This is a genomic window from Marinomonas polaris DSM 16579 (assembly GCF_900129155.1).
Classification (GTDB): domain Bacteria; phylum Pseudomonadota; class Gammaproteobacteria; order Pseudomonadales; family Marinomonadaceae; genus Marinomonas; species Marinomonas polaris.
The window spans coordinates 1-109,810 of sequence record NZ_FQVF01000020.1 but is presented as its reverse complement, the minus strand read 5'-3'; the positions used below and the strand labels follow the sequence as shown (position 1 = coordinate 109,810).

The following is a 109,810-nucleotide window of genomic DNA, read 5'->3' as shown; positions in this document are numbered from 1 at the left end:
AACGCAAAAGGGAAAACAATGGTTCTTTGGCATGAAAGCTCACATCGGTGTTGATGCAAAGCGTGGGTTAGTTCACAGCTTCACCACGACGCCTGCCAATGATCACGATTTAAACCAGTTGACGGAACTTCTTCATGGCAATGAGTCATTTGTATCGGCGGACTCTGGCTACCGTGGCGTAGAAAAGCGCACAGAAACAAAAGATAAGAATGTCGATTGGTTAGTAGCTGAGATGCCCAGCAAGATACGTGCTTGGAAAAAGCACCCCCGCCTCAACAAGCAGCTGATCCGAACGGAATACTTAAAGGCGAGTATCCGAGCGAAAGTCGAGCACCCGTTTAGAATACTGAAATGCCAGTTTGGGTTCCGCAAAGTCGTCTACAAAGGCCTGTCTAAAAATGACAACAAACTCGCCGTGCTGTTTGCACTTGGAAATTTGTTACGAGTAGATCAGATGATACGTTCTGCACGGGGTTAATCCGTCCAAATAACGGTTGTAAGGTGCTTGAAGTACCTTACAAGTGGGTTAAGTGGTGATTAAATGTCGCTTCTGAGGAAATACTGTCACAAGCTGAAAGTCAGCTAAAAATTGTCTTACTTGTTCGTATGTTCCTAAAGCGAAAAGCGCTCTATCAAAATTATTTTGGAGAGTTCATTTATACAGGAAGAATGAATGATTAATCTAGGACAAAAATTTTTAAGTAACCATTTAGAAACAGCGCTTTGGAGAGTAGCCAGCTCGACAAAAGAGGTTGAAATTGAAGCTGATAATTCGTTTGCCGTTTATCGTAATACCTTTGATCAAACGGAAAAACAGGCACTTTAACTAGAGCAACGCGCATAGGCTATGAACGAAATGGTTGCGCAAGGTAATGAATAAGTGGGTAGCACAAATAGAATATCGAACTTCTGGTTGAGGAGCTCATGTCAACATCTGATAAGGTGAAAAATATTAGTAAGAGTAGTCACTCAATATCAACTCTGGTTGGAGCCATCTACTGCTGTGTTTTCTCTTAACTCTAAATCATCAGTTTTAATTAAAATGGGTGGTTAATGTTCATAATCATTGGTCTTTAGCGTCCCCGAATTGGTCTCTTTCGACCATAAGCCACTATTGACCCAACCTTCAAACTGGCTGTTTTGTCCTTATCTAAACAATGTATCTGAACGGCAACTTTGCGGACTTCACAGGCACAAGAGCAAAAAAGTCTGATCAGATTTCTTTCGAAGGTCGACTTCTGGGCATCCTAGTGCCATGAACTGCCGTTGAAGGTTAAATAGAGCGTGGCCTAATCGTCATGAATTAGGGTGCTGGAAAATTAAGGCTTTGCTTCAAAAGCGTTCATGTTTGACTGACCCAAAAACAGCTTACTTCAAGAGCAAAGCGATCATTATGAACCGAAAAAAAACTAGCTAACTTCCAACCTTCTTGCTCGCTGTTTTCTGAGGATTTAATAGGTAGCGCTTTGTGCTCGATGCCAGTGGTATTTAGTGCAACCAAAAATGATCGATTTCAACAAAGAGTCATTAATATTCCTGCATTCTTAAAATGTTAGTTTTGTGCTCAACCCCCCATATAGAGTACTGTCCCCGTGAGTTCTTTTTCACTCCAGTCAGTCAAGCTATGAAATAAAATAGTCATCTAAGCTTCATTTCTCTGTCATATTCAAACCTTAGTATTCGATTGTGAACCGCAATACAGCGGTGACAATTATTGCGAAAGGTAATGATATGACGTTAAGCCACTCACCTCAGCCAATTCTGTCCACAGACGATCTTGGCATAATCTATCCCGGCGGAATTGAAGCATTACGTGCAACCTCAATCAACTTTCAACGTGGTGAATTCACAGTGCTGCTAGGTTTATCAGGTGCGGGAAAATCATCCTTATTGAGGTCACTGAATCATTTGGTGAAACCTACCTCGGGTAAAGTGATTTCTGCTGAATTCGGAATACTGGATAATCAAGGCATACTGCGCCGGCATCGACGCAAAACCGCGATGGTGTTTCAGCACCATCAACTGATTCTGCGTCACACAGCCCTGCAGAATGTACTCATGGGGCGACTGGGATATCATTCATTCTGGCGTAGTTTATTGCCGCCACCCAAAACCGATCTTGAATTGGCATTGCATTGTCTGGATCGCGTTGGCCTTGCTGACAAAGCCCTGGTGCGGGTCGATCAATTATCAGGTGGCCAGCAACAACGAGTAGGTATTGCCCGAGCTTTGGCTCAGCAGCCGAGTATTATTCTGGCGGATGAACCTGTCGCCAGCCTGGATCCATCCACATCCGAAAAAATTTTGTCTCAATTGAAACAAATCTGTGCCGAAGACGGCATTACCTCTATCGTCTCATTGCATCAGCTTGAATATGCCAAACGTTTTGCCGATCGCATCATTGGTTTAGCTCAAGCCCAAGTGGTGTTTGATGCCGCTCCGCAAGAGCTCGATGACAAACAGCTCAAGTTGATTTATCAACAATCGGCCAACCCCAAAAGAAAAGATAAACAAACCGCCGATACGCAATCCAATTCTTCTTATCAACATTTACCCACTAAAACGGCAACACAACTGGAGATAGCAAAATGAAACTGTTTAAACAAATACTCTTAGCCACCACCTTGCTGGTGACAGCCATAAGCCCCTGTATGGCAGCAGATGCCGATCCGGATATGCTCAAAGTCGCCTTGCTGCCGGATGAAAACACTTCCGAACTAATCAAGCGCAATGAACCCTTAAAAAATTATCTGGAAGCCAAGTTAAACAAAAAGGTGGAATTAATAGTCACAACCGATTATTCATCCATGATTGAAGCGATGCGCTTTGGCCGTATTGATCTGGCCTATTTCGGCCCGCTGTCTTATGTGATGGCCAAATCAAAAAGCGATATTGAACCGTTTGCGGCAATGATAATCGACGGTGTACCGACATACCGTTCCATTTTGATCGCCAATACAGAGTCAGGCATTGATTCCTATGCCGACATTAAAGGTAAAAAAATGGCCTATGGCGATCGCGCCTCAACGTCCAGTCATCTCATCCCGAAAACGGTTCTTTTAGAGGAAGGCGGCATCGAAGCGAAAACCGATTACGAACAACACTTCGTCGGCTCGCATGATGCTGTGGCTGTCAATGTGGCCAATGGTAATGCAGATGCAGGCGGGCTCTCTGAGGTGATTTTTAAGTATGTGGTGGAACGTAAACTCATTGACCCGGCAAAAGTTAAAGTTTTGGGCTATAGCAAACCTTATCCACAATATCCCTGGGCAATGCGCTCCAACCTTAATAAGGATCTCAAAGTGAAAATTAAAGATGCGTTTGTCAGCCTGGATGACAAAGAGATATTGAAGAATTTCAAAGCAGAGGGATTTGCACCGATTACCGATGCTGATTATGACGTGATACGTGTTATGGGTAAATTACTGAATCTTGATTTTTCCAAGATGTAAGGATGATTTATGAATACCTACCTGATTACACAAACAGATGTGCTGCAAAGTTACAGCAAGAACTGGAAACGTAAAACCCTGCAGGTGGTGACCTTATTGGTCATCGTTCTGCTGGCAGCCTGGTATGTGAATGTACTGAACTTCGAAATTTTGGCAAATGGCTTGCCTGCAATAGGAACGTTGGCTGGCGAGTCTTTCCCACCGGACTTTACCAACCTTCAAAACTGGTTTTCACCCTTGCTGGATACGCTAGCAATGAGTATTGCCGGTACCGCAATTGCAGTTATATTTTCTGTGCCTATGGCATTTCTGGCAGCGCGTAATACCTCACCTCATGGTGTGATCTTTCAGCTGGCGCGCATCGTTCTAAATGCCCTTCGATCCGTTCCGGAACTGATTATGGGGATTATTTTTGTGGCTGCCGTCGGCTTCGGTGCCTTACCCGGTGTGCTGGCTTTAGCGCTGCATTCCATCGGCATGGTAGGTAAATTCTTTGCCGAAGCGATTGAGCACGTGGATGACGCTCCGGTGGAAGCCGCCCGTGCCGCTGGTGCCTCACCGATGCAGGTGCTCTATCACGCAATTCTTCCCCAAGTGATGCCGCAGTTTGCCGATGTCGCAATTTATCGCTGGGAATATAACTTCAGAGCTTCGACAATCATGGGCATGGTAGGCGCTGGCGGTATCGGTTTTGAACTTATGGGTTCACTACGCATTATGCAATATCAGGAAGTATTGGCTATCCTGCTAGTGATTCTGCTGATGGTCACATTGGTCGATGCCTTGAGCGGCCTGTTACGCAAAAAATTCAAGTAGGAGATAACGATGAAACCAAAATTGGTAATTACGCATAAAGTACATGAAGAGGTGTTGGCCATATTAGCACCGCATTGTGAGTTGATCACGAATCAGACCCCGTTCAGCTTATCACGCAACGATACAATGAAACGGGCGAAGGATGCAGAAGCCTTGATGGTATTCATGCCGGATCGGGTAGATACCATTTTTTTAGAGTCTTGCCCGCAACTGAAGGTCATTGGTGCGGCATTAAAGGGCTATGATAATTTTGATGTCGATGCCTGCACTGAACACAATGTCTGGCTGACCTTTGTACCAGACCTATTAACAGTACCCACAGCTGAATTAACCATCGGCCTAATGGTCGGATTAATTCGGCATATACGGGCGGCGGATCAACATGTACGTATTGGAAACTTTAAGGGCTGGCTTCCACAGTTTTACGGAATGGGAATTGAAGGATCCACTATTGCGATTATCGGCATGGGTGCAATTGGTCAGGCCATTGCACAAAGGCTGAGCGGTTGGGGTGCAACCTTAGTCTATACCGACACTCAGCCTCTGGATGCAGAACAACAAGCAGCATTAAAACTTGAATTTTTGTCTTTGGACGACGCCCTTGCTCAGGCCGATATCGTGATTATGGCACTGCCATTAAACTCGCAAACGCAACATCTTTTAAATACACAACGTTTACAGCAGATGCGGCCCGGTTCATTTTTGGTGAATCCCTGCCGTGGGTCTATTGTTGATGAAAGTGCCATTTTAGATAAGCTTAATAGCGGCCATTTAGCCGGATATGCCAGTGATGTTTTTGAAATGGAAGACTGGGCACGTCTCGACAGGCCAAAGGAAATCAATCCCAATTTATTAACACATCCCAACACCTTGTTCACGGCACATATCGGTTCAGCGGTGAGCAAGGTCAGGTTAGCCATTGAAACACGTGCGGCTGAAAATATTCTCAGGGTTTTGAACGGCGAGCCTCCATTGGATCCGGCCAACCAATTACCCGCACAAAAGGAAATAGCATGCTCAATCTGATCTGGCTGAAAAGTTTGATCATGGTGATTGAGCAGCGCAGTTTTCAGGCAGCTGCCGAGCAGCTGGGATTAGCCCAACCAACTATCTCGCAGCATATTCAGAAGCTGGAAGAAACGCTCTGCGTATCCTTGATTCATCGTGTGCGTAGCGGTTGCCAGCCGACTGAATATGCCCTTCGTCTTTTGCCGTATGCGCAGAGCATGTTGCGACTACAAGACAGAGCCTTGCTGGCTGTGAATCAACCCTCCATGAGAATTGGAGCCAGTTCAAATATCGGCATTTATCTGTTGCAGCCTTACCTGCAGAATTACCGGCATAAACAAGCGTTTATAAATGACAAACTGGATATCGTAATAGACAGCAACCCAGTCGTTGCCGAAAAACTGGAAAATGCTGAAATCGATATCGCCTTGATGGAATGGTGGCCAGGTAAAGCTGGTTTTGAATCTCAAATCTGGAAAACTGAAGCATTAGTCTTGATTACGCCTCCAGATCATCCACTTGCAAAACTGTCATCGATCAGTAAATCAATATTGTCCGGGCTGAATTTGTTAGGCGGAGAATCTGGCAGCGGAACAGGAAGGATACTCAAAAACTACTTGCAGGAATGCCAGCATTTTCCCACTGTATCAATGCAACTGGGCAGCACAGAGGCCGTTAAGCAGGCGGTTCGGGCAGGCATAGGAATATCGCTGGTATTTGCATCGTCTGTTGTTGATGAGGTGCAACATGGAAGTTTATGTGCAATCCCTTTAGAGGATCATGCGCTAACAAAAGACATCCAGCTGGTCTGGCGGCAGCAATCGACCATTCAGCAAAAACAGCCGCAATTTGTTGAATATTTACTCAGTTCATAGGTCAATCTTTAACAAAAAATATGATACTGCTCCCACGCAAATATAGATTCACCCAACGTATGACTAGGCAAGCACTTTAAAAACACAAATGATTCTTAGGATCATTGGGTCAGAATAGTTTATTTTCGAGCAAATATTGGGAGATTTGGTCACTACGACATTTAAAGATAGCCGTTTAAGTTAATACTGAAACAGGCAAGAGAGAAGAGATTGTTTTAGGTGGCGGGTTCAAGATTCAAACTGGCTGTTTTATCTCTATCTAAAATAAGGCTACCGAGCGGCAGCTTTGCGGACCAATAAGCCATAGTGGGGTTGTCAGCTTTAGTCACGACACATATTAAAATTGTAAGGCCGATACACTTTATTGCATACTAGATTTCTTTAATTCTTGTAATTCTCTACGTAGCTCGAAATTCTCTCTAAGAAGATTCATCATCTTCTCCAAACAGAGGTCATGTTCGGCCTTAAGTTTTGAATATCGAGCATTTGCCTTCTTCTTTTGAGATGTAATAAGCTTTATCGAATCGGAATTTTCTGGATCTCTACTAGCGGCAGAACATCTCGTGTTTTCAGTATTTTCAATTGAATCACACAAATCAGGGTATCTTTCCTGTTTTACAAACCCTTTCTTCTTACCCGCCTCAATCGCTACATTATCTTTAGTGAATTTAAAGGAAGGAGAATTAGTATCAATGATCTGAGCTTTCCCAGACTTCAGTCGTTCAAAAGCTTCCCAGTATAAAGCTTCGCCTCTTAATTCAGTCACTCGATGATCTCCTTAACAGGAATTAAATTGTTTCGTGCTGCAAGGTGTTGCTCTACAACAGATATTTCTTTTTCTCGCTGAAGTGAAAAGGGACTTTTTTCACCGTATATGGAGATTTCTTCTTTCCATACTTCGATTTGATCAGCCATGATTTCGGCAGTGTCATCGTTGAAAATAGCATCACTACAATCGATACATGGAAGAATCGAGGTAAATGCGACTCTATCGCAAGGCTCTATGGAAGAGCACCCTCCTACTACAGTTCTCCGATATGATAGTCTGCCTGATCTTACTTCTTTCTCAGTTAGAGCGCGGTCTTCGTAGATTGAAGGGAGTATACCTTTATTTTTTTGCCTCTGAAGAGTTGCACCTGCGCCACCAAATAGGATTCCTTCATAATCAGAAATGTCATTACAAATAGCATCAACCTTCATGGTTAAAACTTCTTCTTGAAGTTCATTTATAAAATCGAATAATCCTTCATTCTGATTGGTACCTCTCTCTACAAAATTATTCGCATAGGCACTTCCATCAGTATAATAAACCGTCATTTTTTCTATTGGATGTTTGAGTTGATTGGCAATTACTGGAATTGATACTCCTCCACGAGCAGCATATACAACTAATGAACGGCGATACATGTGCCATGCAAAAGGGAATTCCTTGCCGACATCTATACCTTTTTTAGAAAAGTCGACCCATGGGTTGAAACTCTGCATCTCTTCTAGGTCTTCATTTGTAATGACAAAGGCCTCTCGACGCAGTGTATTGTTAGTACTGGCTCTCCATCCCTCTTTGAATGGCCGAGGGTTCACAACAAATATAGGCGTCTCGCTGTCAACCCTCGAACTATGGTTAGGAAAAAGAGGGTACTTATCTTGATTCACAGAATCCATATTCAGCGAATAATAGAACCTGTAGATTAACCTTGCACTGGCAAGAGCGCACTGATAGTAAAGTTCTGCTTGATCTGCCGTAACCCAGAACTGTTTCTTTGGAGAATTACCAGCAAACTTGAATGTATAGCTATCAAACCCGCAAATTACTTCTTCCCCATAAGTAACCCTTCGATAGCTATTTAAAGGGATTGCTCGTACTTCAGAGACCCTCATGCCAGTAAATTGAGAAATCATAGCTGCTGAAGTTTTTTGAATATAGCTAATATAGTTTGTTAATTCCTGAATGCTATCAACTTGTAACTCTTCTAATAGGTTAGCGATATCTGGATATGTTTCTTTAATATATTTCCATACCTGTCGAGCGATAGTAGCGTTACTCTTACGCCATTTCCCGAATTTGATTTCCCCTTTTTCTGCTCTCTCCTTAGTCACTTCGTAATGTTCCCAGGCTTTCTCTACTTCCGTTACGACCTCCATAAACTTAAAACAGGTCTCGGTACTTTGTTCGATAAGCTCGCTGAGCAACCTTATTGGAATGACAGGTGTTTGGATTTTTTCTCTAATTGCTTCATCCACGCGCTCCTGAGCTTGTTCAGCTACCAGTTTAGTTAAATCCACAGAGGGTATAAGGTTGAAATCGTTTACCTGATGCGATAGTTGCGAGAGGTGTTTAATCAGATTGTATAGACTTGCAAGCCTAACCCACTCTTGGTACCGACTTTCCGCCCCTTCCAATCTACATTCGATAAATTCGGTTTTACCTAAAACATCTGCGAACTTAATTCCAGAAGATAGAGCATATCTTGCTAAGTATTTTATTTGTATCCATAGCGCCATTACGCTGTTTACTGATAGCTGTCTTCGATACCATAAATTTAGAATGATTAATTTAGAATCTTGAATGATAGAATTGGCGAGCGGACTCTGTCTTTCAAAGACTCCATGATCTTCGGAAAATATACTTTCGAAATATATACGAGCATTTGGTCTTGACGTGTATAGAGAAAAATCCCAAACATTATCAGCAAAAACAGACAGAATGTCTCCGTTTCTTCGCCGACTTATAACATGGTTAGAATCAGGGGTAGAAACATCAGTAGATAGTGAATCAGGCGAAGTATGCTGAGCAATCCCTATAGTGTCATAGGGTACTAGTTGAACATTCACGAGTATGCCTCCAAATCAGCTAGTAGATCAAAATGACTCTGCCAATGCTTTGACAAATCTCCTTGCTTTACTTTATTCATAGCATCATCAACTAAAGATTTTTTAGCTGGAAATTGCTTTATTAGCTCTTCAAGTATTTCATCAATTCTATAGAGTATTGGTGCAAACTTAATGGCGTAGGAAGCTTCGTTTGCTGCGCGTTTCTGCGCGTATGGAAGCAATACCTTTAAACTAGTTATAAGGTGAATATCCTCTTCGTCAGCATGTAAAACATAATGCCTACAGAAAAAGCATGTTTCGCTTCTACTGCAGTTTGGCTCGGGTGCTGAGTCGGTAAAACCTTCGCTACGCTTAGCTTGAGATAAATCGTTAGCATTACAGTGGCCAGCAGGCGTTTTATGTAGACCGTTATTTATCTGTACAGGAATGTATTTGGCGCTTCTCGATGAATCTATTGCTTCATTCCACATTTCGTTCATGAATGTAGAAAGTTCTTTTAATCCAGCTATCTTCGGTGGATTGGAATAGCTCTTGAGGGTAGTTTTCACGTCATTCTGTAGTTTCCAAGCAACGGTATTGATGTCACCATTACTTAGATTCCAAAAAGACCATGAAACACCTTTTCTTAGCTCTCTAGGGGTATGCCACTTAACATTAGGTAAATGTCCTATTAGCCATTCTTTAAGAGTATCAATGGAGACTTTATTCAAAGGGGCGCATTTACCGATTCCAGAGATTCTAAAAAATCCTACTCTTTGAACATCTAAATCGAATTCAATTTCTCCCCACTGACGAAGCTTTTCATATTTCTTGTGGAATTGGTAAAACTCTTTCCCCATTGTTGGGTAAACTGTCTTATTACCCGCTCTAACCTTTAGCCCAGTGAAACTGTAGCCTCTAGGCGCTTTACAATTGATCGGCTCAGATTTCTCACAAGAGCTTAATCTTAATGCAGAGGTGACACCATTATTGGTACCTACAATCCCAATAAATGCAAGATAGTAGCAATACGTTGCAGAGTTATAGAGCGACTTTCGCTGTAAGTCTGTATTTAGGCTATTGGTCTTGTCTAGGCGTTTGATCCAGTTATCGTAAACAGACATTACACCAACGCATTCTCGCCAATCTGTATATCGACCACGCACTTCTTCTCTAGATACAATGCCAGCATCATCATTCACAAAAGATTTTGTATATGAAGCTTTGCTCAGGTGACTAGATCTTGAGAAAACATGTTTACCAAAGCCCCAATGACTTAAGTCTAATACAAAAGGAAACGGTTTTTCATTGATTAGTATGTCTGTGAAGCGCTCAAAAATAGCAAGCAATACTTGCACAAATTGGTTGCGTTCTAAGTCGTCTCCTGGAAGAGATTCTGACTTACCTTCTTTAATATGAGGTATCTTTAAGCTGACCTCGTTATCTGTTAACTCCAAGGCCCATGCCAATGCTTTTTTGGTAGATGATAGTTCAGCTGAAGCAGAGCGCTCTTTCAAACTACCTTCCGTACCGTCAGCTAAACGCGTGCTCAATACTAGATGTTCATAATAGCTATATACCGACTCAATCCAATCCTTATCATTAGATAACGACATCCCTTTACTATCAGCGAAATCAATAAACCTGGCTATCTTGCCTGCATGGCTATAAACAGTAGCTTGATTGTATGTGCTAGCTCGTAGTCCTTCGATTATTCGTTCGACATACTTTAGCCTGTCTTTAACGATAGATTCCTTAGCGACAGAACGGCTCTTATGGTTAGGGTTTCTTGCATTACTCCTTACTGAGTAACACCAACTTCCTACATCACAAGTTCTGCATGAGTTGTCGATATCGAATTCAAGCACTGTCATTTCGGGTTTCAGAACTTCTGTTATCTTGTCTGTAATGTGGATGATTATTTCTGGACGATACTCCATCAAACTCGATTCTCCCCGTAGATAGCTTCGAGAACTTTGTATCCGTCAAGAATAATAGCTTCATGCATTTCATTAATCGAATTAACGTTAAGCAGCGTTTCGTCAAAATTGACATATAGTCTAGAAGTAGCAATATCGTTATGGTTAAGAGCGGTTTTGACAGCTAGTTCCATATGAGTTGTTGTGAATCTTTTTTCAGGATCGTTGGCAAGCTTTCTAACAATGTTCATACCAAAGGTAGCTCTAAGGTCGTGCGGCGCAAACTCATCAAGTTCAGGCCGATCTTGTCTTACACGAGCAATGAAATTGCGAATATTTGCCCGAAAAGTGCTTCCGTTTTGAGGACTGAATGCAGGAGCATTGACAACCCAATGAGCAGCTTCATCTTGCCTCTTCCTGATCTCACTTCGCGAGGAATAGAATGGATTAGATTGCTCTGTTAAGAATACATAATTTTCATCGCTCAAACCGAAGAAGCTGCTTTTCATTCTTTTAGCGTTTAGTTCGCTATTTATATAGACGAACAATTTCTCAATAAGGGTCTTGGGGAACCTAAAGTTATTAGGCTTTCCAAACTTAGTATCGATTGGGAATCTACTTCTGTGAGAATGAATAAAAACCCAACTTTTACCAGTACGTTTAAGTTCGTCATATGCCTCTTTAATGTGGCCTACACGAAGGGTACATGCTGATTGAATCCGCGCTCCCGTATTGAGCATAGTCAGCATAATTAATTCGGTTGCTACTGAGCAATACTTTCGCTCCAAGCCCCACATTATTGCCTGTTGCTCGGCTATGGATAGAGGGCGCAATTCTCCACCATCCATTATTCTGTCTGGCCGAGTTTCTGCTTTTGTAACCTTGATAGAAATATCGGTTGTTTGGACCTCTTTAAATCGAGATAAACCCTCATTATTCAAAGTCTGAACATACCTCTTAAAGCTTCTAAATGGTCTAGATCCAATACGAGACTCATCTACAAGATTGTGGTTGAGTATACCTCTATAAAAAGCAATGACATGGCCGACATGTTTACTTGCGGTACTTGGAGCCATTCCTAGATCAATAAGTTCTTGTAGTTTATATCTGAAAAGATAGGTTGGTCGTCTTCTCGTTTGCGCTGGGAATTCAAGTAAATCTAGATCTTCGTCTTCAATGAACTTTAGATAAAAACACAAGCTTTTTGCTCGATCCTTGATTGATTCCATTTTTGATCTAAGAGCAGTGTTTAGGTGGCAAAGAAGGTAAGCATTGCCCAGATCCCATGGAACTCCGTTCCCATTCAAAATTACTGGCATCTCTGGCCAAAACCCAGGCTTTCTTTCCCATTGCCAACCATCTTCAAGACAACCTGCTGGATTTGTATAAATTGCTTTTCCTTCTTGAAATTTCTTTATATACACAACTCTTGCTTGTGAACGAAAGTGTTTGGAGGAATTAAATCTTCGTCTAGCCACTAAATTGCCTCTTAATAAATCATATGTTCATTTGTATATTTTTATAGGTAGATGTCAACTATGATTTTACTAGGTAGGTCTTTAAATGCCGTTCGTAGCAATTACAAATGGGGATTGATACCGGGTGAGGCACGGGAGTTTGGACGTTGTGATTTTGAGGTTGATAGAGCTCAACGAGTGGCTGAACCGCCCGAATCCGCACGAGGAATGATTGCCAGAATTAAGCTGTACTTTGCAGATAGATACAACATTAGATTGTCTTCACAGCAGCGCCAGTTATTCCAGTCATGGAATGCAATACACCCTGTTACTGATTGGGAACTTGAACGCGATCGTCGAATCGCTAAATACCAGGGTTGGCACAATCCATACGTCCTAGAAAGAGCAAGGCTTGGCACCGTATCACCTTCTAATAACGTGCCTCAGTCAACGGACGTGCAAGCGCACCAGACCGCTCCACCCACTGATACTGAAGTAGTAAGAGGAAACCGTCGTAGTGGCGTCTACCATCTCGCTAGCGGGTGCCCTAGCTACCACTCAATAAGCAATGCCAATATTGTGGAGTTTGACAATGAGAGCAACGCAATAGAAGCAGGGTTTCGTAAAGCTGGCAATTGCCGATAGGTGCATTGAAAGTAAGCGTTCATTCTAGGGATTCATTGACTTTCAGAGCAATGGCGATTTAACGGATTATCTGCAAACAGGTATTTCCTTCGCCTTGGTGTTAAGTCGGCGACCTCTTTGGCTGGATTGCTGGCTAACGCGTTGCAGGACATCCGTCAGGTAGACGTTGGGGTCGAAGTCATGCAGCTTACATGTGCAGATTAGGCTTTGGATGAGGCAAATGTGTTCGGCACCCAGTTCTGTCCAAAAGAAGAGCCCGTTTTTGAACTGACCCCATAAAGTTGGACTCTATTCTAAGCGGCTTTCAAGGCCTGATTTCGATACGCTATCGGACTCAGGCCTTTTAGTTTCTGCTTAATTCGATCGTTGTTGTAATACTCGATGTATTCTTTGATTGCTTCAATCAGTTTATCTGCATTTCTAAACTTTTCATTGTGGTACATCTCTGTCTTTAAAATACCGAAGAAGTTCTCAGCGACAGCATTGTCTAAGCAGTTTCCTTTTCTAGACATACTTTGGGATAGCCCTTGAGCCCTAATCTGTGCCTGATACGCTTGGTTCTGATATTGCCAACCTTGATCTGAGTGGATAATCGGCCTCTCGTTCTTACTTAGCTTGCTAATCGCGCTCTTCAACATGTCTGTGACCAATGGTAACGCGACTGACTTCCTCACTTCATAACTCACTACTTCCTGATTGAATAAGTCGATCACTGGCGAGAGATAAACTTTCTGGTTGTCGACTTTAAACTCGGTCACGTCTGTCACCCACTTTTGGTTGGGCTTCTCTGCATGGAACTTTCTTTCAAGTAGGTCTGGAGCCACTTTCCCAACACGGCCACGATAGGATTTATAGCGCTTAGGTCGCACCTTAGATTTCAGCCCTTGCTCAATCATCAGTCGTTGAACACGCTTGTGGTTCACTTGGATTCCATCATTTCTTAGAGCATAGGTAATCCTACGATATCCATATCGCCCCTTATGAGCATGGAATATATCGTAAATCTTTTGTTTCAGGTCCTGGTCCGGATCCAGTAGCGTCACAGAAGCTCGATGATAATAATAGACACTTCGAGCCAGCCCAGTCGCTTTCAGGAGCCATTGTAACGGGTGCTTTGCCTTGAGCTCAGTAACGATTAACGCTTTTTCTTTATTTGTTCCTGTTTGGCCTGAGCCAAGGCTTTCAACTTTTTTAGTACAGCATTCTCAGCACGAAGATATTCAAGCTCTTCTCTTAGCTCTTTTTCTGTCATCTGTTCAGCAGGCTTAGTTTTAGAAGAGTGAGTGGCCATACGAGGTCTACCTTTTTTCTGTGGTTTGAGTCGAGATATACCTTCGCAAGCATAGAGTTTTTGCCATTGAAATAATATGCCTGAAGATGATAAATCGAAGTAGGCACTTGTATAGGTTAAAGACCACTCATTCATATGCATCGTTTTAAGTGCTTTAAGCTTAAAGGATTGGGTATATGGCATTTGTTTGTGTAAAAAACTGCTTTCACCATGAATACGATACACTTGAGACCAGTAACGAACTTGTCTCGAGTCAACACCGAATTGACGCGCAATCATTCTTGAGCTTTGGTGCTGAGATAACTTTGCTAAATAGAGTTTGAATGCTCTGTGATATTTGGACATAAAAAGACCCCCAGTAATTGGAATGTCCAACTATTGGGGGTCAGTTCATTTTCTTACCCATAGGGATGGGTCTTATCTCTCGCTCTAGGTGGTTGGTGTCCATGGCGACATCGGGTTTTTCTAAGAAGACCATCAGTTGACGTTTGCGCTTTAAGGTGTAGTTCAGCGCTTTCATCCAGCTATCGTCTGGTAATAGGTCTGCCCGTTGTCTTTGCTCTTTGCAAAAGGCAAAAGGCAAAAGGCAAAAAACTGTTCCGAAAAGGGCTTGCTATGTTGTGCTCGATAATCTTTTTTTTCTCATCTGACCAACCTTTCTGCTTGATATGGCTTTCGTGTTGTTACAAAACGGCAATCAGGATAAAAGCGTGTGTCACGACCTCGATTTCTTCCTCTTCGACTTTGAGTAAATGACGGCGCATTTGCACCCAGCACGCCAGACAGTTCTCAGCTATAATATATACCAACAATCGATGGTATTTTAGAGTGGCAGACAATGGCCTCAATTAAGTTTTCAAACATTTTTGAAGTAGTTACGGCAAACGAAGATGAAGCTTTGGGTCTAAAGACTCAAGCAGACATAATTACTACGATTCGTGATATGGCTACTCAACATGGTTGGTCGCATGTCGAAGTCTGTGCTGAAGGAAACCATATTGTGATTAAACAGGCAAACAGTCGAATAAATCAAAATCGACTAAGTGAAGCAGAGCTAATTGAAGGGCTAGATTCCCATACAGCTCACGCAGATGAGCTGTTTCTTAATGTGGATCACGAACTCGCTGAAGCTCTAATAGATCAACTCAATGAGTTAGAGCTGCCTTTTATTGTTCGATCTCATAAAATCTCATAGGAAGCGAACAGAAATTGAAGTCAACCGTTCCAGGCAAAAGCTGACCCCGATTTTATGACAGACCGAAGAGATATCGTTGAAAACGTTGGGGGGGGGGTGATCCAGATTGATTGAGCGGTTGTCTAGTCAATATCTAAGAACTAAATATCAACCCAGCCCCAATTAATCCTAGTAACCATAGGTAAATGAAATGTTAGTGACAAATGAAATAACACAAATGGCCAAAGCCATAGTAACCCAGTTGCCTATTCTGAATGGTATATCGAACTCTGATGAGCACCAACAAGCCCTCATACTTTTAGAAGACTTGATAGAACACTATGATGACAACCTGATCATCATTGAAGCCTTGAGCAATGTTATTGCTCGATATGAAGATGAGTCAGCCGAGTTTGATGCTTTCAATAAACGACAAATAGCTCTTAACTCAGCAGCTGAAAACTAAAATCATCTTAACCTTTGATATCAAATAGCTACACTGTTTATTTAAACTATAACCCCGTGGACGATTTTTCCCAAAAGGTCACTTACCCGCTGCATTCCTTCTTTAGTCCCCATCACTGATTCAGGCGATTGACCATTTAAGGCTAAGGCATTTTTTTTCATCCATGACGTCCAACTGTCTTCGTCACCAAACAGCTTTAGACCCAATTGATGAACCCTTTCATTCAGCGCTCTCATTTCTGACGCTTCAACTGCCTCTAAAATAGCGGCATAAGTGTCAGCAGGAACACAGTAAAATACGGGGTTACCATCCTGCATTACAGCAACTGGGCTGCCTTTTGAATCATTCATAACAAGATCAAGACTGCTCTCAATATCATGAATATCAATGCATTTTTCGGCATAATTTTTTCGTTTATTGCTCATACATATCCCCTAACATGACTGATAAGTACAATGATGATCAACTGTCTAGGAAACTAGGTCCATACCAGCTATCAGGATAAATGAACCTATAGTTCTTCACTTATCTGCTGCATATGGTCATTCACAGAGCTATCAAAATAGCGTCCAGCCTCAATATCAGCCCTAGCTTCTAGCAAGGCAATCTCAAGCTCATACTCTCTGAACTTAGTGTATTTATGCAAATCCATCACTACATATGTATTTCTACCTCGGACAGATATAATCACTTCTTCATCTTCTAACAAACCGGCCTCAACAGCAGCCACACCCTTGGCTTATAAGTCAGTAGCAGTAACAACCCTCATAAGCTCACCTCTTTTTTCTTACGAATAGTGCTATTAAAAGTACAGTCTGAACTTCCCAGACTTTACTAGACCACCAAAGTATGAACACCTAAAAAAACCACAAAAAAATGACTCATCATTGTTCTAGTACACCAATTATATGCAATTATATTTTTTCTTATAATTGGGCACTTTTCACTAGAAGTATGACGACACTTCAGCAACAGGCGCATCTTTAGACTCACTCGACTCGATCAAGTTTTTTATAACATCACTCTGCTTTGAAAATAATTTCTTACCTTGAGAAAATCGTCAAGTGAAGGGTTCTCTAGCATAAACTCCCTGGCTGATTTGCCATTAAATGTCGGATGATGTATTGGCCTTTTGAAAAAATCATACTTAAAGCCAGGTGGTGAACTTAGGTGAATCATCTTGTATATACTTACCAGCATCGCCAGTATATCAATAGTGTCTTGGTCTACTTGAAGGCTGTCATTAATCTGTGCGGTCTCTTTCCATTGATTCCAAGTTGAAACCGTAATACCGCCTAGAAGAACACACATCTGTTCATCTGATAAGTCCCAACGATCTTGTGGACATTGTTCCTCTAGCCATAATACAACCGTTGCTATTATCTTGCCTGCTGACTCTTTACTGGTATTTTTATTGGTACCTTCATCGTTCATGGAACACCCCTCCATCGCTATCGTTTGCATTTTTATTCATTACTGATTTCTATTTTTACATTTCGAGTCAATACACTTTCGGTAACTCATCCCACCTGGTCGTATACGCTGGAGATAAATGTTCTCTTTTCATTGACCATTGTGGTGACACGCCTTGAGAGGCAAAAAAAACCTTGCCGAGGCCGCTGTGGTTGATTTTGTCCACGACACTCATTAATGCTTTTGAGTTGATTTTTGTATTATCTGCTTGGAATAAATCTTGCTGAAAAGCGCCATGTTCATAAAAATCCGCCAACATTACACCGCCTTTGGCGTAGCGATAACCTGAACGATAGATGCGACGAAACAGCACGTCGGCCACTTCTAATAAGTCTCGCGTGTCGTCGGTTGGGTTAGGAAGTTCTGCAGACAAGGTTTTCGAATACTGCGGTTCGTTTGGAATGAATGGACTGGTACGAACGAACACACTCACCATGCGACAAAAGCGTTTTTCACCGCGTAATTTCTCGGCGGCTCTGGTTGTGTACTTGGCAATTGCTTCCCGTAGTTCGCGCTTGTCTGTCACTTTATGGCCAAATGAGCGACTGCAAATGATTTGCTGCTTTGTTGGCCTGACCAATTCCAGATCCAAACAGGACACTCCATTTAATTCTCGAATGGTTCGCTCCAACACCACTGAGAACTCACTTCGAATCGATTTAGGGTCTGCATTCGCGAGATCCAAGGCGGTATGAATTCCCCTCGTCTTTAGCTTTGCCGTGGTGCGACGACCAACACCCCACACGTCACTCACATCAACCAACGCTAATAAACGCTTTTGCCTGTCTGGGTCCATCAAATCCACCACGGATCCCGTGGCTGGATATTTCTTAGCCGCATGGTTAGCCAACTTCGCCAACGTTTTGGTTGGCGCGATGCCCACGCCTACCGTAATGCCCGTCCATTTATCGACCTTGGCTTTTACCCGTTTGCCAAATACCAGTAAATCCGTCACATGATCAACACCGGTTAAATCCATAAACGCCTCATCGATGGAATACACTTCCAGACGTGGCGCTTCCTCTTCCAAAATGGTCATCACCCGATTCGACAAATCCGCGTACAAAGCATAATTCGAGGAAAAGCACACAATACCGTGCTTTCTTATCTCGTCCTGAACTTGAAACATAGGCACGCCCATTTTAATGCCCAGCGCCTTTACCTCTTTGGAACGCGCGACAATACAACCATCGTTATTCGACAACACCACAACAGGCGTGTGTTTTAAATCTGGCCGGAACAACTTCTCGCAACTGGCGTAAAAGTTATTGCAATCGACTAAGGCAAAAACCGTCTTCATCAACCGCGCTCGTACTTCCGAACCACACCCGTCACTACGCCGAAGATTTCTAGCTCAGACTCTTCGGTAATATGAATCGCTTTGTAGGCTTTGTTCTTCGGACGTAGTAACACATTGGGCTTCAGCTCCAACGTCTTCACGGTCATTTCCCCATGAATGCAGGCGATCACAATATCCCCATGACGCGCAGTTAACGAACGATCCACCACTAATACATCACCCGAATAAATGCCCACATCGATCATCGAATCCCCCTGCGCACGCACGTAAAACGTCGCATTAGGATGAGCGACACAGAACTCATTTAAGTCTAACGATTTTTCAACAAAGTCCTGAGCTGGCGAAGGAAACCCCGCCGATACCGAATCCACATACAAAGGGATTCGCACACTATTGGCCGCGATAAACGCCGCCGACTCAGACACACCAAGATAAGTCACACGCATGATCAACACCAAAATACTGTATGGATATACAGTTTAGTTTTAAGCAGCATCAAAAACAAAGTTAATTTTTGTAAGTGTGATTTTTTTAATTTGATTATGAGCAGACGAGGAAATATTTAATTTAAATATAAACTATTATATACAACTTATACTTTTTAAAAAATTATAAGTTAGTTTACATATAAATTAACTACTAAAATAATCCAAACCATCTTTTTAGTTTATATATAAATTAACTACTTAAATAAACTAAATTATCTTTTTAGTTTATTTATAAATTAACAACAATATAGCGAGGTCAACTCTTAAATTAGTTTTAAAAAAAGACTAGACATTCAATTTTTTATGGTATATGTTTTTAAATATCATTCTTATAAAGACATAATAAAAGTAGAGTTATTAATGAATTATAGTGACGAAACATTGTTCTTATCAGAGACATTTTTTGTAATTGAGATGATGAATATTGGTATTTTCTATAATCGACTATCAAAAAACAAAGCAGAAAATTCAGATTTTTTCCTGGAACACTACCCAATAATTTTCAAAAAAGAACATGAGTTTTTATTAGTTAATGATTGCGACTATGAACTAAAGAAAGCACTTAAAAAAACTAATAAAAACTATAGAACACTCGCTTTAGTAATCAATCAAACGAACCGATCAATTCAAGAAATACAAGATTTTTATAAATTGAAAACACTGAAATATCTACCGAGAAAAAATAAATTCAAATCTATTATTGAAGAAATCACATCAGAAAACACCGCATTAAAAATACTATGTCCAAAAAAAATGCGACAACTTGGATTCATTAACAAAATATTTTGCGATAATGAGATAGCATCACAAAAACTTTCTCAAATGAATAAAGAAATTCATTTTAATCTCTGCTTAAAATTTTTTTACGTTAATGGAATAGTAAATTTCGATGATCTTTCTTTTCAATTTTTAACGTCGGAGCTAGATGGTTTTCTAAACAAAAAACACACAAACAAGCTAGAAATTAATTTATTATCAATCATTCATTCAATCTACGAGTCAAGAATAACGGGATTGAATGATATATTTTTAACTATAGATTATCTAAAAAAGAACAATAATCTAAACACTCAGACATTAGAAGAGCTTAGAGAACTAATTTCTATGATAAATAAAAAAATTAATTCGAACTTAAGTTTAGTTGAACTAATATTTGAGATAAAAAAGATTGAATCGGTGAGAAATAGACATCAAGAAGACAATTCAGAAAATTATGATTTTATAAAAAATTCATTATCAGACAAAAAAATAACTAAAAAAATTGTTGACTTCTTATCTGAGAAAATTTTAAAAAATAAAGAAATCATATGAGCGAAAGTAATTTCACAAAGTCACTAGGATGGACAATAAATTTCTGGGATGAGTTGGGGATTTGGAAAGACAACGAAGCATTACTTAAAAAGTTTTTAACACTGTTAACAGTCCCGCCATCAATACAACGTCAAAGATCCATTTTACATATCATTAAGCTAAATTATCATTCGGATTTTTTATTAGAAATGGATGAAATAGAAGCTATTCTATTTATTTTTAAAAACATAAAGTATAAAAAGACAACTGAAGTGTCATTCAACATAGGTGTCGACTATCCAGTATATTTTGGTGTTTATGATGTTTACAGAAGAGATAAAAAAGCCGGATCTGAGTATTTATCAGAACTAATATCTACTTTTGTTTCTGACTGCTACACTCAACTTAAAACAGTTGACTATTATGAAAATGACACAAAGATATATAAACTTATTTTGGCTGTTCGCGAGATTAGCAGATTAAAGACAATAAAAAAAATGAGTAACATTGAAAAAGTCTCATTTTTAAAAAAACCAAGTGACTTCGAAATATCTAGATATCATAGTTATATTAATAACACAGAATATTTTCGAGAATTTTCATTTTGGGGAGGGTTTAACTATCTTCCCGAATCAAAAAAAGACGAACCTAACAAACCTATAGAACTAAAAATTAAGAAGAAATCTAGCAAAAAAAAAGATCAAGATCAAGATATAAAATCACAAGATTCTGATAATTATATACCGAAAATATTTCTCGTAAAGAAGAAATCTTGGACCACTGCAAATAAAGAAATTGAGTCCGTATTTGATTATTCATCATTATCACTACAATCTGTTGTGGGATTTATTGCATTCGTCGATGAAAAAAAATCTGAATTAAATAGTCTTTTAATACTTTGCTTTTTGACGGGCATGACACTAAAAAAAGCACTTTCTGCAATACGTTTTAGTACTAACAAGAAATCACTAACTGTTTCTATCTCAAATACACCAACAGATTCGGACCTATGTTCAGAAATCGAATTGAAAATATCGCCAGCGAGTCTTCTGCATTTAGATGAACCGACATTATCGATAAAAAAGCTAGTCGATAAAATTGCTAACAAATTTTCTTATTTAACTAGGCAATTTTCGGAGTTTAATGGCGGTAACTCTCTGCATTTTGACCGTATCGCATCAAATTCTAATCGACTATTAACACCTCATGTCGATGACATGAGGGTTCATTACCTCAGAGCCAAAATCGGTTTCTCCATGAGCGCGCCGTTCTCGTACGTTGCACTGACCAATGAGAACATTGGAGACTTATATCAAAAGCGATTTGATGTTTTATCCAATCATTTGGAAGTACCAGGGCTACTCTCAAAGCTGCAGTGGGATTCTACATTGGCAAATCAATCTCTTGGATCTAATCGTTTACCACAGAGCTCAATAGCCGATTTCTTCAGAGATATAAGCGTCATTTTTGAAAGTAAAAAGGCATTATTTTCACTTTCTAGGTCGAATCAACTAAGAGTTGATCTAGTCAATTTAATTGAAATACATACATATTTTTTAGAGTTATTATTTTTCTCCAATCGCCCTAATGGCGAAAAATCCATTTCTACATTTTCTGATTTTTTCATTAGAAAAGATAAAAACTCTGTCAACTATGAAGAATATAAAGCGCTGCCCATACCTGATTTATATTTAAAACAAAAAGATATACTTTCTAATGTAAGATTTTCATTGTATAAACACTTAAATTTTACGGATGAAGATATTTCAAAAAATGACTTAATCATAATTCATATTCTTAATGACGAAGTATATGATCAAATCAAATCAGCACCTCACAGACAGATATTAGAGATTCTGAAAACATTTAATCTTGAAGAAATACGTCCATCAAACAATACATTAAGACATTTTTCAGGCAATGCACTGAAATTCAAGGCTATTACATCTCGAGCACTACTTGGTCACAATGAGGATGGATTTTACTATTCTTCTCCTGCGTCTTCATCAAACATCGTTTCGATTCACACTGACATATCTGAATACTACAACACTCTAATTCAAGAATTTTCGTTGCAGGAGCTGACCTATGATTTCGATTGATTTCCTGAATAAATGGCCAGACCTAGAGAAAATAAAATTTAAAGATATTGAAAGTGCAAGAGTTGCTGAAATCATTCTCGATTCTGCGAATGATGAAATGAACATTGATAATGATTCATTATCAGAAATTATTTCAAAATTTTCGGAGTATTACGAAATATCTAGCGAATCTAAAATTACTAGAAAACAGCTCAAGTTTATTAATGATGTCATTGCAAAATTAGAGGGAATTATCACATCAACTATATCTTATGATCGCTCCCCAAAAACCATTCGACCGACCGTTATATCGCCCAACTCTGACGAGGCACAACTTAGAGCAGCTATTAAAACAATCACTAATCAGACGCCTAAAATTCTGAAATCAAAAGTGCTTATTGATAGTGATGAGCTATATGTTCGTTTACTCATTGAAGTTGGTGTAACGACAGGACTACCACTGAACAGAGCTGAATCATTCATACAGGAGCTCCTAAAAAGTCCATTTGAGTGCTCAATACTGGTTCCGTCAGGAGAGTCAACTAGAGCAGATAAATGTTTACCGATTACCGCATCAAATACAGCACGTTTTATCTGTGTGTGTCTCCATGCTCGTAATTACGTGCCACCTAAACATCACAAACTAGCTAAGCATACAATTCCAAGATTATTAACAGCACCTACTAAGGTGAAAATAACTCAAAAAATCAAACTGAAAACTTTTTATCAAGCTACAGCGAGTCTGTTTTGTATTTTTGGTACAGAACCCATTATCTATAGCCGTTTATCCGGAATAAGCTTACCAATAGCACCAACATGGGCCGATATGGATGGTTCAATAATAGGACTACCATCTAACAAAATATACAATAGAAAACGCAACAAACGTACTTTGGGACCAAGTGAAAAAACGTCTTATCAACGAGAAAATGACAAAAATGTAGCAAGCTTGTCCGCAGAAGATTTAGATGATGACGAGAAACAAAGACGTTTCCTCGCTTGGCAAGAATTGGCTTACTATTTATTTGGCTATGTTAAGTATTGGATTAAAATACAAATTCAAAATAAGAAAAAAAGTAGTGAAATAGAATTTGCTAAACCGTTGTACAATTTATCTACCTCTAAAATGGACGGCTTAATCGAGAGAATATTTAATAGAACAAAATGCAATAAACGCTACGTTAGTGATTTGGTTTACTCAACTCTTGATAGAATACAAGTGGCTCTTAGTGAAACACGCCCAAAGACACTTCCTGCCGTTGCTGAAATCTTACTCATCTCTGGTGATGGCCCTAGAAATTATTGCGCGATTTCATTGATGTTTGCATTTGCTTATAACGAGTTAGTTGTTAGAAAGAACAAGGTAAATACAGCTTTATCAAAAATCATCAGTCTCTTTTCAAAAAGCCTATTTGACTATGAGCCAGCTTACAATATCGAAGACTGGGATGAAGAAGATGCAAGCTTATTTATACATGAGGTTTTATTAAACCCAGATTTAGCTTCAGCAACTAACAAAAATCGACTATCTCAATTTTCAACGTTATTAGGTTTTAGTAGAAGAAATCTGGATATCTGGAACGATGTTCATTTCCCAGTCTCAAGAAGCGGACAAATAACTACCACTAACCGCAATCAAGTCCTCGGACAGCAAGAATTCAATCTTTTTATAGACGCATTTAAACGTCATCACAGTGTTCAGTCTGATGTCACTGTGTCGACTATAATTTTTAAAATCCTCTTTTATGCGGGTCTTCGCCCTGGGGAGTTAGCGCGGCTAACGCTGGGCGACATCTCAGCACACAGCGAGGAAGAAATACTAATCAGAGTACGACGGTTTAAAACACCGGCATCAAGACGTACCATTCCATTGCATCTATTAGCGCCACCAGAGGTTTGTTTAGAGATCTTCGAATATATTTCTCAGCGCTTAACTCTATTCAGCAAACTAAAGATGACCAGAGCATTTGGCAAAGACAGGAAACCAAGTGAAGCAAGGAAAAGACTATTGGCAATTGCTGAAGTTAACGATGAGCAGGCACAGTTTTTAAGGACATTCCCACTTTTTAGCAATGCTGAAAAGGTCACAAGAATTGCTCGCGAAGAGATGAAGCTAATCTTGGGAGAAGGAGCGGACTTGTACCTACTTAGGCACAGCTATGCCACACATATGTTCTTACGTTGGTATGCTATGCGCTACCCTGATGTCATTAATGAGTTAAGAGATCGAAATGAATGGTTCTACTCAAATGAAGCCATGGCGTTGCAGCGTCATATTTATCGTCATGGAAGCTTGGTCAACCATTCAAAAGAGACGGACATGGTCCACCTTATGAAATCGATGGGGCATCGATTTGTCGACACTTTTTTTGCTGTCTATTGCCATTCTTATTTTGTTGTCTATAACCATGCCCAGAAGAAATATATGGCACAACGTGGATGGGAAAATTTGCCGGTGAGCACTGGTTTCATTCAGGCCAATATTCCTAAAATGAAGTCCAGAACAACGATCTCTCAAATAAAAGAAAAAAGTTTAGTTGGGGTACTGGAGTTCTTTCAATCTAAAGAAATCTGATGGTATTTAGGTGGTCAAACTACCCAGATTTGGCTTTACAACGCTTTCATGAGCCTCGAAGATTCATGCAAAAGGGCTTGTTTGAAAATCAAACAAGCCCTTTATAGGATTAAAAGATTCTACTTCTAAAAAAGAGCATAATTTTATTCAAATTATCCATGGAGTTGTCTAATAATAAGCTTTCCTTAGCCGATTTCCCTTCAAACGTTGGATAACTGATTGGTCTTTTAAAAAAATCATAAATTGCACCAGAAGGCGCACTCATAGCAATGCTCTCATGGATCTTCAACAGCAGAACCAACCTATCGATCACATCTTGATTTAGTTCAAACTGCTGTTTTCCCTTTGCCACTTCCTTCCACTCATGCCATGAAGATAAAGGAATGCCACCCAAAAATTGACACACTTCTTCATCAGATAATGCCCATTTTTCATCTGATGCTTGATCAGCCAACCAGCTAATGCAAAACGTGATCGCTTTTAAATACTGTGCGGTTTCATTAGTCATATTTTCAACCTCATTACACATTCATTTTTAATAAATAGTCCTGTTTAAATTATCTCAATAAGATAATGCGCCCCATTTTTAATGCCTTTTACGCATTGTATTGAGCCGCTTTTGACCTTCAAATGGCCTGAACTTAATAAAACAGACAGCTCACCGCTCGCATCACAAATTTTAATGGGAGCTGTTTCACCATGATTATCATTAGTTAACCCCTCAAGGCGGTAGCTTCCAATAAAAGCATTGTAAGACGGGATACTTTTCACGGATGGGTATAAACCAATTACATTATTAAGTTGTGGTGGTTTGAAAAAGGCCTTATTACCGTGTATCTCTAAATTCAGCCTCCCGAGAAGAAAGCTGAGCCCTACCATCTCCTCATGTTCATTTAAGCTGTTTATTTGCGTAGAGACCCAAGAGCTAAAAGCCAATTCATCAACAACGCCCAAACCTGTACCAAACTTTTCAACAACCTTTTTTAGTTCGTCGTCATTCAATGAGTGCAACAGGTCGAACATAACATCCTGGACTGAACGGTGGATCAGAGATAATTCACTAACAATGCTGCTCATAGTGCATCTCCACTCACTTCAAAACCACTGGACATCAAAAGTGTTTCAAACGCAGAACCATCTCGACGAGTCAGGTTGGGGACATAGCGCGAATACACGGTAAATAACATTTGAGTAGTTGTATGACCCATTTGTCTAGCGATCCACTCTGGGTTCTCCCCTGCTGCTAACCATAATGTGGCGGCTGTGTGTCTTGTCTGATAGGGCTTTCTACTTTTGATGCCAATTTTTTCAAGTGTTGGGTACCAAATGCGCTGAGTAACATTTCGGTGTTCATAACTACCACCTGCACGATTACAAAACACAAACTTAGAATGCCCAAACGAAACTTTCTTTTGTTCTAATAATGCTTCATACACAGGTGGAGACATTTCAACTTCACGACGTGATTCAAGTGTCTTAGTCGTATCAATACGTCCCTGAACGACGGTTTCTCTCACCAAAATTTGTCGGTTTTCAAAATCAACGTACTGCCATTGCAGCCCATCTATTTCCCCAGTACGTAAACCAGTAAAAAAGCGCACAATGTAGTAATTACGAAAATCTGGACGTACATAGTGAATAATCTTCTTCACTTCATCCAGCGTAAAAGGCTCAATATCCACTCTAGGCACTTTTAGGGGTTTTAATCCAATAGCAGGCGACGTAAACTCATATCGGTCGGCGGCATCATCTAAAATCATTCTTAGTGGCGTCATAATGTGGTTAATCCTATCGTTTGAAAGCTCACTGTCCCCTGTTTCGTGGTTCACTTTGGCGAGAGATGCACGAAATTTCAGGATCATGGCTTTGGTTATGTTGCCGACTCTTTCTTCCCCAAAATATGGGATGAGACGGGTATCTAAAGTTCCTTTTATAGAAGTCCGGTAAGACCGTTTCCATCGTAAAATATTCTCTTCAAGCCACTCTTGTGAGAACTCAGAAAACAACGGCGTATCCGGTCGTTTTTGAACCTCAGTGACAATGTGCTGAACCACCTCCTTTTTCACTTTCGGTACTTTTTTACTGCCCGGAAAGAACTTCTCATAATCGAACTCTCCGGTTTTGAGCGCTAATTCAATCTTCTTAACCGCTGCTTCCATACGCTTCATATTGGCAGGCGTATTTTCTAACTTGGTGTATTCCTTACAACGCTTACCTTGATACCGAAAATCAAAATAGAGCTTATCGTTTCTTGTTCCAACGCTAGCCACGGTAAACACCTCCTGAGGCCATTGGGATCAAATCATCCACTTCATTACTTTTAGCCGTTGTAAACATCTCAGCTTCAATCGGCTCCCAAACGTAAAGCACTTTGCGACCATTAAAAGGTCGGATGTAGTGCGTTCCCTCAATAAAGCTATTGTCTCTAAGAACGTCATTGATATATTTAGGGTGATACTTGATACGAACAGATAACTCTTTAGCCGTTAAATAAGTACTCATAAAAGTGACCTCCACTCACATTTGAAGAACATAAATGACACTATACATCATCTTTTGTGACTGGCAAGCACATTTATAGATTTTTTTCACTTTTCTGAATAACTCGGGCATAATCCATATATCTGAAAAGCGAGATGGAAATGATTAGATTCAAACTAAAAGAGCTCATAGCTCTAAAAGAGAGAGAAGAAGGGAGACGCATCGGTTTGCAAGAAATTGCAGATGCGACAGACATACACAGAACAACCCTTTCAAAGCTTCAAAACCCTAATGGTTATAAAACCAATACTGATAACCTTGATAAGTTATGTCGTTATTTTGAGTGCGAGTTAAGTGATTTAGCTGAGTACGAACAGGGCTGATCTTGATTGCTACTCATTCTACTGCATAAAGCTAATTAGCTCGTCTTGTGTGGACTGCAAATCCTCGGGGGACGCAGCTGGCAACCCTTTCAGGAATGGCGGGTAGCGTGGGATTTCTGATTCAGTTGACTCAGTTTGGCGCTGCGACTTTAAAAATCTACTAAGCATAAATACCCCTGCAAAAGTGGTATCATCCTTAGTAAATGGCAATATCTGTCATCAGATAAATAATTGAATCTTTAAGCTATTTAAGTGGCAAAACTATGAAACAATTGAATACATACGATACAAAAGAAGAAGGTGAGGCGGCTCTTGCTAAAATCGATGAACCCAAGCGTCTTGCTAGCGAGCGCGATGCCACTGAAACGATTTATAATTTATTCGGGCAACCCACTTGGGGTAATTTTTATAAGCTTGGTATGTTCAATCTTCATCAACTGAAAGAGATTGTTGATAAAAAACAAGCTGGCCAGCCTTATGATGATGCGAAGCATAAAGAATTACTAAATATGCTTCGCTATGCTGCTAACTCTTTTGAAATCGAAATACCGAGTCATTGGCTCTGAACTAGAGCTTCATCCACAAGAGCATTGGCATCGATTATCATGTCTTCGTTCATGACTTTTTGAGTAGTCCAATATAACCAGTCGAAAATAGGGTTTGCATTAGCCCTATAGCCGCTCCACGAGTAACTAAGCTGGTTTAATTCATTACTAATTTCAACGTTACTACTCTGCCATAGCTGAAAGCACTGGTCAGAACACTTTGAAGCAGTATCTATGCTGGTTCGGTTGCTCAACCATTCATCGAGCAATAAACCTAGGAAAGGTGAAATCGGTACGAGTATTCGAACAATGTAATCTTCAATTCTGTAATTTAATGAGTTCATCAGAAATAAACTCAGAGCTGTAGCAACAATAAATATCATTGCTAAAACAACGCCATATTTCTTCCTTAGCTCTGTTTCCCAGCGAAATGTCGAAAGTAGGCAGAGTGCTATGCCTTTTTCCTTTCCTAATTCTGAAACTCTAGCTGGCCACCATTCTGATAGGTTAGGTCTGTCCTGACTATTTTTGTCGAGCCACTTTTTGGACAGTCTATTTATTTGAGATTGCGGCGTTTCAATTGGGCTTGGCTTAATTCCTATGCCTAAAATATTGAAATCGTGAAGACGTTGTAGATTGCTACCTAAACCGACGTATTTATTGATTTTTGTGTGTTTGCCAATCGTGCTGGCCATTATCATCAAAAGAGTGGTGGCGGTAACGTAAGCTGCGAGATTTACAGTTGGAAAAGAAATGATTTTTTGAATATTGATAGCGACGATTAGCTGGAGTACAGAGAGTAGTATGGCTGGGAGCCATATCCATGTCTTCCAATTCTTAGCCATTTTGTAGGCGCGCCTGAACGCTGCTGCGATCTTCACATTCGAGTCTTGTGACTGAAATTCATTAATCCTATTCATCTTTGGTTATCCATAATCCGGGAAGTTGCTGCCAAAGATTTCACCCCATTTTTTAATAGAGCTGCGGTGATCCTTATCGGACTCAAATTGTCGCGCTTCGATAGCTTTGTTTTTATCAACCCATGCTCGTGTCGATATCTTGTCTCGCTCGACTTGCGTTAGGTGATTGATATTGCCTTGCATACCTTTCGGGTCTGTTACATCGTTAGTCACATTCAGCCAAATATATTCGAATATCTTAGGAAGTTCCAAGTCTACAAATTCACTTGCCGCATCAGATCGCGTCGAATAATAATTTAAGATCATTACCTCAAGAAGATAGGAGCTCATTGATGGCATCGTTGGCCGTTTGTTCCAGTATTTCATACTCCGGATCACGTTAAGCACATTGCCATTATGATTTGTATTTATTGCTTGCGTTCGATTTTGATCGAGTATCGGGTTGGTCTTTTTCCAGGACCCGCTTCCGTCAGGAATTAAATAGAATGAATTTCCATATGTGTCTGGCGAAGTGAAAAAACAGGGAACTATGTCATAGCTCCAGTCATAACTTGTCAGAGACAATACAGCGGCCTCTTGATTTCGTTTAGTGTCTGCACCTGCATATTGAGGAACATTATTCAGGGCCGAGACGATTTTATTTACAACCTTGATTGAGTTGAGAGTATCTGTTCCATCGTTACATAGACGCCTGAGCTGCGTTGATTGCTCTGGAACAGATATTGAAATGCCACTTAATAGTCCTTCGAAATAAGTTGATCCTTGAGCGTTTAGACAAATCATAATGTCAATGTCATCAAGGGGTCTCTTTTTTGTATTTCGAGCAAATGAACCAAAGAAAATATTTTTCTCCGTATACACTTGGGGGAAGTGATCGACCTTTGATGGAAAATTACAGATTTGCCCAACCAGCCAATCACGGCTAGCTCTGGCTATCTTGGTTTCGTCATCACGCAAATTCACATGATCGGCCAGAAATTTGTTAAAAGCTTCTATTACCGTTGTAGCCATGTTTGCATCCTTGCGCGGTATATTTTAATCAGCCAATTTGCGTGATGACAAAGGATCAATTCCTATTCCTCTTCAAATTCAGAACTACTAAACCGCAGCACATTGCAATTTTCTTTGATCGTCCGTTGCAGCGCTTCATCAAAGCCATTCTTAGATTTCGCTTGAATCTCGACAGAGATAGAAACCTCAACCCCCAGTTTTGCTGTGAACTGTTGTACCACTTCATCAACAATGGTAGCGAAGTCCATTTTGGCTTTCACAGGGTCTAGATCAATGTTGCCGTAAAACTGTTTTTTAATGGCAGTTTGGATTGCTGGTGCAGGTGCTACTCCCGGTATGGGCTGCGGTGGGGTTGCTGGTGAGCCGCCAGGTACAGAAGGAGGTACCGGATTAACCCCGGTTGGTTCTGCAGCAGTGGTCGGTTGCGGAACGGGGTTGGTTTTTTCCCGATACTCTGCCGCCGCATCTTTATCAATTAACACGCAGGCATCATCAAGTGTTGGTATGCCACCATTGCCAAAACGAAACCCTAAATAAGCATCGCCATCTTTACCTGAGGCAAAGCCAAAAAAGTCTTCGCTATCCAAGCCTTGACCAATGGCATTCCGATACACTTGGTCGTTAATCAATCGCGGTAAATACAAATAGTGGCAGGTATCTTGATACACTTTTAAGCTATTAACATCAGTTACACCCTCTTTAAAATACCACTGAGCCAGTAAGTTTTTTAAATGAATGGGGGACCATTCAGATGTGATCCATTCTTCTTCACGCAATCTATTTTCGATTTCTTGGATTAAATTCGTAGCATTAGTTGAAACCGAAACAATTTCCCAGTCGACGGTTTTATCTGTCGCTTTTAACTGCAGAGGGCAAACAATCCACTTATAGGCCTCACGAACCAATTGTTGAAGGTTACTCTCAGCCACTTTAGTGCTTTTTTTCGCAAGGTTTGCCTGAAACAGATCGAGGTTTAACTTGCCTTCATCAATGTCGCTAACAATTTCACGCCAGGCTAAATAAGTACGCCCGGCATCGTTTAAACGACCCACAACATCGCTATCGGCAGCGAAGAATATTAAACGGTTACGCTTTTGCCTTGGTTGGTCACCACGAAAACTCAATATTTTTTCAGCCGCAGAGATTGCGCTATTGCCATCGGCTTTGGTATAGCCTTCGTTGGGTGCTAATACGACTAATCTTGGGCCAGAACCATAGTCATCTGGTACATCGACAGAATTGGTAAACACATGAACGCCCGCGAATATAGAGTTGCGACCGAACACACTGTTCACTCGGCGCTTTAGCTCATCATTGAGTGCTAACTTATCAATATTTTGTTTCCTGCTTTCCATTTCACGGCGCAGGTTAGGCTTGGTATCTAACCAAAAACGATCTTGATCCGAATACAAATAATGCAATCGGTCACGTAGACGCTTTAACACATCTTCAAACACACCAACGGTTTGTCCAGGCTGAACAGTTCCAAGCAATATTCTTTCTACCTGAATGCCTTTAACCACTTGGTCGCGCGCGCTGGGGGCACTCCCCAAGAAAACCGTACGCATGGCTCGATGTGCCGCTTGCACACTACCAAAACGGGTGTCGTCACCATCAATGCGATGGGGTTCCGAGCGATCACCATCCACCTCGCGTTCTAGCACAGGCTCCCAACCTTGGGGTAAGTAATGAATACTTTTGTTACGCACTAGACTGTCATCCAGCGGGATGGATCCTGGCATAATCAACGCATCTTGATTGTTGTCATTCCATAAGCGATGAATAATCACCGCCATATATTGGAGCACACCACGCGTACGTTGAAACTTATCCAACGTTGACCAATCTTCATAAAGTCGATCAAATATTTCGGGGTGAATGGGGTATGAGGTACACATGCGCTCGAAATACTGATTCGATTGCGTTTCCAGTGGAAAGTATTGCGCGTTCTGACGATAGTAATCGCAAAACTGGCGGCTGATGCCTTCAATCTGAGCGCGGTCACCGGCCGATTCAAATAAGCGTCTACGCACAATTTCAAAGGCTTCTTCAGTGGCAACAGGCTTCCAAACAGATTCCACACGGCCAAAGTGTTTTTCTAACGCGACTAAGGTTTTCTGACCAAATGAATCACCCACTTCAGTTTCAGATTCCGGTAGCGATGCCAGCAAGATAGCATTTGGAACGGTTTTAAACGCTTCGGTGAGTGCTTGTACAAATTTAAGGTTGGCTTCATAAGTACCCGCATTCAGTTGCTTGCCCGGTTTTAAATCGCTGAAGAACTTTTGCAGCTCATCAATCAGCACCACGCAAGGCGCTGATTTTGTGAGCAGCTCAGCCAGTACATCTTTACCCGGTGCGGTTCCATCACGGTCGCTGGCGGCAACCAAGTTATAACCTTCATCACCTAGCAGTTGCCAAGCCATTTCGCCCCAAAGTGTGTTGGCGCAAATGCTGCCATGCTGTTTACCTTGGCTAACGGATAAAGCAATGCCATCCAATACCGCAATATTGGCATGGGGTAATTCGGTAATGCCTGCTTGGTCTAGCAGTGGCGGTATACCTTCGAGTTTATCGGTACTTACTTTACGCGTCGCCAAGTGCAATACCGTTAACATGGTGTGGGTTTTACCACCACCAAAGGCTGTTTGTAACTGAATGACTGGGTCACCGCCTAAGCCTGCTAATCGTTGAGCAACAGACATCAGCAATAAACGCATGCCTTCGGTAATAAAAGTACGAGAGAAGAATTTCTCAGCATCCTGATATTCTGGCGTAGCCGTACCGTTGGCAACCTGGGTAATGTCGGCAGCAAACTCAGATTGTTTGAAGGTTCCTTCAAGTACATCTTTGTGAGGGCGGGCAATTTCGCGCCATGCTTTTAAACTCATACTATTATCCTTGCACTGTCCAATTCATTTGGGGAGTAAGTTTGTCTTGATCGACCACCAGCGGATGAGCATCGACCGCTTTCACTTTCTGTTTTAATTTCTGTAGAACCGCAACAGGATCGATGGCGTGAGGAAAAAGCTTACTACGCTTTTGTGGCTGTTCCAGATATAGAACTACACGAATCTGCTTTGCCTTTAGGGCGTTTCGAGCAAACTTTTTTTCTTCGGCGTCGTTGGCATTGACTTGTGCAGCACACAATCCAGCCAATGTGTCCCGTATTTTAATAGCTATCTCATCACCCAAATCGATCGGCTTGGTACGTCGATGTAAACGATAGTCTTTGATCTCGATAAACCAAGTCGTGGAGCCGTCAACAACTAAGAGATCTGTTGCCTTGCTACCGCCGAATGCATTGTTGAACTGATTTCGATAAAACGACCAGTCGTCATACTTAGTGGCGAGGACACCAGCACCAAAAGCAAACGTCAACCTGTCTTCTGTGATTGAATTTTCCATGGCTGTCACCTTATACGCCTGATTGCATATAGCGTTCAGATTGATTCAGCTCTTCGTCCAAGAGGACCAATGTCTGGATGTCTTCTAGGCTATCGCCCTGCTCGACAATAGCGCCATTTTCACCAGCGATTAGCGAGAAGAATCGTTGAGGAATCGCTTTAAACGCTTTCTGCTCAGACAACACTTCCAATTCCCGCAAAAGGAATAATGAATGAGTCGCGATAAACACTTGAATTCCGTTTGCACAAAGATGCAGGATCATTTGCGCGACTAGCTTCGTTAATCGAGGATTCAAATTGCTCTCCGGTTCATCCCAAAATAGGTAGCCTTTGTCTAACAAGGAGCCGGTGCCGATCAGTCGAGCAAGCATGGCGAGTTTGCGTAGACCTTCCGCTACCAGAGGCATCTCCACTTTTCCTTGGCCTGGCATTTGCAGGTAGAAACGGCCATTGGTATCCAATACGACTTTCCCGCCCATCGCGTCTTCTAATGGCTTAAGCAATGAAGCCGCTTTTTTCTCACGAGGGCCTTTCAACGCTGGGGCACCGAGTAATAAACATGCGTCTCGATAAGTTTCATCAAACTCAAGGTAGTGATTATCATAAATAGACACAAAGCCCGGATATAGCGTTAGAAGCTCCCGAGTAGGAAGGAATACTGGTGCTTTGGGCTGCCAGTCCTTGTTCAAGTCGCCAATGACCACTTCCGATTTACTAGTGGTGGCAAAGTTCAAGGCTAGATCTAAATCCTGGTTATCAAATGATAGAGCTAGTTCACATCGCTCACGACCTGGCTTGCGGCGAGCTAATCGCCCCAGAGTTTCGGGACGTAACACATTGATCAGTTTGTCCGCATAGACCTTTTGCAATGCCGTTTTAGTCGGTGCAGTGGCATTGGGTTTACGCCCCTCCTCAGCACTGGCCGAAATCAAAGCATATGCTGATTTAAGCAGATGAGATTTACCACTGCCATTCTCACCGATGATCACGTTTAAGCCGGGAGAGAAGCTTAGCTCAACTTCAGCAAACGTTGTCAGGTTTTTGATGTTCATTTTATTCAGCATAGTAACCCCTTAAAACTCCATACCTATCTGCTCATCACGGTGGCCAACCTCAAGCGATGCGGTAACAATAGCATGCCATGAACCAATTAATTCGTTATAGGCTCGAGCTTCTTCCGCCCATTTTTTGCGTTCGCATAATGTGTATAGGTGATAAGCCAATTGGCGGATAGGTTCACCACGTTCGGGCATTTGTGCAAGTAAGTTACCAGCTGCGCTTTCACCTTGTTGGTTGAGCACACGAATCATTTGGTGACAGGCTTCCCATATCGGTGTGCGCGTGTCTGATTTTGGATCCCAGTCTTGCGGATATTCACCCCACTTAAGCAAACGCACCTTACCGCCCCCGGCTTCAATGACACCAGCATCGCGCACTCCTTCTACTGAGGTACCCTTGGCTCGTGCCAGAGTATCGGCGACACCAAATTGGCCTTCGCCCCAACCATATTGGCTAAACCAGTCGTCACAAAACAGCGTATCGGCATCAAAGTTGCCGCTGTCGGGGTTAAGGTAATCGGTAATGGCGCGGTTAATTAAAATCAGCGCATCGTGCACGCTCATCTTGCTACCATCTTGATTGAGCACTGCTGCGTATTTGGAATAAATGGCCATGCCAGGGCCAATAGCGGCTTGGGCTAAATCCACCGGGGCGATGGGTGTAACACCCGTTTCGCCACCGATCATGGCTTCTAAAGCGTCGGGCATTTGGTCGCGTAGTTCACGTTGGAATTCACGGCGGGAGATTGATTCTGCTTCGATTTCGCGTTTGCGACAAACTAAAACTACTGAGGAAGCTAGGGCGTTTGTACCAGAGCCAATCATTCTATTTGCCATTTCAGTTCGCATCGGCCATGTGCCATCAATGGAAAATCCCGCTCGGATCACGGCTTCTAAAAATGTTTCCCAGCCTGTGCTAGATGTGCTTCCTTCCTTGGTTTCAGATTGCTTAAAGGCATAATAGATAGATACAGGAAATGCCGGATGACCTTTCTCGGACATGTTGTGAACAGCCTGAGTCATACCATCTAAGAAAAATGATTCTGCTTTTTCCTTGTTTTCATGTCGATAGGGAATAGCTACCAATTCTTCGGCCTTGGGGACGGCTAAGGTCGAGAATAACCTCGGGTATATTGGTTTCAACGATTTTCTGAGCCAAACATAAAAAAAGTCTGCTAGATCAGCGTATCCAATATTATCGTAGTAAGGAGGATCGGTAGAAATAACCTTATTGCTGCTGATAACTTGTGTTGCAGCGTCAGCTTGGTTCACTACTCCTGGAATTTCTCCAATTCCAGGAATACCTTTTATAACACCAGCAATAGATACGGTGTATGCTCCAGCAGCATTGGAAAAAGGATTAACTTCAGGATAATCCCAAGACATAGGTATTGCCTGTCGAGAAAAAACAGTGACGGTTTGCTCTCTGTCTGCAGTCCAGCGTGCAATTGTACATAGAGTATTAGCAGATCGGTCGAGTGCAAATGCTAAGTAGACAGCGATTGCATCGCCATATGCAGTAGCGCCTATCCCTCCATCGTCAATGCCTAAGGTATCATTACCCATGCCTGAAGCATGCATGTCCCTAATAACCTTGAGCCTTGCTTCATTTACAAGATCGGCAAACGTCGTAAGAGTCACTAATTGGCGAGACGTAAATAGGTCACCAAAAGTTTCCAACCCATAAGGTGGAGTCCATAAGGCTCTCTTATCAGGAGCCAACTTGGTCTCAGGCTTCCAATCAGGTACTGTTTTTAACGCTAAATCTTCCATTTCCTGTACCGGAGGTAAATATACTCGACCATTTTTACCTTCCGCTACAACAGCCATAAGCTTGGCACTCATACGTCCAGATTTACCTTCACTCTTAATATATTTTCCTTCAATTGGCGTGCCGGAGAGAATACAAGTAAAGTTAGCTCCTCTAGCAGCCTTAGTTCCTTTCTTTAGATGTTCGGGTGGGGTTCCAATTCTTACTGTAAAGTTTAAGTGATCCTCTTTAACTTCAGGCAGTATGTATGCTTCTTTACTTTTTTTCCTGGAAAGTACAAAACTAGAGGCCAATGGCACATCTACATGACTAAACGCAGGATTCGGACTTTTCACTGTTCGCGCCCACAACCAAGCGATTACCGTTAATTCTTCGCCCGCATAAGGTTTTAAATCCGGCCGTTCGGCAATCATTTCATCAGTGATTTTCACTTTCGGGTATAAATGCCCAATGCGCTTAAAGGCTTCCTCACGCATCCAATGCCCATAGCGGCGTACGTCTTCTGCTAATCCTTGGGCACCACTCCAATCTTCCAGCATATCTTTGGTGGCTTTCTTATTACTTGTTTTATCTGATTCTGGTATTGGTCCCACAGGGGCTTGGCCAGCAAACTTGGGTGGTATCTCAATCATGGCTTTATTGATCATGACTGCCACAGGGTTTAAATCGCTGGCGTAACTTTCTAACCCCAAACGCTGTGCTTCCAGAGGAATAGCTCCACCACCGGCAAATGGGTCATGAAAGGCAGGCAGTTTTTCAGGATTAAACAATTCAGCGGCTTGTGGGTGTTTACGGTTTAGGTAACAGGTTTCTTGCCAGCTTTCTTTAATGGCTGCGCGAGCGCGGTTTAGCACTTCTTCGTTATTAGTGTTCTCCCACTTCACTAAATCACGAATAATTTGAAATAGTTTTTCGCGCTTTATTTCCGCTTCTTTTTTATTGACGCCGTATTTAAAGCCACCGTCTTGTTGGTAACCTGGATCATTCACCATTTGAGCAAAAATAACAGCACGCGCTGCTGCCAAAGGCCGACGCGCCCACCATAAATGTAGAGTGCTAGGATGGCCGTGGCGAATGGATTTTTCACGCGCGGCAGCGGCGTTAATGTCATCTAGTGGAAGCGCCACTTCGATGAGTTTTTTGGGGCTATAAATTTTATGTTCTTTTGTGTTCGTCATTGAATACTCTTTGTTGCCTGTAGGCCTAATTATGCTGGTAACAACGTATGCTTTATGGCCGTAGTGAACGGCAAGTCTTTTATTTGGTTTAACTCATCTTGTAGCAGTGGCAACCAATCTACTTCTTCAAATTCTTCTACGTAAGTTACAAGCTCTTCTGCTGTTTGCAGATAGCCTTTAATCGCTGTTTCACGAATTTGGCGCAAGGCCCCATTTAAATTAAATATACGAATGGTTTCTTCGGCACGATGTTTATCTTCTGGTCTTAAACCTTTTACTGGAACAACGTTTCCATCTGGTAAAAATTCAAAAAAATGTTCTGGGTCTTCCTCGTCCATCTTGATCAGATCTTGGTGACTGTATGGCGGCAAGTTATCTTTATGCTTACCACAACTGTCTTCGCGATTGCAGGAACCAAATAGGTTACTCCACAGGAATGTACCTTGAGAGAAGCTCCGCCTCTGCCTTAAATGCTCAATATGCGAGTTACTTGTATTTCTATCCGTTTTAATTGCTGCCTCACAATAGGCGCAGCGATGCTGTTGCATTTCATCCAGCTTTAACCAAATTTCACTTTTATGATCTGGCGTGACATTGCTCCAATTATCCCTGCCGTGTTGATACTGGCTCAAACATAATGGCGGTATAGGGCGAACTAATTTATGCATAGTTATCCCTTATTGATTACGCTTTGGTAGTTTGTCTTTCATGGCTTGTAAGCGAATTAAGCGTTCGCATTCGAGCCACTCTTGATGGGTTTCGCCAAAGTGTTGAATGATTTTTCCTTTCAGTGCCGCCCCATCATCATTCTCATGCTCACTTTGGCTGATGAGTTGTTTGTATTGGGTGAGCCAGTGTGACTCTTCTACATCGGGTACTGGGTCTACCAGTTGCAAATCCGCCATTACGTCGGCGCTGGCTACGCCTTTACTTTGTTTTAAAGGCGGATTAGCTGTTGATATAATTTGGCCTGTATCACTGTCTGTTTCATGTTTGATAACACGTATGCTTTCTGCTGGAACAGTTGAAAGCACCTGTGGGCTATGTGTAGTTACAATAAATTGAATATTCGGAAATGCGTTACGTAAAGACGCTATCACTGTTTGCTGCCACTGTGGGTGCAAGTGCATATCCACTTCGTCGATCATTACAACCCCTGGAGATTGCTTGGCGGCTTGATCTTGTAAATGTCCATTTAACAGCACGCAGCGATAGGCAATATCGGCAACCATCGCCAGCATATTTTTTATACCGTCACTTAATTGGGATATTTTCATTACACCATGTGCAGGATGCTTTAATACTAGCGATTTATCGTATCTCTCGCTGTACTGTAAGTGCTGCCACCCCACAGGTTTAAGCACTTCGTTTACGGCATCTTGCACCACTTTTACTGGGCGGCGCAGTTCATTGGGTACTTCGATAAACGTTGCGCCATCTTCTAGCTGTTTAATCTGATATTCCATGACTTTTAAATAAGCCGATGTAAACCAATCTTGAAACTGCTTAAAGCTAGATGCTGGATCTAAACAATCACGATAAGCGAAGGTTCTGATTTGCTCGTTATTTTTTTCAGTTGCGCCTTTTTTACCATCGGTAAGGCGTTTTTCTCGCCATAGACGACCTGTGCCGTAATAACCAAACACAGGTAAGATTTTAGGAGAAACACTTAGATCTCTTATCGCATTTTGAAGCGCCTTAGCTGAATCTTTTAAAGCTTTTGTACCTGCATCATCTTTTGTTTGTGATTTTTTAGCTTCACTGTCGCGATAACGTTGCCAAACACTCATATTGGCTTGGTATTTACCTACTGCTGTAATAGATGAAGGAAACTGTCTTGCCATTTCATCTAATGCGCCAAATATAGGTGATTTCTGATCAACAGATTTTAAAATTCGAACATCATCAATGGTTATCGTATTTGCTGGATCAACATAAGGCGTCTTTGCTAAATCGAATTGGCTGACATAGGGCCAAAGAGCAATGCGAACTGCATCTAAAATAGTGGTCTTACCTTGCCCATTATTTGCGGCCAATACCGTAATGTTGGAGTGAAGGCCAATCTCCAAACGCTGATAACAGCGAAAGTTTTCAAGAGTAATTTTTTCTAGTTTCATAAACTTTGCTCCGGCGGTACTGCTTTTGATAGCAGCTCATTGAGGTCGTAATTAATACTTGCAACGCCAAAATCGGGCTCGACACTAAACGGATTCCTAATGTAATAAGGCCCTTCGTGAGCATCTTCACTCACAATCACAATGGCGAGAATAAATTTTTCCGATTGGTTTAAACCGTAAATAATTTCGTTACGACTCACGGTAATGGTGCTTTGGCCTTTGGCGCGACCTTTTACTTCGATATGGCGGTCGGGTTTGATGGAACCATCGGCATTTACTGGCGGACGAGAAGTAACATCCCAACCGCATTTTTCTGCACCTACATCAGTGACTGTATGACCGAAAGCACGTTCGGCTTCCATGACTGCATTCATAGCGACTCGCTCTACGCGGGCACGTGCAACGGCATCCACCGAAAACTGGGTTTCACCTTTACGCATGGACAATAAGCCTTGAGGGATAACCAGAGCGCCACCAATTACCACTGGGGTGCTGGATACCACATTTTTAAGCGCAATCAATTCGGTTTTACGTTGTTCTAAACGCGCGGTAAGTTCATCCACGCGGCGACGAGCCATTTCAGGTTGCATACGAGGTTGTTTACCTGCGCTTACGTCGTCTTGCAATTTGATGTAACGGTCAGACCAATAGTTAATTTCTTTTACTAAGCGCTCATTCACTGCTGCCATAGTTTTATCGGCCTGGCGTTCACGACGACCTTTTACCTCGGCATAGTGCTCAGGCACCAGTTGCTGTGAGGCATGGTTTAGCGCTAGTGCTTCTAGGTTATGGTTGAGCCAACCCGCTTGCAGAATATCGCTTATTAACTTGTGATCGTAATCATCAATAGGTTGTAAATCTAAGTGCGGTGCCCAACCCGCATTAATGGCTTTGCCTTGTTCGTTGATTTCAACAAACTGTAATCGGCGCGATGCCACGTCACCGCTTTGGCTCGACTCGCGTACGGTATGATCAACCATGAACAGGACTTTGGGATCGGTACCGTCATCATTTGGATCAACTAATACAGCACCTTGTTTGAGCTTTGGTCGGTGGGCTTGTAACACTAGATCGGTTGCGGCATGCATAAGCGGGTGCATGGGGTGGATCATGTCCGCCATAGGTTTGCCGGTTTGGCGTACGTGCTGCTTTTCAAAACAAATGCGTTCGTACTTTTTCAGTACTGGTGTTCTGCTTTCGCCGATGATACGGTCGCGCTCACGAATGGCTGCGGGCACATGACGCACTTCATAACGGCCAGATTCACGCGCACGAAATTCACCACCTAGTGTTTGAAAGGCTTCGGTGAAAAAGGCTCTAATAAAGTAGGGTTGTAGTTTTCGCGCTTCGGCTTTTTCCATCTCTTCTTTTACTGCATAAAGCTCTTCAAGCCCCATGTGTTGATCAACCAATGCGTTCCGCTTGATAATTTCTTTTAGGTGATCGGCATCCAATGCGCCTTCGATGACCTCATTCATTTTGGCTTTAGTTTTAGGATCTTCGCCGTAGCGAATGGCTTGAACTAATAAATCTCTAAGTGAGACGTTGTCGAAGGCCTCGCCCAATACATCAAATACTTTACCGCCAAGTGCTTCTTTTTCTACTTCGATTTTATCGAACAGTTTTTGGAATACTTCACCTTCGCGTGTTTCGTTCGCAACAATATTCCATAAATGACACACTTCTGTTTGACCAATACGGTGAATACGACCAAAACGCTGCTCTAAGCGATTTGGGTTCCAGGGTAAGTCATAGTTCACCATTAAGTTGGCGTTTTGTAGGTTGACACCTTCGCCTGCTGCATCAGTGGCAATTAACACAACCACTTCAGGATCATTGCGAAATTCTTCTTGGATTTTACGGCGCTCATCGCGATTCGTACCGCCAAAAATCGTACGTACTGCATTGGTATTGCCAAGCATGTCGCCAATGCGGGCGACCAGGTAGTTGAGTGTGTCTTTGTGCTCGGTAAAAATAATGAGCTTTCGGCGACTACCGCTTGCGGTGAACATTTCGGGTTTGTCTTGCAACAAACAAGAGAGCTCTTCCCATTTTTTATCATTACCTGACTGCACAACACTCAACGCTTGGTATTCTAAGTCTTTAAGGCTAAGGATTTCGGCCTCAAGTTCGGGAATGGTCTCGGCAGCGGATGCTTGATCGACCACCTGTTCGGCGTAGATCTCAAACTCTTCAGCACTGAGATCTTCATCGAGTTCATCTAAGTTATCAGGTAAGTCGATTTTTTTCTTAACGCTGTATTCACCAACTGTTTCGGCTAAGGCTTTGTTGACGGATTGACCGCGCGCCATAAGTTTGGTTTCGGCTAAACGATCTTCTAAACGTTTGCGTCGACGTTTCAGTGATTGATAGATTGCCTCGGGGCTGGATGCCAAACGACGTTGCAGCATGGTTAATGCGAAGCCAACGTTGTTCTTCTTTTGGCCATCTAGATTATCGGCGCGGTTCATTTCTTCACGTACGTAGGTAGTTACCTGTTCGTAAAGTGATGCCTCCATCGGTGAAAGCTCGTAATTGGCTGTGTAAGCGCGACGCTCTGGGAACAACGGCGTGCCATCAAACTTAAGTAGCTCCTCTTTTACCATACGTCGCATCATGTCTGACACATCGACCTTATGGGCACCTTCGCGGAATTTTCCATAGAAGCGATCACCATCGAGCAGTGACAACCAAATTTGAAAGTCTTCTTCTTTACCGTTGTGCGGCGTTGCTGTCATCAGTAGGTAGTGGCGTGTGATAGAACCTAGTAATTCACCTAACTGAAATCGCTTAGTTTTATTAACCTTGTTGCCGAAATAATTAGCCGATAACTTATGGGCTTCATCAACAATGATTAAATCCCACTCGGTATTTTTGAGCTTATCTTGGAAGTCTTCATTGCGAGACAGCTGGTCTAATCTGCAAATAAGCTGGTCGGATTCATCAAAGTAATTACCCGAAGCGCATTGCTCTTGTTTTTCACGGCTGAAAATATCGAAGGTAACACCAAACTTTTCAAGCAATTCGTCCTGCCATTGCTCAGTAAGCGAGCCTGGCGACACAATGAGAATGCGCTTGGCATCAGCACGCATTAATAATTCACGTATTAACAGGCCTGCCATGATCGTTTTACCAGCACCAGGGTCGTCGGCCAGCACAAAACGTAACGGCTGCTTTGGTAGCATGTGTTCGTAAACGGCGGATATTTGGTGCGGTAACGGCTCTACATTGGAAGTGTGCACCGCCATCATTGGGTCAAACAAAGCAGCTTGAGTAATACGGTGTGCCTCTAGCCCAAGCTTAAATTCAGCACCGGGTGCATCAAATGCCCATGGCCGACCGGCAGTGGCTAAATTTAAGCGCGCTTCGTCAGAGCGAAACAGCATTTGTTCGCCGAGCTTGCCTTGGCTGTCTTTGTAGTAAACCGTAATTGCCGCATCGCCTACAGGTTCTACCTGAACAATACGGACGATTTCTTCGGCTTGGATGCCACGAACTTGTGCGTCTTTTTTAATGTCTTCGAGTTTTAGCATTAGCTCTCCATATCGTCCGTGATAGTTTTATCGTGATAGCCAGGGGCAATAACTAGATTTTCAACACCGTATAAAGCCGCTTTATTTTTTAGGAACAAATGCTCTCCTTGTCCATTCTTAGTAGCTTTCGATGAGCAATCGACATTCCACAGTCTCAGCAAATATCCTGCTGTTGCAGCCCTGATCTCAACCTTCATCACGCCACCTTTCATGCCATAATCCAGTTCAATCGCTTCGCTGTGCTCTATGCGTGGGTGCGGTACTAACTCTAGCTCTACAAAGCGGTTCCATTGCCGATCTTGGGTTTCGAGCTCACTTTCTTTGATAACAGAGAGCGACAAAGTGGAATCCTTAAGCACGACCGCTGTTTTAATTCGGGTCAGTACAAAGTCACGGAACTCATTATGTTTACGGTCATAACCACGAACGTGCCAACGCAGGCCATTGTCCACCAGCGTATGCGGAACAATTTCACGCGTGGTTTCACCGCTCGATAACGACACATAAGTGATACTCAAGGCTTTGCCTTTGTGGATGGCCTCGGTGACTTTCGCCACTATCGATAGATTCGGTTTGTTAAGGTGATAAGGCGCTTCACAAGCCAGCGGCGGTTTTACCTTTCCAGTAAAGCCATCGCCGTACCCTTGGCTAATCGTCGCCAGCGTTCTCACAACGTCGTAGTCGAACAAGGGCTCAAATGCTTCACCGCGCTTGTGCAACTTGAGCTTTTGGTCATACTCAATGTTGCCTGGCGCAAGCTCTCGGTACATTGTGAAGTCTTTCGTTGCTTGTGCAGCAGCTATGCTGAACCGATCTACTAAGTCTGCCCGTACCGCTTCTCCCTTAAACAATAAGGTGAAATCGATATGGGCAATGCGATCCCTAGTTGCTTGTGGCAACTTCGCTATCTGCGAAAGCCTATCTGGCTTCGCCACTACCGTTTGTTTCAGACCATCATTTGTCATATGTCTTGTTTACCCAATTTGACTTTGACCTACATCGCGTATTCACACTGAACGGCTTCGCACAACGAAACAATACCTATTGGTTGAAGCTGGATATATAGCTATAAAAAACTGTACAGGCTTCAACCTAATTAATTTTATTAGGTATCATCCTATCACTGAAGAGAAAAGATGTGTAGAGGTCGTAAATTAAAACCAAAAAACTAAAGATGGGATCAAAATGGTATCAATCTGGTCCCTTTTTGGTCCCAATTCAGATACAAAAAAGCCGAACACTGGGTTCGGCTTTCGTAACTTACTGAGAAGTAAGAATAAATTTTGGTAGGACTAAGCAGATTCGAACTGCTGACCTCTACCATGTCAAGGTAGCGCTCTAACCAACTGAGCTATAGTCCTAAAAAGTGTTGGCTATTATACGCAGAGGTTTGCTTTTGACAAGCCCTCGTTGGTGTTTTTTGAAGTCTTTGTTTTAAAACTATTATTCACTGACAGGAACAAGCAGTTCGTGGCCAATCACTTCGTCAATTAAACCATAAGGCACTTTGTATTTTTTGTCTTTAAATCGCACAAGCGCATAGTCGTAGCACATCTCAATTACGGTGCAGTTGACTATGACGCCGTTGTCGATAACGCGGATAATATTGTAATTTCTAAGAGTTATGGCCATTTAAGACTCCTCTGTTATTTTATGATTCGCCAACGTCTTTTAATTTTCGTTGAAGCTGGCGAATCTGATCCCGGTAACCCGCCGCTAATTCGAATTTCAACTCTTCCGAAGCTAGCATCATTTCTTTTTGCAGTTGGATCATAGCTTTACGCACTTGTGCCACGTCTTCCATGCTTTCCACTTGATAATCTTTTGCTGTCTCAGCCACTTTCTTGGTTTTGTTGCCACGTTTACCAGCACCAGGGTTATAAGCACCTTCCATGATGTCTTCCACGGATTTGGTAATACCTACTGGCGTAATGCCATGCTCTTCGTTATGGGCTTTTTGCTTTTCACGGCGACGATCCGTTTCGCTGATCGCCCTCTCCATTGATCCAGTAATACGATCGGCGTACAAAATCGCTTTACCATTGACGTTACGAGCAGCACGACCAATAGTTTGAATAAGCGATTTCTCCGAGCGCAAGAAGCCTTCTTTATCGGCGTCAAGAATCGCCACAAGGCTAACTTCTGGAATGTCCAAACCTTCTCGCAGCAAGTTGATACCAACTAACACATCAAACTCACCCAAACGTAAATCTCGAATGATCTCCACTCGTTCGACGGTGTCGATATCAGAATGCAGATAACGCACACGGACACCATGATCACTTAAATAGTCACTTAAATCTTCCGCCATCCGCTTGGTTAAAGTCGTTACCAAAATACGCTCGCCAATCGGCGTTCTTAGATTAATTTCAGACAACAAATCGTCCACCTGAGTCGCCACAGGTCGAACTTCTAGAATAGGGTCTATCAAGCCTGTTGGGCGAACAATTTGCTCTACCACCCAGTCTTGATGCTCTGCTTCGTATTTGCCCGGTGTTGCCGATACAAAAATAGTCTGCGGTTTAATCTGTTCCCATTCTTCAAATCTCATAGGACGATTATCAAGGGCAGACGGCAAACGGAAGCCATATTCGACTAGGTTTTCTTTACGAGATCTATCGCCTTTGTACATGGCGCCGATCTGCGACACTGTAACGTGAGATTCGTCGATAACTAACAAAGCATTGGCTGGCAGGTAATCGAATAAAGTAGGCGGTGGTGAGCCTTCTTCACGACCAGACAAATAACGCGAGTAGTTTTCTATGCCGTTGCAGTAACCAAGTTCTTGCATCATTTCTAAATCGTATCGCGTACGCTGATCAAGGCGTTGCATTTCTACCAACTTATTAAGCGATTTAAGCTGCTCAAGACGCTGATCCAATTCCACTTTAATACGTTCAATTGCTGCTTGTACGGTTTCTTTTGGTGTCACATAGTGAGTTTTCGGATAAATCGTCACACGGGGAACTTTGCGAATGGTTTTGTTAGTTAACGGGTCAATCATCGATAAGGTTTCGACTTCGTCATCAAATAGTTCGATGCGAATCGCGGTGTCTTCAGAGTCCGCAGGAAACACTTCGATAACATCGCCACGAACACGGAAATTACCGCGCTCTAATACCAAATCGTTGCGGCTATATTGCAGCTCAGCCAAACGACGTAACACATCACGCTGATCAATGCGATCACCACGATCAAGGTGCAACATCATTTTTAAATAAGACTGCGGGTCGCCCAGACCATATATCGCCGAAACCGTAGCAACGATAATAACGTCTTCACGCTCTAGCAAGGCTTTAGTCGCCGACAGTCGCATTTGCTCTATGTGTTCGTTGACTGATGCGTCTTTCTCAATAAAGGTATCAGACGCAGCCACATACGCTTCTGGCTGGTAATAATCGTAGTAAGAAACAAAATATTCAACGGCGTTATTGGGAAAGAATTCTTTGAATTCGCCGTAAAGCTGTGCCGCCAAGGTCTTGTTGTGAGCCATGACAATGGTTGGGCGTTTCACTTGTGAGATGACATTGGCAATAGTGTACGTTTTACCTGAGCCTGTTACCCCAAGTAATGTTTGGTGAGCCAAGCCCGCTTCGACACCACGAACAAGTTTCTCTATGGCTTTTGGCTGATCGCCTGCGGGTGAATAAGATGAAACAACCTGAAACTCTTGCGACACGGATATTTTCCCTTAGCTTTACAATCGACTTAATAGATTACCAAATTTTGCTAGAGACGTCTGGTATTTCAATCACTCATAACAGTTTGATTCCAGCAATATCTATCTCAAAGAAGAAAACTATCAAGATTAGACTTTACCAATTTCGCCACCATATATAACATAATGAAATATTCTTATAACCTAAACTAATTCATTCAAAAATATTAGCACTAGGGAATTAGGCATGCATTTTTATGTGTCATGATTACAAAGCACTCAACCAAAATATTTTTAAGCGAGTAAAATGACTAAATTGGAAAAATACTTTCCAGCAATGGCTTGGCTTAAAGGCTATTCACGAGAAGACATGCAAACAGATGCGATGGCCAGTTTGATAGCCACCATTTTGTTAATTCCACAAAGCATGGGTTACGCCTTGCTTGCAGGGCTACCCGCCGTGGTTGGCCTCTACGCAGGAATCATTCCTGCTATTTTGTACTCCCTTTTTGGAACTAGCCGCACACTTGCTGTTGGCCCAGTCGCCATTACCTCAATGATGACCGCGACCATCGCAATGCCATTCGCACTACCTGGAAGTGAAAATTATGCAGCTATCGCAATGATGTTGGCGTTTCTATCCGGTGTTTTTTTGATTTTGATGAGCCTGTTAAAAATGGGCTTTCTATCTAACTTATTAAGTCATCCGGTTATTTCCGGTTTTATTAGTGCTTCTGCAATTTTAATTGCTGTTGGCCAGTTCAAGCACTTAATCGGTGTTCAAGCCCATGGCAACAATCTAATCGAGCTAGCGAAAAGTATGATGCTGCATAGCAAAGACATCAATCTACCCACTGTCATTTTAAGTGCGATTTCCATCACTCTTTTAATACTACTAAAACGCTATTTAACACCTGTTCTTAGCAAACTTGGGTTAGCGAAAAATACCGCTAGCATGTTGGGCAAAGCAGGCCCTGTAATCGTTGTCGTTGCAACAACAAGCTGCGTTGCAGTATTTTCTCTAGACTCACTCGGTATCAAAATCGTTGGCGATATAAGCAATAGTTTACCCACGATACCTTTTGAAAATTTTACTTTAGATACCATGATTGATCTGTTACCGGGGGCTTTTCTAATCAGCATTGTGGGCTTCGTTGGGTCTGTTTCTGTTGCTCAATCTTTTGCGGCAAAGCGTAAACAAGATATTAATCCAAACCAAGAGCTGGTCGGATTGGGGTTGGCGAACTTAGCCGCAGCATTTAGTGCATCTTTCCCAGTAACAGGTGGGTTTTCAAGGTCGGTGGTCAATGTCAGTGCCGGAGCGAAAACCCCAATGACAGGCATATTAACCGGATTATTAATGCTTATAACTTTGCTATTTTTTACACCGCTTTTTTACTATCTTCCAACAGCGGTATTAGCAAGCAGCATTACTATCTCTATTTTGCAGCTTATCGATTTTAAAGACTTCTTAAGACTCTATCGTTTCTCTAAACAAGAAGCACTCGGCTTGTTAGCAACCTTCTTTGTCGTACTATTTATTGGTATGGAAACAGGAATAATCGTTGGGGTTTCGTTATCACTCTTGTTCTTTCTTTGGCACACTAGCCATCCACATATTGCCGTGGTTGGTCGCCTTCCAGGAACAGAACACTTTCGTAATGTGAATCGCTTTGATGTCGAAACAGACCCAGAAATAGTCACCATTCGAATTGATGAAAACCTCTTCTTTGCCAACGCCCGAGTGCTAGAAGATTACGTGTTGACGCTAATATCAAGACATAAAGATATCAAACATCTCATTCTGATGTGCAACGCGGTCAATATGATAGATGCCAGTGCATTAGATAGTTTAGAAACCATTGACGATAGATTGAAATCCGCTGGCGTAATGCTGCATTTTTCAGAAATTAAAGGCCCCGTAATGGATAAGCTAACGGACTCTAGCCTAATAGAAAACCTGAGTGGACAAGTCTTTTTAACTCAACATCAAGCCATTAAAGCCTTAACAATAAAACAAGCGGACGCATAATCCGCTTGTTTTCAGTTATCTAAATAAAGCTAATTTTTCGAACTTTCACCGGTTGCCACGACTTGAAGTAAATCCCTGTTGCGGGCCAAAAGCGCATCGCCAATACCTTTAACCTGAGCTAATTGATCAACGGAATCGAAGCCGCCATTAGCCTCACGATAAGCAATAATTGCCTCCGCTTTTTTAATCCCAACACCAGACATCACCGCAGAAAACTGGGTAGCAGTTGCGGTATTTATATCCAAAGGGGTTGCAGCGAAAAGCGAGAAAGGCATAAAAGCCAGAGAGATAACAAGAAGTGAGCGAGCAGCACAAACACATAAAATACGTTTGAAATTCGTCATAGAAAAATCCTTTTCAAATTCTTTTAAAAACAGAAGATGGCATCTTGCCAATAAAAAACCACTTACTGCGTCAACAAGAGCTGAAACAAGTAAGTGGTTTTAGAGTAAAAGGTTTTTAACCAGACTTCAAGGCTCAAGGCGAGCAATTTATGTCATCAAGCCCAAATCAGCATTTGCCTGAGTTAATACCGCAATAGGATCATTCGCCTGTGTAATAGGACGCCCCATTACAAGGTAATGACTACCAGCTGCCATTGCTTCAGCTGGTGTCATGATGCGTTTCTGATCGCCTTGATCAGAACCAGCAGGACGAATACCTGGAGTTACTAAAACAAGGTCTTTACCTAGATCTGCTGACAACATACTGGATTCTTGTGCAGAGCAAACCACACCATCCATTCCTGATGATTTTGCTAATGCAGCAAGACGTTTTACATGTTGCTCAGGGGTTGAATCTATACCTATTTCTATAAGGTCGCTTTGATCCATACTGGTCAGTACCGTCACCGCGATCAGCAAGGTTTTATTATCAGGCAGTTGTTGTAACGCATTAGCAGAGGCCTCCATCATTCGGCGACCACCAGAGGCATGTACGTTTACCATCCAAACACCAGCCCTTGCCGCCACACTAACAGCATTGGCAACCGTATTGGGAATATCATGAAATTTAAGATCTAGAAAAATCTCGAATCCTAATTTATGCAGTTCATCCAAAATCACAGGACCAGCTGTTGTAAATAGCTCTTTGCCGACTTTAACTCGACATTGTTCAGGGTCAAGTCGTTTAGCCATCTCAATAGATTGCGCCATGGTTGGATAATCTAGGGCAACCACTATAGGGGATTGGCAGCTCATTCAGTGTCCTCTTTCTTTCAGTTTCTATCGTTTATAAGTGTCAAAATGCTCAGGTGGTTTTATTCGCCTTCCAATCCATGAATCGGCTTCACCACGCCCCAATTTTTACAACTTGGACACTGCCAATGCAATTGATGGCCTGGAAAGCCGCACTGACGGCATTGATATTTGTGTTTTGCTTGAACCAACTGATCAATAAGCTCAAATAGAACCACCAGATGTTGCTGGTTGTACCCTTGAGAATCTGCAAGCTGCAAGCTAATTAGCTCTTTAAAGCCTTTAATTGTGGGGTGCTGCCTTAACTGCTCAACCAAAAACATTTCAGCATAATCTTTATCTGTTTCCATATAATGCTGGACAAGCGCCATAATCAACGCTGTAGAAGGTTTTTTCTGGTTCTGTTCTTGTAGAAATTTAATATATCCACCACTACCCCATACCTTTTGATAACACTCTTTTAACTTGGGGATAATGATTGAAATGAATTCTGGATCTTGCTCCGCAGCATGCTTTAGCTCTTTAATCGCATCACGATAACGGCCCTGACTATTTAATACATCGGCAGCGCCAATACTCGCTCGAACACAACTAGAATCTACATCTAAAGCATCTTTATAATGTTGGAAGGCCTGCTTCCATTGCTCTTTCTTTTGGAGTTCTTGCGCCATTTCACAATGAAAATGTGCCAAGCGCTTAATCTCTTTTTTGGTTGGCGTTTCTTTTATCAATTCAGAACCGATTTGAATAGCCTTATCCCAGCTTTGCTCAAATTCATAAAGATCCACGAGCAAGGTAAGTATTTTAGGTTGAAACTCACTTTTCCGTGATGTGGACGCCATATTTAATAACAGGCGACCCGCTCTATCCAACAAACCTGCCGACATAAAGTCACTGGCCAATTCCAATTGCACCATACGCATTTCACGCTGGGATATTTCGGGGCGAGCAAGTAAGTTTTGATGGATGTTAATCGCTTTTTGTATTTCGCCTTTTTTACGAAATAAATTGCCTAGTGTGAGATGAATATCAAAAGTATCAGAGTTAACTTCTAAGGAATCAACAAAAGCATCAATAGCCTCTGAGTGTTGATCGTTAAGTAAATGATTGAGGCCACGAAAATAATCCGTCGGAATATTTTTCTTAACCTGCTTATTTTTCTTGGTCGGATTTTTACGCCCCATTGCCCAGCCAACGAAGAGCGCGACAAAAAGAACCAAAAACAACCCAATTTCGGTCAACTCAATTACTCCTTCCCAACAGAAAGCTCTTTAGCAATAGAGGCTTTACGCAAGGCATCCACTTCATCTCGTGCTTTTTCGTATTTACGAGTCAACACCCTAATCTGGCGTTCACTACGCAAATACGCAATAGAGCTGACTAAAAGAGCCACACAAGCTCCTACGGTAAAAGATAAAATGACATAAAGAGCGACGCTTAGTTCGGGACCTTGCCAAAAAACAAGATCAAGGGGAATAAGTTGTGGATTACGGATGGCAAAAAACACACCCACGGCGAGAAAGAAAACAATGAGTACTGTATAAGTAACTCTTTTCAGCCATTTAAGCATAAAACAACCTACCAAAAATAGAATGGCGTTATTATGCCGTGATAGCTCATAGATTTCGAGGCATAAGACGTAAATTAGTTAAGTTCGTTGATCTCATTGTCTTCAGGTAGGTTGACTAACTCTCTCAACTCTTTACCTGGTTTAAAATGAGGTACATATTTCGCGCTCAACTCAACAGACTCCCCAGTTTTAGGGTTTCGGCCTATTCTAGGTGCTCGATAATGTAGAGAAAAACTACCAAAGCCTCGTATCTCAATGCGCTCACCATTTGCCAAAGAATCAGACATATGTTCAAGCATTGCTTTGATTGCTTGCTCAACATCTTTTACTGGTAAATGGGATTGCTGATCGATTAGCAGCTCTATCAGCTCAGATTTTGTCATTACTGTCCTCGCGACTATAATTTGATCACTGTGTAAGACTAGCTAAATTCAGAAAGAAAGCAATAAGTTAACGCATTTTAAGGCTATTTTTACTCATTTAATTCGATCTGAATAGCGAATATTACGAAAGGATGCGTTCCACAACTAGCATAGAAGCTGTCTAGCTTTTATAATATCGCCCATATTTAATACATTGGAAGAAATAATAATGAGCTATAGCAAAATACCTGCCGGCAAAGATGCACCAAACGACATCAACGTTATCATCGAAATTCCAGCACAAGCGAACCCAGTAAAATACGAAGTTGATAAAGACATGGACGCGCTTGTTGTTGACCGCTTCATGACGGCTCCTATGTTTTACCCTGCAAACTACGGTTACGTGAACAACACTTTAGCTGATGACGGTGACCCAGTTGACGTATTGGTTATTACGCCTTACCCAGTTGTACCAGGTTCTGTTATTCGCTGCCGTCCGGTTGGCGTACTGAACATGTCTGACGAAGCGGGTATGGACGCTAAATTGGTTGCCGTTCCTCACGAAAAACTAAGTAAAGAATACGGTCATATCCAAGATGTGAACGACATTCCACAATTGCTACGTGATCAAATCGAACATTTCTTCGAAAACTACAAAACCCTTGAAAAAGGTAAGTGGGTAAAAGTAGAAGGCTGGGCGAACGCAGAAGAAGCGAAAAAAGCCATCGTTGAAGGCATCGAAGCTTACAACGCTCAGTAATTCGCTTAACACGAATTACCATAGGCATAAAAAAACCGATCCTAGAATCGGTTTTTTTGTTTATGACACTAATTCAACAAAGTTTAAGGCTTATGTACAACGTATTGAACATATCACCTCATTCCTAACTTGCTCACTCTTGAGAATCAAGAAAACGTTCCGCATCCAACGCCGCCATACAACCAGTACCCGCTGATGTGATTGCTTGACGGTAAATATGATCAGACACATCACCCGCAGCAAAAACACCTTCAACGCTAGTTTGCGTCGCGTTACCGTGCGTACCAGATTGCACTTTTAAGTAGCCATCTTTCATTTCAAGCTGACCTTGGAAGATATCTGTATTTGGCTTATGACCAATCGCAACAAACAAACCAGCAACAGCTAATTCTTTTGTCTCGCCTGTTTGACTATTTTTGATACGAACACCAGTTACACCTGCACTATCGCCTAGCACTTCGTCTAGCTCAGAATGCCATTCGATTTTCACATTGCCGTTTTTCGCTTTTTCCATCAATTTGTCCGCTAGAATTTTTTCAGAGCGGAACTTGTCACGACGGTGAATAACGGTAACCGTTTTTGCAATGTTAGAAAGGTAAAGCGCTTCTTCAACAGCTGTATTACCACCACCGATTACAGCAACATCTTGGTTGCGGTAGAAGAAACCATCACAAGTTGCGCAAGCAGACACGCCTTGGCCCATGAATTTCGTTTCGCTCTCTAGACCCAAGTACTGAGCACTCGCACCAGTTGAAATAATCAACGCATCGCAAGTGTAAACACCACTGTCACCTTCCAAACGAAATGGACGGTTTTTTAAATCTACTTTATTGACATGGTCAAAAATGATTTCTGTTTCAAAACGCTCTGCATGCTTACGCATACGCTCCATCAATTCTGGACCTTGTACGCCTTGATCATCACCTGGCCAGTTATCAACTTCGGTAGTCGTCGTCAACTGACCACCCATTTGCATACCTGTAATCATCACAGGATTAAGGTTCGCACGAGCCGCATAAACAGCTGCGGTGTAACCCGCTGGGCCAGAACCTAAAATCATTAATTTAGCGTGTTTAACATCGCTCATGTTATTGCTCCTGTAAATGAATGCTTGCCTGACACAAAAATGCTCGGCTAAAAAGACTGTGGTGAATTCTAACGAAAATCTGCTGAAATTCTTAGAGAAAAATATTAATTACTAAAATAGGGGCTATCTATCAGTTTTCAAGCGTAGAGCTAATTTTAACCATCACACCAGCTTCCTACGAACAAGCCAAACACTCTGGATCTTGAGTTAAACGCATCTCACGCCACTCCCCTTCAAAACCATCGAACAGCCTTAATACACCATGTTTGACCTTTCCGCAGCCACTTGCCAGCTTTAAGGCTTCAAGTGCCTGATAGACGCCTAACAAGCCAACAACAGGTGCGACAATTCCACTCTCATTACAACTTAACTGCTGATCCGACAAAGACGGATATAAACATTCGTAACAAGGTGCTGAGTGCTGATGATATAAAAAGCTCACCAACTGCCCTTCCCAACGAATTGCTGCCGCACTAACTAATGGTTTTTTTAATGACAAACAAGCTCGGTTGATGGCTTGTCTAGCAGTAAAGTTGTCGGTACAGTCCAACACCACATCCGCTTGCTCTACGGCGTTTAATAGAGAATCACCGGATAATTTTTGCGCGATAACCTCCACTTTGACAGCTTGATTTTTAAGAGCGATTTGTTTCGCCGCTGCATCAACCTTGTTTAAACCAATCTGACTTTCATCATAAAGCACTTGGCGAGGCAAATTACTGCTTTCTAATTGATCGCCGTCAGCCAAAATCAAATAGCCAACTCCGGAAGTTGCCAAATACGTAGCAGCAATATTTCCCAATCCACCCAAGCCAATGACCAAGACTTTCGCTTGGGCAAGGTTGAGTTGCCCTTGAATATCAAAATTGGGTAATAATAACTGACGACTATAACGATCTAACTCTGATTCGTTCATTTTCACCTTACTTTCTTACAACTCATCCTGCCCGACCGGTCAATTCTTTGCTAAACTCGCTTAATTATCTTACCCACGAGCACCAATATGAAGTTTCCCGGCAGACGCAAACTTAAACATTACTTTCCAGTTTCCCAACCAAAGCCCGTTTTGCCCACATCGGAAGTTCATCCCGATAAAGATACTTACATTGTTGGTTTGGATGAAACCATTGTCGACGTGGTCGCCAATGTCTCTGATCAATTTTTAGAGACATTTAATATCCAAAAAGGCTTATCAAATCTTGTCGATGCTGATACAGCCTCCGCTATTTACAGCGAATTAACAGCACAAAATAGTATCTCTGATCATTTTGCCGGTGGCACCATTGGCAACACCATTCATAACTATTCTGTATTAGCCGATGACAAATCTGTACTACTTGGTGTTATGTCAGCCAACATCACTTTAGGGTCACCAGCTTACCATTATATCTGCCATACCAGCAGCAAAGTCGATATGAATCACTTACAAGGCGTACCTGGTGATATTGGCCGAGGTATTACCTTGATCACACCGGATGGTGAACGCACTTTTGCTATCGCCCCCGGTGACATGGATGAACTAGACGTCGATCACATACCCGAACATATCATCGCAGGAAGTGCAGCATTGGTAACATGCGCCTATCCATTGCGCCACCAAGGCAAACCGATTAAACAAGCTATGTTAAAAGCCTTGGAATACGCTCACCTGCACCATGTTCCAACCGTATTAACATTAGGCACCAAGCACCTTGTAGAAGATAATCGCGAAGAGTTACTCGAACTGATTAAAAAATACGTCAACGTACTAGCGATGAATGAACTAGAAGCCGAAGCATTAACGGGCTTCTCAGATCCATTACAAGCCGCCAGTGCAATTCTAGAGCATGTAGACATTGTGCTGCTTACCGCTGGCCCTGATGGCATGTATTTATGCGGACATACTGATGATGAACTAAGACGTGAAACCACACACCCGATAAAATCTGGTAGTTTGGCAGATTTTAACCGCTGGGAATTTAGTCGCCCAATGTTGCGCGAGGCGTGCAAACAACCGGTGAAAGTTTTTTCTCATATAGACCCGTATATGGGTGGTCCAGAGAAAATCCGCAACACTAATGGCGCTGGTGATGGCGCGCTATCGGCTTTACTGCATGATATTTCTGCCAATCATTTTCACAAAGAAGTTATTCCAAACTCCAGCAAACACTTGGCGCCATTTCTAGCCTATTCTTCTTTCGCACAGATCTGCAAATATTCAAACCGCGTGAGTTATGAAATCCTTGCTCAAAACGCGTCTCGCTTATCCAGAGGATTACCAGAAAGAGAAGACAGCCTTGAAGAAGCTTATTGGGAAAGATAAGCTTCAAGACCACTGCCTATAAAATATAATTTTAGGCATAAAAAAACCATGCGCGGCGGCATGGTTTTTTCTATATTCACTCAATAAAAGAGCCGTTCAAAAAGAATCTGTTGGTTTAATTCATCGCTTCGATGCCAAGTGCATCATTGCGTTCAAACATACGGTTAAGCTCAAGTAAAATAACCAACTCTTCTTCTTTCTGATAAACACCTTGAATGAACTTCAATGCTTCATCATTACCAACGCTAGGACTTTGCTCAATCTCACCCTGGTATAAATAGAATACTTCTTGGACTGCATCAACAAGCAAACCAACTTGCTCGCCATCGTGTTCGATAATAATGATCCGAGTATCATCAGTGATAGTGCACTCTGGCAAACTAAAACGTACTCGAGTATCCACTACCGTCACGACATTACCACGTAAATTAACAATGCCTAATACATAAGAAGGCGCACCTGGAACTGGGGCGATTTCACTATACCGTAGCACTTCTTTAATCTGCATGACGTTAATACCATAGGTCTCGTCAATCAGCTTAAAAGTTAGATACTGTAACAACTCGCCTTTTTTCGATTCAGATAAGGCTTTCCCATTTTCTTTAATAGGCGCTAATTCAGACATGGCTCACATCCATATTCAGTTTAATAAGAGTAATGTAGAACTCATCACAAGCTTTGTCTAGTTTAAACAAACCATGATGAGTCTACGAGCAAAGTTAAGTAACAATTAGTTGTCTTGTTGTATCCCAACTATTGTCCAATTTCCATTTGCATCAGACATATTCTTTTCCAAATGCCAAATTTCATTTGTATCGGAAGTCTGATCACCTTCTTTGATCCAGCCTGAAAACTGCAAAGAGATAGAAGCTATTGAACCAATATATTCACCACGAACCAGCTCAGCCATCAAAGAGATAACTTCGGTACGCGGTTTGTTATCACCATGAGTCGCACGTTCTGCAACCAAAAGGTTGTAAAGCTCAGGGCTAACATAATCAAGAATTTCATCAAAATTATTGTCATCCCACGCTTTTTGCAGCGTGATGTAATGATTTTTTGCTTCGGCAACAAACGCCTGCTCATTAAATCCTGGTGGAAGCTTAATCTCTGGTTGTGCACCAAAGCCACTTATTCCAGACATTGGAGAAGGCTGAACATTATCGCGAGTTGAGTTTGGCACTTCGCGGAACATACCATTCGTACCTGCACCACTGGCTTGAGCCTGAGCAGCACGGCGTTTTGGTGCGATAAAGAACTTGTAGATCAAGAAACCAATCACAGCAAATAGCAAAATATCACCGAAAGAAATGCCATCAAAAGCACCACTTCCTAGCAAGGCAGCAAAAATACCACCAGCTAACAAACCACCTAACAAACCGCCGCCTAAACCACCCAAAAATCCAGGTTTTTTAGCGCCAGCTGCAGCGTTCGTCGTACTGCTTGTATTAGCTGCAGTGCTTTTAGGTTTAGAAACAGAAAAGCTTTTACCAAAACTTTTACCACCACCAAACTTTTTAGCCTGAACATCCGCACTATAACCGCCAGCGCCGATTGCCAAAACAAACGCCATTAACATGGCAAATACTGTTGTTTTCACAAAACTCTCCTTTATTTAAAGTTGACCAAACCAACGGCATTGCGTAAGTCTGAAATCATTCCACGTGCACGAGCTCGCGCTTTCTCTGCCCCTGCTTGTAACACTTCTTCTACATGAGCAGGATTCGCAATTAACTCAAGGTACTTTTCACGCGGCTCAGATAGTTGACCATTAACCAAAGTAAAAAGTTCCTTCTTCGCTTCGCCCCATGCAATACCTTCTGCATAATTCTGACGCATTTGTGCTGTTTGCTCAGGCGTTGCGAACGCTTTATAAATATCAAACACGGTAGAGTCTTCAGGGTCTTTAGCTTCACCTGGCTCTAACAAGTTTGTTTTAATTTTATTGATACCTTTTTGTAGCTTTTTCTCAGTATCAAATAATGGAATCGTATTATTGTAGCTCTTACTCATCTTACGACCGTCTAGACCTTTAAGTATTGAACCCTCTTCGCCAACAACGGCTTCAGGTAATACAAAATGCTCACCAAATAAATGATTAAAACGACCCGCAATATCTCGCGCCATTTCGATATGCTGTATTTGGTCACGACCAACAGGCACTTTATGCGCGTTAAACGCCAAAATATCTGCCGCCATCAACACTGGATAGCAGAACAAGCCCATGGTAATACCAAAATCTGGGTCTTGACCGTTGGCAAGGTTTTCATCGACAGCACCTTTATAAGCATGGGCGCGGTTCATCAAACCTTTAGCGGTCACACAAGTCAGTAGCCAATTCAATTCGGCAATTTCAGGAATATCAGACTGACGGTAGAAAGTTGCTTTATCAGTATCTAAACCACACGCTAGCCAGGTCGCCGCGATTTCTAAACGAGACTGTTTCACGCGCTCTGGATCCTGACACTTGATCAACGCATGATAGTCTGCAAGGAAGAAGTAAGATTCCGTGTTTTCTTGACGGCTCGCTTCGATCGCAGGACGAATTGCACCCACATAGTTGCCTAGGTGTGGAGTGCCTGTGGTGGTAACACCGGTTAAAACAATTTCTTTTGCCATTGTTGCTACTCTTTCCTACTTTACATAATGTCGAAATTTTAATTTTTTACAGTGTTCAAATGCCGCTTACCCTAACATAAAAAAATCACATCAAGAATCGCGTAACAAGATTATTTAGCCTGAGCTTTTATTCGCTTTTTAAAGGTTTTAAGAATAATGGAGTCGAATACCTCAATATCAATGCCAAAGCTCGCCAATAAGTCCAGAATAACGCTGAATACGAGTAGTGGTCGCTGCCCGAATCAATCCGCTTGATCCCCACAATGTAAAAGACTGCTTCGCTCGAGTAATACCCGTGTAAAGCAGCTCTTTGGTTAACACTGGTGATGGCGTCATAGGCAATAACAAGGCAACCTGATCGAATTCAGAGCCTTGGGATTTATGTACCGTCATCGCAAAGACCACTTCAAACTCACTCAAACGACTCGGTAACAAGCCGGTAAAAGAGCCATCAGGCTGCATAAACCACACGCGAAGACGCTGAAACTCATCGGGCATACAAAGGCCAATATCACCGTTAAACAAGCCCAATGCTGCATCGTTTCTCGTTAACATCACCGCTTTTCCCGGATACCAAACATGGGGATCTTTTACTCGCCCTCGCTGATAGAAATACTGTTCCAGCTGAGCATTCACCTTCTCGACACCAAATTCACCTTGGCGAACGGCAGTCAGAATCTGATAACGTGAAAAAACTTCGTACAGCTTTGCAATATCGAGATTCTGACGCACCGCTTCCCAGTAATCGTCATAACCTTTAGCCAATGTCGCAATATCCGCTTTGGTTTGCCCTTCTTCTGGTGCTCGCCACTCAACATCAGCGTAATTAGACTGCAGACAACGCAAAACAGCCTGACTGTCGCCTGCGTTCATGGCTTTTGCCAAGTGTCCGATGCCACTATTAACGTCAAAGCGATAACTGGTGCGCAGCAAAGTAAGCGCTCGGCTAATTGGCGGAGCCGATGGATTACCAAACGGAGCAAGATTTTCCCCAGTAAGATTACCAAGGCGTTCAGCCCATTCTGGTTGGAAGTAAACCTCTTCGATGCCATAGGACAAATCTCCTAACACACTGCCGGCTTCTACCGAGGCAAGCTGGTCTTTGTCGCCTAATAAAATGAGTCGCGCATGGATTGGCATCGCATCAATCAATTTTGCCATCATCGGCAAATCCACCATGGACACTTCATCAACCAGCAACACATCCAGATGTAGAGGGTTTTCTTTATTGTGCTTAAAACGGCTACGTCCAAATTCGCTGCCTAATAAACGATGTAAGGTGCTGGCTTGTTCTGGAATGGCAAGCTTAACGTCGTCACTTAATGGCAAATCCGCTTTGGCTTTTGAAATAGACTCTGTCAAACGCGCCGCCGCTTTGCCTGTTGGTGCTGCCAACTCAATACGCAATAACTTACCTTCAGCAAGGGACTGAGCCACCAGCAACGCCAACAAGCGTGTCACAGTTGTTGTCTTTCCAGTTCCGGGGCCACCGCTGATCACAGAGAAAGGCAAACTCGCCGCATTGGCAACCGCCACTTTTTGCCAATCTACAACGTCCGCTTTGTTAGGGAAAAGTTGCGCTAATAAACCAGCATCCACAGCAAAAGGCACAACAGAAAATTGTCCTTTGAGATAATTCAGCACTTGTTGCTCATATTGGAAATAACGATACAAATACAAACGCGTGCCTGCCAATACCATCGGACGTTCAGTGACACTCTCTGCTAACGAAACCAAACGACTCGCCTGCAATGCTTCACACCAAGCTGCAACACTATTCACGCCGCTATTTCCTAACGCCGTTCGTAACTCGTCTAGGTCAATGTCTTCTGGCGGCATTTGCCAAATGGTCGCCAGATCAATACAAATATGACCTGCACCAAGATAAGCACTGCACAAGGCACCGGCGATATGAACAGCATTATTACCTTGGTCTGGATTACCTTCGTTGGCGTGTTGAGCCAGTTGCTCAATCCACTGACAATCAATCGCTCGCAATACGCCTTTGGCTTGCCAATCGGACAAACTGAATAACGTTGCTGCAGGAGAGTTTTCTTCAAGCGTTTTTTCATTAAGAGAGTCGAGCAAACCTAACTGATTAGAAAAGTCCATATTGCACCGCCTCCTCGTCCGATTTGCTATCCATTGATTTATCACTTTGTTCCTTGCCACTAAACAACTTATCTAGTGCGGTCACATGCTCAAGACTTAAACGGCTTTGGAAAATCCCTGTTTGCTGTTCTGGCTGCATGCCGCGCAGGAACAAATACACCACGCCACCAACATGTTTGTCGTAGTCATAATTTGGCAAACGCTGCTTCAACAAGCGATGCAAAGCCAAGGTATAAAGCTGATATTGCAAGTCGTATCTGTGCTCGGCGATGGCATGAACCAGCTTGTCTGGCTCGTAATCGGCAAAGTCGTCACCCAAGTAATTCGACTTATAATCCAGCACGTAATAACGACCTTGGTATTCGAATAATAAATCGATAAAACCTTTTAACATGCCTTTTAACGGCCTATCCTGAATCATCGGCGCGACTCGCGATACCTCATCGTGTTCACGAGAAATCCGATCCAGCTGCAAGGCGTTCATGCCAGTCACCGGAATAAAAAACTCCATTTCTTTGCGACAAGCAGACGGCGCTAAACTCCCCAGACTCATTCCCGCCATCAATTCAGTGTTGACGATATCAGGCAACCATTCGCTCAATACGTCTTGCCATTCATCGAAACCCTGACGTTGGTAAAAATCAGCCATCAGCTTATGGTGACTGGTTTTCAATAAGTCTTTAAAGCTCGGATTAGCAGACACATCATGCAGCGCTTTGCCTTCCAGCGTGTCATGCAAGAAAGTCCCCGGCTTTGCGCCTTTGGGAAAGGTGAAACGATTCTTTTCCGGTTCCTTTTGTTGTAGCTCCAATGGCGACTCAGGCACTTCCATATTGTCCAGCAAAGGATCGACGAAACGCGTCATTTCATCCAAACCGGGTACACTTTCATCGTGATGCTCTTTATCTTCCACCACCAGCGAGGAATAACTACCGACCCACCAATCTCGTTCCACACGTCCGGTAAAGTCTCGTGCATGAGGTTCGATCAATTCGTCCTGCACCTTATTAAAAGCCGCCATTTTGAATCGTGGTAAACGCTGTGGTTCTTCAGGCAAATCCAATAACTGCATTTGACCATCTTGATAACGCTCACAAAGACGTTCAATACTTGGATACAAATCGCCAGCTTCAAGCAACTCGCCTTCGCCAATCAAAGCACCAACACCACTAAGATGAACATCCGATACGGCGCCACGCGTCTTATTAGACTTTTTGCCCACTTCCATTGAACCAATAAAACAGGCCTCTTTGGAACGGGTTAACGCCACATAAGCCAACCGAATTTCCGCCGCGTACAGCTCTTCTTTGTGCTGCTCGGTTTGTGCTTCATCAGGATCAATGGCAATCCACAATTGCTGCTGTGCATCGTGATACAAAGCCGAACTGTCCTGGTCACGATATGGCGTAAACGCGAAAGGCAAATAAACTATTGGATATTCCAAGCCCTTACTTTTGTGAATGGTGACAATTCGAACCAATTCCGCGTCGGTTTCAAGGCGAATTTTTTGCTCGTCGCTGTTACCGTTCGGGTTTTGAATCGCCAATCTGAGATAACGTAAAACGCCTTCTTTGGAATCCAACTCAAGAGACTTCTGCTGGAGCTTTTCGGTCAAATGCAGAAAGTCAGTTAAGCGACGTTCGCCACCAGTATGACTGAGCATATTCGCCGCCAAGGCAACGTCCTGCATAAACTCGCGCAACATAGGCAACAAGCCTTGCTTGTCCCAGAGCTCTAAATAATCTCGGAACGCTTGCCCCCATTTTTCATACACCACGTCGTCGTGATTTAACGTATCTAAGTCTTCCAATGACCAATCAACCAAGCTGGTTGCCAACGCCGAACGCAGTTTGCTTTCTTGTCCATTGGATAAGATCGCCGTCAGCACGATCAATAATTCTCGCGCTTCGACGGTTTCGAACACGGAACCTTTATCGCTCAAATACACACTGGCGATGCCTCGCTGACGTAATGCGTCTTTCAAGGCATTGGCTTGGCTAAAGTTAGTCACCAACAAAGCAACATCTTTTGGTCGCACGCCTTTGCCATCAATTAGAGCTTCGCCTTGCTGCCCTTCCAACAACAACTCATGAAGGTGCGCTGCGCAGGATTCCGCCATGGTTTGACGATAATCTTTGGCAGAAACTGGCTCGTCACTGCGTTGATACAAAAATTGCAGAGCGGCTTGTGTTTGACCTTGTCGAGAAAAACCACTGGCAACGCCACGGTCTTGTACTTCAACAAAGGGAATCCCGGTGACGCGAAAGGGTTCCGCTTGTGTGGTAAAAAGCCCATTGACCGACTGAATCATTGCCGCGGAAGACCGGTAATTTGTTGCTAAAGAATACACACTGTCGACTCGTTTTTTGGCCGCCAAATAGGTGTAAATGTCCGCGCCACGAAAGGCATAAATTGCCTGTTTAGGATCACCAATCATGATCAAACCAAGCGTATTTTGATCAACAGTCGCTGGCGCATAAATGGTAGAGAAAATCCGATATTGCACCGCATCCGTGTCTTGGAATTCGTCGATCAAAGCAATCGGATAAAGGTGACGAATGCGTTCGGCTAATTTGCCTGCTTCGTCTTTCGTTAACGCCACATCGAGAGAGGTTAGCAAATCGGTAAAGGTCAGCGATTGCGTACTGCGTTTCCAGCGTTTCATGCGTTCTTGTGTTTGCTGCCAAAGCTGAGTTAGCAATACGGCTTTTAATCGACCTGCATCAGGAAAGCTTTCACGCAGCGCTTGCACCAAGCCAAAGAATTCGTGAGCCGGCAGGTCGCCACCTTTGCTCAATCGGCTAGAGTGTTCATTGCTATCAAATTTCTCAAGACTTTTGTCTAACTCAAAACGCGTCGAGTTCGCCCATTGCGTTATGGCTTGAATGTCTTTCGACGGATCTTTGCGCCAAAAAGTGCGTTTAATGCCGCTGCGCTCAAGGGCATCAATGATGTCTTGCGATTGATCTAGCCACATGGAGCGAACCGCAGCCATGGTTTGTTGAGCCTGACTTAACGCGCTTTCCCAATCGTAATCTGGCACGGCGATTTTGGCGTCGGGCTGATTGTTCAGTAAATATAAGTCTTTCAGCAAAGCATCAGGGTTCGACCAAATAGGCTGAATTAAGGCCGCCTTGGTGTCGTCCATCGGATAAAACACACTGCGCCAGACGTCTTTCACCGCCATAGACAATGGCGCGAGCTCGTCGGTCTCAATGGTTTGTTGAAACAGCATGCGGCTTTCAAAGGCGTTCTGGCTCAACATGCGCTGACAAAAACCATGAATGGTAAATACCGCGGCTTCGTCCATTTGCTTTTCGGCATACAGCAGTTTTTCAATGGCACCAGCGCGTTGTTCGTCTGACATTTGCGCTAGCCAATCAGCCAGAAACACATCGCTACTTTTACCTTGTAACAAGGCTTTTCGCGCGGCACGTATGCGTCCACGAATCCGCGCTTTTAGCTCGGCAGTAGCGGCTTCGGTAAAGGTCACCACCAAGATTTGATCCACTGTCAGCGGTTTATCTAAATCTCCGTTATTTCCAGATAAAGACTGCCCAGTCGGCACCAGCAAACGCAGATACAAGTTGGCAATGGTGTAGGTTTTCCCTGTGCCCGCACTGGCTTCGATTAGGCGTTTGCCAAATAATGGAAAGGTTAAGGCGTTTAGCGGCTCAGGAATCATGTTCAAGGCTTCTGCATTAACAGAAACTAGGTCGGTAGAAAGACTCATTCCATCACCTCCAAATGACGATGCATGGGCAACCAGATTTGCTCACACAAGGCGACAAACTGCGCTTTTTGGCGATTTAAATCGGGGAAATAACGCTGCCAATAAGCATCGTCCACCTCACTGCGAGTAAAGGCGCTGCTGTTGTCTTGATAGAGTTTCAAAGCCTGCTCCCAAGCGATATCCGCGTCTTCTTGCGTTTTGCTCGAACAATAACTTTTGCACCATGCATCGGCGCTTTTGGCTGGCAAAGCAATCGGCTGACATAAGCCTTGCTGCAATAAAGCCAGCATGTTGTTTAAATGTTCTTGGGCATCGTTCGGTGGAATGATAATAAAACTGTGCTGTAGCAACTTGCCGGTTTTAGACAGATTAATAAGATGATGCTGTTTTGGCGTTCCTTGGGCGCATAAGGCCAAATGCTCGATCCACGCCTGCATTTTTTGATGAGCGGATAAATCACCGATGCGATAAGACAAACGCGTGGTCGCCGTCGGTAAATCCAACCACGCTTGCAGTACAATACTGCCAAGCGCCAAATTGACTTCAATCGGTTCACACTCTTCCAACGCATAACCTTGCAATACAGACAACAACTGACGGCATTGGCCACGGCTCTGCTGCAAAGACAAACGCCCTAACGCGCCATAAGGCAACGCGCCCATTAGAGACAAACGCTCGACGAATTGATCTTCATCGCCTTTTAGCATGGCTTGCAGCAAACCTTCGCGTAATTGATAACCCGCCAAGCCATCCAGAGCGAACGGCTCGTCTTCTTTTTCTTCCTCTTCTTGCAGACTCAAATAGGCTTTTAATCGGCGCTGAGTAAAGTAACGCGTCGGATGCCCAATAAAGCGCGACAGCTCATCAAGGGCAAGATCTAACCTTGGTTGCTCTAAGCCATCGAGTGGTGAGAACTCATGGTATTCGTCGTCCACAGGAACACTTAGCAAGGCTGGCAGCCATTGCTCGTCATAACTGTATAAGCGTTTATCAAACTGAGTAGTAGATTCTTGCAACGTGCCCTGTTCTTGAAAACCGCTTTGAGGTTGAAAGTAATAAGCCGCGTTGAAAGGCTGCAACGGATGCTCGACAATCAGTCGTTCTAGTAAAGCTTTCTGCGCTTCGTCTGGCGCTAATGCTTGATCGCCTTCAAACACACAACTCTGGCCGATGTATTCCAACAACTCGCTTACTAAGATCGACGGATTCTTTTCGCTGTTGTCTTGAATGCTGCGACCGACATAACTGATATAGAAACAATCTCGGGCTGACATTAAGGCTTCAAGGAACAAGTATTTATCGTCTTCACGTCGGCTTCGGTCGCCGCTGCGATATTGTCCGACCATCAGGTCAAAACCCATCGGTGCAACGCTACGTGGATAATCGCCCTCGTTTAAACCCAACACACAAATAACTTTAAAAGGCACCGAGCGCATTGGCATCAAGGTACAAAAGTTCACTCGTCCCGCTAGGAATCGTTGACCGCCTTGGGATTCTTGCAATAACGGCGACAGCAACTGACGTAACACTTGCTGATCCAATGGTGCATCAAAATGCGCTTGCTGCCATTGCAGCGTTAACGCGTCTAGCTGCTTACTCAACAAGGCAGGAAACGCATCGTCTTCGTCGACCAAAAAAAATCGTTCCGCCAAGTAATACAAGGTTGAAATCCATTCTTTCGGGGCGAGAGATTCCATCAATTTCGCTTGAGTATCATTAATGGCGACCAAAAACTCAGCGAGTTTACCGGCCACAGACGCTTCTAAACCTTCCACATCGCCGTAACTTAACGTGCCTTCCCAAATATGGTCATGTCCCATGGCGTAACCCAATAACATGCGGCGCACGCCATTCAGCCAAGTATGAGACTCTTGCATCGGTAAATCGTGCTGTTGAGCGGTTTTGCCATCCAACCCCCAGCGAATACCCACTTCTGTTGACCACTGGCGAATACGTTCTAATTCATCGGCGGTTAACTCAAAACGCGCCAACACGGCGGGAACTTCTAATACGCTGATCAATTCTGACAAGGTAAAACGGCTTTCACCCAAACCAAGCAAATACAAATAGGCATCAACAATTGGGTTTTCCATGCCACCAGATTGGTCAATCAAAGCAAATGGAATGTGTTTTCTGCCCTGTGCGCCACCTTTAATATTACCGAAGACGGCTTTAACAAACGGGCTGTAGGTGTTTACGTCGGGCAACATGACGATAACGTCTTTTGGCGTCAAGCTCGGATCGCTCTCGAACATTTGCAAAAGTTGGTCGTGTAACACTTCCACTTCCCGCAATGGACTATGACAGAGGTGTACACGAATACTTTGATCATCAACAGCAATGGGATGTCGATAATCGGCATTGGCGATGCTGGCGTCTCTTTCTTGTTTAGAGCCGTGATTTTCTAAAGTCAGTACATCTTGCTGAATCCATTGCAACAAGCCACTTGAATGCTCACTCAGATAGTCTTCAAAGACTTCTAACTCGTTGTCAGCCATCTCTTGCAGCTGAGCAATATAATCTCGACCTAAGCGCCCCCAGCTTGCCAACAGAGGATTAGCATCAAGATGCAAGGTATCGGTACTCAATCCAGGCTTTAGGGTTTGGCGTTTTATCTCACGACCTAAGTAATGTTTATCAACCACATCACCCCAATAAAAACGACAAGGATTCTGTAAAAACAAGTGCACATCAATCCAGCCAGAAGCGGCCAATACACGAAGAGATTCGAGAGTATTTGGCGGCAAGGAAGACACACCAAAAATAAAAATTCGTTCAGGAACGCCAACCGGTCTCGCAGAGGATTGAGTCTTGTCATGCAAGGCTTCAATAAGATTGCCGCGATGATAAAGCGACGTGCCCTGCTGGCTGACATCAGCGACCAAATCTCGCCACAAAATGGCTTGCCAAGGTTGCTGCTCAAAGATGGCTTTCAGCTTGGGGTCTTGTGCTTCACCACCTTCCCAAGATTTGATCCAATCAGGTCGGTAAACCAGATATTGGTCATAAATATCGGCAATACTGCTACACAATTGGAAGCGGCGGATTTGGGTATCGTCTTCTTCAAGATACCAACTTAATGCCTGAAACTCTGGTTCACCAAGACGAGAGTCCAACAACCGCATTAAGCGCCATACTAAGAAAGGCTTGTTAAATTCACTTTGCGCCGGAATATCGTCTAGGCTTTGCGCAAAAGTTTGCCAAACAAAGGTAGAAGGCAAAGGAAACACCAAACCCGCAGCAATAGAATGAGACTCGGCCAGAAACATCTTCAGCCATTGCGCCATACCGGGGTTCTGCACCAAGATAGATTCATCATCAAACGGATTTTCTGGCGGTGAAATAGCCAAAATCTTCGCAAGCAACACGGCCAAATCCTCTAGACGGTTACTTGTGTAAAGTTGAAACATGCACGAATCCTAGGCTTCAGAAAAAGAATCAATAAAGTTAAAAGACAAAGTGAAATAAACTCTCAACCAATAGTTTAAGCTGTCTTGTAATCAGCTTTTTAAGCTGGGAATAAGCCTAACCTTGGAAGCCGTAAAAAAGAAGAACTGAATGGTTTAAAAAGTACAGAGACGACAAATTAGGTGTTAGAAGTGACCAAAAAGAAGAATACTAATTTCTCCAAGCTTTAACACATTAAGATAAAGAGACTAAAGGATACTTTACTGAAAATTTCTATTCAAAAATGCCTAGGCAAATCACGGCTACCATGCAGAACGCGAACAACTCTTAAGCGATCATTGAGAATACGATAAAACACCACATGGGATTGGCTGACAAAGCTATAAAGCGCTTCACGGATTTCTGTGCGTTCACGCCCGATATTGGGATTGTTACAGAGCTGGATAAAGCAGCGCTCTAGATCTTTTAAATACTGAACCGCCTGATCGAGGCCAAACTCAATTTCTGTATAATCAAAAATGTCACTCAAGTCTTGTTCCGCTTCTGGAGACAGCTCATAGTTTGAAATAGAAGAGGCCATTAAGAGCGTCTTTCTTCCAGCTTGGAATTAATAATATCCTGCACTTTATTCGGGCTAGCTTCACCGTCCCAACCTTTGGCTATTTCTGCGCGTAGTTCTTCTATGATGCGATGACGGTAGATTTGATGCAGGCGCAATGCATCGCGCACCACTTCGCTGGCATTTTGAAAATCACCACCTTTTACTTGGGCAACAATGTAAGCTTCTTGTTTGTCGGTAAAACTGATATTCATACTATTAAACCTCATAACCTTCTCACTTCAAGCTACCACCCTATGTCTATATTTGTCAAATATAGACATTACCGCTAATATTTTGTCGCTGTTTAGTATTAGTAGCCCCAAAAATATAGATTTAATTATGAGCTGTATATCAGTAGAGATCTCGTGAAGGGCGATTTTTTAATTGTGATCAATGGCTAATGCCTAGCAAGATGCATTTATAACTTAAAAATAAAGCAGAAATGAAGGGAGTTGGTGGAGCTAAGCGGGATCGAACCGCTGACCTCTTGCATGCCATGCAAGCGCTCTCCCAGCTGAGCTATAGCCCCACAAAACGCTTAGCGTAAGTGGACAGAATATCCTAGGAATGTTGTTTTCCAATTACTAATGAGTTAACGGTAATTGGTGGAGCTATGCGGGATCGAACCGCAGACCTCCTGCGTGCAAAGCAGGCGCTCTCCCAGCTGAGCTATAGCCCCAAAAACAGGCGTGAATTTTATGGGCGCTTCTACATGCTGTCAACCTTTTTGCAAAGCACTAGCAGAATATTTAAGTAGTAAAAACAACAAAACCTAACACGTAGAACATTGTTATGATCACCATACTTATGTTCTGATAGGCCTTTATTTTATCAATATTAAAAAAGCCTTATTAAATAAGAGAAGCTCAATGATCGAATTTCCAACGGTATTAGATGATCTAATGATGGCTCAGCAACCAATACTCAAAAAGACAAAAGAGATTTTTGGTTATGAACTTTTATTCCGTGGAAAAGATTCCTTGAACGCTAACATTGCAGATGGTGAAACTGCCACCAGCCAAGTATTAGTTAATTTATGCATTGGCATTACCAAGCTAGAATCCCAATTAAGAAAACCTTTTTTTATTAATATGACAACCGACCTTATGTTGTCAGATGCTTTTTTTCCCATTGATCCAGACACTGTCTATATCGAAATTCTCGAAAAGCAAAAGCTGACGCCGGAGTTTTTTGCTGCATTAAAAAAATGGCGTTCCGCTGGTTACCGATTTGCCCTAGACGATTATCAATTTGATATCGATTACCAAGCCCTTTTACCTTGGGTATCTATCGTGAAAATAGATGTTCTGGCGACACCACCAGAACAACATCTAGCACAAATAGCAGAACTTAAGTCTAGAGGCTTGATCTTACTCGCAGAAAAAGTCGAAGACTTAGCCATGTTTGAGCTATGCAAAAAACTCGGCTTCGATTTATTTCAAGGCTATTTTTTGCAGCGCCCCGAACTCATCAAGGGCAAAAGAATCGACTCAGCAATACATGGCGCCATTGAACTAGTTAATGCTTTGCAGAATAAAGACATTAGTATTGAAGCAATCGCGGACTTAGTGACCAAAAACCCTAAACTTTCTTATCAATTACTACGAATACTAAATAGTCCAATATGCGGAGTTTATAAAACCGTTGTATCTATCAAAGAAGCAGTCATCTTTTTGGGATTGGTACAATTAAAGAAATGGGCGTTACTCATCACCCTCACTTCATCAACAAACCAACCTAAAGCACTACTTAAAGTGCTATTGACTCGTGCACGCTGTTGTCAACTACTTGCCGAGAGCAAAAAATCGCCTCTCGCAGACTCTGCATTTATGGTTGGACTGATGTCTGGCATAGATGCAGTTTTCAATGTCGAAAAGACAGTCGCATTAGAACAAATTGCTCTAGATAAAAATGCCTTAGACGCCATTATGAACCAGACAGGGGAACTTGGATCTTACCTAACGCAAACATTAAGCTGTGAAGAGCAGGACTGGGATAATATTCATTCCTTGAGTCCTGCGGAAAGAACGATTCTAAATAGAGCATTTTTAGACGCTATGTTGTGGTCTGAAGAGGTCATGCAGTCGATTAATTAAATTAAATGTATTTTTTTTCGTTAAACGATTGACACCTATACAAAAAAATATAGAATGCGTTTCACCTTTTTCAAGGCCAGTGTGGTGGAATTGGTAGACACGACGGATTCAAAATCCGTTGCCTTCGGGTGTGGCGGTTCGAGTCCGCCTACTGGTACCAACAATAAAAAAGCGCTTACTTCGGTAAGCGCTTTTTTTTGCTCTCAACTTTTAGCCAACGGATTACATTTAGTCAATCAAGTACCTTCAATCAATTAAGGTAACTCATTCCGAACTAAACCAATGCTCACTAAAAATCTATTTTTAATAAGCACAGGCAAGTCGAGCAATGGGACGACGATCAATGATCGTCAAAACCATGCAATACATAATCTGGTAAATCTTCTTCTTTAGGTATTGGCGTCGACGATCCTGATTCATCAATCGCAACAAACTTAAACATACCTTCTGTTACTTTTTCGCGCTGACCAATACGGCCACGACGAACCCAGGCTTCCACTAGAATATTCATTGAAGTACGGCCAACCGACTCAACCCTAGTATAAACACCTAAAATATCACCGACTTTTACTGGTCGAATAAAACTCATGCCATCCAAAGCAACCGTCACCACACGAGATTGAGCACGCTGACCCGCACATATACCAGCCGCGATGTCCATTTGCGATACAACCCAACCACCAAAAATATCGCCTGCTGGATTAGTATCTCCCGGCATAGCAACCGTCCTAGTCGTAAGACGACCTTTTGCCTTTTCTTCAAACTCTGACATAACTTTCTCTCAATCAATTTGCTCTGTTCACTAAGAGCAAGTGTATCTGTTTATATAGACTGAGAGTAACAACAAAATACTATCTCAAGCATTTAAAAAAATTATAACAACACTTTTAAACAAGAGACTTATTTCACCGAGTCAGTCTCATAAAAAATAGCCGTTCCTTTCGCTTCTGTTGTCGGGAACGAGAAGCTCGAACCAATAGACGTTCCTATCCCGCCACCGCTACCAGCACTAATACCAACGCCGGTTCCTAAACGTCTAAAAGACAGCTGCGTGACTTCATCTAAAATCACCCCATTCGCGCCTATTTTAGCCGCCTGTTCTTTTAACTCTTGAGTGGCCTTCTCTTTTCTAGAATCTTCCGTAAAACCGTTATCACTAGAAGCCCTCACAGTGCCAATAACTTTATAATCAAACGCTGGCGCTTCTTCAAATACAGTCACTTGTTCCACCTCAAGCTCTGGCAACTGCTGCCCAGTCACAACATGAGACCCAGAAGAACAACCAAACAACAACACGGGTAACGTTAAAACTGATAAGTATTTAATAGCATTCATCATTACACCTCACTTTGAAGCTTAAATCATAACAGTGTTGCACAAAGAGCGTGAAAGCAGATCGATAAAAGTGTGGATTTTCAGGCAAAAGGTATACAAATAAGAGGATCAACCCGCAAGCTAGCAGACTAATTATCACCTATGATTAAATTATAGGTAATTTTGAAACGCTTAAAGTGAGATGAGAGGTGTAAATGAGCGAACTACTAGAAACAGACATTTCATGCCCTTACTGCGGCGAAAGCATCGAAGTCGTAATCGAAGTGCTAGATGAAAGCCAAGAATACATAGAAGATTGTCAAGTCTGCTGCCGCCCGATCACCTTCAACATCGACACCGCCTTTGATGGCTCAACCTCCGTTTCCGTTCACTCGGAAAATGAGACGTATTGAGAAGAAGTAAAAAAAACCATGGGACAAAGAGCATAAGAAATAGCACTTACAAGAATTAGGAAATAGTAAACCCTGAACGAATCGTCTACCCTAATGGCTACATTTACCTTTAAGTAATAATAATTTATGAAGCCATCACTACTTGACCTTTTAGATCATCCGGCCAAAGAAAAGTACATGAAACACATTCATCAACTAGAAACCGTTAAAGTGATGTTTCATGCAGTTAAAAATGCTCAAGATATAGATCGATCTACTAGCCTACACCCTGATAACGATTCATATATAAATCTATCGACATTCATTCAAATTTATTTCATTAACTCTGTAGCTCTTTTAGATGAGCTAAAATTAACCTCAACGCCTCATTTTCAGCAAACAAATACAAAAGGATTATCATATATTGGTAGAGCAATCAGAAATATAGTCGCTCATGAAGGGCTCCTACTACCAACTCATACCCAAGGTGGCGATAGAGAGAAAGGTAAATTTAAGTTCTTTGGTATTCCTAGAAAAAAAGTCCTAAAAGCCATTCTCCAGCTATCCTTAAAAGATCAAAAAATACTCTACAGCAGATCTATTAATCACATTGATAACATTGAGTCCGCCGAGCACTTTCGCGAGCAAGTAACAACCGAAACAAAAAATATAGGTCTTTTCTTAGATGAGGCACTAGACATAATCAGTAATGAATTTAATAACGATATAATCAGAATTGTAAACGTTATGACTAAACACTTCACAAATATTGTTCCGCATATACTTGATGCACTCATACAAAAGGAAAAAGAGAAAGACCTTTCTGAATACTCAAAGATCAGAAGCAGACATAGCTTTAGCACCATATCTACAAAAGTAGCCGAATACAAAAATCTTATTGAAGAGATCAAAATGCTTAATTAAGAAATCGAGCCCATGTGCATTTCTTTGTTTCTTGTAAAATTCAACAAATGAATTCAGAACAAATTGGGTCAGAGTAAAATTAGCTTTCAACTAACTTCAATCTCTTTGTACAGACCTAGTTTCTTATAGACACAAAGAAAAGACACTAAATTCAATTGTAGGTGACGCTAGAAAAATATCGAAGGAAAGGTATTAGGAATGTTTGAACGAGATAAGAACTTTTAGAAGAGTCTTTGGCGCTTTGATAAATTTTAGGCATAAAAAAAGGCACCATAAATGGTGCCCGGGACCGGAATCGTTAAATCTATATAAATCAATATCTTGTAGGTTTTTCGGTGCTAAATAGGTGCAGTTTGAATAAGGGATTTTCTGCTAACACTAATAGTCATCTATCACCATATTTATATTAATCTTCCTACTTTTTTCCATTCCAACTTGCTTACTATATATATTACTAATAAATCTGGGCGTAGATATAGCAAATGTAGCTGCTGAATATTTTGATGATTTACTGCCGAACGCTTGGGTTGAGATAGCTTCCCCGGTCCGGCACCATAAAGCAAAATGCTCGCAATTATTATCTAAAAGCTCATAATCAGCCATTCCTAAACGCGAAGAAGCTCTTCTACAAGATTGCTTTAATGTAATGTCTCTTGTAAATTCCTCTCCAAAAGCCATTACATCTATATTCCCCAAAGAATCTTCATTAAAATCCTTTAATGAAGTCTTTTGTATTTTTCCATTCGTAAAGTGAATCACTTTTTTCTTACCTACATAAACTCCATAATGATCATAACCACCTCTAACATCTCTCAAAACGCATCCAGGTTTCAAATAATCATAGGTTTCTGATGCTTTACTAGCTTCATCTGGTGTCTTTACAAATATATCAAACAGCCCCAATTCAAACCTCCTAAACTAAAATTTAAATAATATGTATTTAGACATTTTTAAAATCAACAAAAAAACTTCTAAATAACATTAGTAAACGTCGGCATAGGCAGCTGGACTGGAGCTAATGATCTTGCCGTTCCTTAATTTACGACTCATATCTAACCCTATTTCAACCCATATAATTTAAGAATTCTATTAAACCTAGATTTATATTGAATCTCATTTTTAGGTGGTAGCCATTCATCAAGACCTTTTGCTCCTTTTTGGCGGTTTAAAGAAGCCTCTACCGCCACTAGGTTAATAGGATCATTCGCAAACCTCTCTCGTTTTTCTTTGCCCCACTTATCAGCACCATGATCCCATGCCCATTTAAGTGGAACAATGTGGTCAATATCTAGCTTTGAAGCATCAAAAATCACTTCTCCTGAGTACATCGAAATCCAACGACCAAACGTTACTCTGCATTCTCGATCATCTGAGAAACGAACAGGAGCTGTAGATAGAGAGATCAATATTTCTTGTCGAGTGTTTTGGCAATCCTTGTCTTCATCGGCCCAGCCTCTCCCAAATTCGTCGCGGCTGTATTTGGCCGATGTTTCCAATGCAACTTTAGGCTTTGACTGAGGTGTGTAGCTTTGGCCTTTAGGCAATCGACCACCACTAGCAAGACACTGATCTAATGTATCGTAGGGAGTAAAGTTCTTGGTTCGACTGTAATATTGAGTGCCTGGCGCATGACAAATAGCTGATTTTGATTTTTTAACTAGCTCCTGTGCCCACGATGCACTAATGGATAAACAGAGACATAACGTTAACAATATGACTTTCACCACCCAACCTCTCCTTGCTCTTCAGGCTATTAACTTTGCATAGACACGCTTCGGCTATAGTTTAGTAGATTATGACTTATAGAAAAGTTGAAGCAAATCGCAGTAATCATCATACTGCTTAAAACAATATAAGACGAAAAAGAAGTACTTTAAAATTTAACCATTAAGGATAATGACATGAAAAAACTATTACTAGCTCTCACTGTACTTGCTTTCCAAGCCCCAGCTCATGCAGATACTTACGTTAGCGGATATTGTAAACAAGACGGTACATGTGTTCAGGGGTATTGGAGAAGCGATTCCAATGGAACCACATCCGACAATTATTCTACAAAGGGCAACACCAACCCCTATACAGGAAAAAAAGGAACCAAGAAGGACTCAAGCAGTAGCTACAACTGGAATTAAGTTCTTGAAGGGAAAGTTGCCACATGAGAACAGTCCCTTCACTCTCTATACATAAACAGCTAGGCTTTAGCTAAATACTCGGAGGTGATATGCAGGAAAAGCAAAAAAATAAACGATCAACCTGGCATGAGCGCCGCATGCGGATAGAGAATGAAATAACCGATAACTGGCACGGATGGTTCTTCATTGCTTGGTTAATATTCTGTTTTAGTGGGATCTTTTGGGGAAGGGACTTAGAAGATGACATCCATGTCGATACAAGTGTTCCTATTTATTACTTGGGTGATGACTAGCTTATAGCCCTTTCGCTCTACTTATGATTTCGTTTCCAGACTCTTTGCCGTACAAAACCTCGGCTCTTTTTGATATAGAAGCAGCCATTTTAAGATAACTATCATTTTTTGGCATACGCCCAAGAATGAGAGACATAACGTCTTGTCGACTGACCCCGCTTAACTTCAATATTTGCCCTATCTCTGGGTTTGTCATACCTGCTTTTTTTGCAGACTTAACTAATCGCATCATCCTATCATATGAATCTTTTCGAGCCTTGAGCATCGTATCTCTTGCATTTTCCAAATCAGAATTAGATACCTTATTAGGGTTTCTCAACACATCCTTTAGAATTTTCGCGGCATCAGCTTTGCTCTGTTTAAAGTCAAAACTTTGATAGTAAAGCGCTGTTTTTGGATCTAATGTCGACATTCTAAAGCCAACAAGAGCGGCCATTTCATCTTGTACAGTGTATTTTTTACCACTGGCAGAAACGTCCCCCTCCATAGCCTTATATATTCGTTCCATATTGCTCATAAAGCCCGGTTGTAAACCTTTCCTTAAGTGGTCAGCGATATCCATAGCCTGATCTCCCACTGATCCTTGTTCATTAAACACCTTCCCGCCACTGCCTTTCTTGTTTGTGTAAACCTCCATCAAATTGCTAAAGGTAATGTCTTCACCAAAGAAAGGGGTCAGCATTTCAGAAGCGGATTGAGCAACCATATCTTGAATAGGCTGATCTCTTAACATGGCATTAATTGGGCGTTTGAAATAGTTGTAGGGATCAAGAAATGACATATCCAAATATTGAATATTTCCGTTTTCGTCGCGGCCAGTAAACAAAATATTTGAGTTTTTCTGCCAAGGTGCAGCCATATCTCTAACGGCTTCTTCCTCGTCATCATCAAGCCCCATTAGTGCCTTACTAATCCCCTGAGCTGCAAACCCAAGACTACTAACCAGCGCAAGCCCAGCTAGCTTTCGTCTAGCGTAAGCAGGCGATTCTTTAAAGTCTTGCTTTAGGTAGTTAATCATATGATAGCTAGTTCGAATGATTTCAGCGGGAAACGAAACAAAGGTACCAGCAAGAGGGAAGCGTCTTAGAGATTGCGTAAATCGCCCAGTCATAGAGTAAGTTGGGTATGTATTTCGAATACGTTCAGCGGCAGCAACTTCGGCATCAGATTCGCTCATTTTCTTGTATTTCATGAGCATGGCTTTCTCGTTTTCCCAGCCCATGATTTTCCACATATCATCACCGTACTGGTAAAATTTTTGAGCAAAGTCATTAAGTTTAGTAAACGATGAAAAGACCTTCTTGTTAGTCATAAAATCCCGCAGGCGAGAGTCTTCTAAGAGGTCCATCATTTCACCCGCATAAGGCGTATCATAAATAACCCCAAGGCTTTTTAATTTTTTAAGATAGGCCAATTTACTTTTGTCATTGTCGCCACCAAAGTACTGTTTTCTAACTTCGATAGACTTACGCATTTGGCTAACGTCAAAATGCCCGTTTGCTACAGAGAAGAAAAAAGCAGACCAAATGTTTCTCATTGCCGTGGTGGGTGATAGAACAGTTTTTCCGTACTTTACTATGCCGTTTAATCGAATGATTCCACTTAACCATGTAGGCATATCGCCCTGTTTACCAAGAGCCTCTCTAAAAGCCTGTTCGATTTCAGGGTAAGTGTAGAAGCCATTTAATGGCGCCATAACTTCTGAACCATCCGCGGCAATTTTCACAACACTTTTGTCGAGGGGTTTGTTTTCTTCCGTAAACAAGAAACCTTCTTTTTCACCTAAATCACGAACATGCTGAAGAAACTTATGGTTTGCAACGAGATGACTTGTCTTTGTAACTGTCTTGGCAAAGTTAACCTCAACATCTTGGTATTCGCCTAATAAAGCTCTAATTTCAGGGGCTATCTCCTTTCTTTTCTTCAAAGTGCTTAAATCCTTTGCACCTAATTTACTCTCTTTTATGAAGCTCCCCATATCCTCATAAGCAGTTCCTTCTTCTAAAATAGTTCGAATGGTTCGAGCTACTGCAGTTTGAATCTCGCTTTTAGGGAGCCCCTGTCCTTCATAACGTGATTCAAGGTAGTTTTTAGCATCATCTAAGATATTCTGAGGGACTTTTTTAGGCCATTTCGGATCATCAAAGGCTTTATATGATCTATTGGTGTATGTGTCCAAATTGCCCAATATCGTTTCCAATAGTTGAGCTTTTTCGTTTGCAGCTGAGTCTCTGCCTTCGTTTCTTAATTGCTCCATATCACTCTTTAGAATGGCAGCATATTCTTGCGATAAGCCTTTGATGCTAAATCTCATCTTCATCAATTCCAGTCTGACGGAGAAAGGTATGGTCTTATCTGGATCGGTCGAACTCATTTGATTATTAAGCTTTTGCTTAAGCGCATCGGACAAGTCGGAGTAGTCTTTACCATAAGCCTTTTTAATTGATGACCTAAAAGAAGATAAATAGGCGCTAATCTCTAACTCGCTGGCATTCATATCTGAATCGCGAGCAATTTTTTTATTGAATACAGAATCTGGAAGTAAGCCGCCGGCTTTAAATTGACGCTTCATTTCATCTTTGGCTTTCTGGAAGACAGTTTTATCTTTTTGCCCTAATGTTCTATATAGCGTGTCGTATGGTGTTTCTTCGGTTGGTTCTGTTTTGTTTTTGACCTTAACCGAGAGATTAACCTCCTTCTCGACTGCATCGCTTTTCGATTCGGCTGGATCTAGGTCAACTTTCACCATGTAGCGGTTTTCGACGTTATCCCTCGCGGTTGCCAGCATGTTGAGCACGTCATTGTCTGACCATTTGATATTGGGGAAGTAATTGCGCAACCATGCTTTTACGTTGGCGACCAACTTACCTAACAGAGAAGGCTTTTCGTTCTTCTCAGCCATTTGAGCAACTTTCTCTTTGCCCAATAATATACGCCCTTCTTTGGTTTTGAAGTCAGCACCATACGCTTTGATCAAATCCTGCAGCTGCTTCGGACCATAGCTGTAAGCAATGCGCTCCATGATGGAATCGCCTTCTTTGCCCAGCATATCAAGCACAGCTTTATGGCCCACAACTTCGTGGAGAAAGATAGAAACCGCTTCTTTTTCGTCCTTGATGCCATCAGCAATAAGATAGTTTTTAGCACCGGCATTCACACCGCGAACGGTTGCATTATCGCCTTTCGACTTAGATAACTGCTTTTTAACAAGAAGGCGCACGGCAAAGGGTAAATCATTAACAGACTGAACAACTTGAAAGGTGTTTTCTTCGTGAAGTTGCTTGATAAGCGGCTCTACTGCTTTGCGTATATCGTCGGCTTTTGATCCTGAACCGTTGGAATTTCCTACCGAGAAAAGAGCAACACCTCTATCTGTCTCTTTGGTTTTTAATACCTGAAACATTTGATCAAAGGCTTTCGTGATGTCTTTCATTTCTGATGACGTGGGGTAAGGGTAAGAATCGTTAGATTTCAATTTCCCCCAACTCTCTTCTGATCGAATGTTTGCCAGGTAATCGTTAGACTGGGATTTGTCTTCCAGCTTTGATTTCACATAAGCCTCAAACGTTCTAGCTGACATCTCAACTTTTGTAGACCAATATTTTTTAGAGCGAGTTTTATCAAGCAAAGAAGATCGTGATTCTAAATCTGTGCCCTTAATAGCTGACATTACATTTCGAAAGGCTTCAATGACTTCAGGCCGAATACCTTCAGCATCATCGCCTACCTTCTTGTGACGGGTACCATCCGTTTCAAAATCAGACTGCGCCTCACCTTGATTAGCAAAGTAGTTATCCATAGCATGCCACCACTCATGCGCTAGTGATCCCGAACCACTATTTTTTGTCAGGTTGATAACAACATTACCTACTTCATAATGCGCTGAAGCTGTATTTTTCCCACCTTTTCCACGAGCACCAAATGCAATACCCAAAGCTCCGTTTAATGACAAGGCTTTACTTGGAATGCCTAGCAATTCAGATAAGTCGTGCAGACCATCAAAGGCATTATTTATGTCACTTTGTCGCTTAGCTTGCTCAACATAGTTTCCAAACTCAACACCACGAAATCCAAACTCTTCCATAAATTCATTTGCTGAAATATCTTTATCACGTCGTGCTGGACCTACTCGATTAGCGTTTATTGATTCACGCATAGAAGGGGTGCTTTTAATTTCAGACAATAGTGACTCAAGCGATTCTCTTTGCTCTGCTATCGCAATTCTTGCGTCGCTTAAGCTATCGAAATTCTTGACTCTTAAAACGCCTGTAGATCCTTTCCAACCTACAAAAACCTGCTTGGTGTATCTGTCTTTATAAACTTCTAGTTTTTGATTTACCTTAACCTTTCCTTTAGTTTCATTTAATCGTTTCAGTATCTCTTTTTTAGCCTCTTCTACAGACTCGAGCGGCAATGATGTCTCTTTCCTAGCTGCATTTTTATACACTCTATAAAAGACTTTTGGCGGATCATAGTTCACTCCATTTAGACTCGAAAAGTGATGAGTACTAATACGATATGCGGCAGCTTCTTTAATCTTCTCCGTGGGCACATTCTTGATAACATCAATCATATGCTTAATATGAGGAATGGTACTCGATGAATCAATTTTTGATATTTGAGACTCTAACTCTGATGGATTTTCTAGAATGAAACCAACCGCTTCTTTGGCTTTTTTCACCTGTGTAGCCCACTTATTAAGCTTGTGTGGGGCTTTAGGCTTAGAAGGAATTGTGTCACGTAAAAGAGCTACAAATGCTAACGCTGTTTTGTCGCTACCGCCATCGAGGGCTTTTTGGTAATCTACCTGAGGGAAAGACTTACTTAATGGCTCAGCACTTACATCAAGATCATTGTTAATTTGTTCAAGGTAATCCCCCCATGTATCTTTTCTAGCACCACCGATTTTTTCGCCTACATCTTCTATCTTCTCACCTAGCACTACCGCTCCATTTTTCTTAGGTGCCTCTGATTTAGGTTGGATTTTTGTATCTTCTATTTGGCTTTCACGTACCCCAAAGCCACCATCCACAGGTACAATTTCGGCATTAGGCGTGTCTCTGAATGTACGAGATAAACGAGCGCTGGACTCGGTTTTAAAAGGCTTATTGGATAAAGATAATTTGACAGTGACAGGTGGCAACTCGGTAGGCTCAGCCTCGATAGCCTTAACTGCTTTATCGCCCATCAATTCACTAATCGGCTTTGTCGTATTGCCTGACTTGATCCACTCTTTAAAGTCACTAACAGGCATTTCAGTGATAGCACCAACACCTTTCCAGCCATCCTCATAATTAGCCAGATAACCATTTTCTGCTTGTGCTTTATCATCAAAACCAAGCATGACTTTATGCTCGTCAAATTCGCCTGTTTTTGGGTCTACCTGATCGACAATATAGGCTTTGTCACTTTCCGGTTTATCGCCAATAAATACATCAAGGTCATCGCCATCCGCCCCTTTAATGCCTTTTATGTCACCGTAGTGATGAGCCATTTTAGACTCCCATTTTTTACCATCACTATCTTGGCCAGAGCGAACAGAGTCTTTAGGATTTTCAATGGCGATATCTAAGCCATGAAGAGATACCCGACCTTTTTTATAGTTATCAGCCTCGATCTGCTTTTCAGTTGGCTGGGTATTTGTGTCCTGTGCCGCCTTATCTAATGCTTGCTTGATTGGCTCGCTGCCCTCAGTTGGCAGTTCTGCAGATGATGGCTGTTCTTGCTCGGCGACAATGCCTTCTAATGGCGGCTGAGTAACAGGACTACTTTCAACTACTGGCAACTCAGTTACATTTTTAGACTCTGATACTGATACTTCATTTTGTGGAGCTGATTTCTCTAACGGTGCTTCAGGGACTGCTTGTTGGTTAAGCTGTGGCGCTGCTTCTTCTGTTACTGATTGCTCTTGTTCTTCAAGCAATCGCTGTTTACGTTTGATTTCTTGATAGATTGGATTGTCGTTTTTACGGCTTGGCTGTGGTGCGGTGTATGGGTCGGTTAAACCATCGGAACGAGCGGGGCGAGCATTGCTTTCTGGCTTTTCGCCATAAATAATCCCTGCGTCTTCAAGTGCTTGTATATCACCCGTTTGCTCTGGCGCTTCGAGTGGCAAAGGATCGCGTAACACTTCACCATCGTAGACATTGCCATCTTGCTGTTGATTTGCGCTTTGCGGAAAGACTTGGCCAAGATAGTCACCTTCTCGGCCTGTGTTACGAGGCTCGCCAAATTGGCCTTCAAAAGCAGCTCGGTTTTTTTCTCGTGCTTGAGTTTGGTCTTGGCTTGGCGCTGGTCGTTCACCATAAATGATATTTTGATTAGGTAGAGCAAGCGGCTCTGGTTGTGCTTGGCTTTCAACTGGACCAGAAAAATCCATAGGCTGCTCGCCCGTCAATTCAGCCCGCCTTTGTAGTAACTCATTTCGTTTAGCTTCAAGCTCGGCAAATTCAGATTCTGTTAAGTTGTCGCCATTTTCAACCATCAGACCTTCAATCTCGGCAAGCTGCTGCTCTACTGCTTGATAGCCTTGATCTTGATCGGAAAGATTAAGTGGATCATCTGTATTGTCTTTCGTCTTAGACGAACGATTTAAAACAGAACCAGCGCCACCAAAACCACCACCAACAGGGCCACCAACAACGGCACCTGTTAGCGCATCACCAACGACTTTATCCATTGTGTTGGTTGGTACCGCAGGATTAACCGCGATATTGGAAATGGCCGTTTGACCACCGCTTTCAACAAGCTCTTGTGAGCCTTCGGTAATTGCACCGGTTGCGGCCGCTTTACCGATACCGCCAGCCTCACCACGGAATAACTTACCCATTACTGGACCCAGTGCGCCTTGCGTGATTGCCCCCATGATGGCGCCATCTTTTGCCGCTTCGGTTGCCAACTCGCGAGCCACGTTTTCACGCGCTTGTTTTAATGCAGACACATGATCAAGCTCTTTGAGTTTTCTCAGGTTCCAGTATTCTTTTTGGAATATTTCAGCGTCTTTTAGTGTATGAAAGTCAGCGTTAGCCACAGTTTCATAAGCTTGGTTGCCTGTAGAGCCGCCAATACTTAAAGCACCTACACCGCCAAAGCCAACTACATCAGACGCTTTGTCGATGGCCTTTTCTACTTTAACGCCTTTACCTGCTGCGCCAGCGACTTTACCCGCTACTGAGACTCCTTTTGCAGCAATACCACCAGGTATCATGGTTGGGGCAAAACTACCTACACCGCTAAGCACGTTAAGGCCAAAACCTTTTAAACTACTGTCTTCTTTAAAACCGTAACCCGTCGGGCTGCTTTCATCTGCCTGAATACCAAACCCTTGAAACGCATCACGGCCATCTGGTGACATTTGATTGATTTGGTTGTCTGCTTGGCCTCGTAAAAAATCCGCTCCTTTTCTAATGGTGTCAGATCCAGTTAAATAGCCAACTCCATCGGTAAGGTCTGCCGCTCCGCTCAACACCCCATGTTGAACAGCATCGACCGCATCACCTAAAAAGCCCTGCTCGTTTTCAGGTGACGAACCAAGGCTCTCCATTTTTCCACTAATTCTTTTTTTGATTGCGGCTAGGCGCGCGATTTCTTCTCTTGTGTAATCGGCCACGTTTTGTTTTCTCCAAACGAAAAAAAACCGCCTCGATGGGCGGCTTTGAAAATTGCGGTTTTTTAGAAGATTAAAGGAATATCTACGTCGTAATCGTCTTGCCTTGGCTTGTTGCTAGCATTTGGCGGGGCGTTATTTTGACTTGGCGTATAAGATTGACCATAAAGTTGTTGGAACTGCTCGGGTGTCATTTCTCCCGCTTTTACCATAGTTTGTGCAAGAGCAATCTCTTCATCACTGTCGGTCTGTGTAATAGTCGCGTCTTTTCGCTCTTCCACATACTCTTTGTAAGGCTGGCCCGTTTGTGGGTCTGTTTTAACTACATAGGCGCGCTCACCATTTGCATCGCCCATGTCATTATAGGTTTTTTCCGTCATGACTTTAGGTTGTGAACCTTTATTTTGTTGGTTTTTATGAACCCTTGATATTACGCCCTTAACTTCATTTGCTGTGATATTGATCACAGCTTTACCATTCACGTCATAACCAACAATGCCGCCATCTTTTGTTTTTTGCATTGTTGCTACATTTTCATGCTTATTGTCACGTGATGAGTTCACGAGTAATGCAGCACCCATTGTTTCACCGCTATCAATAAGCTGAATCATTCGGTAGCGCTTCATATCGAGCGCGTTTGAAAGTTGAACTTGTGCTTCAGCTTCATCTTTTTGGTTAACGATATCTCCAATGTGCTTATCCCATGCAATTGACTCTTTTGATAGCTTCCGCCCAGCTTCGGTATTTCGATATTCACTGTATTGATTTTGCAATTCCTTGGACTTTAATTCAGCAGCTTTGGTTTGTGCTCGTAACTGTTTGGCTTCTGGCGTTAAGTCTTCAGAGCGTAATTCGTTCTGCTGCTTGATACCAAGACCTTGCTGCTGTGAGTTATCAAGAGTCTGTTTTGCTAGGTCCAAACCAAGCCCAGACTCTTGGCGTCGTCTATCAATGGCATCAGGTGTCATTTTTTCTTCAGCCATAGCGGCATTAACACCGCCAATACGCATCCCGATACCATGAGACTCTTGTGCGCGCTGATCTGCCGCTTGGCTTCGTTCTTCTTGCTTTTGACGTAGCCCCCAATTTCTATTACGTTCTTGGCCCTTCAAAAAGCCGTCTGCGATAAACCCAAGACCAAAACTCATATCAAAACCCTCCTATTCCAAGCAAACCTTTACCAAACTGACTTTGATTGAAGTTACCTTTATCGTCATACGCTCCCATGGCGACACCCGCGATACCCATACCCATTTGCACGCTGCCGGATGCCTGCTGTCCGTACATCTGGGCATTTAAACCATATGCGCTCGCTTGGTTGGCATAGTTGCTTGATGCGCTACTCATCAAACCTGCTGCCGAAGATGAAAGCCCTTTACCAAGACCAACCGCCGCAACTTTTTGGTTATAGTCTATTTCCTCCGCTTGAGATCTTGCGGTATTTTGAGAGTTGGCTTTGGCAACTGCTTTAGAAATAGCTGACTTTCTTGTATTTTCAGCGTAAGCACCAGAGTTCGGATTTACCCCCATTCTCTGTAGGTTTCGATTGCGAGACGCTTCAGCACTATCGAAGGCTGATTGAGTAGTCAGCCCTGCTGTAGTAACCATTTCTTGCTGTTCGGCATCGGAAAGCCCAGCATTAGCAACGATTTCCTCTTCTAGTGGGCGGTACGTCGTTTTGTAGTATTCGTATTGCTCCTTAGCCATATCTAGCTCTTGCTGAGCAATTTCATTTTGGTACGCAAGAGCCTGCCCTTGCTGATCCATTGATTTATTAGCGTTTTTATTGGAGTTGTATGCTGAGTAGCCGCTAATGGCTACAGCGGTAATGGCTGCTGTCATAGCTGATCCCCTTTATTTTCAGTAGCTAACTGCTTGTCTGATATGGGCAATCCCTCAAACTCTGCCATGGTTCGAACTGTCAGAATATCAACAATGTTGTCAGGATTTGAGGCGTCAGTTTTGTGGACTGAAATCCATCGTGTATCTTCGTATGCGTAACCGGCTCGTTTTCTTCCTGCCTTGCCATCCATAATATTGACACCCTTAAAGCGCTTTACTCCGTCTGGTGTTGCCACCGCTATGTCGCCACCTAACATAATGTCAACGTAGTCAAACTTATGGACGGCTCCAGTTAGAATTGTTCCCTTTGGAATAGTTATCTCTCTTACATACATCCCATTAATAAACCGATGCTCAACAGGCATTTCGACTTGCTCAAGTGTTAACAACTCCGCTTCCAGCTCTTCGATCTTTTCATTTACCCTTCCAGCTAAAATGCTTTTTATAAACTCATCTGAGGGAGTGATTTGTGTGTTTTCTTGGGGTGTATTCATGGTATATACCTTTTTTTAGGCACAAAAAAACCGCCACTGGGGCGGTTTAATTTTGAGGGAATGGGTTTGCTTGCATTTATCGCAGCATGGGAAAACTATAGCTTATTCGTTATCAATTGTCAGTCTTGATGGTTATTTATTAAACGATGGCTTTGCATGTTATCGTTCGTGAGCTGAAAGCCAATTTGTCAGATGGTGGATTAAATACAAAGTTAGCCGGCAAAGAGAAAGACAGCCCGTTGAAATGGTTATAATTTCCGTAGTCATAAACCCCGTACGCATACTGATTATTATTAAGCATCACAGTCGTTTTGCTTAGATTGCCATCAATGCTTTGCTGAACCATGCCGATTGTTTTAGTGCAATTCACCCAGCTATTAGACTCTGTTCTCCACCCAATTCTTTCGGTTCTGTACATCGTAGTGCACGATTGATATGGAACCCAAGTCGTTGAGCAACTGTAGCGCCCATTAACATATCGACATGTAGACACAGGACGAGTAAGTGTCTGGCAAAACTGGTAAGGAACCTGACCATAAACGGGGTATTGATACTCTTCGTAATGGGGGTAATACCTTAATGATGGGCTTTCAGGGTTGCTTAAAACATACATATCTTTGCTTGTATTAATCCCTCCAGCAGTCAAATCACCTGTATTTTTCACATCAAAGTAAACATGATCTGAATGAAATTTCTGCTCACCAAACTCACTGTATAAAATAACGCCACAACCTTGCTCTGGCATTGGGTAAAAAGGAACAAGTAATGCAAGTTCCGCTTTGCCTGCTGCGCTTGCATATAGCCTTAATCCTGAGCGTTTACCATTGTTATAAACATACCCCAAGAATGACACGCCAAAGCCTAGATGGCGAATACAGGTTGTTAGGTTTTCATGCTCAAACTCAGACAATGATACTTCTTGAAATCCAGCTGATAGCTGCACTGTCTTCTTACCCAACAGCACAATATTTTGGTATTCATCATCAAGCTTAACTTGAGTGCCATTAATCGTTACTTCAAAGCCGTATGTCATAAATTACCCTGGGACAAATCCATAAATAATAATGGCGGATCGGCTGCGCTTCGGAATACTCCATTCTTCAAAACCATTCAGTTTTGGGTCTGGGTTCACACCTGGCTGATACGTTAATAAATTAGTACTCGCATCAAATGTGACTTGGTGCGGGTAATGGCGCATATACGAATCCCCATCCAGCTGAATAACAGTGATAGCGACCGCAAGATTATCTGGAACGGATATTGTCATGCTACCTGAACTGTCCGCTTCAACAGTTAAATCTAAGACTTTCTTAGTGATTCGGGTACTTAGATTAAAACCTTCAACGCCAGCTTGCGTGTAGGTAACGAAGCCATATTCAGCCATCAACAACGCTCACTAAGTCGCTTGCAATCGTATACCTATCGTTATGCTGAGTCCTAGCCCCTATATCGCTTTTGATGCGTAAACCATGAACCCCCAAAGGTAATGTATCGACAAACGCCCTTTCAAATAACAGCTCTATTTTCCCTTTCTCATGCTGCGAAACAGCGACACTTTCTTGCTCAATCGTGCTTTGAATCACGCCGCTCTCGTCCATAATGTCGATAGCAAATGAGAAAATAGAGCCAGTAAAATCAAGCCTGTTTCCTGATTGATCATTGAAGGTAAGAGGGAATTTTTTTCCCTCACCTCTGATTAAAGTTAAAATAACTTCCGCCATTATAGTTTCCCCATCTTTACGCGAAGAGTTCCGTTTTTGTCATAAACCTTTAGGCCGTTACCATCTTGCAGAACTCTACCGTCGTCTGTGCTTGAGTTCAGTTCAAAAGAACCATCATCATCTAATCGAATGCCAGTTTGTTGCGAAATATAGTTTGAAGACCTCACCTTTCGGACTGTGAGCGTGTCCGTATCAATTCGAAGTGAGTTGATTTTTCCAGCTGTGATTTTGTCAGCGGAAATATTCTCTATCATCGCGTTTGTCACCACGAGATTGATAAGGCTGGCCGCATCCATGACCACCATGCGCTTAGTGGTACCGTCCGGCTGCAATACATCGGCAACAGACAAATCTAGTTTCTCGGCCCCGGGCTTTGAAATGCTAAATTGATCAACATCGAAGTGTGCGCCTGTAATTTCGCCATCCGCACTTATACCAAAACCAGAAACGCGCTTTACACCGTCATTATCAATTTGAAACTTAACCGCCCAGTTTGCGCGAAGGCCATCAATGCTTTCTGCTTGTTGTTCAAGTGTCGCGGTTTGTTCGTTTATTGTTGTCGAGATCTGAGTAATGGCGGTGGCTCGTGCCGTTGATTCTGTACTTATAGCCTCCGATAGTTGGGTAATAGATGCTTTTGTTGCGCTCAATCCCGTTTTGTACTCAGATTCCATCCGCTCATATCGCGTCATCTGGGAGCGATCGGCTTTTGATGACTGCTCAATATTTTTAATGTACTGAGTTTGTGATTCAAAATCTGATTGTTTTAGGGTCGTGATAGCTTGAGACAGCCGATTAACACTTACACCATCAAGCCCTGCCGCTACCTCATTAAGTTCTGTCTGAGTAGCACGAGCATTAATGTCACTTTGTTGATTCTGAAACCTAGCTTCAATATTGCCAAATTGTGAAACCGCACTGTTATAAATATCGTTTTTAGCTTGAGTTAACTGGCTCACACTGGCTTTACTTGAAAGACCAGTGCTAGGGTTAGTTAATGACGTTGCGAGCGAATTTAGACGCTCAGCCGTTGCAGTTTGATCTGATGTGTACGATTGCTGCCAATCCGTAAAACTTGATTGAGACAGGTATGTGCTGCCTAACGATTGATATTGGCTTTCTAGCGTGTCTGTTCGAGTAGCCAAGGCATTTAGCGGTGTGACAACATTATCAGTCACATAAGTCGTTGTTGCCCAGTTTGCGGTATCTGCCGCGCTTATCTTAGTGATTACTTGAGCTATAACATCGTCATTCGTTGTAATGACGTTAATCGCTTCCTCTACAGCCGCATCCCTAGCGATGCCCAAATCGTTTTCAAACTTAGCCGTTAGCGAAACAATAGACGATGCTCGTGCTTCACTTTCACTCGCTATCGCTTCATCGAGTCGAATGATTTGAGCATTAGAAGTGCTTTTTAGGGTCTGATACGATGCAGATAGTTCTTGGTATTGCTGGATGCGGGACACTTCTTCATTCGAGATACGAGCGAGTGCCTTTAGTTCTCTTGCATCATTGCCAACCAAGCTTTCAATAGATTGGAGTGCTTGAAATGATTTAATTCGCTCCTGTGATTCAAGAAGAATGCTATTAGCCGTCTGTTCGGCTTCTTGCTGTATACTGGCAATCCGCTCTTGTTTTTCCTTCGTGTCTGCGAGAATTCGTGCTTCTACTTCTTGAGCCAACCCACCTTCCAATTCAGATATAAGCTCAATTTCGTCGCGCAAGTCCTTTACAAGCTGGCTCGATGTGATTTTGTCATTCAGCGTTTCAAGGACAACCGATGGATCAAGATTGGTTGTTGCGCTGACGCCATCCACAGCGTTGTAATCGGACTTTTTACCAGCGTGGGTAACAAAGCGAACCCAATAGTAATACGTGCGTCCTGAGTCCACAGGGTCGGCATAATAGCGATAAGCAGGGCGAGCACCCAAATCTATGGCAGTAGACAAATTATCTTCTGTGTTGCGCCACACTTCTGTATAAGCATGGTAAGGATAATTTGGTGCATCCCACGTAAGATAGACTGTTGCAGTTGTTGGATTGGCTTGTAGGTTTTCAGGATTTGGCGGTGCCGCTGTCACCAATTGATTGCCAGCCGGTGCCACGACGGTCGCGTATTGGCCCTTGCCACGCTTCGATAAAAGAAACTCGGCCACACCTGCATCGGTTAAATCTCGAATCTTTACCGCTCTGTCCAACGGGTCGCCACGGTCGCCCTGATCGATTTGCATTTGCTCACGAATAGCATTTAGCAGCGTATTAATACCTGCTAGCTGTCCCGAAAATCTAGCCGGTTCAATCTGTGGGCGTTTTGCTTTAGCCATTTACAGACTCCATATCATTGCCAAGCATTACTTGTTTTACCGAGTTGGTCCCGCGAAGTTCAACTTCCACAAAGCGAGCTCGTCGTCCTGCCGGAAATCGAAACGGCTGATCATCGGTATAGGTCATCACGGTTTCTTCACCGTCGTAAATAATCGATATGTCAGCGGGGTAAGAGTCAGCAACAACACGACAAACGCTATAAGGCATTAAGCTGGGCAATTGGAATTGTGCCGAGCGCCATGTGTAGCTAATAGGCTCGCCATGCTGAAAGGAAAGAATATCCCCATCTTTGAGCAGATAAAGCGTGTCCGTCGCTAAATCGTTAAAGCCTGAATCAACGTAAAAATCTAACTCAGTTAACGCGCCCGTCTTTGCTGACGGGTCTAAAATATAGCCGCCCTGTTTTTCCCCGTTGTCATAGAAGAATATGTATTTCTCATCATGGTAATAAGCATGAATGCTTTCAGGCTTTAGCGCCTGCCACTGATCACGAGAAAATAGGTCGTCACCGATTAGCTGAACGCCCGAAGTACTCCCCTTTGCCAAGCCATCAGGAGACGCATAAATTGCGGCATTACCAACATCAACCAAACTACGCTTACTGACACAAGACTGGTTGCTGTCCATTTGTTGCAGCAAAATAGAGCCCGGTGTCGTACCCAACGCCAGATACGGCTTGCCAGTCGTAGTAACCAGTAAGCCAGAGCCAATAGCTGCAATGCCTACGATTGGGTTTTCAGTGGTTAGTCGGTAGATTGTCGGCCAAGCGTAAGGTAAGAAAGGTTCGGAAAAACACAGCTGATTATCATTGAAGCCAGCAAGCACTCCATTAGGCATAACAGTCAGCCCTACTAAGTCATCAGGCGGTAAATCGTAATCGTATGTTACCAACGCCTCCCCAAGCGTTAATGCTTCCGCTGTATCAATATGAACGCTTGTCGCTAGATCCAACTCGGTAAGAAAATGAATCTCACTAGATGCAGCGGTACCGCGATAAATTCGTTTGCGAGTAATGTTGTAATTGCCATCGTAAGAGGTAGGCAAATTCGATAACGTACAACCCTGCTCGGTTCCTAGCTCAATGTTAACCGGCAACGATGGCGCGCCCTCGTAACCTTCTTCTGTGACAAAGGTCACCACATAAACACGATCTTCTAATTCAAAGTCTGTTTCTGGCGCATCGCCTGTAATATCACTTGCCAAAATCTGGCCGTCTGGCGCTGGTACTCCCAAAGAAAAAGAAGCGCTAGGGTATGGTGCGCTTGCCGTAGCAATGCTTGACGTTGTGCGCTTTGGCTTCACACCATCCGTCCAGTACATTTCACTACGGGCTGAACCGAATATCTGAGACGGCACCATATCAACGTGAGCGCTGAACTCAAACCAGTAAGCGGTATCACCTGGCTGATAGCGCGCAATAGACTGGACATTATTAAGTTGTGTTGATGCAACAAACGCATTGCCTTTCATTGCTTCAAGTTGTCCACTCTCAAGCCGTACGTTCTTAGCAACCTGCGCAAGGGTATTCAATTTATGAGGAGCAACAACGGGCGCTATGCCCGCAAAATCTGTGATTCTTAGGGTCATAGAGAACTCGATAGAGAAGTTTATTTATATGATTCACTACTAAATTGTTGTCTTTATTAATAAAATTTTACGCTACTATTGAAACGACACCATTTAAAAATAATAATGATCATTCTCAAAAGTATAACAACACATAGCCTGATAAGGATTTCTTGAAATGACTATTTTAAAACTAGCCTTAGTTGCTTCCGCAAGTATTTTGCTAACAGCTTGCGCCAATCCTGGTCCAATGCAATTAGGCAGTGGCCCAACCTACACCCCTGTCTTTGAACCCGTGGCTCTAGACTTAACTAACAATAAAACCGGAAATGTTCTATTTAAAGAAACTGCAGTGTTTATGTATCTAGACGACAATCGTGAATCTGCATTATTGGGTGGTGGGGCAACCTTTTTCATTACCGATACTGGAGCATATTTAGCTGATTGGAATACCAACACTTATAAGTACTCCATAGAGTATCAAGTCAGCGCAAAGGACATAAAAAGTCTATCTGAATTCACTGTTGTTAGAGACTACTTACCTGATTCTAATTTAATTAGAATCACTGACAAGAAGAACCAAACTGTTGGTTTTTCAGTGCGCAACCGCGTAGCAGCTAAACAAGCACTAATATCTATTATGCCTCCACAGTAAATCACTAGGCCCCTTTTACCTTTAAGGATAGGGGCTAACTTCAGGCACAAAGGCACAAAAAAACCGCTTTCGCGGCTGTGGGTTCTTTATTGAGTTTTAAGCTACTCTACCGCTTCCTCTTCTGGCTCAACTTCAGCAGGCTCAACCACCTCAACAACTTGGGTCGCTTGATAGGCTGCGATCACTTCTGGTGTATGCACAGCAGCACATACCGCTTTTACTTCTTCTGGCTGATCTGAGTAATCTTGCCCTGCGGTGATCACGTAACGATGATATTCAGGATTGCCAATTGGTACATCATCACGATACACCTGTGTCGCTTCGCGCACTTGGACTGTTTTGAATTCACCCACAATTTCAATTTTATCTATTGCTGTTTTTTCTGAAAGTGACATTTTTATTTTCTCCTTAAATTACTGGATATGACAATGTAAATGAAATAGACATTCCTGCCTTTAAAACTTCTTCTACTCTAATAACTTGAGCAGACCCTGAAATTGTATTTCGTAACGGATACAGGTACATGCCATCTGAAAGTATGGGCGATACAGAAACACCGCCCAGTAATGAAATGTCAGTCTCAGTTCCAAACAGCCTTGACACTATCCCAAATGGCTGTTTTCCCACCCCTGTAACGAATGCAACAGGTAGTCCAGATATGATCAAACTACCTGAACCGATATCTGTAACGCTGTTTAAAGTAATTCGTCCAGTTACGTATACTAAACGTCCCGTTTTTACGTATGTTCCATGTTGCTCGCTGTATCCAACATTTGGATTATTGATAGTAGACGTAAATCTAGGTGTCCACGTCCCTTCCTCGTAGTCTTCCGTAACAATTGAGCCTGTGTTGCCAGCATGAAGTGCGCGGTACGAGTTAATTAATACATTGCCGCCAAATGGGTTTAAGTGGAGCTCCGATAAAGCGTTAGAATAAGAAAATGACGAATGACCACACTGAATTCCGCCCTTACGATCATTTAAAGCTCCACCAACTAAAAACGCCATTGAATTGTTACTATTTGTCAAAAAACCAACTGTATTTCCTATGCGGTTCCAACAGTTCTCATCATAAGGAATAGAATTCAAAGAGCTAAACAGTTTATAAGTATTTTTACTTGTAAAAAGAGAATCGCCGCGCTTCGATAGTCTATTTGTATCAGTGTCGTCTTTACTTTCTGATACGTCATAGCCAGCTGCGGTGCCTGCTGCGTTCTGGAAGGCGCTAATAGCTTGGTTTACCGCTGCTTGGGCTTCCTGATTCATCTGCAGTAATGGCTTAATGGAAATAGGTTCGGCATTTTCATCCAACGGTTGAAAAGATACAGGGCTGGTACCTTCAACGAACTGGCGAAAGCCGGCCATGGTGCTGTTTAGCAGGTTTGACGCATTCTGAAAAATGCCAACCACATCATTAAATTGCGAGCCTGTTGGCTTGACCACCATTTCTATATTACTAGCAGTTAAACCTTTGTATGGTCGCGCTAAATACAAATGAGAGTATGGATTATTTGAACCGTCATACATAACAGCGGTACCGTAACTTACTTCTAGGTTTCCAATGCCGTTGATGATAGCCTCAAAACCAGCAGGTAACTGGCTAGCTGGTACAGGTCCATAAACCTTAATCTGATTGCTGTTTTGCGTTACATCAACAGTAAATGTCGGCCAAGCCATGGTTTAAGCCCCCTCTTTCATCATCATTGCATCAGACTGAAGTTTTACGCCCAAGGCATTCCCGTACAACTGGTAATGTCGCGCTGATCGATTAGCGTTAGCCGCAGAACCAAGGTCTTTGCTGTACGCTCGCGCCAACATGAAATCAATAATCGCATTTGAATAAGTGTCATCAATTGGAATGGTAATTGCGCTTGAGCCGTTTTTAATGCTCGCTTCATCTATTTCGATATCAGCGGGACACGTTGAATAGACAATTTCGATTTGGTGGGCATCTTCACCATTGTTTGCTGGGCGAGGATAGAGATAGAACGTCTTAGGATCACGCTCATCATAAACATAATGCTCTATCGAAATCGTTGGGTCGCTTTGATGCCAGTTAGGGCGCGTTGCATTCAGAGTCGATCTATCAATGCTTGTAATCACGTTACCGCCTATATTGCGGATAACTTCAACAAGCCTTAGCGCATCACTAGGCAAGATTTGCTTGCTTGAGCTAGTCGTGCAATCAAATACCGTGTTAATTGTGCTTGCATCTGGTCTGTGCAAAACAATGTCTTTAATCGCATCGTTAAAGTCTTCGAGTAGCTCTAACTCAGGCCAAATGATCCCTGTTTTATCATTGATAATGCGCTGTACGCGCTTAATGACTTTTACGACTAATGTGGTTGTCATGGTGATTCCTAAAAGCCGAACGGCTTAGATTGAACGGTTATAGGGTTGGTGTTATCACCAATGAGAAAAACTGCTTTCGCATCCGCTTTTGCTTCAACAAATTTATTTTGGTGATAGTCGACAAGATGAGTCTGTGTCCAAGGCTTACTTGGCATTGCAAACAAACGAGCTTTCACACCGTGAGCAATCCCTTCGATGTACTCCAAAAGCTCGTCTGGTACTTCGTTAGCACTTAGCGCTGGCGGCTCCGCAATCTTTGTCTCTTTGCAAAACTCAATAGCGACGTGGATTAACTGACGATCAATAAAGAGCGTCGGACACTGCTGCACATCAGGCGCAATATCAATGCGGAACTCTGCCAGCGCAGCCATTTAGAAATTTGTTTGCACGTTAAAACGAGCAACCTCTTCAGCTTTTTTGCCTATTACTTTGCCACTGCTGTCTTGCACTGGCTTGTAAACAGTTTGGGTCAGCTTTTGAATATGTCGTGCAACAAACTTAGGCACCTCAACTTCAACACCACGCTTAATCTGCCACACGCGACCGTTAATGGCTGGCGTAACATAATCAGGATCGTTTTCACCACCTTTAGCGATGGTGATTTTTACTTTTTCTTTTTTATCTGCAGGTGTGGAATCTAGGCTTTCTTTGGCGTCTTTTTCATTTTCTTTCGAAGCCTTAATCGAAGCCTTAATCGAAGCCCAGATCTCTTCCACCAAAGCTGTTTTTGACATTGAATCATCTAGCTCTAGATTGTATTCATCAGCGCCAATCTGAATTAGTTCTTCTTCGTTTAAAGAGCTAAGTTGCGATTTTGTATAAGTTGTCATGATTTTTACCTTTCATCAGAAACAAAAAAAGGCCCACGAATGTGAGCCTTATTAATTGCAGTTTACCGTTATGCTGTTACAGCCACTTCCACACGAACCATCCATAGGTCGTTCAAAATTACGGTTGCAGTTCGCGCTTTCCAACCTACTGAACCGCGCTGGCCCAAAGGGTCACCATTAGCAGGCTTAGGATTTACCACCATTGGCGTAACAGCATGCTTGCCTTTAAACGGAACGTTGGCATAAGCGTTTGCACCAAAATAAAGAACTGGGTAAACATCAGCGACCGTTTCAGATGTAGATAACATAGTAGAGGTTGCTGCCCCAGCATCTTCAAACGGTGCAAAAACAGAAGAAGTGATATAGCGAACATCTTCAACCTTGCCAACTTCGCCTTCATACGGGGTCATTCCAGAGCCATATTTTTCAACAGGTAAAAAGCCTTCCATGTCGCGAATATCGCTTTCAGCATCGGTATGGCAAATACCAATAAACGATGCCGCTACCGGTTCAGTGGAAAAATTAGGTGAAGCAGACACTTTTTTGGTGATTTTTTGTGCCTTTTGGGCCTTTAAAAAACGAGTTACTTTCCGTTGTAGTGCACGAGTTAGTTTGGTATTCACACCATCGCGAGATGTAACACCGTTCCCTGCGTAAAACACACTAGAACCACCTTTAAGAGCACCGTAGCGGATCAGCTCCATCATCAGCGCAGATTGCTCGCTAAGTATTTCTGTAGACTCACTTAAAACAGGGTCTTCGTGAGTGTCCTGAATAACATCAGTCAACTCAATCCAGTCACCATATTGCTGGGTGTGAACCGTAATATCAGTTTTAGTCAAAGTGTTGCCCGATGGAGTAACACCTTCCGCCAACACTTTTGGTGTTGGATCTAACGCTTCATAGCGTCGGAATATCATAGACTGAGTTGAATTTGATGGAAGTGGCTTGGATTGACCAAACAATTCAAGACACATATATGGTGCTGCGCGCTTCAATAGATCTTTTGAGACGCGTGCGGCAGTACGTGGAGAAATATCACCGTATTTCATAATGGCTTCCTATTATTTGCTTTTAGTCGGCTTCATCCCACGCACCATCAAAGTCGTTTTTCGACACACGGCCTTTTGGTTTGGCTGTACGTCGCGTCTTTACGACACTCGATGGTTGTTTGGTGGGGGCTGACTTAGTGGATTCGGATTTGTGTTTTTTGAAGTCGTCGAGCATGGCAATGACCTGCTCTGGTGTGCCGTTTTGCTGAACATGAACGTAGTCTTTCGCTTTCTTGTAAGGCTGATCATCAATCCATGACTTAAAGTCTTCGCTTCCAGCAACCGTTAAAGCATCTGGGTGTGAGGCAGTAATTCGATTGATATGTGCCTCAGCTGCTTCTTGCTGCTGTTTAAGCTGGCTTTGCGATAATTGCTCTCGAAGTGGTTGAATGTGCTTTTTCAGATAATCGGCAACTTCTGGAAACTCTTCTTCAAATTCGTCAGGGCCGTTGTCGGTATCCTGCTCGTCTTCAGATTCATTACCTTCTGATTGCTTGCCTTCCTTTTGCTTGCTCTCAAGTGCTTCACGCTCGCGTTTTAATCGAGCTTCATCAGCTTTGAGTCGACCTTCCCAAGACTTTAGGCGTTGAGCGTCTTTGTCATTGGTTGGCTGCTCTGCTTCGTCATCCGTTTCTGTGGACTCGTCCTCGTCCTGATCGTCTGATTCATCCTCGTCGCTTTCTTCTTCCAGTTCGTCCGTGCTGTCTTCGTCGGTGTCGTCTTCTTCGGCTTCTTCATCAGAAGTATCGTCATCAACGTCGTCTACAAAGTCATCGTTATCAGGTGCACCGTCATTCCACGCATTGTCGAATTCTTCTGCTTCTAACTGGTCAGCGTTTGATTCAAGTTCATTTTTCGGCATTGCTATTTCTCCGGGCTAGTTTGGTAGTATCCAGATACAAAAAAACCCGCACATGGCGGGTTGTTTGCTGTCCTCTGGCGAGGGGCAAATTAGGTGTAACTTTGAGTCTGTAGCTCAAAGCCTTTTAAATCTTGTTCGAGTAAATCAATGGTTAAGCGAGTGTGAATGATGGCGCCATGGTATCGATCTACTTCTAATTGAGCTGCGCCAATACAATCCTCTTTCCACTTCTCTACCGATGCTTTCAATAGGTTGATGGTAAGGCGCTTAGCGGTATCAGACTCTTTAAGCTTTTTTAGTGCCTCATCAAAGTCATCATGCTGCGACATCAGTACCTACCTGCTTTTGTAGTTGCTGTAATTGCTGCATAAGAGCTTGGTTTTCTTGCTGTAGAGATTGCAGCTGGTCAGATTCTTCTTTGGTGTACAAAATATCTTCTGGTAAATCGAGTGCTTTGACTCGTTCAGCATTAAGCTTCTGACGGTTAACGTAAGGGGCATCCATTGGGTTGCCAGTTGATACCGCAAATTCGGTAAGCTGCTTACTCTTGATCTCTTTCGCAACGAGAGAAACCGCGCCCAAAGCGGTGACATTCATATCACCTTTGATTTCTCGGTTTGAATTGAACTGCATGTTCCAATTGTACAAAGCGGTCATGGCTGGCTGAGTGATACCCATATCAAAGTTAAGGGCCACGTCTTTCACTGTAATTCCTGCGGCACCCATGAGCATGGATAGACCGCTAGCTGTATCGCCTGCACCACCAATCCCTGCATCGTTGCCGCCCATATAGCTCGGCATAGTGCTGGCTTCATCGCCTAGCTCTTTTGCAAGTTGTGCCAGAGTAAGAAGCTGTTGCGTGTTATTTGGGATAGTGTGAACAGTAAGGGCTTTTCGATTATCTGAAGAGTTGCCAGTTTTAAACCAAACACGATTTGGGAAAATCTTTGTTGCTTCTGGATTTTTACTTATGTCTAGCACGGTCAAATCAATCTCGAACTGTGCACCCGATGAAATGGCAGCATTATCAATACTCATGCGAATCGCAGCATTAAACATGCTTTGAGTATCAGAAAGGATGGCAGGAAGGCCAACACCAAATATCCCCGTTTCGTCTTTTTCAAAGTAGTAGAAGTTATAAGGGCGAGTACCGTGAGCTGTTGGGTTCAATTCGGCTTTGATGACCGTATTACCTAGAACCCACACATTCGCTTCAAATTCATCGTCTATTTCGTCTTCGCCAATACCTTCCACACCCATATCAACGAGGTCTTGGCCGTCGACATAGCCCCAGAATTCAAGGACTTCATACTGCTTATTATCGATTGCTGATACTGAGTCTTTGTTACCGTTGATGTAGCGTAATTCTTGCTCATGCTGCTTAGTTTGGCTTTTGTCACCGTTACGATTCGCAGCAATATATTCCTTGATCTTCTTCTTATCGAAGTCGCCACGTCGGGCAAGCTGGCGAAGGTCTGAGGCTAGCATAGTATGGCGCTGAATAACGTACTCGCAGTCTTCTAGTGTCATTGCGTTCATGTCTGGGTAAATATCCCAAATTGGCACGAACTCAAAGTACGGTTTCATTTCTTCATGCTCGACAAGCGAGACGCCCTGAGCTGTCTCTATCCAACGCTTTTTCAGGCGCGTCTCAAACAATGGCCCTTTTAAAACACCAGTACCAAACACATTGCCACTATGAATAACGTCTTTGCAGATTTCGCGGTATTTCAACTCGCTTAATTGGTCATCGATTTCGTTCGACATTCGTTCAACACGATCTTCAGCTGCTTCTGTAACTATGTCTTCAATTTGTTCAGGTGTTGGTGGCACTGGTGGCTGGCCGTTTTGAGATTGAGCCATCATCCATTCGTTAATAACCTGCTCGCGTAATGTCGGATCGATATCTGGCACAGGCGTCGCCTGAAGTCTGTAGTTCTTTTGGCTTCCCGCTGGAAATTGAATATCCATGAGGCGAGAATCCATCGCTTTCACTTTTGAGCGAGTTAAGCGAATGAACGTCTTACTTCGGCCTGCCGCTATATTTGCGACTACTTCATCGTCATAAACACCTTTGTATTGGCGCAGGTCTTTAAGCCACTGATCCTCGTAATCACGACGCTCACGCTCAGCGGTCGCAAACAAGCCGCGCACTTTGGTACCAAGATTGTCGCTTAGCTCTTCCGACACTTCTGGGCTTTCAAAATCTGTTGGATTGCTCATTAATAACCTGCTGTGCTGTCTGCTGACGTATGATAAGCATCGTCAATGATGTGATTTGGAATGTGTATTTTCGGCATACGCTTAGCCATTTCTTTGGCAATGGCGTAGCTCATAACTCGGTCGTCAAATTTGCCGGACTGTGCGCCATAGCTTCCGTTTTCATGGATAACGTAGCTTTGGCACTCGTCAACTGTGTCTTTGTTTCGTATTCCGCTTGTGCCATCGCGTAGTTCAGACGCTAGATTGTCGATGATGAGCGGTTTCGTTTTGCTCGTTGTTAGCCAACCGATCCGCTTCATGCTCTTTTCACCACCTTGGCGCTGAACGTCTTCCTCGATGTGTAGGTTCGGATAGTCTTTCTTCTGTAGTGCGGTAAGCGTGGTTAAACCGTGGTTGTTTCGCTCAACCCCAAGGTAAGCATTGTTGTAACGTTTACCAAGGTGGTAAAGCAGCTCACCGTAACGATCTGGGTCAATGTGGCCGCGCCAATGTGCGACTTGCTCACCTTGCTCATTGAGAATGTCAGCACTTGAGAAATCCCCCGTTTCCAACCCTTCGGCAACGTCAGCACCAATTGCGTAAAGCTTGCCTGCTTCGGCTCGTTCCCAGACAGTGAACTCACCCTCTGCGTTGAGTGACATTCGCCCCGTTTCGGGTGTAACTCGGTATCGAGCAAGCGGAATGCTGCAGTTAGCAAAAGCGGCTTCAGTATGATTCGGGTCAAATACCGGACGACCTGAGAAAAGGAACGCCTCCTTTAAGTAGCACGGATATTCTTGCTTGAATTTGTCGCGGCTTTTTAGCTCGTAGACCTTGTTCCGACGCCACATTAATTGATCGTTGGTTAATGTATGGCTGTACTTAGGTCCGTCTGGATGGTTTCGGCATAGCTTAACCAGATGGTCTTCTTCCTCTGTTCGCTTAAAGCCTGCTGGCGCTGCTGCTCTGTACTCTGGTTGCCAATACCAAGGCACGAATATCAGCTCATATTCACCGTTACCGGCTAACGCATCTTGCACGTATTCGTAAAATATCCCGCCTGCACCGTTTGCCGTGGATTCAAGAACTACTTCGGAACCTGGCACATCGGGTAATGTTTGCAAGATACCTGCTAGGATTGCGTCGGCATTAGGCCAGAAAGCGACCTCAGAACCGTGGAATAACTGAGAAGTAAAACCACGCCCTGTTTCTTTGTTACCTGCTGTTGCTAGCTCGAAACCACTATCCAACTTAGGGAAATTCATTCCCTGTGCTGAGTCTTTGCCAGCTCGCGGTTTAAGAAGAGGATTGCAGTGCTTGTGGTAGCGCTGAATCATTTCGAACAAGCGGCTTGTGGTCTTGGCCTCGTGAGAAAGAATGAATGCTGAAAAGCCTTTAGTTTCCGTTACCTTCTTGTAGTAACGACCTGCAACGTAAGTGGATCCGCCTTGCTGTCTACCTTTAAGCAACACCTTACGCACTTTACCAATGCGCTTTAACTGGTCTTCTATTTCCTTGTGAATGTGTTCCTGTGCGGCATTGAAATCAAAAGGCGCTATCTCACCGGCTTTGATCTTGATCTTTAAGCAGCGCTTGGCAAAAATCTTATAGTCTTTGCGTAGCTCTTTTATGAGCCTGCGTCTTTCCGCCCGATCCATTGCCATGATTTACAAACCTTCGGACAATGCTTCTAAATCATCCTCGTAACTGGAGTCTTGCTGATCATCTAAGCTGTAGGCTTGGCGCTCTATCTTGATCAAACGCTCTAACGACTGTGTTGCTGAATTCAGGCACTTACCCACATATTCAAGAGGAATGTCGATTTCAATCGGGTCGCCATTTGGCGCCTGAACAGTCAGCTTTCCTTTTGTTAGCTGATTACGTAGCTCTGCACCATATTTTTTTACAATGTCTTGGTACTCAGCTGCACGTAAGCGGTGGCTAGTAATCACATCTACTGCGGCATTACTTGCCTCTTCAACGATTTCTTCATCAGACAGTGGCGTGTTTGGCTCGCGTTCTTTGGCTTTAGGAGTGGTTTCGGCCACGGCTTTTGTGAGCTTGGCCTTTGTTGCTTGCTTAACTTTGCCGCTCAAATCCTTTTGCCAGCCAAATTTCAGAGCCCACTTACGAATAGAAGCTTCCGAGCAGCCGTGCTTTGTAGACATCGCACGGTTACTCAGTAAATCGGCGCGGTAATCCGCTTTGATTGCTTCTAGATCGTGTTTAGCCACTTACAACACACCAGTCTTTCGCTAGCATGTCTGATTGACTCGCTAACCAAGGTAAAAATTTAGAATCGGCCGTCTTCATTCCAATCCATGGCGAAAGGGAAATAACATCTTGAGCCTCTTCATGCGTTCCATTCGGATAAACACAACCGCAGGCAACATCATAAGATCCAGTTTTTACTAAACGTAGCCACATACCCTTTCCATTCCAGCCAGAGCGAGCGACGCGCTGACCATCTTCAAGCGCCTCAATTGCTTGACCAAAAGATAAGTTTTCTTCTGAATTATTTGAATATGACATGATTAATTCCTGTGTGAGTTAAACCCCATAAGAAAACGCCCCAATCACTTAGTGACTGAGGCGCAGACTTATGAACTTTCAGTGTTTTTAATTGGCCGATATTTCTTTGCCGATTCATACGTTTGGTTGGCCTGCTTCAAGCCTTTGCTTTGCAACTGATTAACGAAGTCTTCAACCGTTTCTGTTAATAACTGGTTAGTAGATAACGCAGCCAGTCGATGCAAGCCAGCAACAACAATTCGCGTTGTAGCTCGCTCAATCACAACCTTCCATTCGATCTTCATAACCAGCGCTAAAAGCGCTTCTTTCACTAGATTGGCGAAGATTCCCGCCACACCAGCCCCTGAGAACATGCCTAAGATGACATTTACAATTGCATTAATCATTTCACCTCCTTATTGATAAGTGACAGACAGTAATGCGCGGTTTCAATCACACGACGAGTCCAGCCAAGACCATATGTATTCCAGCTTTTCAGTGCTGCGTAATACATTTGGCGCTCTGCCATAAATCGTGCGATTAAATAGGGTTGGCTTGCTTGTTGGGCTTTCTTCATTGTGATGGGGCCAATGATGCCGTCATCTTTTACGCCCAAGGCACGCTGCAATAACAGTTTTGCTTGGTGGTTCCCGACATTCACAGCGGTATCAAATAAAGCTGTTGCGATGGCACTAGGCAACTCGTCGCAACGGCACTTATCCCAGTACTCACGCTTATAAATGTTTCCAGCATCTTCGAGCGTTAATAACTCGATAGCTTTATCCCCAAGCCCGTCACCGTTTGTATCAGCTAGCCCGTCAATCTCTCCGTCTCTGCGGTCAGAGATACCAAACTTTGTTTTGCCACCTGGGTCTCGTGGATCATTAACAAAGCCAGCTTCATGGATAATCACTAGCTCAAACGCTTTCTTAAAATTTTGTGGTAGTTGGCTCATAAAAACTTAACTCCCACGGTCACAGCACATGACACGATAGCCGCTACAACCGTGGCAACTTTCCAGCCGCCAGAGACATAGCCTTTCTGAGTTAATGAAACAGTCTCAACAGTTCTAATTCGTAACTCATGATCATCAACTTGCTTACCAATTCGTCTCAATCCGTCATCTTGTCGCAGATGCCGCTCTTCTGATCGAGCAACAACCACGGTCAATTCAGAGACAGACTTCGCCATATCAACCACAGCAGTTCGCAATTCCGAGTGCTGAGCACTTGATACCTTGCGATGTTCTCTAAGTTCTTGAACTAGAAGATCGTTACTAGCTGTCATACAAATCCTAGAAATAAAAAAGCCGCCTCACGCTACTAGAACGTGGGCGGCAATGGAGCTGACTTATGCCAGTCAGATTCGAAAATTGGGAGCCAGAAACGCAAAAACCCGCAAGAAGCGGGTTTTGGGTGTAAATCTGGACTATGGAAAAAAGGTTAGTTTTTTATTATCAGGTTGTCAAGGGGCATAGTTTTAATACTATGAAATATTATAGGAAAGAAAATTGTTTAAAAATTGCGACTGACCGCCTGAAACATCTTGGTAATTTATATCTACTCGTAAGCGTTCGAGTTTTAATTTATCTTCAGTAGATAAATTCACGCTTTTAAATAGTGTAACACTATCACCAGATCTCATTATCGCCCCTTTACCAAGGAACAAGCCGGCACAGTCGTTTTTGCCAATAGACAAATGATCCAGCGCTTTTTCCAATGAATCATAAGACGTCATAGTCGATGTGGATTTTTTTAAATCAGAAAATATATTCCCATCTAATTCAAAGTCCTCTCCGGAATGAACGACAAACTCACACCAATTTATAACAGCTGCACCTAATCCGTTATTTACAATATCAACTTTAAATACATTATTGTCGTCATACCCTCTTTCAAAGAGGTTAAGATGAGGCTTTATAGAAATCCTCATTCTATCTTCGTTAGCCTTAGCTTCGGATTCAGTTAGCTCATTGGCTTTCCTCGCTATATAAATAGCAACAGCAGCCACAAACAAACTAAACAAAGCTGTCCACTCAGTAACTTCAAGACCTAGATAGGTACTTTTAGCAGCATGATCCACAAACACAGTTAGATTTGTGCCTTGTGTCGTTAAGAAGTCTTCTGAGGGTTTGGGTATATTCCAGTACTCTTTAGCTACAGTCATTTTATAAATTCAATCTCATCTGGCTTAAATCCTATGCGTCTAGCCATAAGCATCGCATAGGATTTCTCTGCAATACGCATTGGCAATATCGCACCGTCTTCTGTAAGGAATTCGCCATCTTCTTCTATTCCAAAAATTTTAATATTGAAGACACCTTCTTCACATTCGGTTATTTCACATCTATCAAGCTGATTTAATCGATACATATTTAGTGCTGAAATTCTATCCATGATATTCCTTACGTTCATTCAATTGCTTTAGGTTATCTTGCAGCCGCTCTATCTGCTCGGCCACCTCATGCTGCTTGTCTTCGGGGATCTCTGAAATATCTTGAAATGAAATGAGCTCTAAGTTATCGAGCAATTGCTTTAGTTGTTCCAAGTGTTCCTCCTTGAATACTATGAAAAGTAATAACGGCTTCCCTACCGCTCTTAAATAATCACATCAAAAGAGTTCCTTGGCAATCTTGATAAGCATCAAATTAATCCTAGCCTATTAGTAGTAAGCCCTACACAAATTTTATTGTTGCTCACAAGGTTGTAAAGATATCAAATAGTCGCATAACGAAATCAAGAACCTAACTATTCAGCCGGAGAGTAAAATGACAAGCCTATCAAGTCAGCTAAAAGCATTACCAAGACAAAATTTAGAAATAGGTGAAAGACAATGCTATAAATCGTCAATCCACAGCTTCCTTTATCATGCTGTAGTACAGGCAGCAAAATCCACAAATAATTCTAACATTGAGGCGTACGAACCAGAGGTGATTAAGAGAAACTACAACAATGATCCAACTTCAGAAAAAATGATTAATGCACTAATTCTCGAGATGAATCTAAAGCTAAATGACCCTTCAAATGATAGAAAAAGTACCCTTGATGGATTTATTAATGATCTGTCTTATTAATTCTAACAAAACAAAGATCAGAGCATCGACATTCAAGTAGCAGCATAGGGACTTATATGACTGAAAAAGACCACAGGCCACTTCATAAAAAAACCTTCCCTTACATGATGCTTTTTATCGGCCTACTCTTTGGCCTTGGTATTGCCATCGACTGGGATATAAAAATTTCTGGTATGTGGGATGTGAGTTTTAAAACTCAACTTGAAACAGAGAAAAGCGCTTGGGATATTGTCGCGGCCATTGGCTCACTTCTTGCTGGACTCGGCACTGTTGGCCTGCTGGCTTTTGGTTGGGTTAAGGCGAGTGACTGGTTAACCCAGATGAAAAGCGATAAGCGGACAAGCTTTATAATAGAAACATCAAACAATCTGATTAAAGCTTCAGATTCATTCCACTACTATTTTAAGACTGAAATATACCCTTTTCTGCCAGAAAATGGGTCAGAAGAGAAGTACCTAAAGTCTAAAGTAAAGTATGACAAATATGTTAGCGAACTAAAAACCCATGATTTACTGAATCAAGTGTCAATACAACTTGATACTTTGCACGCACTCGTCTCAGATAACATCCACTTAGAAGGTGAAATAAAAGAAGTTGTTAAAAATTACCGACAACTGCACATTAAAGTTTTTTCAAACCTGCAATATAAATCTAGAGATGAAATGCGATCTTTAACGTTGGGTTTGGTCATAGACTCTAAAAGAATTCAAAGATTAATAATTAATGAGTTACTTAAATAGGATCAAAATACGCAGTACGCAGGTGCGTACTGCGAACAGGAAGTGCGTACTAATGGGTTAAAGAGTTTTACTACTGACCCATTCAGTAATGAGCTTTGCTTTATAATACAAGGATCTCAACGCTCTTGCCTCATCCGATATACCAAAATCAACTTGCCACTGAGGTGACGCGCTTGCATAAGTACTAGTAGAAGTAGTTACATCAGGGATAAAAACACCTTTACGTATCAAATCATTTATTACAGTTACAACTCTTCCAATATCCTCACCATTAAAAAATTTTAAATTTTCATTTTCGTTGTATCTTCTTAGCTCATATGGAGATATATCATTACGGACCTTCTTGCATTGAAAACACTTGTCCAATATCTCCAAGTGTTCATCGTACAAACCATCCATCATCATAATAAGTCTTTTCTCTATGTTTTCACCGCACCATACGTCTTTTTGCCTACACAAAAGAAGTGCATGCATAATATAAATTAACTTACTATCGGTCGAAATTATCGACTCTGCACGCTCAACAATTAACTGCCTAGTTCGTAAATCCTCAATAAAATTATGTAGATCGCTTAATTCAACTTCAGATATATACTCTATAGAAACCTCTAAGGCCTCTATAAAAGCCTCAAAACGACTAAGCCTCGATAAATAGACTGTTTTTTTGATTGCTACTCCAAAGGTTTTAGCTATTCCCATGCCTATTTGCACTGTCTTTATAGAAATTTCGTCCATACTTCTTCTCTCCAGCTCTTACACTAATCTTAGCTTTACTATATCTTCTAAAACAGATCTCGCCCAGCCGTTCAATACACCTGTCATTTCATCAAACGCATCTTGCCAGCCATCGCGCTTCCAGTTCGCAGCAGCTACACCAACACGCCAGCTTAGATACTCATTTGTATAGAGGGGTTTGGATTGCTTCACTGGTTCACGCTCTTCACTTGCCGAGAATAGATAGGACTGATCTGTGTGAGCGAATGACTTCAAGGCAAGGCTTGCAATAACTGAGTGTTTTTCTGTTGCTTCAGCACCTGTCTTTGTTTGCCATTCTTTTAATAGATGCAAAGTAGCAATTGATAGGTTTTTATCTGAATCGGTCACTAACTGCATATCCCGAATGCAGCCGCGAATGTGTTTAACAATGTGTCCCCATTGTGCGCGAACTTTGTCTTTTGGCATTGCCATGGCACCGGCTAACGTTATATCGATGTTTTGGGGCTTACGGCCCTTGTCGCGTTCAAACTCGTATTTGAGTACGTTTAAAATAACGATACTCACACGGCTAGTATAAAGGCCGTACTCTTGCGGAAACTTCTCTTTGATCTCACGAGCTAGCGCGTTGGCGATTTCGTTGTGATGTTTGTAAGCTGGTAAAGAGTCCTGCTCTTTAGGTGCCCAGCAATACATGCCGAACGCCTGCAGGTGTGCGGGAAGCTTCGCTATCTCGGATTGTACGCGCCCTGCTTTTGCCATGTGCATGACGCGAGAGGAATTGTCAGCGGGGCCGCGAGTCTGTGTTTCGTTCATAACGGGTTTCTGTCTGAGTAGATTTGCATTAGATCGGTTGATCTCTAATAGCTGATCGTTTGCGCTGCGCGAGTAGAATGCATCGTGCCACATTTGGCGAGCTGATAGGTACTGCATTTAGGCCTCCAATATTTCTGTAATTGTTACGACTGTCGAGGCCGCTTTACGTGTTGATTTGTGTTGTCTGATAGCAGGGCATTCAATGATGCAATTAGGGTTGTCGTCTTCGATCACACCAAGCCCTAGCGGGTTTGTCTTGGTGCAGACAACGAGCGTATCGAATAAAGGTTTAAGCCCTCCCATTACACCATCCCAGTCGCCTAGTGCCGATGAATAGCGGTCTATCTCGATCTTGCACTGCTTAAAGGGACTTAGGCGCTTGTAACCTTCACTTTCTAGCGCGGCACGTACGCTCCAACAAAGAGCTTTGTGGTATTCTTTTCTATCCCAGCGATTCATGCGTAGTAACACATTCAGCAGAATCGACGCTTCAGGAATGCTAAACGTCACTTCACGACCGTATTTCATTTTTGCCCCTTAACAGATATCAGTCCTGCTTGAATAAGGTGGTTTTGCGTCTCTTCAAGTGCATCAAGAATGTATGAGGCTTGAGTCCCTGCATCGAGCACAGTAGTTCGACCATCAATTGCATCATGACACCCAGAACAGGCATACACAGCCATGGTGTCGTCACATTTCATCGACATACCGCGATCACGGCCAACATGAGCAAGCACCGTGGTTTCAGGATTGAAATTACAATGACCTGGTATGCGTAATGCGCAGTCTTGGCCGCGCGCACTTTTGCGTATTGCTTCGGATCGTACTTTCACGCGACTAGCCCCAACTCTTCGTAATACTTCATAACAGGGTCACTCCAACGCACTCCGCGCTCTGACCCGAACGCATAAATTAACTCGAGTAATTCTGAAAACTCGGTTTTATTCATCGTGCTTGTGTGTGTTGCGAGAACAACAAAGCCGCCATCAATGCCCGGTACCGCTTTTTGTTTTTTCAACGATGCGGTAAAAACATGCTTCCAGTCCTCTTGTGATAACTTCTCGCCATACCAATCTAATTGCGTGGCCACATCCGTCAGCGTTGCCCACAGTCTAGCGTTCTGACCGTTATTTCTCTTTTTGCGACCAAGTTTGAGGACAACAGGACCCAAAGATTCGTTTGCCTTCACTGCCTTACAAACCAACTCCCAAGCCATGGTCATCTTGGTAGACTTGTCTTCCTCTCCGTTGATCAATATTTCAATATCTGCTTTTGCTGCTGCCATGGTCTTAAATCCGCCCTACACATTGGATATGAATGTAATAATCTAAGCCGCGCTTATGCCTGTATTTAGGGTTTCGTGTAGGCGCATCTTCAAATACCTTCAGATCGCAACCCCATAGCGTTGCGTGCTCATCTACTTCATTTAGTGTTGAGTGGAGTTCATTTCGTGGATGAAAGATGGCTCTATAGCAGTCATGAGTAACGAATATGACGATTTTACGCCCACGAGCATCTCCTTTTGCTTCCATAAAATCTCGTCTCAACGCATCTATCAAGCGTAAAGAATGCTGCTTCAAACATTCCTCTCGTAAAAGCGCCTCGCTATAACTTTCAGGCGGTAAGCATTTAACCAATTCATCAATCTCATGCTTACTAAGCTTGCCAAGCGTGTTTGGTATCGCTTCAACCGTTTTCTTATCTGTCATATTCTTCACCTGCAATTCAAATCGTAATGTCCGTGGTTTTCGGGACACTACGCCCCTTGCCCTAAGTCCCTATTACCAATCCGTATTTTGAATATCGTTGATTGCATCGCTTACCGCCTGCCGACCGTTTGGGCTGTGCTGCTGTTGAGCTGGAACCTGATATTTAATTGAGTTCAACATCCACGTTCGCCATGCCGCTCGCCAATCCTTGAAAAGTGAACCTTTGGCAATGTGGTGATTAGCAAACTTTTCCGTTTCGAGTTGCCAAGGTGCGGTAATCCCCTTTTCGTTCAGCCAATTCACCATGGTTTGATCAACTGCAAAGTCTTTTGGAAACACACAAGACTGTTTGGTTTTTGTTGAGGCGTTTGCCGGAGGCGAACTCAAAGAAGTGTTAGGTTCTTTGTTAGGTTCTAAAGTGATAGGTTCTGACCCCCTATTTTGGGGGTATTTAGTCCCCCCAATTTCGGGGGTATTAGACGGTAAAATTGGAAGTATTCCGTTTTTGGGGGTATTAGATTTAATCCCCCTGTAGTGGCATAGTTAATTTGGCCACCTGATTAGGGATGTTAAGATGCATCTCAGAACTAGACAGGTGACTATATGAAAAATCGTACAAGACGC

Annotated in this window: 108 protein-coding genes, 4 tRNA genes and 1 pseudogene; 27 read left to right on the top strand and 86 right to left on the bottom strand. The window is 42.7% G+C overall.

Annotated elements, in window-relative coordinates:
- The 7 genes from BUA59_RS18995 to BUA59_RS18970 form a co-directional block, all read left to right on the top strand.
- On the top strand, nt 1–478 hold a 478-nt coding region (locus tag BUA59_RS18995), incomplete at its 5' end, for an IS5 family transposase (protein WP_139248927.1).
- Nucleotides 479–673: 195 nt separating this feature from the next.
- Nucleotides 674–826 (top strand): hypothetical protein, encoded by a 153-nt coding sequence (locus BUA59_RS23930; protein WP_007146141.1) that lies wholly within the window; start codon nt 674–676, stop codon nt 824–826.
- Nucleotides 827–1,686: 860 nt separating this feature from the next.
- Entirely contained in the window at nt 1,687–2,592 is a 906-nt protein-coding gene (phnC, locus tag BUA59_RS18990) for a phosphonate ABC transporter ATP-binding protein (RefSeq protein WP_425435127.1), read from the top strand.
- Nucleotides 2,589–3,452 carry a phosphate/phosphite/phosphonate ABC transporter substrate-binding protein gene (gene phnD, locus BUA59_RS18985; protein WP_072841237.1) on the top strand — a complete coding sequence of 288 codons (864 nt, stop codon included), beginning with the start codon at nt 2,589–2,591 and terminating at the stop codon, nt 3,450–3,452. The genes phnC and phnD overlap by 4 nt, the downstream gene beginning before the upstream one ends.
- Before the next feature lie 9 nt (nt 3,453–3,461).
- Nucleotides 3,462–4,268, top strand: a complete 807-nt coding sequence (gene phnE, locus BUA59_RS18980) for a phosphonate ABC transporter, permease protein PhnE (protein ID WP_007146138.1) — start codon at nt 3,462–3,464, stop codon at nt 4,266–4,268.
- Nucleotides 4,269–4,277: 9 nt separating this feature from the next.
- A complete protein-coding gene (locus BUA59_RS18975) occupies nt 4,278–5,294 on the top strand; it encodes a phosphonate dehydrogenase (RefSeq protein WP_007146137.1) in 1,017 nt (338 codons plus the stop codon).
- Entirely contained in the window at nt 5,282–6,151 is an 870-nt protein-coding gene (locus BUA59_RS18970; RefSeq protein WP_007146136.1) for a LysR family transcriptional regulator, read from the top strand. Before BUA59_RS18975 ends, BUA59_RS18970 begins: the two co-directional genes overlap by 13 nt.
- Before the next feature lie 361 nt (nt 6,152–6,512).
- Here the strand turns inward: BUA59_RS18970 and BUA59_RS18965 are convergent, their stop codons facing one another.
- Genes BUA59_RS18965 through BUA59_RS18950 form a run of 4 tightly spaced genes read right to left on the bottom strand, consistent with a single transcriptional unit; the run spans nt 6,513 to nt 12,359 of the window.
- On the bottom strand, nt 6,513–6,917 hold the full coding sequence (locus BUA59_RS18965; protein WP_014611287.1) for a hypothetical protein: 405 nt from the start codon (nt 6,915–6,917) through the stop codon (nt 6,513–6,515).
- Complete coding sequence (locus BUA59_RS18960; protein ID WP_014611288.1) at nt 6,914–8,983, bottom strand: integrase; 2,070 nt, start codon at nt 8,981–8,983, stop codon at nt 6,914–6,916. The genes BUA59_RS18965 and BUA59_RS18960 overlap by 4 nt, the downstream gene beginning before the upstream one ends.
- Entirely contained in the window at nt 8,980–10,905 is a 1,926-nt protein-coding gene (locus tag BUA59_RS18955) for a hypothetical protein (protein WP_139248925.1), read from the bottom strand. The genes BUA59_RS18960 and BUA59_RS18955 overlap by 4 nt, the downstream gene beginning before the upstream one ends.
- Nucleotides 10,902–12,359, bottom strand: coding sequence for a site-specific integrase (locus BUA59_RS18950; RefSeq protein WP_007146129.1), 1,458 nt, complete (start codon nt 12,357–12,359; stop codon nt 10,902–10,904). Before BUA59_RS18950 ends, BUA59_RS18955 begins: the two co-directional genes overlap by 4 nt.
- A gap of 51 nt (nt 12,360–12,410) precedes the next feature.
- Here BUA59_RS18950 and BUA59_RS18945 point away from each other — a divergent pair, with 51 nt between their 5' ends.
- Nucleotides 12,411–12,983 carry an endonuclease gene (locus tag BUA59_RS18945; protein ID WP_084122546.1) on the top strand — a complete coding sequence of 191 codons (573 nt, stop codon included), beginning with the start codon at nt 12,411–12,413 and terminating at the stop codon, nt 12,981–12,983.
- A gap of 32 nt (nt 12,984–13,015) precedes the next feature.
- On the opposite strand, the pseudogene BUA59_RS18940 reads toward BUA59_RS18945, so the two are convergent.
- The 4 genes and pseudogenes from BUA59_RS18940 to BUA59_RS18925 form a co-directional block, all read right to left on the bottom strand.
- Nucleotides 13,016–13,247, bottom strand: a pseudogene (locus BUA59_RS18940) (transposase domain-containing protein); the annotation flags it as partial.
- 29 nt (nt 13,248–13,276) lie between these two features.
- Nucleotides 13,277–14,119: an IS3 family transposase gene (locus BUA59_RS18935; RefSeq protein ID WP_139248923.1), complete on the bottom strand. Its 843-nt coding sequence runs from the start codon at nt 14,117–14,119 to the stop codon at nt 13,277–13,279.
- Nucleotides 14,119–14,619, bottom strand: a complete 501-nt coding sequence (locus tag BUA59_RS18930) for a helix-turn-helix domain-containing protein (protein WP_072841234.1) — start codon at nt 14,617–14,619, stop codon at nt 14,119–14,121. The genes BUA59_RS18935 and BUA59_RS18930 overlap by 1 nt, the downstream gene beginning before the upstream one ends.
- A 40-nt stretch (nt 14,620–14,659) precedes the next feature.
- Nucleotides 14,660–14,857: an IS66 family transposase gene (locus BUA59_RS18925; RefSeq protein ID WP_072841233.1), complete on the bottom strand. Its 198-nt coding sequence runs from the start codon at nt 14,855–14,857 to the stop codon at nt 14,660–14,662.
- A gap of 255 nt (nt 14,858–15,112) precedes the next feature.
- On the opposite strand from BUA59_RS18925, the gene BUA59_RS18920 reads away from it, so the two are divergent.
- Both BUA59_RS18920 and BUA59_RS18915 read left to right on the top strand, forming a co-directional pair.
- Nucleotides 15,113–15,469 (top strand): hypothetical protein, encoded by a 357-nt coding sequence (locus BUA59_RS18920; RefSeq protein ID WP_024024485.1) that lies wholly within the window; start codon nt 15,113–15,115, stop codon nt 15,467–15,469.
- Between the two features lie 190 nt (nt 15,470–15,659).
- Complete coding sequence (locus BUA59_RS18915) at nt 15,660–15,914, top strand: hypothetical protein (RefSeq protein WP_072841232.1); 255 nt, start codon at nt 15,660–15,662, stop codon at nt 15,912–15,914.
- 41 nt (nt 15,915–15,955) lie between these two features.
- On the opposite strand, the gene BUA59_RS18910 is transcribed toward BUA59_RS18915, so the two are convergent.
- From BUA59_RS18910 to umuD, 5 genes are all read right to left on the bottom strand, one after another.
- Nucleotides 15,956–16,339: an MbcA/ParS/Xre antitoxin family protein gene (locus tag BUA59_RS18910; RefSeq protein WP_072841231.1), complete on the bottom strand. Its 384-nt coding sequence runs from the start codon at nt 16,337–16,339 to the stop codon at nt 15,956–15,958.
- A gap of 86 nt (nt 16,340–16,425) precedes the next feature.
- Nucleotides 16,426–16,644, bottom strand: coding sequence for a type II toxin-antitoxin system Phd/YefM family antitoxin (locus tag BUA59_RS18905; RefSeq protein WP_217653755.1), 219 nt, complete (start codon nt 16,642–16,644; stop codon nt 16,426–16,428).
- 281 nt (nt 16,645–16,925) lie between these two features.
- Nucleotides 16,926–17,348, bottom strand: coding sequence for a hypothetical protein (locus BUA59_RS18900; protein WP_072841230.1), 423 nt, complete (start codon nt 17,346–17,348; stop codon nt 16,926–16,928).
- A 67-nt stretch (nt 17,349–17,415) separates the two neighbouring features.
- On the bottom strand, nt 17,416–18,687 hold the full coding sequence (umuC, locus tag BUA59_RS18895; RefSeq protein WP_072841229.1) for a translesion error-prone DNA polymerase V subunit UmuC: 1,272 nt from the start codon (nt 18,685–18,687) through the stop codon (nt 17,416–17,418).
- Nucleotides 18,687–19,133 (bottom strand): translesion error-prone DNA polymerase V autoproteolytic subunit, encoded by a 447-nt coding sequence (gene umuD, locus BUA59_RS18890; protein ID WP_012069683.1) that lies wholly within the window; start codon nt 19,131–19,133, stop codon nt 18,687–18,689. Before umuD ends, umuC begins: the two co-directional genes overlap by 1 nt.
- 402 nt (nt 19,134–19,535) lie before the next feature.
- On the opposite strand from umuD, the gene BUA59_RS18885 reads away from it, so the two are divergent.
- From BUA59_RS18885 to BUA59_RS18875, 3 genes are read left to right on the top strand one after another with little or no spacing between them, the layout of a single operon-like run.
- Complete coding sequence (locus tag BUA59_RS18885; protein ID WP_072841228.1) at nt 19,536–20,486, top strand: hypothetical protein; 951 nt, start codon at nt 19,536–19,538, stop codon at nt 20,484–20,486.
- A complete protein-coding gene (locus tag BUA59_RS18880; RefSeq protein WP_072841227.1) occupies nt 20,483–22,567 on the top strand; it encodes a hypothetical protein in 2,085 nt (694 codons plus the stop codon). The genes BUA59_RS18885 and BUA59_RS18880 overlap by 4 nt, the downstream gene beginning before the upstream one ends.
- Entirely contained in the window at nt 22,554–25,121 is a 2,568-nt protein-coding gene (locus BUA59_RS18875; protein ID WP_072841226.1) for a site-specific integrase, read from the top strand. The genes BUA59_RS18880 and BUA59_RS18875 overlap by 14 nt, the downstream gene beginning before the upstream one ends.
- Nucleotides 25,122–25,230: 109 nt before the next feature.
- Here BUA59_RS18875 and BUA59_RS18870 read toward each other — a convergent pair whose 3' ends face one another.
- From BUA59_RS18870 to BUA59_RS18855, 4 genes are read right to left on the bottom strand one after another with little or no spacing between them, the layout of a single operon-like run.
- Nucleotides 25,231–25,629, bottom strand: a complete 399-nt coding sequence (locus BUA59_RS18870; protein WP_072841225.1) for a hypothetical protein — start codon at nt 25,627–25,629, stop codon at nt 25,231–25,233.
- Between the two features lie 44 nt (nt 25,630–25,673).
- A complete protein-coding gene (locus BUA59_RS18865) occupies nt 25,674–26,198 on the bottom strand; it encodes a hypothetical protein (protein WP_072841224.1) in 525 nt (174 codons plus the stop codon).
- The gene (locus tag BUA59_RS18860) at nt 26,195–27,391 is read right to left on the bottom strand and encodes a site-specific integrase (protein ID WP_072841223.1); all 1,197 of its coding nucleotides are present in this window, start codon (nt 27,389–27,391) and stop codon (nt 26,195–26,197) included. The genes BUA59_RS18865 and BUA59_RS18860 overlap by 4 nt, the downstream gene beginning before the upstream one ends.
- On the bottom strand, nt 27,384–27,623 hold the full coding sequence (locus BUA59_RS18855; RefSeq protein WP_024025214.1) for a hypothetical protein: 240 nt from the start codon (nt 27,621–27,623) through the stop codon (nt 27,384–27,386). The genes BUA59_RS18860 and BUA59_RS18855 overlap by 8 nt, the downstream gene beginning before the upstream one ends.
- 140 nt (nt 27,624–27,763) lie before the next feature.
- Here BUA59_RS18855 and BUA59_RS18850 point away from each other — a divergent pair, with 140 nt between their 5' ends.
- Nucleotides 27,764–27,985, top strand: a complete 222-nt coding sequence (locus tag BUA59_RS18850) for a helix-turn-helix domain-containing protein (RefSeq protein ID WP_072841222.1) — start codon at nt 27,764–27,766, stop codon at nt 27,983–27,985.
- Nucleotides 27,986–28,003: 18 nt separating this feature from the next.
- On the opposite strand, the gene BUA59_RS23925 is transcribed toward BUA59_RS18850, so the two are convergent.
- Nucleotides 28,004–28,153: a hypothetical protein gene (locus BUA59_RS23925; RefSeq protein WP_175550798.1), complete on the bottom strand. Its 150-nt coding sequence runs from the start codon at nt 28,151–28,153 to the stop codon at nt 28,004–28,006.
- A 95-nt stretch (nt 28,154–28,248) separates the two neighbouring features.
- Here BUA59_RS23925 and BUA59_RS18845 point away from each other — a divergent pair, with 95 nt between their 5' ends.
- Nucleotides 28,249–28,551 (top strand): hypothetical protein, encoded by a 303-nt coding sequence (locus tag BUA59_RS18845; RefSeq protein WP_072841221.1) that lies wholly within the window; start codon nt 28,249–28,251, stop codon nt 28,549–28,551.
- Here BUA59_RS18845 and BUA59_RS18840 read toward each other — a convergent pair.
- The 13 genes from BUA59_RS18840 to uvrB form a co-directional block, all read right to left on the bottom strand.
- Complete coding sequence (locus BUA59_RS18840; RefSeq protein WP_072841220.1) at nt 28,539–29,450, bottom strand: S-4TM family putative pore-forming effector; 912 nt, start codon at nt 29,448–29,450, stop codon at nt 28,539–28,541. The genes BUA59_RS18845 and BUA59_RS18840 overlap by 13 nt on opposite strands.
- Nucleotides 29,451–29,456: 6 nt before the next feature.
- The gene (locus BUA59_RS18835; RefSeq protein WP_072841219.1) at nt 29,457–30,461 is read right to left on the bottom strand and encodes a nucleotidyltransferase; all 1,005 of its coding nucleotides are present in this window, start codon (nt 30,459–30,461) and stop codon (nt 29,457–29,459) included.
- Nucleotides 30,462–30,523: 62 nt separating this feature from the next.
- Complete coding sequence (locus tag BUA59_RS18830) at nt 30,524–33,352, bottom strand: ATP-binding protein (RefSeq protein ID WP_072841218.1); 2,829 nt, start codon at nt 33,350–33,352, stop codon at nt 30,524–30,526.
- A gap of 4 nt (nt 33,353–33,356) precedes the next feature.
- The gene (locus BUA59_RS18825; protein ID WP_072841217.1) at nt 33,357–33,869 is read right to left on the bottom strand and encodes a hypothetical protein; all 513 of its coding nucleotides are present in this window, start codon (nt 33,867–33,869) and stop codon (nt 33,357–33,359) included.
- A gap of 10 nt (nt 33,870–33,879) precedes the next feature.
- Nucleotides 33,880–34,932, bottom strand: a complete 1,053-nt coding sequence (locus BUA59_RS18820) for an AAA family ATPase (protein ID WP_072841216.1) — start codon at nt 34,930–34,932, stop codon at nt 33,880–33,882.
- 9 nt (nt 34,933–34,941) lie between these two features.
- On the bottom strand, nt 34,942–37,875 hold the full coding sequence (locus BUA59_RS18815) for a DUF1156 domain-containing protein (protein ID WP_072841215.1): 2,934 nt from the start codon (nt 37,873–37,875) through the stop codon (nt 34,942–34,944).
- Nucleotides 37,876–37,904: 29 nt separating this feature from the next.
- Nucleotides 37,905–38,543, bottom strand: coding sequence for a retron Ec78 anti-phage system effector HNH endonuclease PtuB (ptuB, locus tag BUA59_RS18810; RefSeq protein WP_072841214.1), 639 nt, complete (start codon nt 38,541–38,543; stop codon nt 37,905–37,907).
- Nucleotides 38,544–38,552: 9 nt separating this feature from the next.
- Complete coding sequence (locus BUA59_RS18805) at nt 38,553–39,992, bottom strand: AAA family ATPase (RefSeq protein WP_072841213.1); 1,440 nt, start codon at nt 39,990–39,992, stop codon at nt 38,553–38,555.
- Complete coding sequence (locus tag BUA59_RS18800) at nt 39,989–43,525, bottom strand: helicase-related protein (protein WP_072841212.1); 3,537 nt, start codon at nt 43,523–43,525, stop codon at nt 39,989–39,991. The genes BUA59_RS18805 and BUA59_RS18800 overlap by 4 nt, the downstream gene beginning before the upstream one ends.
- Nucleotides 43,525–44,490 carry a WYL domain-containing protein gene (locus BUA59_RS18795; protein ID WP_072841211.1) on the bottom strand — a complete coding sequence of 322 codons (966 nt, stop codon included), beginning with the start codon at nt 44,488–44,490 and terminating at the stop codon, nt 43,525–43,527. The genes BUA59_RS18800 and BUA59_RS18795 overlap by 1 nt, the downstream gene beginning before the upstream one ends.
- A gap of 319 nt (nt 44,491–44,809) precedes the next feature.
- A tRNA-Val gene (locus BUA59_RS18790) sits at nt 44,810–44,886 on the bottom strand.
- Between the two features lie 82 nt (nt 44,887–44,968).
- Nucleotides 44,969–45,157 (bottom strand): hypothetical protein, encoded by a 189-nt coding sequence (locus BUA59_RS18785; protein WP_072841210.1) that lies wholly within the window; start codon nt 45,155–45,157, stop codon nt 44,969–44,971.
- 19 nt (nt 45,158–45,176) lie between these two features.
- Entirely contained in the window at nt 45,177–47,204 is a 2,028-nt protein-coding gene (uvrB, locus tag BUA59_RS18780) for an excinuclease ABC subunit UvrB (protein WP_072841209.1), read from the bottom strand.
- 286 nt (nt 47,205–47,490) lie between these two features.
- Between uvrB and BUA59_RS18775 the strand changes: the two genes are divergently transcribed.
- Nucleotides 47,491–49,215: a SulP family inorganic anion transporter gene (locus tag BUA59_RS18775; protein WP_072841208.1), complete on the top strand. Its 1,725-nt coding sequence runs from the start codon at nt 47,491–47,493 to the stop codon at nt 49,213–49,215.
- Between the two features lie 29 nt (nt 49,216–49,244).
- On the opposite strand, the gene BUA59_RS18770 is transcribed toward BUA59_RS18775, so the two are convergent.
- The 5 genes from BUA59_RS18770 to ihfB form a co-directional block, all read right to left on the bottom strand.
- Nucleotides 49,245–49,559, bottom strand: coding sequence for a ComEA family DNA-binding protein (locus BUA59_RS18770; protein ID WP_072841207.1), 315 nt, complete (start codon nt 49,557–49,559; stop codon nt 49,245–49,247).
- A gap of 147 nt (nt 49,560–49,706) precedes the next feature.
- Entirely contained in the window at nt 49,707–50,414 is a 708-nt protein-coding gene (gene pyrF, locus BUA59_RS18765) for an orotidine-5'-phosphate decarboxylase (protein ID WP_072841206.1), read from the bottom strand.
- 59 nt (nt 50,415–50,473) lie between these two features.
- Nucleotides 50,474–51,652, bottom strand: a complete 1,179-nt coding sequence (gene lapB, locus BUA59_RS18760) for a lipopolysaccharide assembly protein LapB (RefSeq protein WP_072841205.1) — start codon at nt 51,650–51,652, stop codon at nt 50,474–50,476.
- Nucleotides 51,653–51,657: 5 nt separating this feature from the next.
- Nucleotides 51,658–51,981: a lipopolysaccharide assembly protein LapA domain-containing protein gene (locus BUA59_RS18755; RefSeq protein WP_072841204.1), complete on the bottom strand. Its 324-nt coding sequence runs from the start codon at nt 51,979–51,981 to the stop codon at nt 51,658–51,660.
- A gap of 74 nt (nt 51,982–52,055) precedes the next feature.
- Nucleotides 52,056–52,364 carry an integration host factor subunit beta gene (gene ihfB / locus BUA59_RS18750; protein WP_072841203.1) on the bottom strand — a complete coding sequence of 103 codons (309 nt, stop codon included), beginning with the start codon at nt 52,362–52,364 and terminating at the stop codon, nt 52,056–52,058.
- A 208-nt stretch (nt 52,365–52,572) separates the two neighbouring features.
- On the opposite strand from ihfB, the gene ppa reads away from it, so the two are divergent.
- Nucleotides 52,573–53,103 carry an inorganic diphosphatase gene (ppa, locus tag BUA59_RS18745; protein ID WP_072841202.1) on the top strand — a complete coding sequence of 177 codons (531 nt, stop codon included), beginning with the start codon at nt 52,573–52,575 and terminating at the stop codon, nt 53,101–53,103.
- 133 nt (nt 53,104–53,236) lie between these two features.
- Here ppa and trxB read toward each other — a convergent pair whose 3' ends face one another.
- Nucleotides 53,237–54,190, bottom strand: a complete 954-nt coding sequence (trxB, locus tag BUA59_RS18740) for a thioredoxin-disulfide reductase (protein WP_072841201.1) — start codon at nt 54,188–54,190, stop codon at nt 53,237–53,239.
- Between the two features lie 175 nt (nt 54,191–54,365).
- On the bottom strand, nt 54,366–55,106 hold the full coding sequence (locus tag BUA59_RS18735; RefSeq protein WP_072841200.1) for a HesA/MoeB/ThiF family protein: 741 nt from the start codon (nt 55,104–55,106) through the stop codon (nt 54,366–54,368).
- Between the two features lie 87 nt (nt 55,107–55,193).
- Here BUA59_RS18735 and BUA59_RS18730 point away from each other — a divergent pair, with 87 nt between their 5' ends.
- Nucleotides 55,194–56,492 (top strand): inosine/guanosine kinase, encoded by a 1,299-nt coding sequence (locus BUA59_RS18730; RefSeq protein WP_072841199.1) that lies wholly within the window; start codon nt 55,194–55,196, stop codon nt 56,490–56,492.
- A 115-nt stretch (nt 56,493–56,607) separates the two neighbouring features.
- On the opposite strand, the gene BUA59_RS18725 is transcribed toward BUA59_RS18730, so the two are convergent.
- From BUA59_RS18725 to BUA59_RS18680, 10 genes are all read right to left on the bottom strand, one after another.
- Nucleotides 56,608–57,117, bottom strand: coding sequence for a chemotaxis protein CheW (locus tag BUA59_RS18725; RefSeq protein WP_012070905.1), 510 nt, complete (start codon nt 57,115–57,117; stop codon nt 56,608–56,610).
- A 105-nt stretch (nt 57,118–57,222) separates the two neighbouring features.
- Complete coding sequence (locus tag BUA59_RS18720) at nt 57,223–58,092, bottom strand: Tim44 domain-containing protein (RefSeq protein WP_072841198.1); 870 nt, start codon at nt 58,090–58,092, stop codon at nt 57,223–57,225.
- 11 nt (nt 58,093–58,103) lie between these two features.
- Nucleotides 58,104–59,111: a tryptophan--tRNA ligase gene (locus tag BUA59_RS18715; RefSeq protein ID WP_072841197.1), complete on the bottom strand. Its 1,008-nt coding sequence runs from the start codon at nt 59,109–59,111 to the stop codon at nt 58,104–58,106.
- A gap of 177 nt (nt 59,112–59,288) precedes the next feature.
- Nucleotides 59,289–61,223, bottom strand: coding sequence for an exodeoxyribonuclease V subunit alpha (recD, locus tag BUA59_RS18710; protein WP_084122540.1), 1,935 nt, complete (start codon nt 61,221–61,223; stop codon nt 59,289–59,291).
- Entirely contained in the window at nt 61,210–64,956 is a 3,747-nt protein-coding gene (gene recB / locus BUA59_RS18705; protein WP_072841196.1) for an exodeoxyribonuclease V subunit beta, read from the bottom strand. Before recB ends, recD begins: the two co-directional genes overlap by 14 nt.
- On the bottom strand, nt 64,953–68,366 hold the full coding sequence (gene recC, locus BUA59_RS18700; protein ID WP_072841195.1) for an exodeoxyribonuclease V subunit gamma: 3,414 nt from the start codon (nt 68,364–68,366) through the stop codon (nt 64,953–64,955). The genes recB and recC overlap by 4 nt, the downstream gene beginning before the upstream one ends.
- A 275-nt stretch (nt 68,367–68,641) precedes the next feature.
- Entirely contained in the window at nt 68,642–68,944 is a 303-nt protein-coding gene (locus BUA59_RS18695; protein ID WP_072841194.1) for a type II toxin-antitoxin system RelE/ParE family toxin, read from the bottom strand.
- Nucleotides 68,944–69,177: a type II toxin-antitoxin system ParD family antitoxin gene (locus tag BUA59_RS18690; protein ID WP_072841193.1), complete on the bottom strand. Its 234-nt coding sequence runs from the start codon at nt 69,175–69,177 to the stop codon at nt 68,944–68,946. Before BUA59_RS18690 ends, BUA59_RS18695 begins: the two co-directional genes overlap by 1 nt.
- A 241-nt stretch (nt 69,178–69,418) precedes the next feature.
- A tRNA-Ala gene (locus tag BUA59_RS18685) sits at nt 69,419–69,494 on the bottom strand.
- Nucleotides 69,495–69,568: 74 nt separating this feature from the next.
- Nucleotides 69,569–69,644: transfer RNA gene (locus tag BUA59_RS18680), tRNA-Ala, on the bottom strand.
- Nucleotides 69,645–69,834: 190 nt separating this feature from the next.
- On the opposite strand from BUA59_RS18680, the gene BUA59_RS18675 reads away from it, so the two are divergent.
- Complete coding sequence (locus tag BUA59_RS18675) at nt 69,835–71,061, top strand: EAL and HDOD domain-containing protein (protein WP_072841192.1); 1,227 nt, start codon at nt 69,835–69,837, stop codon at nt 71,059–71,061.
- A gap of 75 nt (nt 71,062–71,136) precedes the next feature.
- A tRNA-Leu gene (locus BUA59_RS18670) sits at nt 71,137–71,221 on the top strand.
- A gap of 180 nt (nt 71,222–71,401) precedes the next feature.
- Here BUA59_RS18670 and BUA59_RS18665 read toward each other — a convergent pair.
- Together BUA59_RS18665 and BUA59_RS18660 are read right to left on the bottom strand one after the other, a co-directional pair.
- Nucleotides 71,402–71,833: an acyl-CoA thioesterase gene (locus BUA59_RS18665; RefSeq protein ID WP_072841191.1), complete on the bottom strand. Its 432-nt coding sequence runs from the start codon at nt 71,831–71,833 to the stop codon at nt 71,402–71,404.
- A gap of 128 nt (nt 71,834–71,961) precedes the next feature.
- Nucleotides 71,962–72,399 carry a DUF4156 domain-containing protein gene (locus BUA59_RS18660; protein ID WP_072841190.1) on the bottom strand — a complete coding sequence of 146 codons (438 nt, stop codon included), beginning with the start codon at nt 72,397–72,399 and terminating at the stop codon, nt 71,962–71,964.
- Between the two features lie 191 nt (nt 72,400–72,590).
- Here BUA59_RS18660 and BUA59_RS18655 point away from each other — a divergent pair, with 191 nt between their 5' ends.
- Both BUA59_RS18655 and BUA59_RS18650 read left to right on the top strand, forming a co-directional pair.
- Complete coding sequence (locus tag BUA59_RS18655; protein WP_072841189.1) at nt 72,591–72,788, top strand: CPXCG motif-containing cysteine-rich protein; 198 nt, start codon at nt 72,591–72,593, stop codon at nt 72,786–72,788.
- 126 nt (nt 72,789–72,914) lie between these two features.
- Nucleotides 72,915–73,691, top strand: coding sequence for a hypothetical protein (locus tag BUA59_RS18650; protein ID WP_139248921.1), 777 nt, complete (start codon nt 72,915–72,917; stop codon nt 73,689–73,691).
- Nucleotides 73,692–74,069: 378 nt separating this feature from the next.
- Here the strand turns inward: BUA59_RS18650 and BUA59_RS18645 are convergent, their stop codons facing one another.
- Entirely contained in the window at nt 74,070–74,594 is a 525-nt protein-coding gene (locus BUA59_RS18645; protein ID WP_072841187.1) for a lecithin retinol acyltransferase family protein, read from the bottom strand.
- Nucleotides 74,595–74,749: 155 nt separating this feature from the next.
- Nucleotides 74,750–75,418 (bottom strand): HNH endonuclease family protein, encoded by a 669-nt coding sequence (locus BUA59_RS18640; RefSeq protein ID WP_072841186.1) that lies wholly within the window; start codon nt 75,416–75,418, stop codon nt 74,750–74,752.
- A 174-nt stretch (nt 75,419–75,592) separates the two neighbouring features.
- On the opposite strand from BUA59_RS18640, the gene BUA59_RS18635 reads away from it, so the two are divergent.
- Both BUA59_RS18635 and BUA59_RS23920 read left to right on the top strand, forming a co-directional pair.
- Nucleotides 75,593–75,823 carry a porin family protein gene (locus BUA59_RS18635; protein ID WP_072841185.1) on the top strand — a complete coding sequence of 77 codons (231 nt, stop codon included), beginning with the start codon at nt 75,593–75,595 and terminating at the stop codon, nt 75,821–75,823.
- Between the two features lie 137 nt (nt 75,824–75,960).
- Entirely contained in the window at nt 75,961–76,116 is a 156-nt protein-coding gene (locus BUA59_RS23920) for a hypothetical protein (RefSeq protein WP_175550797.1), read from the top strand.
- A 1-nt stretch (nt 76,117) separates the two neighbouring features.
- On the opposite strand, the gene BUA59_RS18625 is transcribed toward BUA59_RS23920, so the two are convergent.
- The 9 genes from BUA59_RS18625 to BUA59_RS18585 all read right to left on the bottom strand — a co-directional run bounded on the left by BUA59_RS18625 (nt 76,118) and on the right by BUA59_RS18585 (nt 91,691).
- A complete protein-coding gene (locus tag BUA59_RS18625; protein WP_072841183.1) occupies nt 76,118–83,725 on the bottom strand; it encodes an LPD1 domain-containing protein in 7,608 nt (2,535 codons plus the stop codon).
- Between the two features lie 62 nt (nt 83,726–83,787).
- Entirely contained in the window at nt 83,788–84,870 is a 1,083-nt protein-coding gene (locus BUA59_RS18620; protein WP_072841182.1) for a hypothetical protein, read from the bottom strand.
- A 1-nt stretch (nt 84,871) separates the two neighbouring features.
- Entirely contained in the window at nt 84,872–85,564 is a 693-nt protein-coding gene (locus BUA59_RS18615) for a hypothetical protein (protein WP_072841181.1), read from the bottom strand.
- Nucleotides 85,561–86,058 carry a hypothetical protein gene (locus BUA59_RS18610; protein ID WP_072841180.1) on the bottom strand — a complete coding sequence of 166 codons (498 nt, stop codon included), beginning with the start codon at nt 86,056–86,058 and terminating at the stop codon, nt 85,561–85,563. The genes BUA59_RS18615 and BUA59_RS18610 overlap by 4 nt, the downstream gene beginning before the upstream one ends.
- 139 nt (nt 86,059–86,197) lie before the next feature.
- On the bottom strand, nt 86,198–87,091 hold the full coding sequence (locus tag BUA59_RS18605) for a hypothetical protein (RefSeq protein WP_072841179.1): 894 nt from the start codon (nt 87,089–87,091) through the stop codon (nt 86,198–86,200).
- A 3-nt stretch (nt 87,092–87,094) separates the two neighbouring features.
- Nucleotides 87,095–87,442, bottom strand: a complete 348-nt coding sequence (locus BUA59_RS18600) for a hypothetical protein (protein ID WP_072841178.1) — start codon at nt 87,440–87,442, stop codon at nt 87,095–87,097.
- The gene (locus tag BUA59_RS18595) at nt 87,435–87,779 is read right to left on the bottom strand and encodes a hypothetical protein (protein WP_072841177.1); all 345 of its coding nucleotides are present in this window, start codon (nt 87,777–87,779) and stop codon (nt 87,435–87,437) included. Before BUA59_RS18595 ends, BUA59_RS18600 begins: the two co-directional genes overlap by 8 nt.
- Nucleotides 87,779–90,103 carry a phage tail tip fiber protein gene (locus BUA59_RS18590; protein ID WP_072841176.1) on the bottom strand — a complete coding sequence of 775 codons (2,325 nt, stop codon included), beginning with the start codon at nt 90,101–90,103 and terminating at the stop codon, nt 87,779–87,781. The genes BUA59_RS18595 and BUA59_RS18590 overlap by 1 nt, the downstream gene beginning before the upstream one ends.
- On the bottom strand, nt 90,096–91,691 hold the full coding sequence (locus BUA59_RS18585) for a hypothetical protein (protein WP_072841175.1): 1,596 nt from the start codon (nt 91,689–91,691) through the stop codon (nt 90,096–90,098). Before BUA59_RS18585 ends, BUA59_RS18590 begins: the two co-directional genes overlap by 8 nt.
- A 157-nt stretch (nt 91,692–91,848) precedes the next feature.
- On the opposite strand from BUA59_RS18585, the gene BUA59_RS18580 reads away from it, so the two are divergent.
- Entirely contained in the window at nt 91,849–92,325 is a 477-nt protein-coding gene (locus BUA59_RS18580; RefSeq protein ID WP_072841174.1) for a hypothetical protein, read from the top strand.
- 101 nt (nt 92,326–92,426) lie between these two features.
- Here the strand turns inward: BUA59_RS18580 and BUA59_RS18575 are convergent, their stop codons facing one another.
- The 18 genes from BUA59_RS18575 to BUA59_RS23690 all read right to left on the bottom strand — a co-directional run bounded on the left by BUA59_RS18575 (nt 92,427) and on the right by BUA59_RS23690 (nt 104,681).
- Nucleotides 92,427–92,720, bottom strand: a complete 294-nt coding sequence (locus tag BUA59_RS18575; protein ID WP_072841173.1) for a hypothetical protein — start codon at nt 92,718–92,720, stop codon at nt 92,427–92,429.
- A 13-nt stretch (nt 92,721–92,733) separates the two neighbouring features.
- Entirely contained in the window at nt 92,734–94,002 is a 1,269-nt protein-coding gene (locus BUA59_RS18570) for a hypothetical protein (RefSeq protein ID WP_072841172.1), read from the bottom strand.
- A 3-nt stretch (nt 94,003–94,005) separates the two neighbouring features.
- Complete coding sequence (locus BUA59_RS18565; RefSeq protein WP_072841171.1) at nt 94,006–94,677, bottom strand: phage adaptor protein; 672 nt, start codon at nt 94,675–94,677, stop codon at nt 94,006–94,008.
- Nucleotides 94,678–94,685: 8 nt separating this feature from the next.
- On the bottom strand, nt 94,686–95,048 hold the full coding sequence (locus tag BUA59_RS18560; protein WP_072841170.1) for a hypothetical protein: 363 nt from the start codon (nt 95,046–95,048) through the stop codon (nt 94,686–94,688).
- Nucleotides 95,049–95,507, bottom strand: coding sequence for a hypothetical protein (locus tag BUA59_RS18555; protein ID WP_072841169.1), 459 nt, complete (start codon nt 95,505–95,507; stop codon nt 95,049–95,051).
- A 68-nt stretch (nt 95,508–95,575) separates the two neighbouring features.
- A complete protein-coding gene (locus BUA59_RS18550) occupies nt 95,576–96,559 on the bottom strand; it encodes a N4-gp56 family major capsid protein (RefSeq protein WP_072841168.1) in 984 nt (327 codons plus the stop codon).
- 22 nt (nt 96,560–96,581) lie between these two features.
- Complete coding sequence (locus BUA59_RS23915) at nt 96,582–97,421, bottom strand: hypothetical protein (RefSeq protein ID WP_072841167.1); 840 nt, start codon at nt 97,419–97,421, stop codon at nt 96,582–96,584.
- Between the two features lie 89 nt (nt 97,422–97,510).
- Nucleotides 97,511–97,750 (bottom strand): hypothetical protein, encoded by a 240-nt coding sequence (locus tag BUA59_RS18540; RefSeq protein WP_072841166.1) that lies wholly within the window; start codon nt 97,748–97,750, stop codon nt 97,511–97,513.
- A complete protein-coding gene (locus BUA59_RS18535) occupies nt 97,737–99,644 on the bottom strand; it encodes a portal protein (RefSeq protein ID WP_072841165.1) in 1,908 nt (635 codons plus the stop codon). The genes BUA59_RS18540 and BUA59_RS18535 overlap by 14 nt, the downstream gene beginning before the upstream one ends.
- Nucleotides 99,644–101,287, bottom strand: a complete 1,644-nt coding sequence (locus BUA59_RS18530; RefSeq protein WP_072841164.1) for a terminase large subunit — start codon at nt 101,285–101,287, stop codon at nt 99,644–99,646. Before BUA59_RS18530 ends, BUA59_RS18535 begins: the two co-directional genes overlap by 1 nt.
- Nucleotides 101,288–101,290: 3 nt before the next feature.
- On the bottom strand, nt 101,291–101,857 hold the full coding sequence (locus BUA59_RS18525) for a hypothetical protein (RefSeq protein ID WP_072841163.1): 567 nt from the start codon (nt 101,855–101,857) through the stop codon (nt 101,291–101,293).
- A complete protein-coding gene (locus BUA59_RS18520; protein WP_072841162.1) occupies nt 101,850–102,155 on the bottom strand; it encodes a DUF2829 domain-containing protein in 306 nt (101 codons plus the stop codon). Before BUA59_RS18520 ends, BUA59_RS18525 begins: the two co-directional genes overlap by 8 nt.
- Before the next feature lie 68 nt (nt 102,156–102,223).
- Nucleotides 102,224–102,541 carry a hypothetical protein gene (locus tag BUA59_RS18515; RefSeq protein WP_072841161.1) on the bottom strand — a complete coding sequence of 106 codons (318 nt, stop codon included), beginning with the start codon at nt 102,539–102,541 and terminating at the stop codon, nt 102,224–102,226.
- A complete protein-coding gene (locus BUA59_RS18510) occupies nt 102,538–103,089 on the bottom strand; it encodes a glycoside hydrolase family 108 protein (protein WP_072841160.1) in 552 nt (183 codons plus the stop codon). Before BUA59_RS18510 ends, BUA59_RS18515 begins: the two co-directional genes overlap by 4 nt.
- Nucleotides 103,086–103,421 (bottom strand): hypothetical protein, encoded by a 336-nt coding sequence (locus BUA59_RS18505; RefSeq protein WP_072841159.1) that lies wholly within the window; start codon nt 103,419–103,421, stop codon nt 103,086–103,088. The genes BUA59_RS18510 and BUA59_RS18505 overlap by 4 nt, the downstream gene beginning before the upstream one ends.
- Before the next feature lie 198 nt (nt 103,422–103,619).
- On the bottom strand, nt 103,620–104,300 hold the full coding sequence (locus BUA59_RS18500) for a hypothetical protein (protein WP_072841158.1): 681 nt from the start codon (nt 104,298–104,300) through the stop codon (nt 103,620–103,622).
- Nucleotides 104,297–104,530, bottom strand: a complete 234-nt coding sequence (locus BUA59_RS18495; protein ID WP_072841157.1) for a hypothetical protein — start codon at nt 104,528–104,530, stop codon at nt 104,297–104,299. The genes BUA59_RS18500 and BUA59_RS18495 overlap by 4 nt, the downstream gene beginning before the upstream one ends.
- Entirely contained in the window at nt 104,523–104,681 is a 159-nt protein-coding gene (locus BUA59_RS23690; protein ID WP_245813184.1) for a hypothetical protein, read from the bottom strand. The genes BUA59_RS18495 and BUA59_RS23690 overlap by 8 nt, the downstream gene beginning before the upstream one ends.
- Nucleotides 104,682–104,901: 220 nt before the next feature.
- Here BUA59_RS23690 and BUA59_RS18490 point away from each other — a divergent pair, with 220 nt between their 5' ends.
- Together BUA59_RS18490 and BUA59_RS18485 are read left to right on the top strand one after the other, a co-directional pair.
- On the top strand, nt 104,902–105,207 hold the full coding sequence (locus tag BUA59_RS18490) for a hypothetical protein (RefSeq protein ID WP_072841156.1): 306 nt from the start codon (nt 104,902–104,904) through the stop codon (nt 105,205–105,207).
- A 56-nt stretch (nt 105,208–105,263) separates the two neighbouring features.
- Entirely contained in the window at nt 105,264–105,947 is a 684-nt protein-coding gene (locus tag BUA59_RS18485) for a hypothetical protein (protein WP_072841155.1), read from the top strand.
- A gap of 57 nt (nt 105,948–106,004) precedes the next feature.
- Here the strand turns inward: BUA59_RS18485 and BUA59_RS18480 are convergent, their stop codons facing one another.
- The 7 genes from BUA59_RS18480 to BUA59_RS18450 form a co-directional block, all read right to left on the bottom strand.
- Nucleotides 106,005–106,682 carry a hypothetical protein gene (locus tag BUA59_RS18480; RefSeq protein WP_072841154.1) on the bottom strand — a complete coding sequence of 226 codons (678 nt, stop codon included), beginning with the start codon at nt 106,680–106,682 and terminating at the stop codon, nt 106,005–106,007.
- Between the two features lie 18 nt (nt 106,683–106,700).
- On the bottom strand, nt 106,701–107,594 hold the full coding sequence (locus BUA59_RS18475; protein ID WP_072841153.1) for a hypothetical protein: 894 nt from the start codon (nt 107,592–107,594) through the stop codon (nt 106,701–106,703).
- On the bottom strand, nt 107,595–108,005 hold the full coding sequence (locus tag BUA59_RS18470; protein WP_072841152.1) for a hypothetical protein: 411 nt from the start codon (nt 108,003–108,005) through the stop codon (nt 107,595–107,597).
- Complete coding sequence (locus tag BUA59_RS18465; protein WP_072841151.1) at nt 108,002–108,310, bottom strand: nuclease domain-containing protein; 309 nt, start codon at nt 108,308–108,310, stop codon at nt 108,002–108,004. Before BUA59_RS18465 ends, BUA59_RS18470 begins: the two co-directional genes overlap by 4 nt.
- Nucleotides 108,307–108,762, bottom strand: coding sequence for a recombination protein NinB (locus BUA59_RS18460; RefSeq protein WP_217653754.1), 456 nt, complete (start codon nt 108,760–108,762; stop codon nt 108,307–108,309). The genes BUA59_RS18465 and BUA59_RS18460 overlap by 4 nt, the downstream gene beginning before the upstream one ends.
- 4 nt (nt 108,763–108,766) lie before the next feature.
- Nucleotides 108,767–109,186: a hypothetical protein gene (locus BUA59_RS18455; RefSeq protein ID WP_072841150.1), complete on the bottom strand. Its 420-nt coding sequence runs from the start codon at nt 109,184–109,186 to the stop codon at nt 108,767–108,769.
- A 72-nt stretch (nt 109,187–109,258) separates the two neighbouring features.
- A complete protein-coding gene (locus tag BUA59_RS18450; protein WP_072841149.1) occupies nt 109,259–109,573 on the bottom strand; it encodes a hypothetical protein in 315 nt (104 codons plus the stop codon).
- Between the last annotated feature and the right edge of the window lie 237 nt (nt 109,574–109,810).

Coding starts and splice junctions, on each gene's coding strand:
- BUA59_RS23930 (WP_007146141.1), top strand. CDS start 674: ATGATTAATCTAGGACAAAAATTTTTAAGTAACCATTTAGAAACAGCG.
- phnD (WP_072841237.1), top strand. CDS start 2,589: ATGAAACTGTTTAAACAAATACTCTTAGCCACCACCTTGCTGGTGACA.
- phnE (WP_007146138.1), top strand. CDS start 3,462: ATGAATACCTACCTGATTACACAAACAGATGTGCTGCAAAGTTACAGC.
- BUA59_RS18975 (WP_007146137.1), top strand. CDS start 4,278: ATGAAACCAAAATTGGTAATTACGCATAAAGTACATGAAGAGGTGTTG.
- BUA59_RS18970 (WP_007146136.1), top strand. CDS start 5,282: ATGCTCAATCTGATCTGGCTGAAAAGTTTGATCATGGTGATTGAGCAG.
- BUA59_RS18945 (WP_084122546.1), top strand. CDS start 12,411: ATGTCAACTATGATTTTACTAGGTAGGTCTTTAAATGCCGTTCGTAGC.
- BUA59_RS18930 (WP_072841234.1), bottom strand. CDS start 14,619: ATGTCCAAATATCACAGAGCATTCAAACTCTATTTAGCAAAGTTATCT.
- BUA59_RS18920 (WP_024024485.1), top strand. CDS start 15,113: ATGGCCTCAATTAAGTTTTCAAACATTTTTGAAGTAGTTACGGCAAAC.
- BUA59_RS18915 (WP_072841232.1), top strand. CDS start 15,660: ATGTTAGTGACAAATGAAATAACACAAATGGCCAAAGCCATAGTAACC.
- BUA59_RS18910 (WP_072841231.1), bottom strand. CDS start 16,339: ATGAGCAATAAACGAAAAAATTATGCCGAAAAATGCATTGATATTCAT.
- BUA59_RS18900 (WP_072841230.1), bottom strand. CDS start 17,348: ATGAACGATGAAGGTACCAATAAAAATACCAGTAAAGAGTCAGCAGGC.
- umuC (WP_072841229.1), bottom strand. CDS start 18,687: ATGAAGACGGTTTTTGCCTTAGTCGATTGCAATAACTTTTACGCCAGT.
- umuD (WP_012069683.1), bottom strand. CDS start 19,133: ATGCGTGTGACTTATCTTGGTGTGTCTGAGTCGGCGGCGTTTATCGCG.
- BUA59_RS18885 (WP_072841228.1), top strand. CDS start 19,536: ATGAATTATAGTGACGAAACATTGTTCTTATCAGAGACATTTTTTGTA.
- BUA59_RS18880 (WP_072841227.1), top strand. CDS start 20,483: ATGAGCGAAAGTAATTTCACAAAGTCACTAGGATGGACAATAAATTTC.
- BUA59_RS18875 (WP_072841226.1), top strand. CDS start 22,554: ATGATTTCGATTGATTTCCTGAATAAATGGCCAGACCTAGAGAAAATA.
- BUA59_RS18870 (WP_072841225.1), bottom strand. CDS start 25,629: ATGACTAATGAAACCGCACAGTATTTAAAAGCGATCACGTTTTGCATT.
- BUA59_RS18865 (WP_072841224.1), bottom strand. CDS start 26,198: ATGAGCAGCATTGTTAGTGAATTATCTCTGATCCACCGTTCAGTCCAG.
- BUA59_RS18855 (WP_024025214.1), bottom strand. CDS start 27,623: ATGAGTACTTATTTAACGGCTAAAGAGTTATCTGTTCGTATCAAGTAT.
- BUA59_RS18850 (WP_072841222.1), top strand. CDS start 27,764: ATGATTAGATTCAAACTAAAAGAGCTCATAGCTCTAAAAGAGAGAGAA.
- BUA59_RS23925 (WP_175550798.1), bottom strand. CDS start 28,153: ATGCTTAGTAGATTTTTAAAGTCGCAGCGCCAAACTGAGTCAACTGAA.
- BUA59_RS18845 (WP_072841221.1), top strand. CDS start 28,249: ATGAAACAATTGAATACATACGATACAAAAGAAGAAGGTGAGGCGGCT.
- BUA59_RS18840 (WP_072841220.1), bottom strand. CDS start 29,450: ATGAATAGGATTAATGAATTTCAGTCACAAGACTCGAATGTGAAGATC.
- BUA59_RS18835 (WP_072841219.1), bottom strand. CDS start 30,461: ATGGCTACAACGGTAATAGAAGCTTTTAACAAATTTCTGGCCGATCAT.
- BUA59_RS18830 (WP_072841218.1), bottom strand. CDS start 33,352: ATGAGTTTAAAAGCATGGCGCGAAATTGCCCGCCCTCACAAAGATGTA.
- BUA59_RS18825 (WP_072841217.1), bottom strand. CDS start 33,869: ATGGAAAATTCAATCACAGAAGACAGGTTGACGTTTGCTTTTGGTGCT.
- BUA59_RS18820 (WP_072841216.1), bottom strand. CDS start 34,932: ATGCTGAATAAAATGAACATCAAAAACCTGACAACGTTTGCTGAAGTT.
- BUA59_RS18815 (WP_072841215.1), bottom strand. CDS start 37,875: ATGACGAACACAAAAGAACATAAAATTTATAGCCCCAAAAAACTCATC.
- ptuB (WP_072841214.1), bottom strand. CDS start 38,543: ATGCATAAATTAGTTCGCCCTATACCGCCATTATGTTTGAGCCAGTAT.
- BUA59_RS18805 (WP_072841213.1), bottom strand. CDS start 39,992: ATGAAACTAGAAAAAATTACTCTTGAAAACTTTCGCTGTTATCAGCGT.
- BUA59_RS18800 (WP_072841212.1), bottom strand. CDS start 43,525: ATGCTAAAACTCGAAGACATTAAAAAAGACGCACAAGTTCGTGGCATC.
- BUA59_RS18795 (WP_072841211.1), bottom strand. CDS start 44,490: ATGACAAATGATGGTCTGAAACAAACGGTAGTGGCGAAGCCAGATAGG.
- BUA59_RS18785 (WP_072841210.1), bottom strand. CDS start 45,157: ATGGCCATAACTCTTAGAAATTACAATATTATCCGCGTTATCGACAAC.
- BUA59_RS18775 (WP_072841208.1), top strand. CDS start 47,491: ATGACTAAATTGGAAAAATACTTTCCAGCAATGGCTTGGCTTAAAGGC.
- BUA59_RS18770 (WP_072841207.1), bottom strand. CDS start 49,559: ATGACGAATTTCAAACGTATTTTATGTGTTTGTGCTGCTCGCTCACTT.
- pyrF (WP_072841206.1), bottom strand. CDS start 50,414: ATGAGCTGCCAATCCCCTATAGTGGTTGCCCTAGATTATCCAACCATG.
- BUA59_RS18755 (WP_072841204.1), bottom strand. CDS start 51,981: ATGCTTAAATGGCTGAAAAGAGTTACTTATACAGTACTCATTGTTTTC.
- ihfB (WP_072841203.1), bottom strand. CDS start 52,364: ATGACAAAATCTGAGCTGATAGAGCTGCTAATCGATCAGCAATCCCAT.
- ppa (WP_072841202.1), top strand. CDS start 52,573: ATGAGCTATAGCAAAATACCTGCCGGCAAAGATGCACCAAACGACATC.
- trxB (WP_072841201.1), bottom strand. CDS start 54,190: ATGAGCGATGTTAAACACGCTAAATTAATGATTTTAGGTTCTGGCCCA.
- BUA59_RS18735 (WP_072841200.1), bottom strand. CDS start 55,106: ATGAACGAATCAGAGTTAGATCGTTATAGTCGTCAGTTATTATTACCC.
- BUA59_RS18730 (WP_072841199.1), top strand. CDS start 55,194: ATGAAGTTTCCCGGCAGACGCAAACTTAAACATTACTTTCCAGTTTCC.
- BUA59_RS18725 (WP_012070905.1), bottom strand. CDS start 57,117: ATGTCTGAATTAGCGCCTATTAAAGAAAATGGGAAAGCCTTATCTGAA.
- BUA59_RS18715 (WP_072841197.1), bottom strand. CDS start 59,111: ATGGCAAAAGAAATTGTTTTAACCGGTGTTACCACCACAGGCACTCCA.
- recD (WP_084122540.1), bottom strand. CDS start 61,223: ATGGACTTTTCTAATCAGTTAGGTTTGCTCGACTCTCTTAATGAAAAA.
- recB (WP_072841196.1), bottom strand. CDS start 64,956: ATGAGTCTTTCTACCGACCTAGTTTCTGTTAATGCAGAAGCCTTGAAC.
- recC (WP_072841195.1), bottom strand. CDS start 68,366: ATGTTTCAACTTTACACAAGTAACCGTCTAGAGGATTTGGCCGTGTTG.
- BUA59_RS18695 (WP_072841194.1), bottom strand. CDS start 68,944: ATGGCCTCTTCTATTTCAAACTATGAGCTGTCTCCAGAAGCGGAACAA.
- BUA59_RS18690 (WP_072841193.1), bottom strand. CDS start 69,177: ATGAATATCAGTTTTACCGACAAACAAGAAGCTTACATTGTTGCCCAA.
- BUA59_RS18675 (WP_072841192.1), top strand. CDS start 69,835: ATGATCGAATTTCCAACGGTATTAGATGATCTAATGATGGCTCAGCAA.
- BUA59_RS18665 (WP_072841191.1), bottom strand. CDS start 71,833: ATGTCAGAGTTTGAAGAAAAGGCAAAAGGTCGTCTTACGACTAGGACG.
- BUA59_RS18660 (WP_072841190.1), bottom strand. CDS start 72,399: ATGATGAATGCTATTAAATACTTATCAGTTTTAACGTTACCCGTGTTG.
- BUA59_RS18655 (WP_072841189.1), top strand. CDS start 72,591: ATGAGCGAACTACTAGAAACAGACATTTCATGCCCTTACTGCGGCGAA.
- BUA59_RS18650 (WP_139248921.1), top strand. CDS start 72,915: ATGAAGCCATCACTACTTGACCTTTTAGATCATCCGGCCAAAGAAAAG.
- BUA59_RS18635 (WP_072841185.1), top strand. CDS start 75,593: ATGAAAAAACTATTACTAGCTCTCACTGTACTTGCTTTCCAAGCCCCA.
- BUA59_RS23920 (WP_175550797.1), top strand. CDS start 75,961: ATGCGGATAGAGAATGAAATAACCGATAACTGGCACGGATGGTTCTTC.
- BUA59_RS18620 (WP_072841182.1), bottom strand. CDS start 84,870: ATGAGTTTTGGTCTTGGGTTTATCGCAGACGGCTTTTTGAAGGGCCAA.
- BUA59_RS18615 (WP_072841181.1), bottom strand. CDS start 85,564: ATGACAGCAGCCATTACCGCTGTAGCCATTAGCGGCTACTCAGCATAC.
- BUA59_RS18610 (WP_072841180.1), bottom strand. CDS start 86,058: ATGAATACACCCCAAGAAAACACACAAATCACTCCCTCAGATGAGTTT.
- BUA59_RS18605 (WP_072841179.1), bottom strand. CDS start 87,091: ATGACATACGGCTTTGAAGTAACGATTAATGGCACTCAAGTTAAGCTT.
- BUA59_RS18600 (WP_072841178.1), bottom strand. CDS start 87,442: ATGGCTGAATATGGCTTCGTTACCTACACGCAAGCTGGCGTTGAAGGT.
- BUA59_RS18595 (WP_072841177.1), bottom strand. CDS start 87,779: ATGGCGGAAGTTATTTTAACTTTAATCAGAGGTGAGGGAAAAAAATTC.
- BUA59_RS18590 (WP_072841176.1), bottom strand. CDS start 90,103: ATGGCTAAAGCAAAACGCCCACAGATTGAACCGGCTAGATTTTCGGGA.
- BUA59_RS18585 (WP_072841175.1), bottom strand. CDS start 91,691: ATGACCCTAAGAATCACAGATTTTGCGGGCATAGCGCCCGTTGTTGCT.
- BUA59_RS18580 (WP_072841174.1), top strand. CDS start 91,849: ATGACTATTTTAAAACTAGCCTTAGTTGCTTCCGCAAGTATTTTGCTA.
- BUA59_RS18575 (WP_072841173.1), bottom strand. CDS start 92,720: ATGTCACTTTCAGAAAAAACAGCAATAGATAAAATTGAAATTGTGGGT.
- BUA59_RS18570 (WP_072841172.1), bottom strand. CDS start 94,002: ATGGCTTGGCCGACATTTACTGTTGATGTAACGCAAAACAGCAATCAG.
- BUA59_RS18565 (WP_072841171.1), bottom strand. CDS start 94,677: ATGACAACCACATTAGTCGTAAAAGTCATTAAGCGCGTACAGCGCATT.
- BUA59_RS18560 (WP_072841170.1), bottom strand. CDS start 95,048: ATGGCTGCGCTGGCAGAGTTCCGCATTGATATTGCGCCTGATGTGCAG.
- BUA59_RS18555 (WP_072841169.1), bottom strand. CDS start 95,507: ATGACAACTTATACAAAATCGCAACTTAGCTCTTTAAACGAAGAAGAA.
- BUA59_RS18550 (WP_072841168.1), bottom strand. CDS start 96,559: ATGAAATACGGTGATATTTCTCCACGTACTGCCGCACGCGTCTCAAAA.
- BUA59_RS23915 (WP_072841167.1), bottom strand. CDS start 97,421: ATGCCGAAAAATGAACTTGAATCAAACGCTGACCAGTTAGAAGCAGAA.
- BUA59_RS18540 (WP_072841166.1), bottom strand. CDS start 97,750: ATGTCGCAGCATGATGACTTTGATGAGGCACTAAAAAAGCTTAAAGAG.
- BUA59_RS18535 (WP_072841165.1), bottom strand. CDS start 99,644: ATGAGCAATCCAACAGATTTTGAAAGCCCAGAAGTGTCGGAAGAGCTA.
- BUA59_RS18530 (WP_072841164.1), bottom strand. CDS start 101,287: ATGGCAATGGATCGGGCGGAAAGACGCAGGCTCATAAAAGAGCTACGC.
- BUA59_RS18520 (WP_072841162.1), bottom strand. CDS start 102,155: ATGTCATATTCAAATAATTCAGAAGAAAACTTATCTTTTGGTCAAGCA.
- BUA59_RS18515 (WP_072841161.1), bottom strand. CDS start 102,541: ATGATTAATGCAATTGTAAATGTCATCTTAGGCATGTTCTCAGGGGCT.
- BUA59_RS18510 (WP_072841160.1), bottom strand. CDS start 103,089: ATGAGCCAACTACCACAAAATTTTAAGAAAGCGTTTGAGCTAGTGATT.
- BUA59_RS18505 (WP_072841159.1), bottom strand. CDS start 103,421: ATGACAGCTAGTAACGATCTTCTAGTTCAAGAACTTAGAGAACATCGC.
- BUA59_RS18500 (WP_072841158.1), bottom strand. CDS start 104,300: ATGACTGTAGCTAAAGAGTACTGGAATATACCCAAACCCTCAGAAGAC.
- BUA59_RS18495 (WP_072841157.1), bottom strand. CDS start 104,530: ATGGATAGAATTTCAGCACTAAATATGTATCGATTAAATCAGCTTGAT.
- BUA59_RS18490 (WP_072841156.1), top strand. CDS start 104,902: ATGACAAGCCTATCAAGTCAGCTAAAAGCATTACCAAGACAAAATTTA.
- BUA59_RS18485 (WP_072841155.1), top strand. CDS start 105,264: ATGACTGAAAAAGACCACAGGCCACTTCATAAAAAAACCTTCCCTTAC.
- BUA59_RS18480 (WP_072841154.1), bottom strand. CDS start 106,682: ATGGACGAAATTTCTATAAAGACAGTGCAAATAGGCATGGGAATAGCT.
- BUA59_RS18475 (WP_072841153.1), bottom strand. CDS start 107,594: ATGCAGTACCTATCAGCTCGCCAAATGTGGCACGATGCATTCTACTCG.
- BUA59_RS18470 (WP_072841152.1), bottom strand. CDS start 108,005: ATGAAATACGGTCGTGAAGTGACGTTTAGCATTCCTGAAGCGTCGATT.
- BUA59_RS18460 (WP_217653754.1), bottom strand. CDS start 108,762: ATGGCAGCAGCAAAAGCAGATATTGAAATATTGATCAACGGAGAGGAA.
- BUA59_RS18455 (WP_072841150.1), bottom strand. CDS start 109,186: ATGACAGATAAGAAAACGGTTGAAGCGATACCAAACACGCTTGGCAAG.